88 protein-coding genes (1 of these 88 running past the window's edge) are annotated in these 115343 nt (G+C 39.5%); 53 read left to right on the top strand and 35 right to left on the bottom strand.

The annotated features are described in order from the left end of the window. Positions 1-1524, bottom strand: the beginning of a protein-coding gene (locus tag HCG49_RS04515; RefSeq protein ID WP_168468364.1) for a SusC/RagA family TonB-linked outer membrane protein. Its footprint begins 1728 nt before the window's first position; 1524 of the gene's 3252 nt are visible here — the first part of the coding sequence; its start codon is at positions 1522-1524; its stop codon lies beyond the left edge, outside the window. A gap of 348 nt (positions 1525-1872) precedes the next feature. Here HCG49_RS04515 and HCG49_RS04510 point away from each other — a divergent pair, with 348 nt between their 5' ends. The 6 genes from HCG49_RS04510 to HCG49_RS04485 all read left to right on the top strand — a co-directional run bounded on the left by HCG49_RS04510 (position 1873) and on the right by HCG49_RS04485 (position 9877). Beyond that, positions 1873-2778, top strand: coding sequence for a dihydrodipicolinate synthase family protein (locus HCG49_RS04510; RefSeq protein WP_168468363.1), 906 nt, complete (start codon positions 1873-1875; stop codon positions 2776-2778). Between the two features lie 84 nt (positions 2779-2862). After that, positions 2863-4932, top strand: a complete 2070-nt coding sequence (locus HCG49_RS04505; RefSeq protein WP_168468362.1) for a GDSL-type esterase/lipase family protein — start codon at positions 2863-2865, stop codon at positions 4930-4932. Positions 4933-4947: 15 nt separating this feature from the next. Further along, a complete protein-coding gene (locus tag HCG49_RS04500; RefSeq protein ID WP_168468361.1) occupies positions 4948-7041 on the top strand; it encodes a family 20 glycosylhydrolase in 2094 nt (697 codons plus the stop codon). Positions 7042-7063: 22 nt separating this feature from the next. Then, positions 7064-7717, top strand: coding sequence for an SGNH/GDSL hydrolase family protein (locus HCG49_RS04495; RefSeq protein WP_168468360.1), 654 nt, complete (start codon positions 7064-7066; stop codon positions 7715-7717). A 208-nt stretch (positions 7718-7925) separates the two neighbouring features. Further along, positions 7926-8699: a creatininase family protein gene (locus tag HCG49_RS04490; RefSeq protein ID WP_168468359.1), complete on the top strand. Its 774-nt coding sequence runs from the start codon at positions 7926-7928 to the stop codon at positions 8697-8699. A 41-nt stretch (positions 8700-8740) separates the two neighbouring features. After that, entirely contained in the window at positions 8741-9877 is a 1137-nt protein-coding gene (locus HCG49_RS04485; protein WP_168468358.1) for a sialidase family protein, read from the top strand. 959 nt (positions 9878-10836) lie between these two features. On the opposite strand, the gene HCG49_RS04480 is transcribed toward HCG49_RS04485, so the two are convergent. After that, positions 10837-11556: a FadR/GntR family transcriptional regulator gene (locus tag HCG49_RS04480; RefSeq protein WP_168468357.1), complete on the bottom strand. Its 720-nt coding sequence runs from the start codon at positions 11554-11556 to the stop codon at positions 10837-10839. Between the two features lie 182 nt (positions 11557-11738). Here HCG49_RS04480 and HCG49_RS04475 point away from each other — a divergent pair, with 182 nt between their 5' ends. The 5 genes from HCG49_RS04475 (at position 11739) to HCG49_RS04455 (ending at position 18050) form a co-directional block, all read left to right on the top strand. Further along, the gene (locus tag HCG49_RS04475; protein WP_168468356.1) at positions 11739-12914 is read left to right on the top strand and encodes an AGE family epimerase/isomerase; all 1176 of its coding nucleotides are present in this window, start codon (positions 11739-11741) and stop codon (positions 12912-12914) included. Positions 12915-13081: 167 nt separating this feature from the next. Continuing rightward, complete coding sequence (locus HCG49_RS04470; protein WP_168468355.1) at positions 13082-13420, top strand: CidA/LrgA family protein; 339 nt, start codon at positions 13082-13084, stop codon at positions 13418-13420. Beyond that, positions 13413-14105, top strand: coding sequence for an LrgB family protein (locus HCG49_RS04465; RefSeq protein ID WP_168468354.1), 693 nt, complete (start codon positions 13413-13415; stop codon positions 14103-14105). Before HCG49_RS04470 ends, HCG49_RS04465 begins: the two co-directional genes overlap by 8 nt. Positions 14106-14229: 124 nt before the next feature. After that, the gene (locus tag HCG49_RS04460; protein WP_168468353.1) at positions 14230-16836 is read left to right on the top strand and encodes a sodium:solute symporter family transporter; all 2607 of its coding nucleotides are present in this window, start codon (positions 14230-14232) and stop codon (positions 16834-16836) included. A gap of 83 nt (positions 16837-16919) precedes the next feature. Further along, on the top strand, positions 16920-18050 hold the full coding sequence (locus tag HCG49_RS04455; protein WP_168468352.1) for a hypothetical protein: 1131 nt from the start codon (positions 16920-16922) through the stop codon (positions 18048-18050). A gap of 566 nt (positions 18051-18616) precedes the next feature. Here the strand turns inward: HCG49_RS04455 and HCG49_RS04450 are convergent. Next, entirely contained in the window at positions 18617-20176 is a 1560-nt protein-coding gene (locus tag HCG49_RS04450) for a M28 family peptidase (protein ID WP_168468351.1), read from the bottom strand. A 316-nt stretch (positions 20177-20492) separates the two neighbouring features. Between HCG49_RS04450 and HCG49_RS04445 the strand changes: the two genes are divergently transcribed. Continuing rightward, the gene (locus HCG49_RS04445; RefSeq protein ID WP_168468350.1) at positions 20493-21500 is read left to right on the top strand and encodes a 4-hydroxyproline epimerase; all 1008 of its coding nucleotides are present in this window, start codon (positions 20493-20495) and stop codon (positions 21498-21500) included. Positions 21501-21510: 10 nt separating this feature from the next. On the opposite strand, the gene HCG49_RS04440 is transcribed toward HCG49_RS04445, so the two are convergent. The 4 genes from HCG49_RS04440 to HCG49_RS04425 form a co-directional block, all read right to left on the bottom strand. Further along, positions 21511-21942 carry a YybH family protein gene (locus tag HCG49_RS04440; RefSeq protein ID WP_168468349.1) on the bottom strand — a complete coding sequence of 144 codons (432 nt, stop codon included), beginning with the start codon at positions 21940-21942 and terminating at the stop codon, positions 21511-21513. A 137-nt stretch (positions 21943-22079) separates the two neighbouring features. Continuing rightward, the gene (locus tag HCG49_RS04435; protein ID WP_168468348.1) at positions 22080-23231 is read right to left on the bottom strand and encodes an efflux RND transporter periplasmic adaptor subunit; all 1152 of its coding nucleotides are present in this window, start codon (positions 23229-23231) and stop codon (positions 22080-22082) included. A gap of 10 nt (positions 23232-23241) precedes the next feature. Next, a complete protein-coding gene (locus HCG49_RS04430) occupies positions 23242-27579 on the bottom strand; it encodes a CusA/CzcA family heavy metal efflux RND transporter (RefSeq protein ID WP_168468347.1) in 4338 nt (1445 codons plus the stop codon). A 73-nt stretch (positions 27580-27652) separates the two neighbouring features. Continuing rightward, positions 27653-28051 carry a hypothetical protein gene (locus HCG49_RS04425; protein WP_168468346.1) on the bottom strand — a complete coding sequence of 133 codons (399 nt, stop codon included), beginning with the start codon at positions 28049-28051 and terminating at the stop codon, positions 27653-27655. A gap of 116 nt (positions 28052-28167) precedes the next feature. Here HCG49_RS04425 and HCG49_RS04420 point away from each other — a divergent pair, with 116 nt between their 5' ends. After that, the gene (locus HCG49_RS04420; protein ID WP_205764341.1) at positions 28168-29748 is read left to right on the top strand and encodes a sulfatase; all 1581 of its coding nucleotides are present in this window, start codon (positions 28168-28170) and stop codon (positions 29746-29748) included. Between the two features lie 137 nt (positions 29749-29885). Here the strand turns inward: HCG49_RS04420 and HCG49_RS04415 are convergent, their stop codons facing one another. Together HCG49_RS04415 and HCG49_RS04410 are read right to left on the bottom strand one after the other, a co-directional pair. Continuing rightward, positions 29886-30227 carry an L-rhamnose mutarotase gene (locus HCG49_RS04415; protein ID WP_168468345.1) on the bottom strand — a complete coding sequence of 114 codons (342 nt, stop codon included), beginning with the start codon at positions 30225-30227 and terminating at the stop codon, positions 29886-29888. A gap of 88 nt (positions 30228-30315) precedes the next feature. Beyond that, positions 30316-31146, bottom strand: a complete 831-nt coding sequence (locus tag HCG49_RS04410) for an amidohydrolase family protein (protein WP_168468344.1) — start codon at positions 31144-31146, stop codon at positions 30316-30318. Between the two features lie 429 nt (positions 31147-31575). On the opposite strand from HCG49_RS04410, the gene HCG49_RS04405 reads away from it, so the two are divergent. Then, positions 31576-33153: a hypothetical protein gene (locus HCG49_RS04405; protein ID WP_168468343.1), complete on the top strand. Its 1578-nt coding sequence runs from the start codon at positions 31576-31578 to the stop codon at positions 33151-33153. A 71-nt stretch (positions 33154-33224) separates the two neighbouring features. Here HCG49_RS04405 and HCG49_RS04400 read toward each other — a convergent pair whose 3' ends face one another. The 3 genes from HCG49_RS04400 to HCG49_RS04390 all read right to left on the bottom strand — a co-directional run bounded on the left by HCG49_RS04400 (position 33225) and on the right by HCG49_RS04390 (position 37407). Beyond that, positions 33225-35402, bottom strand: a complete 2178-nt coding sequence (locus tag HCG49_RS04400) for an amino acid permease (RefSeq protein WP_168468342.1) — start codon at positions 35400-35402, stop codon at positions 33225-33227. 326 nt (positions 35403-35728) lie between these two features. Next, positions 35729-36271 (bottom strand): DUF5655 domain-containing protein, encoded by a 543-nt coding sequence (locus HCG49_RS04395; protein WP_168468341.1) that lies wholly within the window; start codon positions 36269-36271, stop codon positions 35729-35731. 518 nt (positions 36272-36789) lie between these two features. Further along, on the bottom strand, positions 36790-37407 hold the full coding sequence (locus HCG49_RS04390; RefSeq protein ID WP_168468340.1) for a class I SAM-dependent methyltransferase: 618 nt from the start codon (positions 37405-37407) through the stop codon (positions 36790-36792). 417 nt (positions 37408-37824) lie between these two features. On the opposite strand from HCG49_RS04390, the gene HCG49_RS04385 reads away from it, so the two are divergent. The 9 genes from HCG49_RS04385 (at position 37825) to HCG49_RS04345 (ending at position 57674) form a co-directional block, all read left to right on the top strand. Next, positions 37825-40926: a SusC/RagA family TonB-linked outer membrane protein gene (locus tag HCG49_RS04385; protein ID WP_168468339.1), complete on the top strand. Its 3102-nt coding sequence runs from the start codon at positions 37825-37827 to the stop codon at positions 40924-40926. A 9-nt stretch (positions 40927-40935) separates the two neighbouring features. Further along, positions 40936-42627 carry a RagB/SusD family nutrient uptake outer membrane protein gene (locus HCG49_RS04380; RefSeq protein WP_168468338.1) on the top strand — a complete coding sequence of 564 codons (1692 nt, stop codon included), beginning with the start codon at positions 40936-40938 and terminating at the stop codon, positions 42625-42627. A 197-nt stretch (positions 42628-42824) separates the two neighbouring features. Beyond that, positions 42825-46181 carry a VCBS repeat-containing protein gene (locus HCG49_RS04375; RefSeq protein WP_168468337.1) on the top strand — a complete coding sequence of 1119 codons (3357 nt, stop codon included), beginning with the start codon at positions 42825-42827 and terminating at the stop codon, positions 46179-46181. Between the two features lie 611 nt (positions 46182-46792). After that, on the top strand, positions 46793-47398 hold the full coding sequence (locus HCG49_RS04370; RefSeq protein ID WP_168468336.1) for an HPP family protein: 606 nt from the start codon (positions 46793-46795) through the stop codon (positions 47396-47398). A gap of 269 nt (positions 47399-47667) precedes the next feature. Then, positions 47668-52686, top strand: a complete 5019-nt coding sequence (locus tag HCG49_RS04365; RefSeq protein ID WP_168468335.1) for a translocation/assembly module TamB — start codon at positions 47668-47670, stop codon at positions 52684-52686. Next, complete coding sequence (locus HCG49_RS04360) at positions 52670-54952, top strand: BamA/TamA family outer membrane protein (RefSeq protein ID WP_317167450.1); 2283 nt, start codon at positions 52670-52672, stop codon at positions 54950-54952. Before HCG49_RS04365 ends, HCG49_RS04360 begins: the two co-directional genes overlap by 17 nt. A gap of 161 nt (positions 54953-55113) precedes the next feature. Then, positions 55114-55896, top strand: coding sequence for an MlaE family ABC transporter permease (locus tag HCG49_RS04355; RefSeq protein WP_168468334.1), 783 nt, complete (start codon positions 55114-55116; stop codon positions 55894-55896). 41 nt (positions 55897-55937) lie between these two features. Further along, the gene (locus HCG49_RS04350) at positions 55938-56672 is read left to right on the top strand and encodes an ATP-binding cassette domain-containing protein (protein ID WP_168468513.1); all 735 of its coding nucleotides are present in this window, start codon (positions 55938-55940) and stop codon (positions 56670-56672) included. Positions 56673-56678: 6 nt separating this feature from the next. Then, positions 56679-57674, top strand: a complete 996-nt coding sequence (locus HCG49_RS04345) for an MlaD family protein (RefSeq protein WP_168468333.1) — start codon at positions 56679-56681, stop codon at positions 57672-57674. A gap of 54 nt (positions 57675-57728) precedes the next feature. Here HCG49_RS04345 and HCG49_RS04340 read toward each other — a convergent pair whose 3' ends face one another. The 4 genes from HCG49_RS04340 to HCG49_RS04325 form a co-directional block, all read right to left on the bottom strand. Continuing rightward, entirely contained in the window at positions 57729-58943 is a 1215-nt protein-coding gene (locus tag HCG49_RS04340) for a metallophosphoesterase (protein WP_168468332.1), read from the bottom strand. Between the two features lie 9 nt (positions 58944-58952). Beyond that, on the bottom strand, positions 58953-59555 hold the full coding sequence (locus HCG49_RS04335; RefSeq protein ID WP_168468331.1) for a CDP-alcohol phosphatidyltransferase family protein: 603 nt from the start codon (positions 59553-59555) through the stop codon (positions 58953-58955). Between the two features lie 37 nt (positions 59556-59592). Then, the gene (locus HCG49_RS04330; protein ID WP_168468330.1) at positions 59593-60024 is read right to left on the bottom strand and encodes a hypothetical protein; all 432 of its coding nucleotides are present in this window, start codon (positions 60022-60024) and stop codon (positions 59593-59595) included. 101 nt (positions 60025-60125) lie between these two features. Further along, positions 60126-60335, bottom strand: a complete 210-nt coding sequence (locus tag HCG49_RS04325) for a hypothetical protein (protein ID WP_168468329.1) — start codon at positions 60333-60335, stop codon at positions 60126-60128. 369 nt (positions 60336-60704) lie between these two features. Here HCG49_RS04325 and HCG49_RS04320 point away from each other — a divergent pair, with 369 nt between their 5' ends. The 3 genes from HCG49_RS04320 (at position 60705) to HCG49_RS04310 (ending at position 63138) form a co-directional block, all read left to right on the top strand. Next, positions 60705-61550 carry a universal stress protein gene (locus HCG49_RS04320; RefSeq protein WP_168468328.1) on the top strand — a complete coding sequence of 282 codons (846 nt, stop codon included), beginning with the start codon at positions 60705-60707 and terminating at the stop codon, positions 61548-61550. A 526-nt stretch (positions 61551-62076) separates the two neighbouring features. After that, on the top strand, positions 62077-62475 hold the full coding sequence (locus HCG49_RS04315) for a hypothetical protein (protein ID WP_168468327.1): 399 nt from the start codon (positions 62077-62079) through the stop codon (positions 62473-62475). Between the two features lie 240 nt (positions 62476-62715). Next, positions 62716-63138, top strand: a complete 423-nt coding sequence (locus HCG49_RS04310; RefSeq protein ID WP_245795561.1) for a VOC family protein — start codon at positions 62716-62718, stop codon at positions 63136-63138. Positions 63139-63170: 32 nt separating this feature from the next. Here the strand turns inward: HCG49_RS04310 and HCG49_RS04305 are convergent, their stop codons facing one another. The 3 genes from HCG49_RS04305 to HCG49_RS04295 are packed head-to-tail and all read right to left on the bottom strand — an operon-like array spanning position 63171 to position 66208. Beyond that, positions 63171-63857, bottom strand: coding sequence for an ABC transporter ATP-binding protein (locus tag HCG49_RS04305; protein WP_168468326.1), 687 nt, complete (start codon positions 63855-63857; stop codon positions 63171-63173). Positions 63858-63866: 9 nt separating this feature from the next. Next, positions 63867-65129 carry an ABC transporter permease gene (locus HCG49_RS04300; RefSeq protein ID WP_168468325.1) on the bottom strand — a complete coding sequence of 421 codons (1263 nt, stop codon included), beginning with the start codon at positions 65127-65129 and terminating at the stop codon, positions 63867-63869. Continuing rightward, positions 65126-66208, bottom strand: a complete 1083-nt coding sequence (locus tag HCG49_RS04295) for an efflux RND transporter periplasmic adaptor subunit (protein ID WP_168468324.1) — start codon at positions 66206-66208, stop codon at positions 65126-65128. Before HCG49_RS04295 ends, HCG49_RS04300 begins: the two co-directional genes overlap by 4 nt. A gap of 166 nt (positions 66209-66374) precedes the next feature. Here HCG49_RS04295 and HCG49_RS04290 point away from each other — a divergent pair, with 166 nt between their 5' ends. The 6 genes from HCG49_RS04290 (at position 66375) to HCG49_RS04265 (ending at position 72931) form a co-directional block, all read left to right on the top strand. Then, positions 66375-67013 carry a dienelactone hydrolase family protein gene (locus HCG49_RS04290; RefSeq protein WP_168468323.1) on the top strand — a complete coding sequence of 213 codons (639 nt, stop codon included), beginning with the start codon at positions 66375-66377 and terminating at the stop codon, positions 67011-67013. Positions 67014-67025: 12 nt separating this feature from the next. Continuing rightward, the gene (locus HCG49_RS04285) at positions 67026-67646 is read left to right on the top strand and encodes a phosphoribosyltransferase (protein WP_168468322.1); all 621 of its coding nucleotides are present in this window, start codon (positions 67026-67028) and stop codon (positions 67644-67646) included. Positions 67647-67671: 25 nt separating this feature from the next. Continuing rightward, complete coding sequence (locus HCG49_RS04280; protein WP_240938630.1) at positions 67672-68718, top strand: 1-phosphofructokinase family hexose kinase; 1047 nt, start codon at positions 67672-67674, stop codon at positions 68716-68718. Positions 68719-69000: 282 nt separating this feature from the next. After that, positions 69001-71094 carry a phosphate acetyltransferase gene (gene pta, locus HCG49_RS04275; protein ID WP_168468321.1) on the top strand — a complete coding sequence of 698 codons (2094 nt, stop codon included), beginning with the start codon at positions 69001-69003 and terminating at the stop codon, positions 71092-71094. Positions 71095-71144: 50 nt separating this feature from the next. After that, positions 71145-72338 (top strand): acetate/propionate family kinase, encoded by a 1194-nt coding sequence (locus tag HCG49_RS04270; RefSeq protein WP_168468320.1) that lies wholly within the window; start codon positions 71145-71147, stop codon positions 72336-72338. Between the two features lie 206 nt (positions 72339-72544). After that, the gene (locus HCG49_RS04265; RefSeq protein ID WP_168468319.1) at positions 72545-72931 is read left to right on the top strand and encodes a hypothetical protein; all 387 of its coding nucleotides are present in this window, start codon (positions 72545-72547) and stop codon (positions 72929-72931) included. 9 nt (positions 72932-72940) lie between these two features. Here the strand turns inward: HCG49_RS04265 and HCG49_RS04260 are convergent, their stop codons facing one another. Continuing rightward, on the bottom strand, positions 72941-73444 hold the full coding sequence (locus HCG49_RS04260; protein WP_168468318.1) for a hypothetical protein: 504 nt from the start codon (positions 73442-73444) through the stop codon (positions 72941-72943). 193 nt (positions 73445-73637) lie between these two features. On the opposite strand from HCG49_RS04260, the gene HCG49_RS04255 reads away from it, so the two are divergent. Together HCG49_RS04255 and HCG49_RS04250 are read left to right on the top strand one after the other, a co-directional pair. Next, positions 73638-73967 (top strand): YtxH domain-containing protein, encoded by a 330-nt coding sequence (locus tag HCG49_RS04255; protein WP_072765092.1) that lies wholly within the window; start codon positions 73638-73640, stop codon positions 73965-73967. Between the two features lie 229 nt (positions 73968-74196). After that, the gene (locus HCG49_RS04250) at positions 74197-75831 is read left to right on the top strand and encodes an ArnT family glycosyltransferase (RefSeq protein WP_168468317.1); all 1635 of its coding nucleotides are present in this window, start codon (positions 74197-74199) and stop codon (positions 75829-75831) included. Positions 75832-75923: 92 nt separating this feature from the next. On the opposite strand, the gene HCG49_RS04245 is transcribed toward HCG49_RS04250, so the two are convergent. Next, the gene (locus HCG49_RS04245; protein WP_168468316.1) at positions 75924-76358 is read right to left on the bottom strand and encodes an Hsp20/alpha crystallin family protein; all 435 of its coding nucleotides are present in this window, start codon (positions 76356-76358) and stop codon (positions 75924-75926) included. Between the two features lie 202 nt (positions 76359-76560). Between HCG49_RS04245 and HCG49_RS04240 the strand changes: the two genes are divergently transcribed. Next, positions 76561-79071, top strand: coding sequence for a cation-translocating P-type ATPase (locus HCG49_RS04240; protein WP_168468315.1), 2511 nt, complete (start codon positions 76561-76563; stop codon positions 79069-79071). 25 nt (positions 79072-79096) lie between these two features. Here the strand turns inward: HCG49_RS04240 and upp are convergent, their stop codons facing one another. Both upp and HCG49_RS04230 read right to left on the bottom strand, forming a co-directional pair. Beyond that, the gene (gene upp / locus HCG49_RS04235) at positions 79097-79750 is read right to left on the bottom strand and encodes a uracil phosphoribosyltransferase (protein WP_168468314.1); all 654 of its coding nucleotides are present in this window, start codon (positions 79748-79750) and stop codon (positions 79097-79099) included. A gap of 712 nt (positions 79751-80462) precedes the next feature. Continuing rightward, positions 80463-81521 carry a site-2 protease family protein gene (locus tag HCG49_RS04230; RefSeq protein ID WP_240938629.1) on the bottom strand — a complete coding sequence of 353 codons (1059 nt, stop codon included), beginning with the start codon at positions 81519-81521 and terminating at the stop codon, positions 80463-80465. 278 nt (positions 81522-81799) lie between these two features. On the opposite strand from HCG49_RS04230, the gene HCG49_RS04225 reads away from it, so the two are divergent. After that, the gene (locus tag HCG49_RS04225) at positions 81800-82759 is read left to right on the top strand and encodes a 1-phosphofructokinase family hexose kinase (RefSeq protein ID WP_168468312.1); all 960 of its coding nucleotides are present in this window, start codon (positions 81800-81802) and stop codon (positions 82757-82759) included. Between the two features lie 81 nt (positions 82760-82840). Beyond that, on the top strand, positions 82841-83251 hold the full coding sequence (locus HCG49_RS04220) for a DUF302 domain-containing protein (RefSeq protein ID WP_168468311.1): 411 nt from the start codon (positions 82841-82843) through the stop codon (positions 83249-83251). Positions 83252-83966: 715 nt separating this feature from the next. Here HCG49_RS04220 and HCG49_RS04215 read toward each other — a convergent pair. The 8 genes from HCG49_RS04215 to HCG49_RS04180 form a co-directional block, all read right to left on the bottom strand. After that, the gene (locus HCG49_RS04215; RefSeq protein ID WP_168468310.1) at positions 83967-84488 is read right to left on the bottom strand and encodes a YceI family protein; all 522 of its coding nucleotides are present in this window, start codon (positions 84486-84488) and stop codon (positions 83967-83969) included. A 26-nt stretch (positions 84489-84514) separates the two neighbouring features. Continuing rightward, positions 84515-84946 (bottom strand): DoxX family protein, encoded by a 432-nt coding sequence (locus tag HCG49_RS04210; protein ID WP_168468309.1) that lies wholly within the window; start codon positions 84944-84946, stop codon positions 84515-84517. 14 nt (positions 84947-84960) lie between these two features. Then, positions 84961-85242, bottom strand: a complete 282-nt coding sequence (locus HCG49_RS04205) for a GNAT family N-acetyltransferase (protein WP_168468308.1) — start codon at positions 85240-85242, stop codon at positions 84961-84963. A 34-nt stretch (positions 85243-85276) separates the two neighbouring features. Then, positions 85277-85990, bottom strand: coding sequence for a pirin family protein (locus HCG49_RS04200; RefSeq protein WP_168468307.1), 714 nt, complete (start codon positions 85988-85990; stop codon positions 85277-85279). Between the two features lie 336 nt (positions 85991-86326). Beyond that, positions 86327-87211, bottom strand: a complete 885-nt coding sequence (locus tag HCG49_RS04195) for a pirin family protein (RefSeq protein ID WP_168468306.1) — start codon at positions 87209-87211, stop codon at positions 86327-86329. A gap of 28 nt (positions 87212-87239) precedes the next feature. Continuing rightward, positions 87240-87392, bottom strand: a complete 153-nt coding sequence (locus HCG49_RS18805) for a helix-turn-helix domain-containing protein (RefSeq protein ID WP_410488983.1) — start codon at positions 87390-87392, stop codon at positions 87240-87242. A 498-nt stretch (positions 87393-87890) separates the two neighbouring features. Further along, positions 87891-88523 (bottom strand): WG repeat-containing protein, encoded by a 633-nt coding sequence (locus HCG49_RS04185; RefSeq protein WP_168468305.1) that lies wholly within the window; start codon positions 88521-88523, stop codon positions 87891-87893. A gap of 166 nt (positions 88524-88689) precedes the next feature. After that, the gene (locus HCG49_RS04180) at positions 88690-89145 is read right to left on the bottom strand and encodes a DUF2267 domain-containing protein (protein WP_168468304.1); all 456 of its coding nucleotides are present in this window, start codon (positions 89143-89145) and stop codon (positions 88690-88692) included. A 204-nt stretch (positions 89146-89349) separates the two neighbouring features. On the opposite strand from HCG49_RS04180, the gene HCG49_RS04175 reads away from it, so the two are divergent. Next, positions 89350-90189, top strand: coding sequence for a universal stress protein (locus HCG49_RS04175; RefSeq protein WP_168468303.1), 840 nt, complete (start codon positions 89350-89352; stop codon positions 90187-90189). 32 nt (positions 90190-90221) lie between these two features. On the opposite strand, the gene deoD is transcribed toward HCG49_RS04175, so the two are convergent. Beyond that, positions 90222-90920, bottom strand: a complete 699-nt coding sequence (gene deoD / locus HCG49_RS04170) for a purine-nucleoside phosphorylase (RefSeq protein ID WP_168468302.1) — start codon at positions 90918-90920, stop codon at positions 90222-90224. Positions 90921-91359: 439 nt separating this feature from the next. Between deoD and HCG49_RS04165 the strand changes: the two genes are divergently transcribed. From HCG49_RS04165 to HCG49_RS04145, 5 genes are all read left to right on the top strand, one after another. Then, on the top strand, positions 91360-92883 hold the full coding sequence (locus HCG49_RS04165; protein ID WP_168468301.1) for a PAS domain S-box protein: 1524 nt from the start codon (positions 91360-91362) through the stop codon (positions 92881-92883). Further along, complete coding sequence (locus HCG49_RS04160) at positions 92880-93932, top strand: response regulator (protein WP_168468300.1); 1053 nt, start codon at positions 92880-92882, stop codon at positions 93930-93932. The genes HCG49_RS04165 and HCG49_RS04160 overlap by 4 nt, the downstream gene beginning before the upstream one ends. Positions 93933-94260: 328 nt before the next feature. Further along, entirely contained in the window at positions 94261-95121 is an 861-nt protein-coding gene (locus HCG49_RS04155) for a universal stress protein (protein WP_168468299.1), read from the top strand. A gap of 164 nt (positions 95122-95285) precedes the next feature. Further along, positions 95286-95651 carry a VOC family protein gene (locus HCG49_RS04150; RefSeq protein ID WP_205764340.1) on the top strand — a complete coding sequence of 122 codons (366 nt, stop codon included), beginning with the start codon at positions 95286-95288 and terminating at the stop codon, positions 95649-95651. Between the two features lie 312 nt (positions 95652-95963). After that, positions 95964-96815 (top strand): universal stress protein, encoded by an 852-nt coding sequence (locus HCG49_RS04145; RefSeq protein WP_168468298.1) that lies wholly within the window; start codon positions 95964-95966, stop codon positions 96813-96815. A 70-nt stretch (positions 96816-96885) separates the two neighbouring features. Here the strand turns inward: HCG49_RS04145 and HCG49_RS04140 are convergent, their stop codons facing one another. Next, positions 96886-97140, bottom strand: coding sequence for a hypothetical protein (locus tag HCG49_RS04140; protein WP_168468297.1), 255 nt, complete (start codon positions 97138-97140; stop codon positions 96886-96888). A 353-nt stretch (positions 97141-97493) separates the two neighbouring features. Here HCG49_RS04140 and HCG49_RS04135 point away from each other — a divergent pair, with 353 nt between their 5' ends. The 9 genes from HCG49_RS04135 to HCG49_RS04095 all read left to right on the top strand — a co-directional run bounded on the left by HCG49_RS04135 (position 97494) and on the right by HCG49_RS04095 (position 106605). Beyond that, the gene (locus HCG49_RS04135; RefSeq protein WP_168468296.1) at positions 97494-98333 is read left to right on the top strand and encodes a universal stress protein; all 840 of its coding nucleotides are present in this window, start codon (positions 97494-97496) and stop codon (positions 98331-98333) included. Positions 98334-99563: 1230 nt separating this feature from the next. Continuing rightward, the gene (locus HCG49_RS04130; protein WP_168468295.1) at positions 99564-100415 is read left to right on the top strand and encodes a universal stress protein; all 852 of its coding nucleotides are present in this window, start codon (positions 99564-99566) and stop codon (positions 100413-100415) included. A 103-nt stretch (positions 100416-100518) separates the two neighbouring features. After that, positions 100519-100923: a hypothetical protein gene (locus tag HCG49_RS04125; RefSeq protein WP_072765109.1), complete on the top strand. Its 405-nt coding sequence runs from the start codon at positions 100519-100521 to the stop codon at positions 100921-100923. A 6-nt stretch (positions 100924-100929) separates the two neighbouring features. After that, positions 100930-101154 carry a hypothetical protein gene (locus tag HCG49_RS04120; RefSeq protein ID WP_168468294.1) on the top strand — a complete coding sequence of 75 codons (225 nt, stop codon included), beginning with the start codon at positions 100930-100932 and terminating at the stop codon, positions 101152-101154. Positions 101155-101454: 300 nt separating this feature from the next. After that, a complete protein-coding gene (locus HCG49_RS04115; protein ID WP_168468293.1) occupies positions 101455-102303 on the top strand; it encodes an ATPase in 849 nt (282 codons plus the stop codon). A gap of 1456 nt (positions 102304-103759) precedes the next feature. Then, positions 103760-104173, top strand: coding sequence for a hypothetical protein (locus HCG49_RS04110; protein ID WP_168468292.1), 414 nt, complete (start codon positions 103760-103762; stop codon positions 104171-104173). A gap of 204 nt (positions 104174-104377) precedes the next feature. After that, positions 104378-104812: a hypothetical protein gene (locus tag HCG49_RS04105; RefSeq protein ID WP_168468291.1), complete on the top strand. Its 435-nt coding sequence runs from the start codon at positions 104378-104380 to the stop codon at positions 104810-104812. Positions 104813-104962: 150 nt separating this feature from the next. Continuing rightward, on the top strand, positions 104963-105604 hold the full coding sequence (locus HCG49_RS04100; protein WP_168468290.1) for a hypothetical protein: 642 nt from the start codon (positions 104963-104965) through the stop codon (positions 105602-105604). Beyond that, positions 105601-106605, top strand: coding sequence for a 2-hydroxyacid dehydrogenase (locus tag HCG49_RS04095; RefSeq protein WP_168468289.1), 1005 nt, complete (start codon positions 105601-105603; stop codon positions 106603-106605). The genes HCG49_RS04100 and HCG49_RS04095 overlap by 4 nt, the downstream gene beginning before the upstream one ends. A gap of 862 nt (positions 106606-107467) precedes the next feature. Here the strand turns inward: HCG49_RS04095 and HCG49_RS04090 are convergent. Continuing rightward, positions 107468-107881 carry a response regulator gene (locus HCG49_RS04090; RefSeq protein ID WP_317167449.1) on the bottom strand — a complete coding sequence of 138 codons (414 nt, stop codon included), beginning with the start codon at positions 107879-107881 and terminating at the stop codon, positions 107468-107470. A gap of 57 nt (positions 107882-107938) precedes the next feature. After that, positions 107939-111481 (bottom strand): PAS domain S-box protein, encoded by a 3543-nt coding sequence (locus tag HCG49_RS04085; RefSeq protein ID WP_168468288.1) that lies wholly within the window; start codon positions 111479-111481, stop codon positions 107939-107941. 439 nt (positions 111482-111920) lie between these two features. Between HCG49_RS04085 and HCG49_RS04080 the strand changes: the two genes are divergently transcribed. Beyond that, the gene (locus HCG49_RS04080) at positions 111921-112328 is read left to right on the top strand and encodes a response regulator (protein WP_168468287.1); all 408 of its coding nucleotides are present in this window, start codon (positions 111921-111923) and stop codon (positions 112326-112328) included. Positions 112329-115343: the final 3015 nt, after the last annotated feature.

Raw genomic sequence — 115343 nt, 5'->3', positions numbered from 1 at the left:
GTGATTGTTGATGGCAAAGTGACTTCCGTCTACAGATAGTACTAACTCATCTAAAATGCTCCAGTCGATACCAACCGAAGCCGATAAACGTTGTTCTAAGTTTTTTCTAACAAATTTATCTTGATAGTACAATGGGTTACCAAAACCTTGGTTTTGTCCTACTGCATAAACATCGGACCATGTACCGTCAGGGTTGTTGTCGTAATCCCTAGAAGTAGGGGCCTGACCTTGGAACCTTCTAAATACCGTATCATCACCTCCCAATGGACTTAAACTTAAGTTAGAGTGAGAGTATAAAACATTAGAGTTTACTTTTACGTTGTCAGTAATTTTATAAGACCCTGTAAATTTTCCTGAATATCTTTTAAATCCAGATCCTAAAATTAAACCGTCATTATCTAAAAGTCCAAGACCTAAGTAGTAGTTTCCGTCTTCGTTACCACCGTCAAAAGATAAATAATGGTCTTTTGTAGCACTGTCTTGATAGATACGGTCGCCTACATTTTTATTGTCATAAAATAAAATCTGTCTGCTAGGATCTAAAATATCAGGAATGGATTTCCATCCTGGTTGGTTTAATAAGTATTGGTTGTCTGCTGTTAACAACTGAGTGGTGAAAGGAGAATTGGTTGTGTTTCCTCCGATACCAAAAGAGTTGTCTCCATTGATAAACTGACGGATGAAGTTTGGGTTCCCACGTGTTTGTTCAGAATAGGCATGTCCTTGTCTGTTGTAGTTTAAGAAATCGGCGCCGCTTAAGTACTTTTGACCATTTCTTTCCTCATTGATACTATACTTGTATTTATAGTTAATAGAGGATTTTCCTGTTTTACCAGATTTAGTCGTTACCAAAATAACTCCATTGGCAGATCTAGCACCGTAAATAGCGGTGGCCGCAGCATCCTTTAATACTTCAATAGATTCAATATCATCAGAGTTTAAGGCGTAAAAAGAACCTGGGATTCCATCAATTAAAATTAGCGGAGAACCAGATCCGTCAAAATTGGTACCTCCACGTAATACGATAGAAGGTGTAGCACCCGGTTGACCAGTATTGTTGGTAACCCTAAGACCAGCAATGGTACCTTGTAAGGCCGTTGCAGCATTAGATCTCGTAGAAGTTTCCAAAATTTCAGTGTCTAATTTAGAAACCGATGTGGTTAAGGTTCCCCTAGTCTGACTACCGTAACCAGTAACAACTACTTCATCTAAAACTGAAGCGTCTTCTAATAAAGTAACATTGATGACAGTTTTGTCTCCTATCACTATGTTTTGGGTCGTAAACCCTAGGTAACTAAATACCAATACATCGTTTGGACTGGCTAGGATGGAATAGTTACCATCGAAATCAGTTTGGGTACCTGTGGTGGTTCCCTTTACCAAAACGTTTGCCCCTGGAAGGGGTTGTCCACTGCCATCGGAAAGAGTCCCGGTGACTGTTTTTTCTTGTGCATACGTACCGCTAAATAGCAAGAAAGCTGCTACCGTAAGTACGTAATGAATTAGTTTGTTTTTTTGTTTCATGTTGTTAGTTATTATGTATTACATAATGCAATACTAAAGAAAAAAATATTATTAACAAAATATTTAGAATATTTTCTTGCGCATTTAACTTGTTTGATTTTTAATAACCGTCCATTATATGTAATAAATGTTATTAATACCTTTAAGTAGCTGTATTTCAATGTGTAATTGTTCGGAAGTAGAGATATGTAAGGTGGTAGCGCTAAGAAGGTTAGATTGTTTCTTGGAAGCGCTATAAATGTTAAAAAAGATTAATGGGTGTCGCGTAAATTGGTGTGAATTTATGTTGTACGCTTCAAAATCTTTGAGTATGTTTGTATTATGTAATACATATTAAATACAAAAAAGATGAATGGACTTATTGCTGCGACGTATGCCCCTATGCACGAGGATACTTCGCTAAATTTAGATATAATTCCTAAATATGGGAAATTTTTAAAGAAAAATGGTGTTAAAGGTGCTTTTATTAATGGTTCTACCGGAGATTTTACTTCCTTGACCGTTGAGGAAAGAAAAGATATAGCAAAAGCTTGGGGCCAAAATAAGCCTGAAGATTTTTTTGTAATCAATCATGTTGGAGACACCAGTTTAGAAGTAGCCAAGGATTTGGCAAGACATTCTGCCGATCATAACATGGACGGAATTGCTGTTTTGGCACCTTATTATTTTAGGTTGTCAGATATTCATAAGCTGATTGCATACTGTAAGGAAATTGCTGCCTGTGCGCCAGACCTTCCATTTTACTATTACCATATTCCTGTCTTGACCGGTGCAAATTTCTCAATGGCCGAGTTTTTGGAATTAGCAACACCGCAGATTCCGAATTTAGCTGGAATTAAATTTACCAATAACAATCTAATCGATTATAAATACGCAAAGGACTTCAATAATGGTTCTGCAAATATTTTATTTGGTTTTGACGAGATTTTCTTGGCGAGTTTGCCTTTTGGAGCCGATGGTTGGGTAGGAAGTACCTATAATCATTTAGCACCATTATACTTAGCCGTGTTAGAGGCTTTTAATAAAGGTGATCACGAATTGGCAGCAACATTACAAGCAAAATCTATGAAGTTTGTCGATGTGTTAAACGCTAAAGGTGGCTTTAACGGAGCGGCAAAATCATTTATGAAAGTTTTAGGGATCGATTGTGGACCAAGTAGATTCCCGCATACTACTCTTTCCGAAGCTCAATTAAAAGAAGCTAAGGCAGAATTGGAGGCGTTGGATATAATGTCTCATACCGCTAAGGTATAGTTTGTTGAAAATTTGTAAAGCTGTTTATTTTCAGGAAATTTTATAATGCTTATAGATTTTCCTGAAACCTGATAATTAATTGTCTTGAGAAATCTAGTTTGGATTGGTTTTTTTTTGGTTTTTTCCCTGCAAGCACAAAAAGTTAAGATTGCTTGTGTAGGGAATAGTGTAACCTATGGTACAGGAGTCGAGCAGCGTGAAGTGAATTCTTATCCCTACCGCTTGCAGCAATTATTGGGCGATGGGTATGAGGTGATGAACTTTGGGTTTCCTGGGGCAACATTGCTTAAGAATGGTCATAAACCTTATTGGGATAAGCCTGTTTTTGAAGCCTCCAAATCCTTTATGCCGAACCTGGTGATTATTCACCTAGGGCTAAACGATCAAGGCAATAATAATTGGCCCGATCATAAGGAAGAATTTGTACAGGATTACTTAGACTTTATTCAGGCGTATCGCGAGCTGCCTTCACGACCCAGGGTGGTGATTTCCAAAATGAGTCCTTCTTTTTCTGGTCATCATTGGTTTGAAGAAGGGATGCGCGAAAATTATCAGGAAATTCAAGCTAAAATAGAAATAGTGAAAGATCTAGCCGGGGTTGATGTAATTGACTTGCATGAACCCTTGTATAGATTTCCGGAATACTATGCAGATGATCTGCACCCCGCCAAAGAAGGGGCTGCTATCATTGCCAATAAAATGTATCGCTATATCAGTGGGGATTATGGAGACATAAAGCTGCCCTTGCTATTTGGCGAAAACATGGTTTTTCAAAGAAACCTGCCCATAGAAGTTCACGGGTCGGCCAATGCCTTGGACGAGATTAGTGTTGCTTTTAATGGGGAATTACTGCAAACCAAAGTGTCTGTTCATGGGGAATGGAGTGTTCAGTTTCCATCACAAAAGGCGGGTGGACCTTATAAACTCACTATAGATTCTAAAAAATCGGGGGCTGTTAATATAAAGGAGGTATATGTAGGTGAAGTATGGTTGGCCTCGGGACAATCTAATATGGATTTTAAGGTCAGAGAGGACCAGCAGGGGCGTACTATTTTAAAAGACTCCTTAAATACCAAGGTTTTTTTGTTTTCTATGGATGGCAAGGCGCAAACCTCCAACCATAGTTTTTCCAGGGAAGAACTGCAAAATTGTAATGCGGCAAATTATTTTGAAGCATCCGGGTGGAATAAAGCCTCGGGGGAGGAGTTGGCCAATTTTTCTGCCGTAGCCTACTCCTATGCCTATCATCTTCAAAAGCAATTAAATGTTCCTATTGGGGTCATATGTAACGCCGTGGGTGGGGCGACCACCCAAAGTTGGATTAGTAGGGAGGCCATGGAAACAACCCATGAAACCATTAGTTTGCTAAACGATACCCACAAACACCCTCTTGTGCAGCCATGGGTAAATGAACGCAAGGCAAAAAATATGCAGAATATGCGGGAGTCAGGCGTTAAAGCAAGACATCCGTTTGATCCTACCATGTTGTTTGATGCCGGTATTAATCCTATAAAAAACTATCCTATCAAAGGTGTTATCTGGTACCAGGGCGAATCGAATGCAGAGCGAGAGCAGTTGCACTCCAGATTGTTTGCCCTTTTGGTGCGCGATTGGAGAAATCATTGGAATAATCCAAATATGCCATTTAATTATGTGCAGCTTAGCAGTATCAATAGGCCTGGTTGGGGGGCGTTTAGAGATTCCCAAAGAAAATTATTGGACATTCCTAATACAGGGATGGTGGTGTCTTCGGATGTAGGACACCCCACCGATGTGCATCCCAAACAAAAATGGGTGCTCGGAAAACGATTGGCCAAAACGGCCTTGGCAAAAAATTATGGGATGAATATACCATATTCTGGACCTTTGTTCGATTTTGTCAACGTAAAAGATGATACCTTGGAAGTACATTTTCTTTTTGGAGAAGGCCTTGGCACTTCAGACGGAGAGGCGTTGCGCGATATTCAGATAGCCGGAGCCGATAAGGTTTTTGTGCCCGCCAAGGCTAGGATCAAAAAGAACGTGCTGTTACTTACATCAAAAAAAATAAAAAAACCTAGATATGTCAGATATGGATACACTTCTTATACCGATGGCAATCTAATTAATAAAGAAAAGTTGCCTGCCGCAACCTTTTCTAATGTGACCAATTAAACCAAAACCTGAAAAATGAAGAAATACTTAAAATATGTTGATGAAAGCCAGCCTCTTATAAAAAAAAAGGCGGCCTTTAAGGTTTTAGGAACCATTTATGCAGGCTTGTTTTTGATTTTAACTTTCACAAGCTATGCGAATCATATCATTAATACCCCACTTGAAGAAAAGTATCCTCTAATTCCCACGCCACAGGAATTGGCGTACGGAAAAAAAGAAGTACGCTTTAAGTCCATTGATATAAAAGGGAATGACTTTTTAAAGGAAGGGATGTCCTTAGCACCGTTTTTTACGGAGCAAGAAATAGCTATAAGTAAGAATGGCTTGGCGGTAAAACTTATAAAAAGCGATAATTTTAATGCTTCCCAAAAAAAAGAAGGCTATACGTTAAGTGTCGGGAAAGAAATTGTGATCACTGCCTATACTCCTCAAGGAGCCTTTTACGGATTACAGACTTTTAAGCAACTCCTGCGAAAGAAGCAGGGCCAGTGGATGTTACCACAAGTAAAAATAAAGGATTGGCCAGTTTTTGAAATTAGAGGTCTTTTGCACGATACCGGAAGAAACTTCCAAAGTGTAGCGCAGCTAAAAGAGCAAATAGATATCCTTGCCCTATATAAATACAATACTTTCCACTGGCATTTAACCGATAATCCCGGTTGGCGTTTAGAAAGCAAGTTGTATCCCCAATTACAGTCCGATGAGGCCTTTAGTAGAGGGGTAGGCAAATACTATACACAGGAAGATTTTAAAGAAATTTTAGCGTACTGCAAAGAGCGGTATATAACGGTTATACCCGAGTTAGATATTCCTGGACATACCGATGCCTTTAGAAAAGGTTTGGGAATTAAGACCATGAAAGATGAAAGGGTATTGCCTATTCTTTTAGATCTTTTTAGTGAGTTGTGCGGTTTGGCCGATGAAAAAGAGATGCCCTATATCCATATAGGAACCGATGAAGTGAGAAATGAAGCCGAATATGTCGAAGATGAAATGATCTTGGCTATTATGGAGCATATAAAAAGCCAGAACAGGGAAGTTATTGTTTGGAAAGAAGGCATTGTTATTCCGGAAGATAGTACTTCCATCAACCAATTATGGGCATACCATGAAGGACGAAAAGGGCATCGTTTTATAGATTCTCGCAGTAATTACATCAATCACTTAGATCCTTTTGCGGGCATGGCTCGATTGTTTTTCCAACAGCCCGCCAGGCAGCCTAAAGGAGATTCTTTGGCCTTGGGAGGTATATTAGGGGCATGGCCCGATAATAATGTATTGGAGGAGCGCGATATTCTAAGGCAAAACCCTATTTATCCGTCCCTTGTGTTTTACTCCGAAGCCATTTGGAGAGGAAAAGAAAAGGACTATCCTGAGTATTGGGCAAAATTACCGGCAAAAAATACGAAAGAATTTATGGCCTTCAAGGAATTTGAAGATAAAGTTCTTGTTCATAGGGACCTATATTTTGAGGATAAAGAGTTTCCTTATATAAGGCAAACAGATAAGTTTTGGAAAATTATTGGTCCATTTGACCATGAAGGCGATTTTGCTAAAAAATTTCCGGTAGAGGAGGAAATTAAATCGGCTTACGAGCTCGATGGGACGGAATACAAATGGAATGACGATCCTGTTGGGGGTACAGTACACTTAAAGCATTTCTTTAATTTCCCCGCTTTTACGGAAGCAAAATCTGGCACCTATTATGCTTATACGAGAATTTACTCACCAAATAATAGGCTACAGGAATTCTGGATAGGCTTTCAAGGATGGTCGCGCTCTGGAGGTAGAAGAGGAGGGCCATCGCCGAAAATAGGGCAGTGGCATTTTACCGAGCCAAAAATATGGGTGAACGATACGCCGGTATTGCCACCAACTTGGAAACAGCCAAACTTAGGATCGGCCACGGACGAAATACCCTTTATCGATGAAGATTACTTTTATAGAAAACCGACGCTGGTTAATTTGAACAAAGGATGGAATACCGTCCTGTTAAAAATTCCACATGGAGGAAATTCATGGAAGTGGATGTTTAGTTGTGTTCCGGTAGAAATAAATGGAACGAATGTACGAGAAGTGAAAGATTTAATTTACGACGCTTCTTTTTAGTTATAAATCAAAGTGTTACCTTATGAGTAAGTTGTTAATTTTTATCCTTTGTTGTCTTTTTACGGTAGCCATAAATGCCCAAAAATATTCTGAGCATTACTATCAACGAAAAGCAATGTTCGAAAATACGCCGGACACGGAGGGTGAAATAATTTTTCTAGGGAACAGTATCACCGAAGGAGGCGATTGGAAGGCAATGTTTCCAAATAAAAACGTCGTCAACAGAGGTATTAGTGGCGATGTAACCGACGGCATTTTAAATAGGCTATCAGAAGTGACGTCGTCCAGACCAAAGAAAATATTCTTGCTTGTTGGGACCAATGATTTGGCCAGAGGGAAATCTGCCGATGAAGTTGTAGAAAATGTAACTGTATTGTTGCGCAAAATTCAGGAGGCGTCTGCAGATACTCAAATATTCGTACAGAGTATTCTACCGGTAAATCCACAGGTGGGCGATAAATTTTCGGGCCATAAAAGCAATCAGCAGCTAATTCTGTTGGTCAATAAAAGACTCGAAACCCTGTCTGAGGAAATGGGGGTGAGCTATATAGATCTCCACCGGGCTTTTAGAAACGCTAAAGGCGTTTTAAAACCAAAATATACCTATGACGGCTTGCATTTAGCTCCTAAGGGGTATAAGCGTTGGAAAAAGGTCATTAAGCCTTTGGTGAATTGATGTTAAGAGCTCAGCTGTTTGGTCGGTAGGGTGTCCTTGTAAAAACGTGCGAAAGTGCGATATACTCTAGGTTTCAACGATAATAATAATCGGTAAATTAACTTTCTTTTAAGGAAGTGTTTTTAAAAGTATTAAGATGTTTACAATCAGTTGGGATTGGAGTAATATTAGGGCGTAAATCGCCTCTAAATAAATTAAAAATTAAAAGATGGCACAGAATGTGAGACCCTACGTTTTAGCGGACAACAATTGGAAATCTGTAAAAGACACGGATTATAAGGTAGCGATATTGCCTTGGGGAGCTACCGAAGCCCATAACTATCATTTGCCCTATGCCACGGATAATATTTTATCGGAAAATGTAGCTATTGCAGCGGCAGCATTGGCGTGGAGCAAAGGGGCCAAAACAGTAGTGTTGCCCACCATCCCATTTGGCGTAAATACAGGGCAAATGGATGTAAAGCTATGTATGAATATGAGTCCTAGTACACAATATGCTGTGTTAAAGGATGTCGTAGAAGTTTTGGCAGCGCACAATATAGATAAACTCGTTATCGTCAACGGGCATGGAGGTAACAATTTTAAACAATTTATCCGAGAGCTGAGTATTGCTTTTCCGGAGGTATTTGTTTGTGCTCTAAACTGGTGGAATACAGCCGATTCCAAGGACTATTTTAAGGAGCCTGGCGATCATGCCGGGGAACTCGAAACTGCCGTGGTAATGCATTTGACACCAGAGTTGGTGTTGCCTTTGGAAGAAGCCGGTTCGGGAATAGGGAAAACCTTTAAAATAAAAGGATTGAAAGAAGGATGGGTGACCGCACAACGGCAATGGACAAAAGTAACCGAGGATACTGGAGTGGGAAATCCGAAACTGGCCAATAAGGAAAATGGAAAGGCCTTTTTCGATCGATCGGTACAAAATATAGGCGAGTTTTTAGAAGACCTAGCGGCTACCGATCTTAATGAAATGTACGAGTAAGAACAGTTATTATTATATAAATTAAATTTATCATGTTGAGTATGAAAAAGATTTTTTTCGGATTATTAATTTGCACCTCAATGGTGCTACAGGCGCAAACAGAAACACATAAGATTGCTGATGGCGTAAAGGTATATCAAGACCTATTTAACGCTGCGAACGTAGAAGGTGTTGAATGTTTTAGAATTCCGGCTATTGTAACGGCACCCAATGGCGATCTTATTGCTGCTATTGATGAAAGAGTACCAGGATGTGGCGATTTAAAATGGAGCAAGGATATTAATATCGTTATTAAAAGAAGTAGTAATAACGGAAAAACATGGACCGATACCGAAACTGTGGTAAACTTGCCATACGGACAGTCTGTTTCCGATCCTTCCATGATCGTGGATGCCGAGACCAAAGAAATATTTATGTTTTATAACTATATGGATTTGGACAAGGAGAAAGATGTGTATTATTTTCACGTAGTAACGAGTTCCGATAACGGAAAGACTTGGTCACAGCCAAGAGATATTACTCCGGAAATTGCCAAACCAGAATGGCATAAGGATTTTAAATTCATTACTTCAGGACGTGGTATACAAACAAGATCTGGCAAGTTATTGCATACTATGGTAAACCTAAATAGCGGGCTACATTTATTCGCTAGTGACGACCATGGAAAGTCTTGGTACCTTATCGATACGCCTATTCAGCCGGCTGATGAGTCTAAGGTTATGGAATTGGCCGATGGTACTTGGATGATCAATGCTAGGGTAAACAAAGGCGGAATGCGTTATGTTCACCTTTCTAACGATGAGGGCAAAACTTGGACTACTACGCCAGAGCCACAGTTAATAGATCCGGGCTGTAATGCCAGTATCGTACGTTATACTTCTATTGAGGATGGTTATAATAAAAACCGTTTGCTTTTCTCTAACGCCAAAATGGAAAAAGGAAGACAGAACATGACCGTGCGTGTTAGTTATGATGAAGGTAAAACATGGTCTGAAGGGAAGACTATTTATACCGGTGGATCTGCTTATTCTTCTATGACTATCTTAAAAAATGGTGATATTGGATTGTTCTTTGAGCAGGACGATTATACTAAAAACCCATTTGTAAGCTTTTCTTTGAAGTGGTTGACAGACGGAGAGGATAAGTATAAAAAGCCTTCTAAGAAAGGTAGAAAGTAAGAAAATATAGGATTTAAGAAATGCAGCTTTAGCCATCCAAGGTTAAAGCTGTTTTTTTTTGGAGTTAAATCAAAACAATGTGTGATGCATAACCTATGTTTTTTCGAGGTATAGCCCTTTCGTTTCTATCAAAAAGTTTTGGGCGTTCCCTCCTTCGTCGGTCGGGCACTCCGCTATATCCCTTGCTCCGCTGCGGGGATGCCGCTGCGGTCCCTAACGCGGCATTCAAGTATCAATGGCCAATTTGGAGTTTGAAATAAGCATTATAGGCAACTGCTCGCAAATATGAATTGAGCTACGCGAATTACAATTGATGGTTATAAAAAACAAATAACTACAAATGAATCCTTGTACTAGAGAGAAAAAGAGTAGCTACAATTGGCTCGGGCCGAGAAACAGAGCAGGAATCTTGGGATCATGACTAATCATTGTGTTTATGATTAATGTTGGTTTTGAGTAGGATCTATTCATCGGATTTCAATTATTTTATACCTTTCACCTCAACCAAATGCTCTTTCAATTTATCTAAAGTGGTTTTTATTTGTTTTTTAAAGGATTTCGTAAATCTAAAATTTAAGCAATAGCTTTAGTCCTTCTTTAGCGATCTGCAGGTTGGGAAGACCACACAAGTGGCGTCTAATAAAAGTTTTCGGCCTACTTTCTCCTTTGGTAGTAAATCAAGGGGTTTTCACATTGGTTTATGGAAGGCGTCCAAAGAGCATTTCACCCTAGTGAAAGCGGCCTGGGCGCTGCGGCGGTGGAAAATCCGAAGATTTCAAGAAAGGAGAAATCAGCCTAGATTTTTTTGAATACTTTTTTCATCAATGGAAAAAAGTATTGAAAGGCCTGATCAAAGGTAGATTATTGTTATTGTGGTGCCTGATTATTTCAACTACACACAACTTTTAAGCTTGATCCGAATCTTGGGGCTGATGCAAAAAAAATAGCGGCTATTGCCGCTATTTTATTTTCTTATTAAAAATCTTATCAAAATGAGGTTCAAGGTGGCGGTGCATGGCTACCCGGAAAGTATCTGGTGTCCCTACCTTTAAATTGTCCATTAGCATTCTGTGGGTAACAAATTGTCCGCTAGAGTATTCGTAGTCATTTAAGTTGGGGTCGTTCAGGTGTACATACTCAAATACAGGAAGTAAAAGATCCTGGAATTTCTTTAAAATATCATTTTTAGACATTTCATATAATTTGCCGTGAAAAGCAATTTCCTTGTCCAATGAGAAGGCGTTTTTATTATAGCTGGTTTCTTCTTCTAAGGTTACAATTTCTTCGAGCTCCTGCATATCCTTCTCCGTTTTGTGCTGAAAAAGAAAGTCGGCCATCCCCATTTCTAAAATCAATCGTAATTCAAATAAATTTTTCAACGTATCAGAACCTAAAAGGACAGGGTCTAGCATTCGCTCAAAGTTATTCATGATATCGGGATTAGTAATAATCATCCCGCGGTGCTTCTTAGATTCAATGATCCCCAAGGTCCGCAATCTTAAAAAAGCTTCGCGTACAACAGTCCTGCTAACTCCTAAGGATTCTGCAAATTCCATTTCCTTGGGAACAGAATCTCCGGCCTTTAAATTGTTCTCTTTGATAAATTTCAATAAACGGGCTTCAACCTTGTCTACTAAGGATACGTTCTCTAATGGTTTTATTGATGGTAGCTTACTCATATTTAGGGATGCATTTTCTTTTGTCGATTACTATCGAAAATCGATTGGCGAAAGGCAAAAGTAAGAATCTTATTAATAATGATAACGGTCTTTTTTATATTCTTAAGTATTTAACGCTAAAGAAGTACTGTAATATAAGAAAAGTTTTTAGATTTGTATTATGTATAACATAAATAATCCAAATGAAATATTCAGAACTATATAAGCAGACCTTGCTAAACGATGTGGTACCTTTTTGGGAAAAGCATTCCCTGGACCAAGAAAATGGCGGATATTTTACCTGTCTCGATCAAAAAGGGGAAGTGTATGATACGGATAAATTTATGTGGCTCCAAGGGCGACAAGCATGGACATTTTCTATGCTCTATAATAAAGTAGAGAAAAATGAAAAATGGTTGGAAATTGCCAAATCCGGAATAGATTTTATCAGAAATCACGGAATGGATAAAGATGGGAACTTTTATTTTTCGGTGACCAAGGAGGGAAAACCATTGGTACAGCCTTATAATATATTTTCTGACTGCTTCGCGGCTATGGCTTTTAGCCAATATGCGAAAGCTACAGGAGACGAGGAGATAAGAGCCTTGGCAAAACAAACCTATTATAACATTCTAAAGAAAAAGGACAATCCTAAGGGGGGCTATGAGAAAAATACGGATGCACGGCCTTTAAAAGGCTTTTCCTTGCCCATGATCTTGTCTAACCTAGTGTTAGAATTAGAGGATGTTCTGGATAAGGAAGAAATAGAAAAAACCATCAACTTCAGTGTGCAGGAAGTCATGGAGGTGTTTTTGCAAAAAGATTCCGGTATTATTTATGAGAATGTAAGGCTCGACGGTTCCTTGGAAGATAGTTATAACGGCAGATTGTTAAATCCGGGCCACGGTATAGAAGCCATGTGGTTTATGATTGATATAGGGGTTAGAAAAAATGACAGGGATCTGATAGAAAAAGCAAACAAAGTCATCCTAAATATTTTAGAATATAGTTGGGACGAAGAGAACGGTGGAATTTTCTATTTTCTGGATGCCAAAGGGAAACCGCTGCAACAATTAGAATGGGATCAAAAACTATGGTGGGTACATTTAGAAACTTTGGTGGCCTTGTCCAAAGCATATGAGCAAACCGGAGACCAAAAAATATGGGCATGGTACGAAAAGGTACACGAATATGCCTGGTCACATTTCTCCGATGCCGAGAATGGGGAGTGGTTTGGATATCTCAATAGGGAAGGGAGACCTTTGCTAACCTTAAAAGGAGGGAAATGGAAGGGATGTTTCCACGTGCCTAGAGCTATGTTCCAATGTTGGAAAAGTTTTGAAAATATTGAAGCAAAACAGCAAGCCTCTACAAAGTAATGAGGTAATACCTTATAAGTATTTTCATAAGGTGCTGCTAATTCTTAGATAAGTACATTGTTATTACTCCCGTTATTCCTCGAAAATTTTTTGAGAAATAACGGGAGTTTATAATTTAAAAATGTTTCTTGCAAATCGTTTTTAAAACCTAATCCAGCCAAACCGCCATGGTAAAATCGCTTTTGTATATTTTTTCTTTTTTAGTTTTAGGTGAATTTTTAAAGGAAGTTCTTCATATACCCATAGCGGGGAATATTGTGGGGATGTTTTTAATATTTTTCGCCTTAAAATTTGGCCTCATTAAACTCAGCGCAGTGAAACCTGCCTCGGATAAGCTCCTTAAATATTTGGTGTTATTTTTTATCCCATATGGCGTTGGCTTGCTCGCTTATTTTGAACTGATACAAGCCTATTGGCTGTATATTGCCATAGCGGTGGTGGTTAGTGCGGTGATTACTTTATACCTGACCGCTATCATTCTTCAAAAATTCGGTAAAAATGGATAATTTGTTCGAAAGTCCGATTTTCGGTGTCTTTATTACCTTATTAGCTTTTTTTGGGGCCAATGCCCTTAGAAAAAGAATACCCTTGGCCATTTTCAATCCAGTGCTGATGGCTACCTTGTCTATTATTGTAGTACTGGTGGTTTTTAAGATCGATATAGACGCCTATAATAAGGGCGGGGATTTATTGACTTTTTTCCTTGGTCCTTCTATCGTGGCCTTGGGAGTGTTCTTTTATGAAAAATACGAGGAGATAAAGAACGATTTTATTCCTTTCTTTATAGCGGTTATTGTAGGTGGTCTTATGAGTATTGTTAGCGTTGTCCTTATTTTACTTCTCTTTAATGTGCCCCTGGTTATTGTAAAGTCCCTAGCTTCCAAATCCGTTACTACCCCTATTGCTATAGAGGTCTCCAAAATTATAGGGGGGATTCCGGAAATTACGGCCGGGATAGTTATTCTTGTTGGTATTTTTGGGAATGCCTTTGGCCCCGCGATTCTTAAACTCTTGGGAATTACCAGTAAATCGGCCTTAGGAGCCGCATTGGGGACGGCCGCTCATGGTATTGGCACGGCAAGGGCCTTGGAAGAGGGCAAGTTGACCGGTGTCTATAGCGGCTTGGCTATGTGTGTAAATGGAATTGTAACTGCAGTAGCAACGCCCTATATGATAGACTGGTTTCTTTAGGGATTTTCTCTTAAGGCATTCAGTAATAGAAAGTGATGTTAAAATAAAAACAATTTAATATGTTATACATAATACTTGTTTTACTATCTTGTCGCTTCAAAAGTCACGGAAATTATTTTTTATTATGAAAGTAACTAGAATTTTATATTCACTGGTAATCACTATTTTGTTTTCCTCCTTTTTATTTGGACAGGAGGCATCAAAAATACAAATAACCAATTTGCCCAGTTTGCCTGCCGAAGTCTCTGGAGAAGTATCCTTGGGATATGCCGGAATGATAGGTGGCATTCATAAAGATGTAGTTATTGTGGGTGGGGGTGCAAACTTCCCTTCTGGACTACCATGGGAGGGTGGGTCCAAGAAATGGCACCAGTCTATTTACATTTTAGAAAACAATACCTGGCGGTTGTCTTCAGAAAAGCTGCCAATACCCTTAGGCTATGGGGCATCCGTGTCTACCGAAGATGGGGTTTTAGTTATCGGAGGAGACAACAAGGACCTCGTTAGTGACAAAGTCTTTTTGCTGGCCTATAATAGTGCCAAAAAGGATATAGATATCATAGATTATCCCAATTTGCCAGAACCATTGGCCTACACTACAGCCGTTTTGGTTGATGGGTACGTGTATGTCGCCGGAGGGATGAACAAGGAAGGCAGTACCAATTCTTTTTATCGCTTGGAGGTATCTAAAAAAGGAAGCTGGGAAAAGCTTAAAGATTTTCCTGGAGCCCCGAGAGCCGTACATGCCATGGCAGTACAGGAAACTTCAAATTCAAAAAATATATTCTTAATCGGTGGTAGAAACCAGGTAAAGGGAAAAAAATCACAAGCCTTGACCACCTATCTTTCTTATGACCTACAGAAGAAAAATTGGATAGAGGAAGGCGACCTAATGATCGATGGGAAAGCTAGGGTACTCATGGGGGCAACGGCAGAAACCAGTGGATCTATGGGGATTTTGGTCTACGGTGGTTCTGATGAAATATTATTCGATCAACTCGAAAGCTTGGCTTTAAAGATAAATGCCCAAGAAAATGATAGTATAGTTCAAAGCTTAATCGCTAAAAGAGACGACATATTAAATAACCACCCAGGGTTTAGTAATGAAGTGATAGCCTATAATAGCATCACTAAAAAGTGGTTTGTATACGATACTTTAGCGATAAAGATACCGGTGACCACCTTAGGGATAAAGGAAGCCAATGATATATTATTGGTGTCTGGTGAAGTTTCACCTGGCATCAGAACACCGAACGTTTATAGTTTAAAAGTATTCGAAGCTACGCATGCCTTTGGGGCTCTGAATTATGCGGTATTGGTATTGTACCTATTAATATCATTGTTGATCGGAGTGTATTTTGCCAGAAAACAAAAATCTACGGACGATTATTTCATAGGAGGCGGGCGTATTCCTTGGTGGGCATCGGGCTTGAGTGTTTTTGGAACGCTGTTAAGTGCCATTACCTTTATGGCTATCCCAGCAAAGGCCTTTATTACGGACTGGTCTTTCTTTCTCCTAAACATTGCCGCTATTGCTATTACGCCAGTAATCGCCTTTATTTTTATTCCTTTTTTCAATAAGCTCAATATTTCTACGGCCTATGAATACCTGGAGAGAAGGTTTAATTATTTGGCCAGGGCCATCGGGAGTATTTCTTTTATTCTTTTCCAATTAGGAAGGATAGGGATTGTATTATTGCTACCTTCTTTGGCTATTTCCATTGTAACGGGTATCTCTGTAGAAACCTGTATTCTATTAATGGGACTACTATGTGTGCTGTATACCACCTTTGGGGGTATTGAAGCAGTTATTTGGACCGATGTATTACAGGTAGTGGTGCTTATGGGAGGAAGTATCGTGGCGATCGTATGGGTGCTATTGCATACCGAGATGCCTTTTAATGATATGATCACCTATGTTTCTGATCAGGAAAAATTTAATATAGTAAACTTCGACCTCAATTTTACCGATTCTACTTTTTGGGTGGTGTTTATTGGGGGGCTGGCCTCGGCTATGGTGACGCAAGGTACTGACCAAACTATTGTGCAACGTTATTTGACGAGTTCGAGTATTAAAGATTCCCAAAAGACTTTGTATACCAATGCCATAATGACCTTGCCTGCCACGATTATATTCTTCGGTATCGGCTCGTTGTTGTTTATTTTTTATTCTGAAATGCCAGAACACCTTTCCCCGGCAATTTCAAACAACGATTCTCTTTTTCCATGGTATATTGTTAAAGAACTACCGGTAGGTATTTCGGGGCTATTGATAGCGGGAATTTTTTCGGCGGCCATGTCTAGTATTAGTAGTAGCTTAAACTCTGTTTCTACAGCATTTTGTAACGATTTATACAAGCGTTATAATCCGACAATTGGTGATGTAAAACTACTTAAAGTGGCCCGTATAGCCACTGTGATAGTAGGGGTGATCGGGGTGATTCTTGCCTTGTGGATGGCCAACTCCAATATAAAGTCGCTTTGGGATCAGTTTTATAGATTTTTGGGACTGTTCACAGGAGGACTCGGTGGAATGTTCCTATTGGGAATGCTTACAAAACGCGCCAATGCAACCGGAACCTTGATAGGTTTGGTCTTAAGTGGAATACTATTATGGTACATAAGTGTATATACTCCTATTAACTTTTTAATGTATTCTCTGATCGGGGTCGCTTCTTGTTTTGGATTTGGTTACTTGTTCAGTTTGGTATTTAAAAATAAAGGGCAATAGTATTGCTGTTATAGAATAGTGCGTTATGTATTCCGTTTCGTCTGAATTAAATTATTTAATAGTAATCATAAAATAATGGACTTATGGTGGGGACTACAGTTGCCAATATTCCTGTTGAAAAAGGATTGAACGGTTGTTTTAGCGGAATACATAACGGACTCATGATCATCGCTGGCGGAGCTAATTTTCCCGACAAGGATTTATGGGAAGGTGGAAAAAAAGTATGGTACGATACTATTTATGCGCTTCAAAGCGATGATAATGGCTATCATTGGGTACAAAATATAGCTGTAAGACTACCGCGGCCTATAGGCTACGGGGTTTCTGTATCTACCGACAATGGAATTGTTTGTATAGGTGGCGATAATGGAAAAGAGGTCTTTAAGGAGGTGTTTCGCCTTTCTTGGGACCGTGAGCATAAAAACATTTTGGTAGCCGAAATGCCTGCCCTGCCAGTGCCATTATGCAATATGTCGGCCTGTGTCATCAAAGATGTTGTTTATGTGGTTGGCGGACAACAAGAAATTGGGGGGAATGCTGGCAATAATATATTTGCATTAGACTTGTCCGTAGATACAACCAAGCAACAATGGGAGCCTCTTGGACAATTCCCTGGAATTGGTAGGACCCAAGCCGTTGTTATTGGCCAAAACAATGGTACAGATGATTGTTTGTATGTTATGAGCGGTGCGTCGTTTCAGAAAGACGCTACTCCTAGTACCGTAATGCTTTCTGATGTCCATGAATATAATATACAAGCCAAAAAATGGACGAAAAGGAAGGATGTGCCTACCAATAATACTCCTGGTTTAGAGGGTGGATTTATAGCAGCAGCTCCTGTACTAGCCGTGGATGATGGGAAAATTCTTGTTTTTGGTGGCGCAGGAGGAGAACAACAACACTTGGCTAAAAGGCAAGCATTAGAGCTAGAAATGAAGGAGATTAAAGCGTCCCAAACCTATCCGCAGAAAGGACTTCTGGAAAAAGAAGAGGCCTTGCAAAAAGAAAGTATGGCTTTGTTACGGGAAACTTCCTTTTCTAGAATTCTTTGGTCGTATGACACAAAAAATGATCAATGGACTAAGGTAGGAAGCTTGCCTATGTTGCCGCAAATAGTGACCAATGCCCTGGTGTGGGAAGATGAAATTTACTTGCCAGTGGGCGAAATAAGACCTGGAGTAAGGACTTCTGGAATATTAAAACTTACTATATAAGACCTGGGGATAAGGGAAATTAAGTGTAACATCATTAAAAAAACAAAGGAATCTCTTGCAATAGCTACAAAGTAGAGGACCCTTTAATTGGTAGCTTCATCAATAGTTACATTTCTTTCTTATGCCAAATCTTCACCTTGATATGATGAGGTCCAGGGAGGCGCGGAATTATATCTGATTAACTTGGGGCTGCACCAAAGCTTTGAGTGATGATTTTACTTAAACAGGACAGGCGTTTGCAAGATTAATGATCTGCTCATTATCAATTCTTCAAATTAGATCATCCCTATTTGGTACATTTTTATCTTGATTCATTGTTACATTATGCTGTGTTAGGGACCGCGGCGGCATCCCCGAAGTGCAGCGAGGGATATAGCCAAGGGCCCGCCCGACATAGGAGGGAACGCCCAAAATAGAATGCTAGGAATACGCCAAAGGCCTATGCATCTATAACCAAGTATCTTTGTAGTACACCGATTTTAGGCGATTCGGAAGCGGCATGGGGAAAGTTTGGGGAATAAAAAAAGCCTCCATGAAAATGAAGGCTTTTAAAGAGGTATTATATATTACTTGGCCGCTTTGTCTACTATAAGACGGTTTGCTCTATTGGCGATTTCCCATGCCGTTAGAAATACCAAGCGACTTCTGTTTTCTAGTAAATCATAGTTGATCTTGTCTGGAGTATCTCCCGGACGATGGTAGTCGTCATGGGTTCCGTTAAAGTAAAAAATAATTGGAATGTTGTTTTTGGCAAAATTGTAATGATCACTTCTGTAGTAAAAACGGTTTGGGTCGTTTTCATCGTTATAAGTGTAATCAAACTCAATATTCGTATATTTTTTATTTACTTCTTCAGACAATTCATGTAGTTCCGTACTCAATTTGTCAGAGCCAATAAGGTATAAATAGTTTCTGTCTCCCGAACGTTTTGGGTCAATTCTACCGATCATGTCAATATTTAAATTGGCAACCGTTTCCGATAACGGGAAGATAGGATCGTGGTCTGTATAATACTTAGAGCCCAACAAGCCTTTTTCCTCTGCGGTAACATGTAAAAATACGATAGACCTTTTAGGACCGTTTCCTTCATCGGCCGCTTTTTTAAAGGCTTCCGCTATTTCTAACATCCCTACTGTTCCTGAACCGTCGTCATCGGCACCATTGTAAATTTCGCCGTCTTCGATACCAACATGATCTAAATGTGAAGAAATCACTATATATTCATTTGGCTTTTCAGAACCTTTAATAATAGCGGCAACATTCTGTGAAAGTACATCTTCATTGCTGTTTTCCAAGTTTAGTGCTATAGTAGCGTTTATAACCTTAGGGGTGTTTTCCTTTGCTATGTTCTTAAGGATATTGTTGGCCACCGCAGCATCTACAACTACATTAACGAAGCTATTGTTCTGATCGTCTTTTAAGCCCATTCTGTCTTGGGCACTATTTTTAATTTTTTCGAACCTATTTTGAAAACGGCTATAGTTATCTTGGTCGTAATAAAATACCCCCTGGGCTCCTTTGCTTTGGGCTATTTCAATTCTTTTCCCGTAAGATTCGGATAGATTGCTCCAAACAGATTTTTCTGTAGTACCGGAAATAACATAAGTACCGTCGGCATTTTTGGGCTCTCCTCCTTTTATAAAGACAATTTTTCCCTCTACATTTAGTCCAGCGTAATCAGAATAGTTGTCTTCCTCAATACCATTGTTTACAAAAACAATATTGTCAAAAGTACCTTCTGCCGGTGTAAAGCTTACTATTTCATTACCGTTTGTATAAGTCTTACCGTTAATAGTAATATTGCCCAATGGTAGTTTCGCAATACTTAAGGGAACATACTGAAAATAATCTCCATCCGATTTTGCGGCAGGAATACCTAGGTCCTGATAGGCTGCTCTAAGGTACTCTACTGCTTTTTGGTGTCCTGGTTTACCAGTGTCCCTTCCTTCAAATTCGTCCGAAGCATAAATATATAAGTGTTCTTTTAACTCCTCTTCCGTAATGGTCTCCATATAGGTAGTTGGATCCAAATTTGGTTTTGCTTCTTCAATAGGAGTAAGCACTGTTTTTTGAGAAGAGTTGCATGCCATGGAAAGGCCTAATGCAACAAACAATAATTTTTTCATTTAATTTTTTTTATAAAATTCAGAATATGTCAAAAATAGGGAAATTTAATATAATCAAATTGAAAATTAAATGGTTGGAGCTTTACTGCTGTAGTATGGAAGGATGCCTATAAAACGTCGTTTCCTCTTTATTTTATACATAGTCAGCTAACTAGGTGTTTTAACTGTAAGTATTTCGTTTTATTTATACAGATAAATCCCTCTTTTGGCTTAGGAATTTAAGAATAATTTAACCTTAACAATAAGAGTCTTTGGCCTATTATAATTTCTTAAATTAGTGGTATACCAGCTAAGTAGCGCCTAAATTCTTAAATCAATGGCAAGAAAAACATTTTTCTGCGTCGATGCACATACCTGTGGCAATCCGGTTAGGGTTATTGCCGGGGGAGGCCCCATGCTTAATGGGAATACTATGAGTGAAAAACGGCAGCATTTTCTAAAAGAGTATGATTGGATACGGAAAGGGTTAATGTTTGAACCTCGTGGGCACGATGTGATGAGCGGAAGTATATTGTACCCGCCCAGCAATCCGGCCAATGATTTTGGGATATTATTTCTGGAAACCAGTGGTTGCCTACCGATGTGTGGCCATGGGACCATTGGGGCTATTACCATAGGCATTGAAGAAGGCTTGCTCTCGCCAAAAAACCCCGGGAAATTAAAGATGGAAACCCCGGCAGGATTGGTTCAAATAACATACCAACAGACCAATAATAAGGTTGATTGGGTACAACTTACCAATGTGAAATCGTATTTGGCGGCTCAAGAGCTGACCGTAGATTGTTCCGAATTAGGAAGCTTGGTTTTCGATGTTTCCTACGGGGGGAATTTTTATGCCATTATAGATCCCCAAAAGAATTTTACGGGAATTCAAGACTTTTCCGCCAGTAAATTAATTCAGTACAGTCAGGATATCAGGAAAAAAATAAATAAAAAATACCCGGAGAAATTTATACATCCACTAGACGCTACCATTCATAGTGTGAGCCATATTTTATGGACGGGAAAAACCATTTCCCCAGAGGCTACCGCAAGGAATGCTGTTTTTTATGGAGATAAGGCCATCGATCGTTCTCCTTGTGGTACGGGGACATCGGCGAGAATGGCCCAGTGGTACGCCAAAGGAAGGCTCCAACTAGGTGAGGAGTTTATCCATGAAAGTTATATCGGGTCTAAATTTATTGGCAGGGTAGAGGAAGAGACCTCCTTAGAAGGCATAAAGGCTATTGTGCCTAGTATTAGGGGGTGGGCAAAGGTGTATGGGTACAATACTATTATTATAGACGATGAGGACCCTTATGCTTATGGGTTTCAGGTAATGTAGCAGCAGTGGTCTAACAAGAAGTGTTGGCGATAATTTTCCATTCGCCTTCTATACGTTTAAACAAGACCATGAAATTTCCATCGGTATTGCCGCTTCGCCGTTTTAAATGATATTGCCCCATCACCCAATACGTATCCTTGTCAATTTTAGAGATTTCGAAAAGGCTAAAGTTAAGCGTGCCCATGTCTTCCTTGGTAGGATAGGCTTTCTTATAGTTTTCCAATGTTTTATCCCATCCATAAATAACCTTGGAGCCACTTAAAAACACGAGGGAGTCAGATTTTGAATAGATGTCCATATAGGCCTGCCAGTCGTTATTGGACCATGCCTTTTTTTGGGTGTTGAACAAATTAGTAATGGTCGCAATATCTTCTTCTTCGGAAGGATGGTCTTGACAAGAGGAAAGAAAAAGTAGAAGGATAAAAAAAATAATGACTTTCATAAAAGCTCCCTTTTAGCGGGTCGAGTTACTAAGATACTCATTAATTTTCACATCTTGTAAGAAAATACCCAAAGTCGAACTTTGGGTATTTTTTATGAGAGCAGCAATACTGTGACTAGGTTCCTAGTCTGGAATTATTATTCCTCTAATAGATGATATCCTCCTTGTATCAGAATTTGTTCCCCTTCTTTTACTCCGCCTTTATCGACAACTTCGGTATAGCCATTGTAATTTTTTCCAACGATTATTTTTTCAATGGCAAAGGAATAGGATTCCTCTGTTTCGGAACTTAAACGGAATACATATTGGTTGTTTTCCTTGTTAATAATAGCATCGGTGGGTATGGCGCTAAGCTTGTCAGAATCGGTAATAATGCTGGCCTCTACAAACATGCCCAAGGAAAAATTATGGCCTTGTTGATCTGTCAAATGTCCATGGACTTTTACCGTACGGGTTTTCGTATCTATTGCAGTACCTACTAAATGCACCTTGGCTTCGAAAATGTCCTTGGTAGCTTCTGGAATTCTAAATTGTATTTTTTGATCTTTTTTAATGTTCATAATATCCTTTTCGTACACGGACAGTTCTAAGTGAATATGGTCTGTATTCACAATTTCCATAATTTTATCGGCGGGGGAAACATGCATTCCTGTACTGATATAAATATTGGTGATACTACCGTTCATAGGGGCAAAAATGGATACCTGGGAGTTTAATATCCCCGCTTCCACTTTTTTGGGATCTATATGAAGCATTTGCAATCTCTTGCGCAATCCGTTATAAACGGCTAGATTAATTTTGTAGTTGCTCTCGGCTTTTAAAAAGCTTTTTTCCGAACTTATTTTCTCGGAAAAAAGGGTTTTTTGTCGCTCATATTCAGATTTAAGATAGTTGAGTTGTTCTGCCGCTTCTAAATATTGTTGTTGCATTTCTATAAACTCAGGGCTTTCTAAGGTTACCAAGAGTTGCCCCTTTTTTACCGTATCGCCAATAAGTAGTGGAGTGTTTTTTATATAGCCTCCAGAAAAAGCACTGATGACCGCTTTGTTTTGGGGTGGTACATCAATGGTTCCCGAGACTTGAATAGTGGTAGGGATGTTTTGTGAACTAAAGGACCCCAAGGTCATTTTTCCTTCTTTAAACTGCTCTTTGGAAATCGTTACCACCGGTTCCCCGCTTAGGGCAGTAGAATTGTCTTCTTGGGTTTCTTTGTCGTTTTTTGCATCACCACAGCCTGTTAAATTCAGAAATAGGAGTGAAGCTATAAAAAGGAATGCTATATGTTTCATAGAAATGTTTTTAAATAGATAAATAATTGATAGCAATAACAGTCAAGTTATAGGCTTTAAGGCTTTCTAAATAAGAAAGGGTAATACCATAGGCGTTTTCTACACTTTGGATATATTGGAAAAAGTCTATTTCCCCACTTTTAAAACTTAAAGTGGCCGTTTTTAATATTTCTTCTCCTAAGATTAAACCTTCGGATTCATAATACCTAAGATTTTCTTCATGTTGCCTTAGTTTAGCCAAAAGGATGTGCTGTTTTGTTTGTAAATGTATGCGATAGTCCTGTGCTTCGGCCATGATAGTTTTTTCTGCTATTTTGGAAGCCTTTATTTTGGAGGCGTTTCCGCTAAAAAACAATGGGATTTTCACCCCCACCTGAAATCCATATAAATGATCGCCCAAGGAGGGATTGGTCCCCTGAAAATAATTAAAACTTAGGTCGGGGAGCAGCTGCTGGCCTTCCAAGCCTTTTTTTGCTCGGTACAATTTTTTCTTGTGCTCATAATACTCCAGCCCCAAATTCTCTTCGATAGTACTAGTAGCGACCACAAGTTTTTCTAAAGGGACGGTTTTTACTGAAAAAAGGCTGTCTGCCTGAACGGTTTTTTGCAAATTTAAAAAAGCGATTTCAGCATCTTCCTGTACTGATTTGTATTGAGAGTGAAGTTCTTTTTGTTTTGCCTGAGCGGTTATTTTTTCCAAATAATTACTTTCTCCCAATTCGAACTTACGTTGGGCCGATCGGGAAAAATTAGTATACAAATCGTTTAATTCCTTTAAGGCATTTTCTTTTTGCCTGGCATACTGTAATTCCTGATAGTCGGTTGCTATTTGTTGCTCCAAAAGCTGCCTTTTTATACGATAATAGCTGTTTTCTAAGTGATAAGCAGCCTTGTAGACGCGCTTTTCTGCAAAATATACGGTGGGAAAAAGGAAGTCTTGCTGTATCCCAAAAATCCGTAATGGCTCATTGTTAAAGGCAATATTATTTTGGTCGTATTGGTAGTAGACTTCCGTTTTATCAAAGCTAAAGGCAGAGCCAATTAAGGCCTTGGATTCGTCTGCCCGTAAATGAGCCGCTTTTAGTTCGGCATTATTGGCCAAAGCCATGCTGCGAATTTCTTCATAGCTCAAGGCTTTTTCCTGTCCAAAGGAAAGTCCGGAAATTAGAATAAGAACTACGGTAGCCCCTATTTTTTGACCTTTTATTTTCCTTGTCCAGCTACTTTTTAAGTCGTCCTTTTCAAATATGGCATATAAGATGGGCAGGACTACAAGTGTCAAAATAGTGGCCGAGATAAGGCCCCCTACTACAACCGTCGCCAAGGGTCTTTGTACTTCTGCCCCCACATTGGTAGAGATGGCCATTGGTAAAAAACCAAGTGCTGCGGCAGAGGCCGTTAATAAAACGGCGCGTAAGCGGTCTTTAGATCCTTGTACGATCAATTCATCTATGTTTTTCATTCCACTTTGCTTTAATTCTTTAAAATGTTCTATTAAAACAATTCCGTTAAGGACGGCAATACCAAATAAGGCTATAAAACCAACACCGGCAGAGATACTGAAGGGCATATCCCTGATCCATAGAAGTAAGATACCACCAACGGCAGATAGCGGAATGGCAGAATATATGATTAAAGCCTCCTTTACCGATTTAAAGGCAAAATACAAGAGGATAAAAATAAGCGTCAGCGCAATGGGTACTGCAATTTTTAATCGGTCTTTGGCACTTTGCAAATTTTTAAACTGCCCCCCGTAATGAATGCTATAACCTACAGGCAAGGGTAAGTTTTTATCGAGGATGGACTGAACATCATCAACGACCGATTGTAGGTCCCTATTTCGAACATTAACCCCAACGACGGTCCTTCGCTTGGTGTCGTCCCTAGAGATTTTTGCCGCCCCTGTTGTATAGGTAATTTCGGCAAGTTCGCTCAATGGAATTTTTCCGCCGCTAGGAAGGTCTACATAGAGGTTCTTTAAATTTGAGATGTCCTTTCTACTTTCTTGGTCTAACCTAAGGGTCAGGTCAAAACGTTTTTCGCCTTCAAAGACACTGCCCAAATTTGTGCCGGAAAAACCCATCGCAATAATGTTGTTCAAGTCGTCAATATTCAAACCGTACCTGGCGATTTTTGCTCTTAGAAACTTGACGTTCATTTGGGGCAATCCCGCAATTTTTTCGACACTGATATCGGCGGCACCATCAACATTTTCAATCAGTTTTTTTACTTCGTTCGCCTTGTCGTTGAGAATGCCTAAATCTTCCCCGAAAATTTTAATGGCAATATCGGCCCGTACTCCTGTAATGAGTTCATTAAAACGCATTTCTATAGGTTGCGTAAATTCTACTTCCACTCCCGGTAGTACAGAAAGGGCCTCCTTAAACTTATCGGCCAATTCGTCCTTGGTTTCCGCAGATACCCATTCTTTTTTGGATTTTAAGGTGATTATAACATCGCTTTCTTCCATAGACATAGGGTCTGTAGGTACTTCGGCAGCCCCAATTCTTGTAATGACCTGTTTTACTTCCGGGAAGTTTTCTAAGAGTATTTTTTCGATCTTAGTGGTGATGTCGATGGTGGCACTTAGTGACGTTCCTGTTTTGAGTACTGGCTGTATTACAAAATCACCTTCGTCTAAAGTAGGTACAAACTCACCGCCCATAGTAGTAAACAGATAAATAGATCCGGCCAACAAAAACATTGCTATCCCCAATACTAGTTTCTTGCTTTTTAATGCCCAACGAATTATCGGATCGTAGCTGTTATTAAAAAAAGCCATCAGGCGAACCGAAATATTTTTTGAGGATAATTCCGTTGGCTTAATAAAGATCGCAGCCATGGCAGGGACATAGGTGAAACATAATATCATAGCTCCTATCAAAGCAAAACTAAAGGTAAGGGCCATGGGTTTAAACATTTTGCCCTCCACGCCGCTCAAGGATAGGATAGGAATAAATACGATAAGGATGATCAGCTGTCCAAAAATAGCCGAATTCATCATTTTGGAGGCCCCTTTAAAGGTGATCTGGTTTTTAAGGGATTGTCTGTCCGCCGAGCTAAGGGATTTTAATTCTTTACTTTTGGCAGTGATTTGGAAGGCGATATACTCGACAATGATAACTGCGCCGTCTATAATGATTCCAAAGTCTATAGCTCCTAAGCTCATTAAATTGGCATCTACGCCAAAAAGATACATTAAGGATAAGGCAAATAACAGACACAAAGGTATTACGGAAGCCACTACCAATCCGGAGCGCCAATTCCCCAATAATAAAACCACGACAAAAATAACGATCAAGCAGCCTAAGATCAGGTTTTCGGCTATGGTATAAGTGGTTTTTCCTATCAGTTCGCTCCGTTCTAAAAAGGCGTTGATATAGACACCTTCGGGCAGGGATTTAGAAATTTCTTCGACCCGCTCATGAACGGCATCGATAACTTTTTTAGAATCGGCATCTTTTAGCATCATTATTTGGCCCAATACCTTTTCTCCTTCACCATTCCCCGTAATAGCGCCAAAACGAGTGGCACTTCCAAAGCCTACAGAGGCAATATCTTTGATATATACAGGAATGCCGTCGACGGTTTTTACGACAATATTTTTAATGTCTTCTAGGGATCCGATGAGACCTTCGCCACGAATAAAATAAGCCTGGTTTACTTTTTCGATATAACCGCCCCCAGAAACACTATTGTTTTTTTCCAGGGCCGTAAAAATATCCGCCGTACTAATATTCATAGCCGTTAACTTCTCGGTCTTTATGGCTACCTCATATTGTTTTAAATAACCGCCCCAGGTATTTACCTCTACCACCCCCGGAATTCCGGATAGTTGCCGTTTTACGATCCAGTCTTGTATGGTTCGGAGATCCATGACGGAATACTGGTCTTCGTAGCCCGGTTTGGTGTCTAATATATATTGGTATATTTCCCCTAAGCCCGTAGTGATAGGACCCATTTCTGGGGTGCCAAAACCATGGGGGATTTTCTCTGAAGCCGATTTTATTTTTTCGGCAATCAATTGCCGAGGCAAATAGGTCCCCATCTCGTCTTCAAAAACAATGGTGACTACCGAAAGTCCAAATTTGGAAATAGAGCGAATTTCTACCACCCCAGGCAAGTTGGCCATTTCCAATTCGACCGGATAGGTGATGAATTGTTCCATATCCTGGGTAGAAAGATTCTGGGAAGTGGTGATGACCTGAACCTGGTTGTTAGTGATGTCGGGAACCGCACCAATGGGAATATGGGAAAGCGCAAAGATGCCGTACCCCGCAATTAAAAGAGTACCTAAAAAAACAATTAATTTGTTCTTTATACTAAGGTGTATAATAGAAGATAACATAATTCATAATTAAAATGTGAAACAAGTCCTGCCTACAGTAAACTATAGGTATAGAAAATATGTACAATAAAAATTATGCTTGTTTGGGAGGTTGGAAAATATCGGATTCCGATATTTGGGAATAGGTGTTTTTATAAAAAAAATAGGAAGTGGTATCCGTAATCGCATGCGATTTGGGAAGGAATATATCGTAGGAATGTAACACAAATGCATTGGCTGTATAACCTGTGTTTTGTTGGTTGAAAGGAAGCTTTTCATGTTCCTTTTGTTCTTCCCTGTTTTCTAAATGATGTTGCTGCTTAAGTTCGCCGTAATGTTTGGAGATAAAAACCATTAGGCTATCCCCGTATTTTTCTTGGTGGAATTTGGCGTGTTCCAAAAAATCGTCCAATTGCACCAAGTCCACTAAATTCAAGCTAAAGCTTTGAACCATAATAAATAGGGCTAGTGCTATGGAAAATAGTTTCTTCATTTCGTGGCGAAATATACAAATTTAATAGAGGATAAATTAGTTCATGGCTTAGATAATCACAATAAGATAAAATAAATCTATTGTATATTGTAGCTTAAATCCTAAAAAACAATCATATGGTTCCAAACACTTTTATAAGATTAATGTTATTATTCTTGCTATCCATTACTTTTATCACACATCTTTCTGCCCAAAACAATCCTAATAAAACTACTGATCCCCCTAATATTTTATTTATTCTGTCAGACGACCATACGTCACAAGCATGGGGAATCTATGGAGGTATTTTAGAGGACTATGTGGTTAACGACAATATTGAGCGTTTAGCACAAGAGGGTGCCGTTCTTAACAATGCGTTTTGCACTAATTCTATCTGTACACCCAGTAGGGCCAGCATTCTCACTGGGCAATACAGTCAGGTGAATGAAGTATATACCTTAAACGAGCCGCTACCTCGCGATCATCCTAATATAGCGCGTACTCTTTCACAAAACGGCTATGAAACCGCGGTCATAGGAAAATGGCATCTGGTGGGCCAGCCAGAAGGGTTCGATTATTTTAATGTTCTCCCTGGCCAAGGAAGGTACTGGAACCCCATTCTTAAGGAAAAAGAAAATTGGACCGATGGCCATGATGGAAGCAAAGGGAAAGTCTACCCAGGGTTTTCTACCGATGTTATTACCGATTTAACCATTGCTCACCTAGAAAAAAGAGACAAGGAAAAACCCTTTTTAATGTTCTGTAACTTTAAGGCTACCCACGAACCTTTTGATTACCCCGATCGGTTTAAGGAACTTTATAAAAATGTAGATATTCCCGAACCTGCCTCTTTGATGGATTTTGGTCCAGAGACCACAGGGCGTACCTTTAAGGGACAGGTGTTGGAGAATTTGGCCGATCGATGGGAAACAGCTACCAGGGATAGTACCTACTGGACAAACTACCCCGGACTTCCCTATGATTTAGAAGGCTTGGATCCTATACAAAAACGCAAGAAAATCTACCAGAAACTCGTGAAGGATTTTATGCGTTCCGGGGCTGCCGTGGACGATAATATAGGGAAGCTTTTAGATTATTTGGAGCGAGAAGGACTGGCCGAAAATACCGTGGTGGTATACGTGGCAGACCAAGGCTACTTTTTGGGCGAACATGGGTTCTTTGATAAAAGACTTATTTACGAAGAATCGTTGCGGATGCCTTTTGTTATCCGTTATCCCAAGGAAATTAAAGGCGGGAAACGTTTGGACGATCTAATTTTAAATATTGATTTTGCCGCATTATTGGCCGATTATGCAGGCTTGCAAAAGCCAGATTATATTCAAGGGCGCAGCTTTAGGGAAAATTTAAAAGGGGAGACCCCCGCAGATTGGCGCAATAGTATCTATTATCGGTATTGGTTGCATCACCCCGATAGGCCGGCACATTTTGGAATCCGTAATAAGCGCTTTAAATTAGCTTTGTTCTATGGTTTAGGACTGGAGAAAAAAGGCAGTTCCCAGGAGATCACACCTCCTAGATGGGAATTTTATGATTTAGAAAAAGACCCTAAAGAAATACATAATGCTATTAATGACAAAGCTTATAAAGAGCAGATAGCAGACATGAAAAAAGAGCTTGTTAAACTTCGAGAAAAATATGGGGATCAGGACCAAAAACACCCGGAAATGCAGGCTTTGCTAACCAAGGAATTTCAATAAAAGGAGTAGTAGGTATGTACGAATATCGAGGCGCGGGGCAATTTTAATGAGGAATGGTTATCGGTGACCATAGGTGCTTTAAAGATTCCCCCGTGCCTTGATATTTATGGTAAAGCTTTAACAGTTCTTAAAATGGATTACAATTGAAAGACCTTTTCCATTGGAATCCATTTTTCGCCTTTTTTGGCCCATGGCAAGGCTTGTTGGAAGGTCCACATAAGGTCTTCCCACTCTTGCACCTTGGGGTTATTGGCATCCATGGTTGCTTTCTTTTCGGCATCAAAGGTTTCATCGACTTCCATGATCATAAACATACGGTTTTCTACCAAGTAAATTTGGAGGTCTACAATTCCGGAATCTTTAATGCTCTTGATTACCTCAGGCCAAACATTTCCGGCCGAATGGTATTCTTTGTACTCTGCAATGAGTTCGGGATTATTCTTTAAATCCAGGGCAAAACAATGTCTGGTCGTTTTCATTTTATAGATGATTAGTAGCGGCTAGCGCCTTTATGAGATTATAGTATGATATTTTATGTGGTAAAAATTCTTTTTTCGTGGTATAAGCTTAATGGAGATTATAAAAGGAAACAGCATTTTTGCCCATTATTGCTTCTTGTTCATGAGGGCTGAGTTTACTGATAAAATTTGTGACCACTGCTTTTGTCTTTTCGTAGTTTCCGGCCACTAGGCAAACGGGCCAATCCGAACCATATAAGAGCCGGTTGCTGCCAAAAGCATTAAGAACCAGTTCCATATAGGGTGTAATTTGTTCGGCTGTCCATTGCTTATAATCGGCTTCCGTGGTCATACCCGAAAGCTTGCAGTACACATTTTCTTGTGTACCGATTTCCTGCATCAATAAGGCCCAACCATCATAAAAGCCATCCTTTATATAAGGCTTGGCAATATGGTCGATCACAAATTTTTGATGGGGGAATTTTTTGACGAATTCTAATACCGCTCCCAACTGGTGCGGAAAAACAAGAATATCATAGGTGGCCTGATATTTTTCTAACATGGAAATACCTCTTAGAAAATTTGGGCGCAATAAAAAATTGGGATCGGCTTCGCCCTGGACAATATGTCGGTAGCCTTTGAGTTTTGGGTGTTCCGAATATTTAGAAAGATCGTCTTCTAATTCAGGATTCCTTAAATCTACCCAACCTACAACTCCCTTGATAAAATCGTTTTCCTGGGCCAGATCCAATAAAAAATCGGTTTCCTCCAAGGTCTGATCGGCCTGTACGGCCACACAGCCATCGATGCCATTGGCGGTATACACATTTTTCAGCTCGGCGGGTAAAAAATCTTTTCGGATTACAGACATGGTATCATCTATCCAATTATGCTTTACGGCCTCGTACTTCCAAAAATGTTGGTGTGAATCTATTGTCATTATGGTTCAAATATTTTTATATGGCCTTGTGCTAATTTCGGTTGGCGATTTTGTTTCTTTTATTGAAAACCACCAGCTTCTTGGCAAACAATGCAATCTATTAACTTATAAAAGTATAAATTTATAAGGAATATATAGCTTTCAATAGCTAGGTTGTATTTTTATGGTATGTTTTTTTTACCCTTCTCCTGTCTTTACGTAATGGAGCGATCTAAAATAATAAAAACACTTTTATATATAAATAAAATAGGAGAGGGGACTAGGGAAATATAGTGGGGGAACAGTCTGGTACCAAATTTCGAGGTGTTGAATACCTCATTATTTAGTATCGCCTTGTTGCATTTGGTTAGCCTGTAATCATACCAATAAAGAAGGCCAATATCTTAAAAAGAACCTAATTACTGAGACTTTGTAAACAAATAATATTCCATGGCCTCCCTTAAAAAATCTATACTTTTTCTGCTCCTAGGAGCGTTCATCCTTGGCATTGTTGGTGTTTATATGGCACAACGGTATGTGGAAAAGCGACTAGGGGAGTTTTTAGAAAAAAACACCCCGGCACATATGGAATTACAGTACCAAGAAATGGAGGTGAACCTTTTTCAAGGGAAGTTGCGCTTAGGTGACATTTCGGTAGCTGTTTTTAGTCGAGATTCCTTAGATCTTAACCCTTCTGCCGAACTAAAAATAGCATCACTCCAGCTAAACGGCTTTAGCCTATGGGATTACTACTTCAAAAATAACGTTTCTATAAAAGAATTGCTTGTAGATAAACCAGCACTAAGCACTTATTCCAGTAATGATCTGCCTAAAAACAAATCTCTTTCCGATAGTAATAGTAAATCCTTTCCACCTATATCCGTAGATAATTTTAATATTAAAAACGGCAGTTATACGGAAATGGAAAGGGAGTCGGGTAAGGTGCTGACCGATATAGAAAAATTCGATCTCGATTTAATGAAAGTACAAACCGACTCTTCTATCTTTAAAAATAAAATACCCTTTCAGTATGGGGAGGTGAGTTTGGAGGTCTATAAAATTTTTGCCGATATCGGAAACTATGAAGAACTTCAGCTAGAAAGAGTGTCTATAAAGGATAAGGATTTGATGTTTAGTGATTTAAATATTAAATCAAAATACTCTAAACAACAACTTTCTAGAAAGCTTGTTACAGAACGAGATTATATCGACTTAAAAATCCCAGAAATAGGATTACATCAATTTTCGCTAGAGGAGCTGGAAAGCAGTATGTGGATTAAGAGTGTTAAGGGCGAAATTAAGGGGGCGAAAGTTACGCTATTTAGGGATAAATTGGTGAACGACGATCTAAAGAAGAAACCTATGTACAGTAAAATGTTGAGGGAGTTGCCTTTTAAAATCGATGTTTCAGAACTTCACCTTATCGATGGCCATATCGAATATGAAGAATTAGTAAATACCAATGTCAAGGCTGGGAAACTCTTTTTTGATGCCGTAGATGCTACTATCAGTAATCTTTCGAACACTTATAAGCCTGGAGAGAAAACTACCATATCGGCCAAGGCTAATTTTATGGGCACTGCAAAGGTACATTTAGACTGGGATTTTGATGTGAATAATAAGAATGACGCTTTTATTGCTAGTGGATCTTTCCTAAATTTTGGCGTAGAAGGGATCAATAGCTTTTTAGAAAACAACCTAAGGGTACAAGCAAAAGGCATTGCCTCGGAAATCTATTTTACCATCAGTGGAAATAACTCCACGGCGAGTACGGATATGAAAATGAAGTACAAGAATTTTGAATTTGTTGTATTAAAAAAAGACCGAGAGGGTATCAATAAAATAATTACCGCCTTAGGAAATCTCCTCTTAAAAAAAGGATCAAAATCAAATAGTGACGGATACCGCTATGGCGCTGCACAAACAGAACGCGATGAAACAAAGTCTTTTTTCAATTATCTATGGATCAACCTGCGCGATGCCTTGGTAAATACCATCACGGGAAACGGGAAAAAGGATAGGAAATAACTTAGAATACAAGGTCATAAAGCTTCTGAAACATGCTGTTTTATGATCGCCCTAGGATAGATAAGGAGGTATTAGACCAATACATTTTCAAATTCGGAATCGGCACAAAAAATAGCCGATATACGGGACTGGTTTACGATTTTTACCATGGTTTCAATGGGCATTCCGGCTTCGATGCAAAAGACATTTATATCGGAATTTTTTTCCATGTTCACGTTCTCTAGTAGGTCGCCCTGTTTTATATCAATGGTGGTTTTTTTGGGAAATCGGACCATAGTACGTAAATCTTCAATATCATTTGGACTTAGGGTCAATGCTGGATTGTTGTTTAGGATATGGACTTCTATAAGCCCTTTCCAATTGCGACAGATCAGTAGGGAAATAAGGGTCGATAGGTTATTGTTGCCCACACTAAAGGTTTCCTTCCAGTCTACCGGGATATTGGTCATCCATAGATTAATGGTTTTCTCTATAGCTAAACTTGCTGAAGAAAAGGGGATATAAATGATAGCGCCAAAACTATTTTTTTTGGCATCTATCAAAAGTCGGTCATAATAGCTGTAATCGTTACTCAGGGAGTCGACACTTACAAAAACGATATTGGGTTTAAAAAAGGCCGCGTTTAAAGATTGCATGCTTACATTGATGGTGGTATTAAAATCGGTATTGTCAATAACCGTATAGGAAGCCGATAACTCATTTTCCTTAAATTTTTTAATGGCATTGTAAAGGAAGCTTTCTATGTTTTTTTGTTCTCCCTCATTTTCATTTCTAAGAGCCAATATTTTTATGGACCCTTTGGGGTAAATAATAGATTGGATGAGTTTATAAGAGCTTCTTAATTCCCTTGGTGCTGTCACCGGAATCAGTAAATCGGGGCGCCAAGACCTTACTTCTCGCTGTGGCCTTAGGGCATTTGTTTTTTTGGTGGCCCATTCTGCCAAAGCAGTAAACAAACCACTCCTAGAGTCGCCCGCGGCCGATTTAATATTCATTTTTACCAGGTATAGATAAAAAAGCAGGATAAAAATCAAAGAAAACAGGGCTACAATAACACTTAGAATAAACATGATGGCAATAGAACCAAAGGCTCCGATTGCAGGGACAATAAGGGGGATTTTTAGCGTAGGTCTATAACTGGGAAGTCCCAAGGTCTGTTCTACCAGGGCCACTACATTTACCATGGCGTAGGTGATCATAAAAAACATGGTGAGTAAGGGGGCTATGGTGTTCAAATTCCTCAATGAGATGCCAAACAGTACTATAACGGCCGTTACTAACATGGCATTTACGGGCTCTCCCTTTTTTGAAAGTTTGGCTAGTTTTTGACTCTTGGGGAGAATGTTTTTTTCTCCCAAGGCCAATAGAATCCTAGGGGCACCAACAAAAGACCCCAATGCCGAAGATAGGGTAGCTCCCAATAGCCCTGCCAACACAATGGGACCAAATAAGGCTTTGTCTATAAAAACATTGTAATTTTTAGCTAGTTCATCGGGACTGGCAATAACGGCCGCAACAAAAATAAGGCTGATGTAAATAATAGTGGTCAGAAGCACCGAGCTTAAGGTGCCTAATGGGATGCTTTTTCTAGGGTTCGTCAGGTCGCCAGACATATTGGCCCCGGCCATGACCCCGGTAACTGCCGGAAAAAAAACGGCAAATACAATCCAAAACGAGGAGCCTCCAAAATCGTTCTCGATAGATCCGGGATATTTTCCGGTCCATTCAAAATTAAAATCGAGCTCATTGACAAAAAGAGAACCGTATATGGAGACAAGGGACAAGACGATGATCCCCAAGATCACATATTGAATTTTAAAGGCAAAACTAGTACTGATAAAGGCAATAGCCATGACCAATCCAAAAATACAAATATCCAAAAGGACAGGGTTTACATTGGGGACTAGAATTTGCAAGCCCTCCCGAAAACCAAAAATATACATGGCGACAGCTATAGCCTGGGCAAAATAAAAGGGTATCCCAATGGCGCCCCCAATTTCCAAGCCCAAAGACTGGGAGATGAGACTAAAGGCTCCTCCGCTACCAATTCGCACATTGGTAGTAATAGAGGATAAGCTTAAGGCAGTGGTCAAGGTAATGGCAACGGCCAGCAGCACTATTCCTATAGCCCCTAAAACACCGGCATTGCCCACGACCCAAGGTTGCCGTATATACATGATTACCCCTAAGATGGTCAAGGTGGTAGGGGTAAAAACGCCCGCAAAAGTGCCAAATGTTTTTTTGATCATTTTCCGCTGAGTTAAAAATATAGATGCATCAATAAGCGATGCCAAGTAGACATGACTAGGTCGGTGTAGGCAAATTGGGGGGAGCGGTAAAATTTAAGGTAAGGGACCACCATAATTAGAAAAATGTCCTTGCCCACTTCATACATGAGAAATGACAGAACAACCATCTAAATCAAGGCTTTCTCCCTACAATACTAAAGTTAAGGAAATTTTCACGGTATCACAGAAAAAGACAGGGTTTTTAATCTAGGGAATGACCGGTATACTCCTTGTATGCAGGGTGTTCTAATGGAAACTACTGGTGGGATTGGCAAGGAAATCGGGTGTTAATTAGCCTTTTCATACGCTTCTTTTAACCATTGCAAAAGTTCCTTGTCTACTTCTTCTTGTTGAGATATTTTAACCCTGTGGGTGCACATGGCTCCAAAGGGGCCAGAGTCCTCGAGACGGGGCGAAACAGCTTTTCCGATTAATTTAAGCCCTAGGTCTATCCTATTTTTTGTGGCTGGTTTTATCAGGGCAAATTGCTTTTTTCTAATAAGGCTAACACTGCTCTTTTTTGGGGTTACCGAAACATCATCGCCAAAGGATTTAACGGCCGCCAAAATTTTTTTATAGATAGGAATCAGAGACTCCTTACCTTGGTATTGCTTGGTCACCAAATCTTGCGGGCTATGGTTGTTATCGTTGGAAAGTAACACAATGGTATTGGCAAAACCATGGGTGACCCCATATTCTGATTTTAAGAATTCGAGGGCTTCCGTATGCTTGGAAAATGATTTTTGGCTCAATAGTTCTTTCCATTCAGGCAAGGATTTGCCTGTTTTTGCCAACATATTTTCAATCATGGTAAATAGGGCCTTGTCCATAATACAATAGTTTAAAATTATTGGTACTACATAGGTATCGTTAGCGGACAGCAACGTTTTTCCTGCCGAGATACCTAGAATTGGGTCTTTTAAAGTTACATATTTTTTTAAAATTCCATCTGTTAATCCCTATATTTTTGATAGATATAGATTACAGTAAATTTAGATTCGATAAAAAAGAACAGGAATGTAGTGCTTAAGAGGAGTTGCCTTTAAATGCGTATACATTAAGGAGATATTATTTTGGGCGTTCCCTCCTTCGTCGGTCGGGCCCTTCGCTATATCCCTTGCTACGCGGCGGGGATGCCGCCGCGGTCCCTAACGCATCATAGTGCTAATCGGGAACCATATAGGGTGGGATTGATAATGTCAGCACATATGTATGCAAAAATTTACCAAAAGACTACCCTTAAGGGGCCATCTTAAGAGAACGGAAATTGATGAACGATCTAAACATGATTGCTTTATATCGATTATAGGTAGCATTTAAACCCACTAATAAGTGCTGAAAAGTTGTTTTATTGCGTCTTTCTTTTAAAACTACAGAATAAAAAGTCTTGTTTGGTATTAAAGGGAGTAGTGTGCTCTTCCGTAAGACACCTTTGTTTTTCAAAACTGTTTTTAAATATTTCGGTTAAACTGTCCGCACTGTATTGGGAAATTTCCAGACCACTGCATTTTGTAGGTCCGTTTAAGGAGAAGGTCCCAATGGTCAGATATCCGCTCACCGATTTTTCTGCAATGTTTTTATAGGCCAAAACCTGCTCTGGAGTCGTTAAAAAGTGGAAAGCGGCCCTGTCATGCCAAAGATCAAAAGTGGTATCGGGTTGGTATTCGGTAATATCGCTTACCACCCAATGGATTTTTTTGGATTTCTCTCCTAGGCGGATTTGAGCTTTTTCAAGGGCCTTGGCAGAAATGTCCAAAACCGTAATATTCTCATATCCCTCATCCAGTAAAAAATCGACCAATTTACTGTCACCACCGCCCACATCTATAATTTTAGCCGTTTTGGGCAAGTCAAAAGAATTGATGAAGTGAAGGGAGGTTTCTGGAACCTCTTGAGTCCAACTCACCTGTTCGGGATTTTTGGTTTCATATACGGTTTCCCAATGTTTTTTCCTTGTTGTTGTCATAACCAAGTCTTTAATTAAGCGGTTCTATATTCTTCTTTTAGATTAGTACCTTAATTTTATAAAGGTAATAGGTCGGCTTATAATATGTTTCCATAAATTTTTGTCTTTATAAAACTTTAACTTTTTACCAGTTCGTGGTTTTTGCTATAAGGACAGTAGGGAACTTACCTAGGTAGCTGTAAATGTTGCGCTATGCGAACCATTTTAAAAGAAGATCCGAGTTAAAAAATCATTCTTAAATACATATAAAGAAGATGATAATTTCTATCTGAATAGAAAAGTAAGAAAAACCGGAAAAAAGTTGAAGATTACGAAAACGTTGTAGTATGGTTTATTTTCTATAAGATTTAGTTTTAACATTTTTTTTGCATAGATTTAAACAATAAATATAATTAACTAACTACAACTGAATTTTTTATGAAAAACACACTTTTAAAAGGGTGTTTGCTTTTTGGGGCATTTTTATGCCTCTCGCTAGCAAATGCCCAGACGGTAACCGGAACAATTTCCGATGAAGCGGGACCATTGCCAGGGGCCAATATTTTGGTAAAAGGGACTCAAAATGGTACCCAAACAGATTTTGATGGCAATTATTCCATTGAGGCCAGTAGCGACGACATTTTGGTCATTAGCTATATTGGCTATAAAACTGTAGAAACGGCAATAGCCGGACGTTCTATTGTTAACCTTGTCCTTACCGAAGATTCCAGTCAATTGGAAGAGGTTATTGTAGTGGGGTATGGTACCCAAACCAGAGGGGACATTACAGGTTCTGTTGCCTCCGTTGATATGGGGGAGGCTTTGAAAGCGCCTACATCCAATGCTGCTGAAGCTTTACAAGGTAGAGCTTCTGGTGTAACAGTAGTAAAGAACAGCAGTCCTGGTGCCGCTCCAAAAATCAATATTCGTGGCTTTGGAACTACAAACAATACTGACCCATTGTATATTATTGATGGAGTTCAGACCGACGATGCGAATGTTTTGAATAACATTAACCCATCCGATATTGATCAGATGAACGTACTTAAAGATGGTGCCGCAGCTATTTATGGGGCAAGGGCTTCTAATGGAGTTGTTATTATTACTACCAAAAGTGGGGGGTACAATATGGAATCTGCTGAGGTTTCTGTGGATATGTACACTGGTTTTTCGCAAATCTCCAATAAGCCAGAAATGTTGAACGTTCATCAACATGCCGATATGATATGGCAAAGTCAAATCAATGATGGTGCAACGCCTTCCCATGGACAATACGGTAGTGGGGCATCTCCTGTGATTCCCACATCTATCGTTGGATACACTAGGGTAGAATCTTATAATCCTATTGTGTTTGCTGCACCAGGGGTCTATAACGCTACAGTAAAGCAACCTAATGGGACTGATTGGATAGATGAACTAACACGTACGGCGCCTATTTCAAATATGTCGGTATCTTTATCAAATGGTACTGATTCTGGAAAATATTTTATGTCTGTTGGCTATCTTGAAAGCGAGGGTATCTTAAATGATACCGGTTTTAGTCGTATTAGTACTCGATTGAATTCTGAATTTAAAATTGGAGATAAAGTAAGAATAGGGGAGCACCTCAATGTTTCTTATTCAAATACTAGGAATGGCAACAATGAAGCTATGCAAATGGCTTTGAGAATTACGCCTTTATTACCTGTTAAAGATGATCATGGTGAATTTGCTGGTGTAGCAGGTCCAAGTCTAAGTAACTCAAGAAACCCTGTAGCTCTTAATTATAGAACAAGAAATGACTACAATAAAAGGTACTCTGTTTTTGGGGATGTCTATTTGACCTATGATATTCTAGACGAGTTAAAATTTAAAACAACGCTGGCAGGAGGATTTAACACCTTTGACAGTAGATCGTTTACTTCTTTGGACCCTGAGTTTGGCGAGCCAATCTCTGAAAGATCGTTAAGAGAACAAGATCAAACCAACTACAATTGGATCTGGACAAATACCTTGAACTATAACAAATCCTTTGGGAGCCATTCTGTGAATGCCTTAGTAGGTATAGAAGCGCTTAAAGGATCTGGCAAGGGAAAACAAATAAGTCGTTCTGGATACCTTTTTGACGACCCTAATTTTTACCTGCTAAGCAATGGAACTGGATCAGCAAATGTGGATTTTGCATATGACGGATTCAATTCCTTGTTTTCAGTATTTGGAACGGCAAATTACTCATATGAAAGGAGATACTTCTTCTCTGCCACCATACGTCGTGACGAATCTTCTCGTTTTATTGGGGATAATAAAAGTGATATTTTTCCTTCTTTCAGTGCAGGTTGGTTAATTAGTGATGAAAATTTCTATCCAGGGGATGCTTTTGTGGAAAGATTAAAACTAAAAGGATCTTGGGGTAATTTAGGAAATCAATCCTTACCGGTCGATAACCCAACTTCCAACATTTCTATCTTAAGTGATCAATATGCAAACTATGCCTTAAGTGGCAGTACCATTGCAACCGGAGCTATTTTAAGTCAAGTGGGTAATACCGATTTAAAATGGGAGACCAGTGAAACCACCAACGTAGGGGTTGAATTGGCCATGCTTAGAAATAAGCTTACTTTTGAGGCTGAGTATTTCAACATTAGCACTAAAGATCTTATAACACAGGATTTTGGCGCTATTAGTTCTACTGCAATTGATGCCAGTGCCCCTTATGTGAACCTGGGGGATATTAAAAATACCGGTTTTGATATTGGCATTGGATATAAGGATGCAACCGATGCCGGTTGGTCTTATGGCGTAACTGCAAACATATCTCATTACAAAAATGAGGTAACAAGCCTGATCGATGGCGCTCCTGTAACAGGAACGGGTACAGATTTAAGAGGGCAAACTCCCACCAGAACTGAAGTAGGCGAGCCCATTTCTTTTTTCTATGGTCGTAATGTTATTGGGTTTACCGATACCGGAAGATTTAAATATGAAGATGCAAATGGCGATGGGGTTATTAACGATGATGACCGTGTAAAGCTTGGTACTCCACATCCGGATTTTACCTATGGGATAAACTTGACTTCGGCATATAAAAATTTTGATATTTCTTTGTTCCTGAATGGCTCACAAGGAAACGAAATTTATAACTTTAATAAGTACTATACCGATTTCCCATCTTTTGTGGGCGGTAATAGAAGTACAAGAGTACTGGACTCATGGACTCCATCGAATACAAATGCTACTTTACCGGCACTATCAACTTCAATAACCAATAATGAAGGTGACCCAAATTCATACTATGTTGAAGATGGCTCTTATTTAAGATTGCAAAACACGCAAATCGGATACAGCCTTCCAAAGGACGTTTCAGGTAAAATAGGCATGAAATCCTTGCGTATTTATCTGCAAGCAACAAATTTATTCACCATCACGGGATATGAAGGTGCTAATCCTGAGGTTGTAACCCGCTTAGGTAGTAACGAAAGTGCTAACTTAAGCTTAGGTGTTGATGGTATGGTTTACCCAGCATCAAAGATGTTTACTTTGGGCGCAAATATTAAATTCTAAAAAAAAGACATGAAAAGAACAATAGCGTATTTAATTGTGCTAGTAGGAATAGTAGCATGTAGTAGCGATTTTACACAGTCCCCAGCTGTTGGAGCTTTAAGTGATGAATCGCTTAAGAACGAAACCGGTGTAAACTTATTACTTACCGGGGCATATTCTACCTTGGACGGGGTTAGAAACAATGGTTTTGGTGAAGGATGGGCAACATCCGGAGACAATTGGGTCATGGATGTATTGTCTGATGATGCTCATAAAGGAAGTACAGATGGTGACCAGCCGGAATTATATAACATAGAAACCATGACCTGGTCTACAGGAAGCTCTTATTTCCTAGGAAAATGGGGTGCTGTTTTTGCCGGGGTCAATAGGGCCAATGCGGTCATTGCCTTGATTTCCACTATTGAAGAAGGTGATTTTTCCTCTCAATTGGCCGAGGCTCGCTTCTTAAGAGGTCACTTTAATTTTGAACTTCAGAGAATGTATGGGAATATCCCTTATATATCCGAGGAAAATTATGCGGCAACAGAATTCAACCAACCGAATCCAGGACCAATCTGGGAACAGATAGAAGCCGATTTTCAATATGCCATCGATAATTTACCTGCTACCCAAGAAGATTTGGGGAGACCAACATCGTGGACTGCCAAAGCATTTTTAGGAAAGGTACATTTACAGCAATCAGAATGGGATGCCGCCTTCACCTTATTAAATGAAGTGGTAGTATCAGGACCTTATGATTTGCTTCCGGATTTCGTGGATAACTTTAGATTGGCGGGCGACAACAGTGTTGAGTCCATTTTTTCTATTCAGTTTACAACGGATGATGGACAATCTTACAATGGTAACGTTCAGGGAGCCTTAAATTTCCCTAACCCAGGGCCTTTTGGTTCTTGTTGTGGTTTTTATCAGCCCACCCAAGATTTATTGAACGCATTTCAGACCGACAACACAGGATTGCCTTTATTGGATACCTATAATCAAACAGATGTAAATAGTGATTTTGGTATTGATTCAGATAAGGCATTTACTCCTTTTGCAGGACCATTAGATCCAAGAGCCGATTATACAGTAGGGAGAAGAGGCATAGATTACAATGGGTACGGCGAACATGTTGGGAACGATTGGATCCGTGCAGAGTATACCGATATCTCAGGGCCCTACTTGCCCAAGAAGAATGTATATTGGTCAGGAGAAACAGACAACCAAGCTACCGGCTCATGGGGGCAACAACTTTCTGGCGTTAATTACCATATTATGCGTTTTGCCGATGTATTGCTAATGGCTGCAGAAGCTGCCGTTGAAAAAAGCAGCCCAGATATAGCCCTGGCATTAGATTATGTAAATAGAGTGCGAAATAGAGCTAAAAACTCCAACTATATGCAAGCCGTTGATGGTAGTGGCGATGCAGCAAACTATGTCATAGAACCTTATGCTGCTTTTCCTGATATTGATTTCGCAAGAAAAGCGGTTCGTTTTGAACGCAGGCTGGAATTAGGTATGGAAGGACACCGTTTATTCGACCTTAGAAGATGGGGGAACTATGTGTCTGTAATGACCGAGTATAAGGAAAATGAAGCACGTACAATCCCTCCTTTTGGACAGGAAGTAGGTACATATCAAGAAAAACATAACGTATTCCCAATTCCTATTACTGCTATCGATTTAAGCGGGGGAATACTAACACAAAACCCTAATTACTAATATATCTTATTTTAAAGAGTTAATGAACATGGTGCTTAACGGCACCATGTTTATTGCTTTTAGATAACACCCTATTTTATGATTTTGAATTTTTACTTTTTTTAAATTACGCTTATTCTTCCCAATACTAATTTACCAGTCGTAAATTGTTTATTATTTTACAACCTGGATAGCCAAGAATTACTTTCAATAGCAAAATGAAAAAATACTTCCCCCTTTTAGTACTACTTATATGTATCTTTCTTTCATGCGGTGAAAAGAATGACACCCTATTTAAAAAAGTCGCTTCCCAACACTCCGGTATAACATTCAATAATAGAATAGTTGAAACCGACAGTTTTAACATTCTTACGAGTGAATATATATTTAATGGTGGAGGAGTTGCAGTTGGTGACTTTAATAACGATGGCAAACCAGACCTTTTCTTCACAGGAAATCAGGTTCCCAACAAGATATATCTCAATCAGGGCAATCTTAAATTTAAAGATGTTTCGGAGATAAGTGGTATTGAAGCAAGCAATAAGTGGAAAACAGGGGTTACCGTAATTGATATTAACAACGATGGCCTATTGGATATTTATATTTGTACTGCCATGCTCGCTAGCCCATCAGAAAAGGCCAATATCCTATTTGTTAACCAAGGCTTAAACGATGAGGGCGTTCCTGTATTTAAGGATTTGGCAGAGGAATATGGCATTGCGGACACAGGAAATAGCATGAATGCTAGCTTTTTTGATTATGACGGCGATGGATATTTAGATCTATACGTACTCAATAATGTTGATATTCATGAACTACCCTCCAACTATCGTGCTAAGATTACTGACGGCTCGGCATTGAGCAATGACAGATTATATCGCAATAATGGTGACAATACATTTACGGATGTAACTATCGAAGCGGGAATTACCCTAGAAGGCTATGGACTAGGTATCGCTATTTCAGACTTGAACTATGATGGATGGCCAGACATTTATATAAGTAATGATTATCTCTCCAATGATATTCTATACTTCAACAATGGCGATGGTACGTTTAGCAACAAAATAAATGAAGTTATAAAACATCAAAGTAAATTTTCCATGGGGAATGACATTTCAGATTATAACAATGATGGTTTTCTCGACATCATCACTTTGGATATGTTGGGCGAGAATAATTATAGAATGAAAACTACTATCCGGAACTCTAAATACAACGACTATATATTTAACGAAAAGTTTGGTTACGAATACCAATACCCTAGAAACATGCTGCAGACAGGAAGAGGTTTAGGCATCCCCTATGTGGAAACAGGGCTTATGGCAGGAGTGGCGAAAACAGATTGGAGTTGGTCTCCATTATTTGTAGACGTAGATAATGATGGATACAGGGATTTATTGATCACTAACGGATTTCCCCGTGACATTACCGATTTGGACTTCGGGGAATTTAGTTTTAATGTCCGTCGCTATTTAAGTCCAATTGAAATTTTAGATTCTATTCCAGTTGTCAAGATTCCCAACTATGCCTATAAAAATGAGCGCAACGGCCTCTTTAGTGATGCTGGTCAGGAATGGGGCCTTAACATTCCCTCCTTTTCCAATGGAGCTGTTTTTGCCGATTTGGACGGTGATGGGGATATGGATTATGTCGTGAATAATATTAATGATGAGGCTTTTCTATTTGAGAATGCCCTAGATAGTAAAAAAGATCAACGGAATAATTTTTTGTTGGTTGATTTAAAGGGACCAAAAACCAACCAGTCAGGGATCGGATCAAAAATTACTATCAGATTCAAAGATGATAGCTTTCAATATTATGAACATTACCTAAGCCGCGGATATATGTCTTCTGTTCAGGATATTGCGCACTTTGGATTAGGAGAATCAGCTGATATAAAATCCTTGGAAATAATTTGGCCAGATGGTAAATTCCAAAAAATAGAGGATGTTAAAGCCAACCAGGCTATTACACTCAACTATAACAACTCCAAGGCCGTAGCATCCAATAAAATAACTTTTCCGTTTATTCCAAAACAGAATACTCCAATTTATGTAGAGGTTTCCGATAAATTGGGAATTGACTATACGCATCAAGAATTTGATATAGTAGATTATAATGTACAACGTACACTGCCCCATAAACTGTCCCAAAATGGACCAAGTTTAGTTGCTGGAGATCTTAATGGGGACGGTTTAGAGGATTTCATCGTTGGTAGCTCAGCCAAATACTCCCCAAAAGTTTATATGCAGCAAAAGGACGGGACGTTTATAGGCACACCATTATTCACTAATGAAAAAGACAAAGAATATGAAGAACAGAGCCTAGCACTTTTCGATTTGGATAATGACGGTGACCTGGACCTATATCTTGTTTCCGGCAGCAATGAATTTGCCAAGGGAAGTGAATTTTATGAAGATCGATTAATGGTCAATGATGGGAAAGGTACATTTTCATTTGCCCCTAACAAAATGCCGAAAATTAATGCGAGCGGATCTGTTGTAAGAGCTCATGACTTTGACGGGGACGGATACACTGACCTGTTTATAGGTGGTAGAACACCATTTGCAGAGTATCCCCTTCCAGAAAGGAGCTACCTGCTTCAAAACATTGAAGGTACGCTTAAAGACGTTACGGAAACAATGTGTCCCGATTTAATTGATATTGGTATGATCACCGATGCTAGCTGGGCAGACGTAGACCAAGACGGACTTAGCGATCTTGTCCTAGTGGGTGAATTTATGCCTATCACTATTTTTAAGAACAAAAAAACTTCCTTTCATAAAATGCAAGAAACCGGTTTGGAGAACCATTACGGCTGGTGGGGAAGTCTCTTGGCTCATGATATTGATGGGGATGGTGATATTGATTTGGTAGCGGGGAATACTGGGGCAAATAATTTATATCAGCCTTCAAAAGATAGGCCCATAAGCTTGTACGCCAAGGATTTTGATAATAATGGCACCGTAGACCCCGTAATGTTCGCTTATTTTAAAACAGATATTGATAACGCGACCTATAATTCCTTCCCAGTTCATTTTTGGGGCGATTTATATGGGCAAAGTCCCTTATTCAGGTCTAAGTACAACTCCTATAAAGAATACGCCAGAACAACACAAGACAATATGTTTAGTCCGGAAGAAATGCAAGGGGTGCTACAACTGAATATGAATCATGATAAAACCAGTTATTACGAAAATATTGGCAATGGGAAGTTTATGTATCATGCACTGCCTCAGGAAATGCAAGTAGCGCCTATCAATAGAATGGTTGCTACCGATTTCAATGCCGATAACAAGGTCGATCTTTTACTGATTGGCAATAATTATGGCAATGAGGTTTTTATTGGCCGTCAAGATGCCTTTAACGGTGGTTTGCTAAAAGGTAACGGACAAGGAGGATTTGAGACTATAGGAGAATTAGAAAGCGGATTCTTAGTAAAGGGTGATGCCAAGGACATGATAAGCGTGAAAAATTCCCAAGGAGATCCATATATCGTGGTGTCGCAAAATGGAGGTAAAATCCAAGTTTTCCAAAAGAACGAAGTCGAATCAAATTCAAGCAAAAAATAAAAATAGAGGGTAGAAGGTGATAAATATTCAATTTATATTTATCACCAATCCAATAGTGGCATTGACACAATAGCACTAACTATTCCTTACCGAAGGAAATAAACCATGAGTTGTTCGTAAAAACAACTAAGTAAAAACAGGAAAATAGCCTCTGAGTACGGCACAAAATACCAGAAAGAGTTTATAGGTAATTGTACTGCTATTCAGAGGGTATTCCTTTCCCTAGACAATACCAAGATGCAAAAAGAAGAGGTTTAAGGGCTTAATTATTTTATGAACCCTATGGTCACTAGCATGTTCCTCTTCTGATAAAAAAAGAATAGGTAACGAGTATTTGCATTTTAAGGAATGATTATAACTGAATTTTGCGATGCATATTTAGGAATTTGTACGGGCTAATAATAGGATGTTTTTAAGATTGTGGTCAATGTTTTATCGGAAAAGGAAAAATGAAAACCTTGTTTTTATTCCCCCAATGAAGACCTTACTTTTGAGTTTTAATAGAAAGGAATTCAGTATCCGTTTGTTTTAAAACAATGATTAAAGCCATAAATGTTTTGGCAGGGCGAGCAGATTTCCTTTCAAATTAGAAATGAATAGACAGCTAACAATTGGTAAAAGAAAAAATTAAAAGAGGGGTTAGGGTATCTAGATATGTAATATATAAGGAAACCCTAGTAGATTTTAAAGAACATTTTTGGTCGTTCATAGGGACTTTTGTTGGGATGGGAATGTTGGCTTTTGTACAAAGTTATTTCCTTGATAAAACAGAAAATGTATTGCTCATCGGTTCTTTTGGTGCTTCGAGTGTGTTGGTTTACGGGGCCATACAAAGTCCCTTGGCCCAACCCAGAAATTTAATAGGTGGACATGTGATTTCGGCCATCATAGGGGTAACAGTCTTCAAATGCCTTCCCGATATTATTTGGCTTACGGCTCCTTTAGCGGTAGCCCTGTCTATTGTTCTGATGCAAATAACCAAAACCTTGCATCCCCCTGGAGGTGCTACGGCCTTGATAGCGGTAATGGGGGCTCCTAAAATAGAAGCCTTAGGGTATTATTATGTACTGTCGCCGGTACTGAGCGGAACCCTTATATTAGTCTTAGTAGCCTTGGTATTTAATAATATGACGAGCCATAGGCAATACCCTACCAATAAAAAATTCACTTACTTCAAAAAGAAGAAACTAAAATTATTTTTAAAAAAGGATCGCTGATAAAACGCTAATCACCTTTCTAGAATTATGGTACCCCATCTTGGGCTACCTTATTCCTATGTCATACTAATGGACATTCAATTATTTTGACAAAAGCCCCTACTTACTTGTCTATGTTTTCTACTTTTATACTAACAATTCTGGGGTAGGTCCCTTGGTTCTTTAAAAAAGAAATGGGATATCCAAAACCGATATTATTTTTTAGGATTGTTTAACGTAATAAGGGCCTGAAAAACCCCAATAAAAGATGATTTTTGTAGTAAAATTGTATGAGCGTAAAGAAGTGGTATCATAACAGAGGTTTTAGAGTTCTTTCCAGGCTGGTAGGGATTATCTTGTTATTGTTTGCAGCAACACTTCTTTTTGTGCGTAGCTCCTGGGGACAGGATATTATAATCGACAAAGTGGTGGGTTACTTGGCTAACAAAACCAAAACAAGAGTCGAGGTAGAAAAGCTGTATATCACTTTTAACGGAAATATTCTTCTGAAGGGACTTTATCTGGAAGATCAACAAGGAGATACTTTAATATATTCCAAACAATTAGAAGCTTCTCTGGCGTTGGTGCCCTTGATACAAGGAGATAAAATTCACCTAAAAAAATTAGCGTGGTCCGGGCTAAAAACAAGGATAGCTAAAGAACAGGAGGCCTTAGCCTATAACTACGAGTTTTTAGTGGACGCTTTTTCATCACCTTCAGATACTACGGAGACAACAACCCAGCCCCCAACGGAGCCAATGGCGATGGAGGTGGGGAACTTAGAGTTTAGTGATTTTGATATTTCCATAAAAGATGAGGTGTCGGGATTGCAAGCTAGCCTTCATTTAGGTGATTTGATGTTAGAAATGAGGGAGATAGATCTAGCAGCTATGAAATTCCATCTGGGAGAAACTTCCATATCCAATACTTCCATTTTCTATGAACAGTCAAAACGAATCGCAACGGTAAAAGATACCACTAGTAGTTCCTTGCCCTATATTGCCATAGATGCGCTGAGGTTAAACAATGTAAAGGCTACTTATAAAGATCAACCACAAGAATTGGGCGCCAAGATAGAAATAGGCGATTTTCTTTTAAAATTGCCCAAAGCAGATCTTAACCAAAAAAAGATAGTACTTAGCAGCTTGGCAATAAATAAGTCTTATTTTAATCTAGAAACTGCGACAAAAGTCAATCCTACACCAATGGTTTCCGAAGAAAAGGATACTTTACCAAGTTTTATATGGCCAGATTGGGATATTAGTGTAGCTAAAATTAGTCTTAATGACAACCAATTCTCTTATCAAGATGGAAATGTTTCCCCCACTAAAGGACATTTTAATGCCAAGGACTTGGATTTTTCAGAGGTGTCGCTTCAACTCTCGGAAATATCTTTACGAGATAAAAAGGCCCAACTTGCCTTGGATGGTTTTTCCTTTAGGGAGAAGAGCGGTTTTGCCATAAATGAGCTTGCCTTTAAATTTATAGCAGGCCAAAGGGATCTATCCTTGACGAATCTTGTCCTGGGGACAAGCAATAGTGGACTTCAAGGCAAGGTATTACTGCAATACGAATCTATAGACCAGCTTATACGAACTCCAGAAAAAACAAGGGTTAACGTAGATTTTCCGTTAATCCAGCTGGGTGTTTCAGATGCTTATGTGTTTCAGCCTGCCTTGGAAAAGAACCCTTATTTTAAAAGTTTAGGAGTACACCCATTAAAAGCGAAATTTACGGCCGACGGTACTTTGGAAAATTTACAAATAGACAATACCGCTATTGCTTGGGGCAAGGCTACTACCGTCGAAATTAAAGGGAGTGTGCGTAACCCTATGGATTCTAAATCCTTGGACTTCGATATGTCCAAACTGAATTTTAGGACCGATAAAAAGGCCATTTCAAGCTTTGTTTCTGAATCCCAATTGGGGATCGATATTCCCGAAAGCTTAATAATAAAGGCACAAGCCAAGGGGAGTCTAGAAGATGTTGTCGCAAAACTGTCCATAAATATACCAGAAGGAGATCTTTTATTTGATGGACAACTTACGTCCAAAAACACATTGGCCTTTAAAGGGCTACTTCAGGTAAAAGAATTGGAACTAGACAAGTTGTTGCAAAACGATGCCTTGGGGAAAATTGGCTTTACCGCCAATATATGGGGTAAGGGAAAGGATATAAATAGTTTGGATGCCGGAATTCAGGTAGATTTTTCCGATTTGCAATTATTAAATTATGATTATTCTAATCTTAGCTTAAATGGGGAGCTGAAGAAGGGCAAGGGAGCGGTTCTTTTAAATTTCAAGGATAACAACCTAGACCTTTCCGCGAATACAATAGTTGCCTTGGATAGTATATCCCCAGAATTTAATGTCTTTATGGACCTAAAAGGAGCCGACTTTTCAGCCTTGGGCATAACCAAGGACGATATTCGGGCAACTTTAAAGTTAAATGCCAATTTTAAGGGCAACGGCGAGCAGTTTGAATTCTTGGGGACTATTACTGATGGGGCGACCGTTTACAAAAAAAACTCCTATCCTATAGATGATGTTGTCATCAATACAAAGGTTGATGACAATGGAACCCATGTAAATATGAGGAGTAAAATGCTAATGGTGGCCATGGAATCCAATAAAAATCCGGAACATCTTTTGGCAGCCCTCCGGCAGCAGTTTAGTAGTTACCTGGAGGATAGTATTAGAAGAGAGGAGGGGATAGTTCCTACGACTATGAAAATGGATCTAAGTGTGCACAAAACTCCCATGTTGGAAAAAGTGTTATTACCGGGCTTGGAAAGGATGGAAGATATTAAGCTGCACTTCGATTATAAGGAGGCCCATAATACTATAACTGCTAATTTTCAGGCTCCTTTTATACAATATAAGGACAGTAAAGTAGACAGCCTGCATTTAAACCTAGAAGGGGTAGGTGCTGCCCTAAAGTTTACTTTCGGGATCGGGGGGCTAGAGTCAGGTCCATTGATGATCAAAAAAACTTATTTTGATGGAGCGGTAAAAGACAAGACCTTGTACTTGGATTTTAATGCCATGGACCACAGTGAAAAATTGCTATATATAGCGACCCAAATAGAGAAACAAGGCGACACCATAGCGCTTCATATTAACCCTACATCTTTAATTTTTAATAAAAAACAATGGCAAATACCCGCCGATAACCAGCTGTTGTATGCTCCAAATTATATAAAGGCTAAAGATTTTATACTGAGTAGAAACCAACAAGAATTGGCTGTCAGTTCAGCCTTTTCCGACCAGCAAAAAGAACACATAGGGGTTCAATTTTCAAATTTTAGATTATCGACCTTTAGCAGTTTGTTAAATCCCGATGAGTCCCTGGCAAAAGGAACCCTAAAAGGAAACTTTATCCTAGAGGATCCATTTGGGAGTACTGGATTGGTAACGGATTTGGCTATTGACCAACTAGAGGTTACCGGGATTCCGTTGGGCCATTTGGCTACTAGGGCCACTTCTAAAAATGGAAATAATTATGATTTTGACCTTAAAGTAAACGGAGGGGATTTGGACCTATCCGTAAACGGCGATTTCATAGCGGCGGAAAGTGGGGCACAATTGAATTTAGACCTCCTACTAAACGAGTTAAAAATAAAAGCCCTGGAGCAGTTTGCCCCAGGGGCAATCACTGAAACTAGCGGGAGTGTCAACGGAAAGTTTAAAGTTTCTGGGACCCTTGCAGAACCCTTGTACCAAGGCAGCTTTAATTTTGACAAGGCCGGGCTGCTATTGAAAAGTTTAAATACTAGGTTTACCATGGCCGATGAAACGGTAAGTCTGGATAACAAAGGAATATACCTCCGTAATTTTACCATTACCGATGCCAATAACAATCGCTTTGCCTTAGATGGGGAAGTAGGTACAAAAAACTTGCTAAACCCCACCTTTGCCCTAAAGGTGAAGGCTAAAGATTTTCAGGTCATCAACGCTACCTCCGAAGATAACGAACAGTATTACGGGAAAGTGAAAATGGATGCGGATATGACCCTTTCGGGAAATTTGAAAACGCCAAAAATAACCGGTACCCTTAGGGTTAACGAGGGATCCGATTTTACTTTTGTAGTTCCAGAGTCCCAGTTAGATATCACCGAGCGCGAAGGGGTGGTCATTTTTGTAAATAAAGAAAACCCTAATGATATTTTAACCAGGAATAAAGACGATGGGGCTTCTTCTGCCATACTCACCGGATATTCCATAGATACTCAGTTGTCCGTAGAAAACAATGCTACTTTTACCATAGTCATCGATGAACGCAGCGGCGACAATTTTCAGATTTCTGGGAAAGGCGATTTTATAGTAGGGGTAGAACCTAGTGGAAGAACAACCCTTTCGGGGAGGTATGAAGTTAAAAAAGGGCATTATGAAGCCAGTCTTTACAATTTGGTAAAAAGAAGGTTCGAAATATCACCGGGAAGCAGTATTATTTGGAACGGGGATCCTTTGGATGCGACCTTGGATATTAAGGCCATTTATAAGGTTGAGACCTCGGCCGCCCCCTTGATGGCCACAAAAATATCGACCCAAAATGCCGCTGAAAGTAGTAAATACAAGCAAAAAGTACCTTTTTTGGTTTATTTAAATGTCGACGGCTCCCTATTGTTACCGGAATTATCTTTTAATTTAGATATTCCAGAAGCAGAACAAGGGGCATTCGGAGGAGCGGTTTACGGGCAAGTACAACAGCTGAACAAACAAGAGGAAGAACTTAACAAACAGGTGTTTTCCCTATTGGTGCTCAATAGGTTCTTTCCAGGGGCTACAAGTGATGGGAGCTCGGGAGGGGCAGCATCTATAGCCCGCGATAATGTAAACAAAGTGCTGTCTGGCCAACTGAACAATTTTTCAGAAAAATTAATAGGGAAAACCGGAGTGGATCTCGATTTTGGATTGGACAGTTTTACCGATTATCAAGGAGATGCTCCCCAAGATAGAACGCAGTTGGATATAAGTGCCAGTAAACGTTTATTTAATAATAGATTAATAGTTCAGGTCGGCAGTGAAGTAGATTTGGAAGGGAGTAGTCAGGTTTCTGGTGAAGGTACCCCCGTCATTGGAAATGTAAATTTGGAGTACTTGTTGACAGAGAACGGACGTTTTAGAATAAAAGGGTTTCGTAAGAACGAATTCGAAAGTGTCATCGACGGACAGCTGATCGTTACCGGAGTAGCGCTTATTTTTAATAGGGAGTTTAATAAGTTCAAGGAGCTTTGGGTAGGGCAACTGAAAGATGATGAAAGCAAAAAAGAAGCACAAAAGCAAGAAAAAGGTGGACAAAAGGAATAAAATAATTGGGGTAGGCATACTCTTTTTAGGGCTTGTACTGCATTCTTGCAGTGTAAAAAAGTACATTCCGGAAGGAGCACAATTATATGCAGGCGGGACATTGGAATTGACTTCGGAAGCGCCCGTAAAAGATCTAAAAGTGGTGGCTGGCGAATTGGATGCCCTATTGCGTCCTGTGCCCAATTCCAAAATTTTGGGAATCTATGCAGGGCTTTATGCCCATTTTAAAGCACAACAAGAAAAACCGGGTTTTATCAATAAGTTCCTAAATAAAAAAATAGGGGAAAAGCCCGTGTATGTATCAGATGTTAATGTTGAAAAGACCAAAGCGCTGATTCAAAATAGGTTGGAAAATCGCGGTTTTTTTTACAATGATATTTCTTCAAAGGAAATCAGTAATAAAAACAGCGCCTCCATAGTATATCAGGTAGCGGTGAGTCAACCCTATACCATGGAAACCTATCAATTAGATACGGATTCCCTACCTATTTATAAGGCCATCCAAAAGAGTTTAGGTGCCAGTGTCCTTAAAAAAGGAAATCGATATGATTTGGCTTCTTTTAAACAGGAACGCGAACGTATAGATACCGATTTAAAATCTCAGGGGTATTATAATTTTAATGGCGATTTTTTAATTTTTGAAGCAGACACCAATCGTTACAAGGATAGGCGTTTCGATCTTTTCTTAAGACTAAAGAAAGAGGTACCCCAAAAATCCCAGATCCCCTATGTTATAGAGGACATTACCGTATACCCCAATTACGGGATTGATGAAAAGGGGCAAGCCTTGGATTCCGTGCGATTAAATGGTATCGATTTTCTTCAGCAACCCTTGTTTTTTAAACCAAAACGGTTGTCGCCCTATATTTTATTAGAAAAGGGAGCGCGCTATACTCCAATTGCATCTAAACTGAGCAGCAATCGACTTTCTTCTATTGGGACTTATAAGTTTGTGAATATCAGATATAATGAGCTGGTTGCCGATAGTCTTATTAGCGCGGACAGTATTGGGGCCTTGGATGCCCGGATATATCTATCGCCTTTGAACAAAAGGTCTATTCGTACAGAATTACAAGCAGTTTCAAAATCCAATAATTTTGCCGGTCCTTCACTAGCGGTCACCTATAGCAATAGAAATTTATTTCAGGGTGGGGAAACCTTAAATCTAAGTGCCGATGGAGGATACGAAACCCAGGTAGGCGGCAAGGCAAATGCGGGGCTAAGCAGTACAAAAATTGGTTTAAAAAGCAGTATCGTCTTTCCGCGTTTGTTAGCGCCAATAAGAACGGAAGGACGTTTTAAATACGGCGTGCCCAAGACAAAAATAGAGGTGGGGGCCGAATTTTTTAAACGGAGCCAATTATATAATGTACACTCCTATAATACCTCTTTTGGATATTTATATAATGCCAATAAATATGTTTTTCACGAACTGGTGCCATTGGGTTTCAATTATGTAAAGCTTTCTAAAAGCAGCGCGGAATTTGATGCTATTTTAAATGAAAATCCGTATTTGAAAAGTAGCTTCAGGCAACAATTTATCGCTGGTCTCAGCTATTCTTTTACGTATAATGAGCTCCTTAGTCAAAAGCGGAAACACCCTGTTTTCTTCAATTTTAATCTTGATATCGCCGGAAATACCTTGAGTTTGCTCAGCAAGAAAAAAAGCGACACTGGAAAAAACACCTTTTTAGGATTGGAATACGCCCAATATGCCAAGGTTGATGTAGATTTTAGACATTACTGGAAGTTGGGAAATTCCCAAACTTTAGTCTCTAGGGTTTTTGGCGGTATAGGGCTGCCTTACGGAAATTCTACGGCCCTCCCTTTTTCAAAACAATATTATTCCGGAGGCCCTTATAGTGTCCGTGCCTTTAGAATACGGTCTTTGGGGCCGGGGAGCTACCTGCCTAGCACCGATAACCAAACCAATTACTTCGATCAGGCCGGGGATATTAGGCTAGAGGCCAATATCGAATACCGCTTTCCCATTTATTCGTTTTTTAAAGGAGCCTTGTTTGCCGATGCTGGTAATGTTTGGTTGATCAAAGAAAATGAATCTTTGCCGGGAGGAAAGTTTACTTCCGATTTTATAAACGAGCTAGGGGTTGGGCTAGGGGCCGGATTGCGGGTAGATATTCAGAGTTTTGTCATTCGATTAGATTTGGCCGCTCCTTTAAACAAACCGTATTTGCCCAAGAAAGAGCGATGGGAAATAGGGATTAAAGAACCCATCTTAAATTTTGCTATCGGATATCCATTTTAGGAAACGCTATGCCTATGGGTTTGTTTTTTTTGATGTTCAGTAGCTGTTTTCATCTTTCTATTTAACGAAAAACACCATGATACGGTATGATGTAGGTCATATGTATCTCTACCTGACTAGGTTATATTTGAGTGTAATAACTCTAATACGGCAGATGGTGTATGGTTATGGGGTCTCACATAGTGGTAGGGATACGGCAATTCTTTGAACAAATAGGGGAGTTGTCCTTTTTCTTTGGCCGCTTTTTAAGAGAAGCCGTAAAGCCCCCATTCGAATTTTCGGAGCTTTTGCACCAGTGTTATAACGTCGGAAACCGTTCCCTGCCATTGGTAGGGATTACAGGCTTTATTATAGGTTTAGTTTTAACCTTACAGACCAGGCCCACTCTGGAAGAATTTGGAGCAGTGTCTTGGATGCCCAATATGGTGGGGATATCTATAATAAGAGAAATAGGTCCCGTTATCGTTGCGTTGATTTGTGCCGGGCGTATTGCCTCTGGAATGGGAGCAGAATTGGGCTCTATGCGCGTTACCGAACAAATTGATGCCATGGAAGTCTCTGGTACCAATCCTTTTAAATATCTGGTGGTTACCAGAATCATCGCTACGACCATGATGATTCCGATTTTGACCATTTTTGGCGATGTACTGGCTTTGTACGGTTCTTTTTTGGTCGAAAATTTTAAAGGGAACGTTTCTTTTCAACTCTATTTTAACCAAGTATTCGATGCCTTGAGTTTTGGCGATCTTGTTCCCGCAATAATTAAGTCATTTTTCTTTGGAATGGCTATTGGTCTGGTCGGTTGTTTTAAAGGGTATAATTGTAAGAAAGGTACGGTAGGCGTAGGGGTAGCGGCCAATACAGCCGTTGTTATGGCTTCTATGTTCATTTTTATACTGGATTTTATTGCCGTTTTTATTTCCGATATTTTTTATGACCTATGAAAGCTACGCAAAACATAACCTCCGTACACCAATCCACGGCGATGCCCGAGGCCGTCATTGCGATACAGGATTTACGAAAAAGTTTTGGAGATAATCATGTCCTGAACGGATTTAATATGAAACTCTACAAAGGAGAAAACCTGGTCATTATGGGCAAGTCCGGCTCCGGGAAATCTGTAATGATCAAGTGTTTGGTAGGCCTTATGCAAGCCGATAGTGGCAGTATCATGGTAATGGGGAAGGAAGTGGCCAAACTGAACCGAAAGGTGCTTGATGAATTACGGGCCGAAATAGGGTTTCTTTTTCAGGGGAGTGCCCTGTACGATTCAATGACCGTTCGCGAAAATTTAGAATTCCCCCTACGACGGCATCAAAAAAAAATGGGGAATAACCTAGATACCAATTCCTTGGTAATGGAAGCCTTGGAAAACGTTGGTTTGGCCCATACGGTCGATATTATGCCCGAAGAATTATCGGGCGGGATGAAACGAAGGGTGGCCTTGGCAAGAACCCTGATCATACAACCTAAAATAATATTATACGATGAGCCTACTAGTGGGTTAGACCCTATTACCTCTAAAGAAATTATAGAATTGATGTTGCGGATTCAAAAGAAATACGAGACCTCCTCCTTAATTATTACCCACGATGTGGATTGTGCCCGGGTGATTGCAGATCGTATGATATTGTTAATTGACGGAGTAAATTATATAGAAGGAACATTTGATGAGTTAATACAGATAAACGACCCAAAGGTGAAAGCCTTTTTTAAATAAACAGTCATGGGAAAGACAGCATCTGAAAAATTAAAACTAGGGGTTTTTGTGATCATAGGAACTATTTTAATAGTAGTGGCCGCTTACTTAATAGGGAATAATCAGAGTCTTTTTAATAAAACATTCGCCATCAATACGGTCGTAAATAATGTAAACGGACTTCAATTAGGGAACAACGTTCGTTTTTCCGGAATCAATGTAGGTACTGTAAAGAGCATTGAAATGGAAAATGATACCAGTATCAGGATTCGTATGGTCATTGATGAAAAAATGCTTCAATATATCAGGAAAGATGCCGTGGTAACGATAGGATCTGATGGTTTTGTAGGGAGTATGATAGTCAATATCATCCCTGGAGAAGGCACTGCTCCTTTAATAGCGCCAAATGATGAACTTAGGTCTTATAGTAGAATAGCTACCCAAGATATGCTCCGTACCTTAAATGTCACCACAGAAAATGCCGCCATGCTCACCTCCAATTTATTAAAGGTGTCAGAGTCCATGGTAAAGGGAAATGGCACCTTGGGGAGACTTCTGAACGATACCCTTATGGCCAAGGATCTTCAGCAAACCATTACCAATCTTAAACATAGCAGCAATACGGCAATTACTGCTATTGCAGGCTTAAACAATATCATAGGGAGTATGAATTTTGAAGAAAGTACCGCTGGACTTTTCTTAAGCGATACCCTATCGGCCCAAAAAATACGTAGTATTATAGATCATTTGGAAACCTCGGGTGCAGAAGTAGAAGAAATGCTGAAGGAGCTGAATGTGGTTATAAGTGATGTAAAAGAGGGGAGAGGGGCCATTCATTATTTGTCCCAGGATACCACTTTGGTACATCATCTAGAAAACACCATGAAGAATGTCGATGAGGGCAGCCGGCGTTTTAATGAAAATATGGAAGCTCTAAAACACAGTTTCCTTACCCGTAGGTATTTTAGGAAATTAGCAAGAAAGCAAAAAAAAGAAGCGGAACAAGCGCAGGAAGGGCAATAGTATTTTTAAATAAAGAATGATTGCCTGTATTCACCCCAGGTATAATTTCAGGGCTTATTTTTCGAGTTCAATCAACGTAATTTCCGGGCGCATTCCCAGCCTACCAGGAAACCCCAACCATCCTAACCCTCTATTTACATGCAGGTATTGATGGTTTTGCCTATACAAACCGGCCCAGTGTTCATATTTATATTTAATAGGGCTCCATTTTTTGTTTTTTAGCCGTATTCCGGCTTGCATACCATGGGTGTGGCCAGATAGGGTAAGGGCAATATCCGTAGCTTTCACCACCTCTTCCGTCCAATGAGAGGGATCGTGGGATAGTAATATCTTAAAAGGAACCTCTTGCACGTTCTTTAGAGATTTTTCAAGGTCTCCGTATTGTTTAAAGGGTGGATTGCCCCAATTTTCCACACCGATAACGGCTATCTGTTCTCCGTTTTTATCGATAAGGACTGCTTGATTGAGCAGTAAATGGAAATCTATGGTAGTAAAGAAATTTTTAATAGCCTCAAAATTTTCCTTTTTAGCGGTTTTAGACTCCCATGTACTGTAATCGCCATAGTCGTGGTTACCCAACACAGCGTATTTTCCAATTTTGGCCGATAGTTTTTTTAAGACTTGGTCCCACCCCCGTAACTCCCATGAATAGTTATTGACCAAGTCACCCGTAAAAAAAATAATATCGGGGTTTAAATGGTTGATGGTGGCAATGGCCCTTTTTAAAATATGGTATCTATAATTAAAACTACCCAAATGCAGGTCTGATATTTGAACGATCTGCAAGCCTACAAAACTTTTGGGGAGTTTTTCGCTTTTTATCGTAATACGGTGGACTTTAAAGCGGTACACTGCTTTAAAAACGGCATATAGAATGACGAAAAACGGTAAAAAGCCCGAAAAAACACCTATAAGTGGAATGATAATAAGCGAGTCTGTTTCGGAGAACATATAATTGGTAAAGTAAAGTACCGAAATAACGATTACAAAAATCAGTTTAGGGATAAAGGACGATACCGTCAATCCGTAAAGGGAAGAAATTAATAGTTGCTTGCGCTGCGGGGCAATGCTGTCTATCCGTATTTTTAACACCAGTATGGCGGTGACCAGGCCAAGGGTGAAAAACCAAAAGCTGCTATAAATAAAAGTTTTAAAGCTGGTAGAGGAAATCGGCTGGGAGATAGCCTGAAGCCAATAAAATGCCAGGGAATCGACCAGTAGCAACACCAAACACAAAAGAAAAATGGCAAATAGGGAATACGAACGCATAAGGCAGTATTATGGTTTAATAGCGTTCGTATTGTTAAACCTTCTTTTGTCCTTTATGGCCCAAAAGATACCTTTGACGTCTTTTACCCAGTTTTTGTACATATAAATAAGGGTTATTTCTTCAATGGTTTCTAAAACCCCCAATACGATCATTAGGTAAAACAACCAATAAAGGGGACCAAAAAACAAGAGCCACAAGATAAAAACCCCTTGGGCTACTGCCGATAATTTGGCCAAATAGGTGTGAAAAGCAGTAGCCTTTCCATATTTTTTAAATGCAATAGCCATTTGTATAAGGTAAGGAACAAAGGCTATAAGTATAAGTAGGTAGTTTTCTTTTATAAATGGAAATTCAAAAACCAAAAGGCCTATGAGTCCAACCGCTAGAGTAATTTGGTCCCCCATAGAGTCTAATTGAGAACCTCTTGCACTAGATATTTTAAATTTTCTGGCCAAGTAACCATCAATGGCATCGGTGCTATAACTAATAAGCAAAAACCAAGAAAATAACTCTCGTTGTTTAAAGGCAATGAGACTTAAAAGTAATGGCACGGCCAGAATACGGTAAAAAGAAAACCAATCGGCAATATTATATTTTTTAAAATTAAACATAGGCGTTACAAAGAGTCACTGATTTATACGAGTCCCCTTAATTTACAAAATTCCCGCCAAGTAAGGAGTCTAGTTTTTTGGTAATAGTACTTACATAGTGGGGAATGTCTTCTATTCTAGATTCTCCGGTAAAGGCATCGACCCCTTTCATTTTGGAGGTTCCATTGCCAGAGGTGGTTAAAATCACCATTCTATCTAGGTGTTCCCGGTGTCTTTCTATATATAATTTAACATTTGTAGGAGGCTTCCAGTACGCCCAGGTATGGACCAATAGTATAGCATCGTAATTGATAGGATTTATACGTTCTAAGGAAGATATATCGATGACCTTTATATATACTTCCTTCATTTTGTAATAGGCCACCACTTCTTGGGTAAGCCGATTTTTAAATTTGCTTCCTTGTGTGGCAATCAAGAGTTTGGAGTCTAAGGAAATGGAGTTTTTATCAAATTCACTGGCCTCGCTCATTGCGTATGTGTTATGGTACCACATTAAAAAAATAAGGAAAAGGAGTAGCAAAGAAAAGAGCACCGGCCATATTTTATTAAATGCTTTCATAAACTTTTGGGCTATTTTTTAGTGGAATCCAAACTGTGTTTTAGTATTTGTTTTAGACTGTCTAAATAATCTTTCATAACCTTTAAAGTAATATCTGGATGGTCCTTCGTCGGAATGGTGACAGGGTCTTCGTCCAAGAATTTATATAGCTGAGGGTGATCTGCCTTTATGGTATTGGTCAACTGGGTGATTTCCGTAAGTATCCGTTGTAATTTGTCCATGATAGTGAATGATTTAGAATGCTAATATCCGATCGGTTTATTGGGTTGTTTATAAAGAGGTGTCCTGTAATCTTATGGTCTTCAGTGTGTTTGGGTGAATGTTTTTTAATCTGTTTTAGCGTATTAAAGTAAATCTATGACTTTCCTATCCGAAAAAGAATGACACAAATCATATAGGGGGCAAATTTTAAGCTACTGATGAATATCATTTTATGTCTTGGCTCTAATGGGTAGTTTCATAAAGGTGTTGGCCATCGCCAATGAAAAAGGCTAGAAACATAAGTATTAACATGACCGAAACCTGGTTGCAAAGACAAATTCAACTATATGAATTACAGATGACCGCTAAAAAACAATAAATATCCGCATATGAAAACCATATTGTACGCTACGGATTATTCCCAAAATTCAGTTACTGCCCTGCACTTTGCCGAAGCATTGGCAAAAAAAAGCAATGCCCAAATGGTCATGTTACATGTTTTTGATATGCCATTATCCTTGGCCAGTACGGTATCTATTTCCTATATCAAAAAAGAACAACGCTTGTATACGGAACATAAAAATAAATTAATGGACTTTTGTTTGGCACAGATGAAGAGTGAAACAAATAGGGAACAATTACAATGGGAAGTACATGAAGAAAGTTCTGTAGTAGACGGGATTCGGGAAAAGGCAGTTGAACTTGGGGCCGATTTGATAGTAGTGGGAACCAAAGGGGAACGGATATTAAAGGAAATGTTATTCGGTACCACTGCGGAAGGCCTTATAAAAAAAACTCCTTGTCCGGTCTTGGCCGTGCCAGAGAATAGTACCTTAGAAAGCCTGAAAACCATGGTGTATGCGACGGATTTTGAAGAGGCCGATATTTATGCGATTCGAAAATTTGTCCAAATTGCTGGTTTATTCGACGCCCAGCTAAATGTTGTTCATATTACTTCCCAGAAAGAAAAGAATGGTCAGGACCAAATGGATTGGTTTAAAGAAATCCTACAACAGAAAGTAGTCTATTCTAAATTGGAGTTTCATTTATTATATTCAGAAAATATATTGGAGGCCTTGATACGGTATCTGATTGATGCGGATGCGGGGTTATTGGCAATGTTAGAAAGAAAGGACAGTGGATTTTTTCAAACGTACTTTCAATCCGATCTGGTGAAAAAAATGGAAAGAAATACCCCTGTGCCCCTCTTGAGCTATAACGTTTCTGGACTTTAGGCAGGTAGAGAAATGAATTTTGAAATTGTTCTATTATGGAAACTTTTTCTGATGTAAAATGGACTTTCCGATAGCAGTAGATTTAAATTTCTCTTTTTTTGTTTCTCAGGACCTAGTGGTTAAAAGTATGCACAAACCGAATAGTGAATTTAGCAATATAGATAAAACCAAAGCAATAAAACTCCCGATGACCGACTTGTTTTAATACTGTTATAATAAATAATGGCTACATTTTTAGATTAATACGCGTTAGGGACCGCGGCGGCATCCCCGCAGCGGAGCAAGGGATATAGCCAAGTGCCCGCCCGACGCAGGAGGGAACGCCCAAATAATGAATAAATGAGCTGTGCTGTTTGTCATAAAAGCGGCGATTACAAAAATAAAAGAGGGTGCCTTATAAAGATTATCAATGGATTTGGTATATTTATGAAGGTTCAAATCCGGTTAATTGGGAGAGAACTGATAACGATCATGAATTAAATGTGGTGGATAATTTAAATTTCATAAATATTTTAAATCATTGAGAATGTTACACCAGGGAAATACATCGGAAGAAATCCTCAAAGACTTTCATAGTGATACGATGCTGTGGAAATCATTGGTAGGGTATATGGAAAAAGAAGCCGTTTTCCTAGGTAGCTTATTGAATACGGGAATATACCAGGATGTCATGACCGATCATGACCAACGGTTCAAAAATTACAAGACCGCCTTGGAAACCAAGACGAAAGAAATACATCTTCTAAAAAATGAGGTGTTGGAATATGAAGACGAATTAAGGGGGATTTTAGAATGCGAGGATATTTACTGTGATACCTTTTATATGGAAAATCACACTACCTTTAAACAGCGATTCGAGCAGTTGTTTATCGCCTTTAATGACTATAAAGTAAGTGTGTTTCAGTATGTTGGAAATATATTGTAATACTCCTAAGGACTCAAAAAAAATAATACATCTCATAAAAAACCAGAACGTATTCTCTAAGGATTTAAAAGGGGGTTTGTCCTTTTTAAGTAATGATTCTTTAAATTAGAGCTAGCCTTGGCCATTATTTTAGAATGCTTATAGCCTGTGATCGGCGGCTCGTATATTGAAAGGGTTTGGTTGTTGCCTACACCTGTTTTTGGGTTTGTTTTAGATACTTTGAACTTTTTTATAGCGTCAATGATGAAAAATTTTCCTTTCCATCTTTCTCTTCCTAGTAAGGATTTACAGAAGACTAAAAAATTTTATTTGGAAATTTTAGGAGCTTCTTTGGGAAGGAGTACGGATCAATGGATAGATATTGATCTGTACCAAAATCAAATAACATTTACCAAGGCCGGCGATTTTAATTTCGAATATAAAAGTTATCGCTTGGGGACCGAAATACTGCCTTCCTTTCATTTTGGCATCATAGTCGATACGGATTTATGGTGTAAATTATATGCCCGATTATCGCCATTGGACTTGGATATTACTACCGAAGTTACATTTTTGGAAGATAAGGTAGGCGAGCACCTTTCTTTTTTTATCCAGGATCCCAATGGGTATATGGTAGAGTTTAAAAGTTTTAAAAATAATAATGAAATCTTTAGCACGGCATAAGGTGTCAGGGAAGATTGTTTTTGAAGTTTCGTCTAACCGTTCGTTGAGGGGATTATTTGGCCGTCTTCCATTTCTATGATCCTATCGGTTCGTTTGGCAAAATCCAAGTCGTGGGTAACGACTAATAAAGACAGTCCTTGTTTTTCCTTTAATTGCTTAAAAATCTGGAATACATTTTCGGAGTTATAGCTGTCCAAATTCCCAGTAGGCTCATCGCCCATTAGAATAGAGGGGTTGTTAATCAGTGCCCTAGCGATGGCTACCCGTTGTTTTTCTCCTCCCGATATCCTAGATGCCCTTTGTTTGGCCAAATGCCCTATATGGAGCATTTTTAGTTTTTCCATGGCATCGTGTTCTATTTCGGCGGTGGATTTCTCCGCTAATTTTTTTGCAGGCAACATTACATTTTCCAATACACTAAATTCGGATAATAGATAGTGAAACTGAAAGACAAAACCTATGTTTTTATTCCGAATTCTGGATAGTGCGCTCGCTCGTTTTCCGGTAACCAGCTCATTGTTAAGGAACAGTTCACCCGTATAATCGGTATCCATGGTAGACAGAATGTATAGCAAGGTCGATTTTCCCGAACCCGATTTCCCCATAATGGAGGCAAATTCTCCCTTCTTTATTTGAAAGGAAATATCCTTAAGTACATGGAAAAGCACCGGTTTTTTAAAATATTTGTCAATGTTTTTTGTGGCTAAGACTAGGCTCATAGGTTGGTTTTAGGTTCCTCGGATAATACGTACTGGGTCTATTCGTTTTGCTTTGGCTGAGGGCAGATAGCCCGCGATAAAGGTAGCGATCAGGGCAAAGGCTATTCCGATAAGGTAATACCATGGATTGTAATTTATGGGATAGGTAGTAATGGTAGGCAAGGCCTCGGTCTTAAAAGGAACCGTATCGATAAGGCGCGAAAGGATAAACCCGAGTAAGAGCCCCAAACCACCGCCGAGGACACCTATGATCATGGCCTGACTCATAAAAATGAGCTGTACATCCAGTCCGGAAAAGCCGGTGGCTTTTAAGATGGCAATATCCTTCATTTTTTCATAGATAAGCATGTTCAGAATATTGTAGATTCCAAAACCAGCTACTATTAACAGGGTAATGGATACAGCATAGGTGATAAGGTTCCTGATATTGGATCCGGTCTCGAACTGTGCATTGGCCTCATTGATATCTACCGCTTGTATTTGAAATTGTTTTTCCAACCTATGGGCTATTTCAGGAGCCATTTCTATATGATGGAGTTTAATGTTTATATCGGTAATATAATTTTCGGCTTCCCCGGTAATGCGCTGCACGGTAGACAGATTGGCATAGCTTTGAATATTGTCTATATCGGCAATACCGCTTTGATAAATCCCCACTATTTTTAAGGGAAAGACATCGCCTCTTATGGTGCTGATCTGTACCCTATCTCCGGTAGTCAGGGACATTTTTTTTGCCAGGCCTGCACCTAACAAAATGCCATTCTCGTTGTTTTTTAGGGCCTCGGGGCTTCCATCGACAATATAGTCCCTAAAATTGGAGAGGCGTACCTCTTCCATGATATCTACCCCCACCAAATTCCCTCCCAATTCTATAGAACCAGAAAGATAAAATAGCTGTTCCCGGAGTTGGGGAGTAGCGCCTTTTACATTTTTATCGGCCTTTAAATAATTTAAAATGGGCAGGGCATTATGAATTTTCTTTTGACTTTTTTTAGGTTTTATGTGGTGAACCATATGAACGGCATTCCTGTATTCTGCGTACAACGATACTGGCTGCTGTTTAGAGGGCGCTATTTCATTGTACATATGTATATGGGGGGTCTGGTTAAGGATCAAACTGTCGAGCATCTGGTTCAGTCCGGTCATAAAACTCACCAAGGTAATATAGGCCCCTATACCAAAAGTGACCCCCAAGGCTGCGGTTACGGTAGATTTCATCTTGGTGATAAGATGGGTCTTAGCTATATTTAATATGACCTTCCAGTTAATCATTCCTTTGGTTTTATCAGGCTAGTATGTTCGTTTATGCCCTTTAAAATTTCGACCCTTTCCAAGTTTTGAAGTCCTACCGCCACGTCTAGAATGCCATCATCGGTTTGCACCTTGTTTCCCGGCAACAGGTATTCTTTGGGGATGGTAAGAGCGTTATCTTTTTGGGCAATAATGATATTCCCTTCCCCGGCCAAACCAGGGTATAGAATGTTGGGCATCTGGTTAAAAATGGCTTCGACCTTAAAGGTTTGCGACCTTTCGTCTTTTCTAGGGTATATTTTGCTGACTTTTGCGGTAAAAACTTGGTTTGCATAGGCATCCAAGCTTATAAATGCTTTTTGTCCCAATGCCAGTTTTACGATATCGACCTCGTCTACCAGCATATCTATGATAAAAACAGAATCACTGCCTATGGCCGCCAAGGGCTCCATCGTATTTACAATCTCGCCCTGATTTTTGTATAATGCGTAGATCTTGCCATTTATTTTGCTTCTTATTGTAAAATCCTGGGAGCTTATTTGGGCACTTTTATAGGTGTTGTTAGCTTGTAAAACCTTGTTTTCCAATTCTTTTTTGGTACGACCATAATTGCTTTTTAATAGGTTTAATTTGTTTTGTGACAGTTCATAGGCAAGTTTTCTGCTATCGAATTCTATTTTAGATCCTATTCTTTGATTCCAGAGTTTTTTTTGTCGCTCATAGTTGATGGAGTCATTTTTTAAGGTCGATGCCGCCGCCGCCATCTCTTCCTCCAGGTCTTTTAAAATAGGGGAAGGGCCTTTATAATTCTCCCTACTTAATTCAAGTGCCAGCCGTGCATTTTCAGTACTTAAAAGCAGGGCCGAATTGGTTATTTGAAGAATAGGGTCGCCTTTTGCTACCTTATGGCCCTCTTCAACCAGGTTGCGCTCTACAATTCCCACCACAGAAGCATAGGCTTGGTATAGGCTGTCGGGTTGTATGGTGACCGAGGCGTAAACGGATTCCGTAAGCATCCCCTTTGTGGGGTGAATCCGCTCTTGTTGGTCGCCACATGATAGCAAGTTGAAAATTAAAAGAACACTGAATAGACGGCTCATAATCAATAGTTTGGCAATAGGTAAAAATAAAGAGAAAAAGTAGCTCAGAAACATGAGATAAGTCATCCTTAGGGCCGATTGTTAAAAAAAGATGGCCGTTATGATGAAAATCATAGTATAAGTACTAGGTTCTGGATTACTTTATGGGCGAATAAAAAATACTAGTATGCCTAGTTCCCAAGCCGCCATATCCATTAAAATGCAAGACCTTAGTCTACTTGGGAATTTAACGATTCCGGAGGGGGCCGTTGGTATCGTTATATTTTCTCATGGCAGTGGTAGTAGTAGGCTAAGTCCGCGCAACAATTATGTTGCGAAGGTTTTACAGGACCACGGCTTGGCCACACTTTTACTGGACCTGCTTACGGCAGAAGAGGATCTGGTCTATGAAAATAGGTTCAATATAAATTTATTGGCCAAAAGATTGATAGCGGCTACGCATTGGGTTAAAAACCAAGAGCATACCAAAACCATGGCAATGGGGTATTTTGGTGCGAGTACTGGTGCAGCATCGGCATTAAGGGCCAGTGCTTTTTTAGGGAGCGACATCCAAGCGGTGGTATCCAGGGGCGGGCGGCCAGATTTGGCCATGGCAGTATTATCGCGCGTAGAGTCACCTACGCTTTTTATTGTAGGGGGCTGGGACCGTGAGGTCATAACCCTTAATCAACAGGCATTCTCGGAACTAAGAGGAGATCATCAATTGGTAATAGTTCCCGAAGCCTCCCATCTTTTCGAGGAGCCAGGAAAATTAGAAGAAGTAGCAACCCTTTCAACGGCTTGGTTTAAAGAGTATCTCACCTAAAAAATAGACCTTATGTTTAAGGACAGAATAGATGCAGGAATTCAGTTGGCAGAAAAACTACTACCGCTGAAAAATGAAGATGTCTTGGTTTTGGCAGTGCCTAGAGGCGGACTTCCTCTGGGGGCCATTATCGCAAAATCCTTGGACGCCCCACTGAACATTGTCTTCTCCAAGAAAATAGGACATCCTAGCAATAGGGAATATGCCATAGGAGCCGTGAGCATGGATTATAGTGTTCTTGGCGATGTTGGAGGAGTATCCGAAGAATACATAAAAGAGGAAACGGCCCGATTACGGCAAAAAATGAAGGCGCGATATCTTCAATATTATAAAAATATAAGGCCACAATCATTGGCAGGTAAAACGGTGGTGATCGTAGATGACGGTATTGCTACAGGAAATACCATGTTGGTTACCGTAGCCTTGGTAAGTCATCAAAAGCCAAAAAAGATTATAGTAGCCATTCCCGTTGCACCTTCCTCGGCAATTCGAAAATTAAAAGGGCTGCCAGAATTGGAGGAAGTGATTTGCTTGGAAACACCGGTCATCTTTAAGGCTGTGGGGCAGTTTTATGAAAATTTCCATCAGCTAAGCGATGCCGAGGCCATCCGTATTTTAGAAGAAAGCAATTAGGCTCCTTGTTTTAATTGGGACATAATTGGTATTAATAGAAGCAGCTAATTATTTTAAGAGGAACCTTATCCGATTTAAAAACAAATCCAATATGGTTTTTGATGGTACCAAAGAGATGCAAAAAATAATAACACTGACGGTAAACCCTTTGGTAGATAAAAACACTACTGTTGTCGGTCTAAGACCCGATACGAACTTAGCAGCCACACAAGCTTTTTATCATGCAGGAGGAGGTGGAATTAATGTATCCAGGGCCATTCACAATTTAGGGGGTAGTTCGGTGGCCTTATTTTTAGAAGGCGGCAGAACAGGGGCCCATTTAGCAAACTTATTGGGTAGCGCTGGCATTCCAATAAAAACGGTACACATTGCAAGTCATACCCGTGAAAATTTTGCCGTAAAAGATACCGTGACCCAATTGGACTACAGATTTAGTATGCCCGGACCTTTTGTGAAGGAAGCCGAATGGAAGGCGTGTTTAACAGCGGTGGAGGGTATTTTAAACCCGGGCGATTACTTAGTAGCTAGTGGAAAATTAACCACAGGGATTCCCGACGATTTTTATCTACAACTAGCCAATATTGCCGAAGCAAAAGGAGCTAAACTGGTCCTAGATACCAAAGGAAAGGCCTTGTTGGAAGCCATTAAAGGGAGAATATACCTGTTGAAACCCAATCTGGCCGAACTCAGTGAGCTCTGCGGGGTATCTTATATTTCCTATTCTGAACTTGAACCTTTGGCCAAGAACTTTATAAACCGACATTCCTGTGAGTTTATGGTGGTTTCCCTGGGGGCCAAAGGAGCCCTTTTGGTGAGTGCCCAAAACACAGCGTACATTCCGGGGGTAGTGGTTTCCCAGCAAAGTATTATTGGGGCCGGGGATAGTATGGTTGCCGGGATGGTATGTAGTTCACTTCAGGGGGCTACCCCTTTGGAAATGGCGCAATATGGCGTGGCCTGTGGAACAGCCACCACCATGCGGCCGGGGACAAAACTGTGTAAAAAAGAAGATGTTGAAGGTATTTATGAGTGGATACAGCTCCGAGAAAAAGAAACGAATAAAAACTTCTAAAAAAGTCAAACCTGACTTTTGTCATTTTATACCCTCTATGCCCCCTCTACCTTCGCAGCATTATTAAAAACATAATAGTGGATTAAAAAACAGCAAGGATAAAAAAGGAATCGATGTTGTTTTTAAAAGGTAGCCAATCGGGGGAATTATAACTGTTTATACAAATCTATTTGGGGGTACTCCTACTGTGGTAAAAATATATTGCCGCGACCACCCTTAGTGAAATTTTTTGCCAGGCACTTTTGATTTTTGGAATTCTGCTATTAAACGAATTAAAAATTTATGAGTAAAGCGATTTATATTGCCACAACCGGACCTAATACGGGTAAATCTATTGTTTCATTGGGCCTTATGCATATGTTGCTAGGCAAGACAGCAAAGGTTGGTTATTTTAGGCCCATTATAGACGATTTCAGTCCAGGTGGTATGGACAACCATATCAATACCATGCTACATCATTTTGATCTGGATTTGAAGTTTAAAGAAGCCTACGCCTATACCAGATCCGAGATCATCGCTATGAAAAACAAAAATAGGGATGAGGAAATTATAAGTACCATCATAGCAAAATACAAAGCGGTAGAAGACCGCTATGATTTTGTGTTGGTAGAGGGAACCAGTTTTTCTGGGGAAGGATCTATTATAGAATGGGATATCAATGTGCTTATTGCCAAGAATTTGGGTGTTCCGGCCATTATTATCAGTAGTGGGGTAGGGAAGACCATGGATGATTTTGTGGGTACCATGCATATGGCCTATGATTCTTTTAAGGAAAAAGGCGTTGAGGTACTATCGGTTATTGCCAATAAGGTGCAACCAGAAAACCTTTCATGGGTTATCCGAGAGCTACAGGGACATTTACCTAACCAGGTATTGATCAATGCTATTCCTATGAATCCTGCTTTGGCAAATCCTTCTATCAAGGAAATTGTCAGGGAATTAAATGGGAAGGTTTTGTTTGGAAAATCTTTTGTCAATAACCAGGCGGGTGCTTTTAGTGTAGGAGCCATGCAATTGCGAAATTATATTATTCACCTAAAAGAAAATAGCTTGGTGATAACACCGGGAGATAGGGCCGATATAATATTAGGAGCCTTACAGGCAAACATATCTGCCAATTACCCCAACATTTCCGGGATTGTCCTCACTGGTGGCTTAATGCCCGAGGAGCCCATTATAAAATTGATAGAAGGCCTGTCTGAGGTAGTTCCTGTTATTTCGGTTCCGGGAGGGACTTTTGCGGTCACCAATAGCATAGGCAATATAAAGCCGATGATCTATGCAGAAAATACCCATAAGATTACGGCCTCTATCCATGACTTTGAAAAATATGTGCCGGTAGAGGTATTGGCAGAGCGGCTCGTTACTTTCCAGGCGAACGGTATTACCCCAAGAATGTTTCAGTACAACCTTTTGAGAAGGGCACAGGCCAACAAAAAACACATTGTGCTCCCCGAAGGATCGGACGATCGAATTTTAAAGGCCGCCTATAAGTTGGTAGAATCCAATGCGGTAAGGTTAAGCTTGTTAGGAGATAAAAAACAAATAGAGGAATCCTTATCTCGATTGGAATTTTCCTTGGATCTGTCGGGCATAACGATCATAGACCCTAAAAAGTCGCCTGATTTTGAGGACTATGTGCAGACGTTGTACAGCTTGCGGAAACATAAAAATGTCAACTTGGCCATGGCCCGCGATTTAATGGAGGACGTTTCTTATTTCGGGACCATGATGGTTTATAAGGGACACGCGGACGGGATGGTCTCTGGGGCAGTAAATACCACCCAGCACACCATCAGACCAGCCTTACAGTTTGTAAAAACCAAACCAGGGGTATCGGTAGTATCCTCTATATTTTTTATGTGTTTAGACGACCGTGTCACCATTTTTGGCGACTGTGCCATTAACCCAAATCCGACCGCCGAACAATTGGCGGAAATTGCCATTTCTTCGGCGGAGAGCAGTCTCGCTTTTGGGATAGAACCCAGAATAGCCATGCTATCGTATTCTTCCGGGGCCTCTGGACAAGGGGCAGATGTCGATAAAGTACGTACGGCAACGGAAATCGTGAAAAAACTACGCCCCGATTTAAAAGTAGAAGGTCCTATTCAATACGATGCGGCGGTAGACGAAAAAATAGGCCAGAGTAAAATGCCGAATTCCGAAGTGGCGGGAAAAGCCAGTGTATTTATTTTTCCCGACTTGAACACCGGCAACAATACCTATAAGGCCGTACAACGAGAGACAGGAGCCATGGCTATTGGGCCTATGTTACAAGGTCTCAATAAACCGGTCAACGACTTAAGCCGAGGCTGTACCGTAAACGATGTGATCAATACGGTCATTATAACAGCCATCCAAGCACAGGGCATTTAAAAAAAATAATTAAGAGGCTGTAGATAGGCTCTTTACATTAAAAAATAAGCATGAAAATATTAATCCTCAATTCTGGTAGTTCGTCCATTAAATATCAACTGATCCAAATGCCGGCAAAAAAAGTTCTTTGTAAGGGAATGATCGATGCGATAGGCAAAAAAAATGGGATCACAAGTTATAAATCCGATGCCGTAGAAATTAAAGAAAAGCAGGAAATTCCCGATCATAAATTAGGTTTGCTAAAAATAGCGGATCTGTTATTGGACAAAGATAAAGGCGTGATAAAAAATAGCGATGAAATCGCTATTGTTGGGCATAGGGTGGTTCACGGCGGAAATTCTTTCTCTGAAACGACCCTCATAGATAAAGCGGTTAAAGATAAGATCAAACAACTCTGCTCCTTGGCACCATTGCACAATCCGCACAATTTGGAAGGCATTATCCTGGCAGAAACTATATTTACTGCTGCCAAACAGGTCGCAGTTTTTGACACCGCCTTTCACCAGACCATTCCGGTCAAGGCAAAAAAATACGCCATTCCCAATGAATTCTATACCGAGCACGGAATACAAGTGTATGGTTTTCACGGAACCAGCCATAAATATGTTTCAGAAGTGGCCTCCGAGTATTTGGAAAACAAAAAAGCCAAGCTTATAACGGTGCATTTAGGCAATGGCTGTAGTATGACTGCGGTATCCGAGGGAAAAAGCATAGATCACAGTTTGGGATTTACCCCTTCGAACGGACTTATTATGGGGACCAGGTGTGGGGACATCGATCAGACCATAATTTTTCATTTGGTCAATACATTGGGCTACAGCCTAGAAGAAGTAAACGCTCTTTTGGTCAAAAAAAGCGGTATGTACGGGCTCACTGGATATTCCGATTTAAGGGAGATAGAAGCTGAAGCCGAAAAAGGAAATAAGGCCTGTATCCTGGCCCTGGAAATGAATGCATATCGCATAAAAAAATATATAGGGGCCTATACGGCTGCTATGAACGGATTGGATGCCCTGGTTTTTACGGCCGGAATAGGAGAAAATTCCGCTACCCTTAGGGCCATGGTATGTCGTGATATGGATTATATGGGACTTCATTTAGATGCCGCCAGAAATACCGCTAAAAAAGCAAGTATAAGGGAAATAAACACCCCTGCAGCGAAGGTGAAAATTTTGGTGGTCCCGACCGATGAGGAATTGGAAATAGCGAAGCAGGCCCATGAATTACTAGGCCAGTTGGTGTAGTGTTTTAAAAGTAAATCGGCCTTGCCGAAAACGGGTCCCAAACACCCATTCAGCTATGCTTATTACCTGTGAAACAACGTACAGAAATTTTTTAGTAGGATACTGCTAGAGATTATGAAATGACTTTAATCATATCATATAAAAATTAAAACGAATAGTTTTGAGATAAATTTTGAGTTAATAACAGCGGGTATATTTAAGGAAATATGGATAGTGAGGAAATTACTGGGGCAGTATTGCATTTAGAATACCTACAATGGAAAAAGGAATTAGACCATTGGGAAGAAGAGCTATATTCTTTAGAGCACCGTTTGGAAGAATTGAGAAAACGCTGGAAAAATCAAAATTTATTGGCCCAATTAGAGCATTATCAAGGGGAGTTTATTTTACAAAAGGAAAATTTAAACGGCCTACGGCAAGATATAGGAAAACACAAAGCTAATGTTAGCGAAGAACAGGTTATAGACGATAAGCCAATCCAGATGCATCTGTACCAAAGTCACCTCCAAATAAAGAGTGTTATCGCTTTAAAAATACCAGAATACATGAAACTCAAAAAGGATTTTTTCTACTTTTTGAGCAAGCATATGTAAGGTGGGGAATTAGGCCGATTTATCAAGGTCCTGTAGGGAGTTTTCTATATATTTCAATTCTTCATCAAAGGCCCTCACTACTATTAAGTAGCCTCCTTTGTGCAAGGTTCTCAGGAGTTTTAGGGCTTCCTCTTCCTTAAAGTCAAGGCCACGTAAAATACCGTAGGGACCACTGGACATGGCGCCTAGTTTTTTGCCATCTACCTCGTGTAAAAAAATAGGAGCCAATGGTCCGGCTATATAGATGGTTCCTATTTCTGGATTGTAGAAAAAACCGAAATGCTTCGTGGTTCTTAAGGTTTTTTTCCAATGGGTCTCCAAGGATTTTTTTTCATTTAAAAGCGTAGTTTCATCACTAAAGGCCTCGGTGTCCAATTTCCCCAGAACAGACAGCTTTGAGTCCATAGCGCTATTTTCACTTATGATCATAATAGCTTGTTCTATTTGCCATAAATGGTGAAACGCTTTTATTAGAAAGTGTTTTTTTTTCCTTTTTTTGATGCTTGGTTTCATAATTTTTGTGGTATAAAAAACCAATTGGGGCAGTATTTCATTGTTAAGATAAGAAAAAAGTTCGATTTTTTGAATGATTTTGAGGATTTACATTCCTTATAGTACCTGATAAAAATCATTCCAAGTTGTTCTTTTCGCATGTAGTTTTGTGATAACAGAGAAAGTAATATCTCCATTTTAAAATCAAACAATCATGCAAAACGATAGCGGTAATATTTTATTGGCTTTATTGACAGGAGCTGCCATTGGAGCTGGAATAGGCATTTTATACGCCCCGGATAAAGGGTTGGAAACAAGAGGAAAAATAAAAAGAAAGGTTTCCAGTGCTACACACGATATCCAAGAACGTATCCATCACGCCAAGGATGAGTTGACAAAATCTGCTCATGAAAAGAAAGTAGCCTTTGAACAAAAACTAGAAGAAAGTATGTCCAATATGAGCTATAAGGCAGACGATATGATAGCCACTTTGGAACGTAAACTAGAAGAGCTTAGAAAGAAAAATGCCCAGTTCCAAAAATAATACCATTTGGCTAGGCTAGCCTTGTGGTACATCTTTTTTAAGGAAAAGGTGTTTTACGGTCATCCCTAAATTCCCCTTAGCTACTAAGGGTAAAAGTGTTATTGGCCGTTTGGATATATTAAAACAACGGTTTCCTTCCCCTAAGGAGTACTCCTAGAAATAGTTTTTTTAAATTTAAGAAGCTGCAAATCAGGTAGTAAGCCTGTTCAAGAACCTTATTTTTTTAGGAATGAACATTCATAAAATTTTCTATTGGTCCCTTATTCCTCTTTTTTTACTAATAAATATAGGTCTTGGATCTTGGGGGCTTACAGAAAGTAGCGAGGCCAGATATGCGGAAATTAGCCGTGAAATGGTATTGAACCATGAGTACCTGCATCCTACACTTTTAGGGATAAAACACTACCATAAACCACCCATCACCTATTATATTACGGTAATGGGGTATCAGATTTTTGGGATCAACGAATATGGAGCCCGATTTTTTCTGAGTGTGGCCTTGGTGTTTCAGCTGTTATTGGTCTTCAAAATTTCAAAACTTTTATTTAATGATCTCAAGGTAGCCCTCGCTGCTGCCATCATATATTTTTCTTTTCCCATAGTGCTGATTGCCGCTAGGGTATTGACAACAGATGCTTATATGGCAACCTTTGTTATATGGAGTGTTTATTGGATATTGTGTTATAAAAGAAACCGAGCTCCCCGCTATTTATATGGGTTTTTTATAGTATTGGCACTGGCCTTTTTAACAAAGGGACCCGTGGCAGTGCTACCGGTGGCAATATTCCTGGTGGTGTGGAAAGTGCTATACAAGGAGACTATTTCTTTAACGATTCATCATTATCTCGGATTTGTTTTGTGCTTGTTGCTGTCTAGTTCTTGGTTCCTTGCAGTTATGACCAATACCCCTCATTTTTTAGACTATTTGATCAATGACCAAATCATAGCACGGTCCTTATCTGCCGAGAAATTTCATAGAAACAAGCCTTTTTGGTATTACCTGATCTTGGCGCCATTGGTGGGGTTTCCATGGTTGCCCATTATGGTTGTTTGTACTGCCCGGGCGTATAAAAAATATTTAAAGAATAAAACCCTTCCATTAGTGTTGCTTTGGACCATTGGAAGCTTGTTTATACTATTTTCGGCCTTTTCATCGAAGCTAGTACTTTATATATTACCGCTGTTTTCGTTTATGGCCATACTGTCGGGATACCTTTTCTTTTTAATCCCCTTCGATAAAATTAAGAATTACAGCCTGTTTTTCGGGCTGCTAATAGTGGTGTTGTCGCTCTTTTTGATCTTGGGGAATTTTATAATGGAAATTCATATAGATGTTAGGTACTCCCTTATGCTGGCAGTGTTTTTAATCTTGGGGCTTGGGATACTCTATTATAATACGCGCTTGCAAAGACATTATAAGTTGATGGCCTTTAGCCTGCTTTTTACCATTGGTCTTATCCTAAGTTATCCGTTATTTGGGTCAAAAAATCCGAATACTATTAATACAATCAAGAATATAGTAGCCTTGGCCAAGGAAAAAAAGGGCGATTCTATTGGGCACCTCATAGCCTTTGACGTTTTTATACCCTCGGCATCCTTTTACCTAAACCAAGATATCATCACTGTCAAGGGCAATACTACGAGGGTAAGGAGGGATATACAATTTGAGGAGGATACCTTGTATCGGGAAAATTTATTGGATATTTCCCATGAGAAAGAACTGCGAAGATTACAGCTATTGCTGCAAGCGAAAAATACGGTGTTATTAGTTCGAAAAAAAGATACGGTTTCCGATTTGCTGTGTGATCAGATAGCGAACTTTAAACATCAAATCGAAATTGATCAATGGCGTCTGTATTATTGATCCCTTGTTAAAAAAATAAAACCCTTATAGTACTTTTGTTTCCATTTCAGAAACGGGAATACCGTAAGGGCCGTATTCAAAGTTTGGAAATACTATGAAATTTCTATTTTTTTAGGTTTATTGCTTTTATTTCCTTCTTTTTTAGAGAGAATACATGTAAGAATTCCGTCCTTATAAGTAGCTTTAATTTCTTCATCAAGGACATTCTCGGGTAATTGAAGCGATTTTTTAAAGGAGGTATAGCTAAATTCCCTTCGACTGTAATTGTCCTCTTCCCGCTCCTTGGAACTCGAATTTTGAGCCGAGATATTGAGACAACCGTTGTCTATCTCAATTTCAAAATCCTTTTTGGAATAGCCCGGTGCCGCCAGCTCTATTTCAAAACCATCCTTTAGTTCTTTAATGTTCATGGCCGGTTCCTCCATGATATTCCACCACCTTCTGTCGGCAAAGAACTCATTTGTATTAAAAAACTCCTGGGGCAAAAGATTGGCCCATGGTCTTCTGTTGAACTTTATGAGTGACATAATATACTATTTAGGTTAAACAACTTTTCATTTAGGAATTGAAAATTACAAACAACTAGGGAGTTATAATATGATGTGGGTCAGTTGATAGGGGTGTTTTTACCGTTATTTTTGAGTTATCTTCAGCGGTAGCGGCCATTAGTTTCATTTTATAAACTTAAAGAGGGCCTGTATTTGCTGCTACAAACTTTATAGCGGTCGTATGTCTATAGACAATTTTGAAATTAACGGACTTACCGATGACGAGGTACGCCTTTCTAGGGCTACTCATGGCCAAAACCGATTAGATTACAAGAGGGAGAATCGATTTTTAAGTATCCTAAAAAGTTTGGCCAAAGAGCCCATGGTCATATTATTGTTGGTGGCCTCCTTTATTTATTTTATCAGTGGCAACCTCGGTGATGCTATCTTTCTTGCCATGGCCATTGTATTGGTTGCATCTATCTCTTTGTACCAAGATACCAGAAGCCGCAATGCTTTGGAGAAGTTAAAACAGTATACCCAGCCTCATTGCAAAGTCATCCGAAATGGGAAGGTCATTGAGATAAGGAGCGAGGAATTGGTTATCGACGATTGTCTTATGGTAGCGGAAGGCAGTATTATCACTGCCGATGGGCGCATTCTACATTCCAATGATTTTTCGGTGAACGAAGCTACCCTTACGGGGGAATCTCTTTCGGTATACAAGGATGCCGATAAGGAAGACAATATAGTGTATTGTGGTACCACGGTAGCCAGCGGTTTGGCCATTGCCAGGGTAACCGCCATAGGAAACAATACCCGATGGGCTGCCATAGGCCAAGGCTTACAAGACATACAAGAAGAAAAAACACCCTTGGAATTACAGATTCAAAATTTTGTAACAAAGATGGCGGGGGCGGGAACGGTAGTTTTTCTAATTGTGTGGGGACTTAATTTTTTTTATTCCCAAAACCTATTGGACAGTTTATTAAAGGCACTGACCTTGGCAATGAGTATTTTACCAGAAGAAATTCCCGTTGCCTTTACCACTTTTATGGCTTTAGGAGCTTGGCGATTAATGAAAATGGGGATCGTAGTAAAGCAGATGAAAACCGTTGAAACCTTGGGGAGTGCTACCATTATCTGTACCGATAAAACGGGGACCATTACAGAAAACAAAATGGATTTGGCCAGAACTTATGATATGTCCACTCAAAAGGTGCGGAGCTTGGAGGGGCCGTTGGATGCTGCCGCCGAACACTTGATAGCGACGGCTATGTGGGCCAGTGAACCCATACCCTTTGACCCTATGGAAAAGGCGCTTCACAACTGCTATTCGCAGCGGATACCGGTAGACGAACGCGTACATTATAAAATGGTTCACGAATACCCTTTAGGGGGTAAGCCGCCGATGATGACCCATATCTTTGAAAATGCTGTCGGCAATCGCATCATTGCCGCAAAAGGGGCTCCCGAGGCTTTTTTAGAGATTTCCCAGCTAACAAAAGAACAGCAACAACAGATTATAGAAACAATTCGGCAATTGGGCCAAGATGGGTATCGGATATTGGGGGTGGGGGAGGCGCAGTGTAAAGAGCATCATTATCCCAAAAACCAACAAGACTTTTCATTTCATTTTATAGGGCTCGTCGCCTTTTACGATCCGCCCAAAAAAAACATCCCATCGGTATTGGAAGATTTCCATAAGGCCGGAATTGTGGTAAAAATAGTGACCGGGGATAATGCGGTAACCACCACAGCCATCGCTAAACAAGTGGGGTTTAGAGGGTACGAAAAAAGTATGACAGGAGACCAGCTCATGCAGCTCAACGATGCCGAATTACAGGAGAAAGTTACAGGAATACAGGTGTTTACCAGAATGTTTCCCGAAGCTAAACTACGCATCATAAATGCCTTAAAGGCCAAAAATGGCGTGGTGGCCATGATAGGGGATGGCGTAAACGATGCTCCGGCACTCAAGGCATCTCATATTGGCATTGCGATGGGCAAAAAAGGAACGGAAATAGCCAAAGAGGCTGCATCCTTGATTTTGGTGAATGACGATTTGGCGAAAATGATCGATGCCATTGCCATGGGAAGAAAAATATATACCAACCTAAAAAAAGCCATACAATACGTTATTTCTATTCATATCCCCATTATTCTGGTGGTGTTCGTGCCCTTGGCACTGGGGTGGACCTATCCCAATATTTTTACCCCTGCACATGTCATCCTTTTAGAGCTGATCATGGGGCCTACCTGTTCTATTATTTATGAAAACGAACCCATGGAAAAAAATACCATGGTTCAAAAACCTAGGTTATTTACCACCACTTTCTTTAAATGGAAAGAGTTGATAACGAGTATTGTTCAGGGGCTTGTAATAGCGCTTGGTGCTTTGTGGGTCTATCAACTTGCCATAAAGTACCAATATAGCGAAGAGAGTACCCGTACCATGGTATTTGTGGTATTAATTACGGCCAATATATTCCTAACCCTGGTGAACCGTTCCTTTTATTTTTCTATTTGGGATTCCTTGAAAAATAAAAATAAGCTGCTGCCTATTATGATCGGAATAACCATCCTTATTACGGGGCTATTGCTCTTTGTAAAGCCTTTTACCCAGTTCTTTAAATTTGAAACCTTGACTACTTTTCAATTTGTCTGTAGCAGTATGGTTGGTTTTATGACCACCATTTGGTATGAATTAGTAAAATGGAGGACGCGTATAACAACAGCAGCTGTCTCCTAAGGGCCATTGTTATACGAATCGTTTTTTACAGTTTTATCCCGTAGGCCAAATCACCTGCATCGCCAAGGCCTGGGTCAATATAACCCCTGTTGGTCAATTTTTCATCGATGGCGGCAATCCATAAATGGGTGTCCTTTGGGAAGACTTTTTTGATGTGTTCGATACCTTGTTCCGAGCCAATTATGGCAAGAATATGGATTTGTTTCGGTCTTCCGTATGCTTCAAGACCCTTTAGGACATTTTCCAAAGACCTACCAGTGGCCACCATAGGATCGGCCAAGATCAGGGTTTTATTTTCTAGAGATGGCGTAGCGAAATACTTGACAATGACTTCAAAATCATCTTCATCGCCTTCGTGATGTCTATAGGCAGAAATAAAGCCATTTTCGGCCCCGTCAAAATAATTAAGAAGCCCTTGGTGCAGGGGAAGTCCGGCTCGCAGTATAGAACAAAGCACCAAATCGTCCGTAGGCAAGGACATTTCCTTGGTCCCTAGGGGAGTCTGCACCGTTTTCTTGCTATAACGAAGTTCCTTACTTAACTCATAGCTTAGAATTTCACCAATACGCTCAATATTACGCCTAAACCGCATAGAGTCTTTTTGGATGTTTACATCTCTGAGTTCGGCTACGAATTGATTAAGAAGGGAGTTTCCCTCGCCAAAATAATGGACAGTCATAAGAAAATGAATTTTGGCTAAAATACAATTTTTTAAAAGGGCCAAAAATTGTTTAACCTCCTTTTATATTATAAAAAACCAGGGTGCCATAAAACCTGATAGACTCCCAATTCCATCATCAATTTTACTGTTTTTGTTTTGGGCGTTCCCCTAACGGGTCGCTCTTTCCGCTATATCTTTTTTAGCCGGCAGGGCCGCCCAAAAAAGGATGCCGCTGCAATAGCTAACGCTTTTTCAATAAGCAATAAACAAAGAAAAGAGAACCAAGAAAACAGAAACAAGAGAAGAGAGTAAAGAGAATCGCACTGCGAATGCAACGACTTGCATTTACCTCGAGGAGCCAGCTGGCGCGTTGGCGTTGGTTACAGTCATTTTCAATTAACATTTCTTTCCAATGGCCAGAAATCGGTAACCAGTTGCCGAGTTATCTTGTTAACGTAACACTGCATTCCCGAGCTACCGATTTATCGAATTTCCGAATGAACGAGTTATCTCAAACAGCGTATAAAGTGGAAAATTCCGTCTTATCAAATCTTCAAATTAAGCAATTGTTCCATTTCCCCATGGCTTCATTAAATCATGAACCCCGCGTTAGGGACCGCGGCGGCATCCCCGCAGCGGAGCAAGGGATATAGCCAAGAGCCCGCCCGACGAAGGAGGGAACGCCCAAATTAAAAAGCAAATGGGCACCTAAAACATAAAGGGCCCAGCTTTAGGAACCATGGGTCCGTAGCAATATAAATTCGCTGATATTGGTAAGGTCGATAGCACCGCTGAATTTATTCTTATCGGTGACCGGAAAAAAGTTCCTTTTCTCGCTAGCGATCATCTCCATAACCTGTACCAAATCTGTGGAGGCTTCAAGGGTCTTAAAGGAAGCCTGCATAATTTCTTTGACCTTTATAGAGGGGGTGTGGGCATGTTTAATAATGTCTTTGTGATATACGACGCCAACGATTTGCTCATGGGCCATGACGACAAAATCCTTTTCGGTTCCGGCCAAGACAACATCGATGACTTCCTGTAAGGTGTTGTCGGGGTGTAGAAGGGTTATTTTGGTCAGCATGGCCTCTTTTATAGTATGCCCCTGAAGGAGCGATGTTTGTTTCACCATTTTGTTCTCCCCATAGGCGCTGATAAAAATAAAAAAGGCAATCAATATTAAAAAGGGATTGATGAGCAACCCTAGCATAAAAAAGAAAACTGCCAGTAATTGCCCCAAACTGCTGGCTATGGCGGTAGCTTTTACCCGCCCCATTTTATAAGCTAATAGGGCCCTAAGCACCCTACCGCCATCCATAGGGAAGGCCGGGATGAGGTTAAAGACTACCAACATGGCATTGGCCAAAAACAGGTAGAAAATAAACCCTTGAAAATTGGGTGTTTTTAATAGGAGTTCTATTCCGGCCTGATCCATGGTTAAATATTTTGTGATGGGAAACAACAAGATCAACAACAGGGCTATGACCACATTAACTGCCGGTCCGGCCAGGGCTACCAACAATTCCTGACCCGGTTTTTCGGGCATTTTTTCGAGAGAGGCGACACCTCCTATGGGTAAAAGGGTAATTTGATGGGTCTTTATCTGAAATTTTCTGGCAGTTAGGGCATGGCCCAATTCGTGGAGTACCACACAGAAAAAAAGTACCAGCACAAAACCTATATTGAATAAAGCAGTGAACAGGTTTCCGCCTCTTTGGGCATCGAGAAAAACGACCCAGAGCAACAATAAACTAAAGGTCCAGTGTACCTCAATTTTTATGCCTGCCATCCTACCCAATTTTAAAGTGCCTTTCATAGTATGTTGATTATGCCGGTTTTACAAACGGTTTCCATGGCATCACAGGAAAATAGCGCCCCAACCAATATGGTAAGGGAGGCTAAAATACTAGGGTACCTTTTAAAACGTCGCTTGATTTTTGCCAATGATATTTTGTCAAATAGCTTATAATCAAAAGTTAAATTATAGAAGATACGCCCTTAGTACAATGACTTTAATCATATGCAACTTAAGCGGATAGGTTTAAATTTGAGAAATACGAATTTAAAATGAAAAATATTATCACTCTTACCGTAAATCCGGCGATCGATAAGAGTACTACGGTTGCTGGTTTAAAACCTAACAGCAAATTGCGCTGTACTAGCCCGGTGTTTGAAGCTGGGGGAGGTGGAATTAATGTGTCCCATGTGCTGAAAGAGCTGGGAGGATCGTCCTTATGTATGTATATGGCCGGAGGGGCGACCGGCAATCACCTCAAGGATATTTTAATAGAGCTGGACATTTCCCAAAAGGTGATCCCTATAAAGGGGTGGACAAGAGAGAACCTTGCCGTTACCGATACCGTTCAGAACCATCAATACCGTTTTGGAATGCCAGGGCCCGAACTGTCTGAAGCGGAATGCCAGGAGGTGTTACAGGAATTGGAGTTGTTATTGGAGGAAGGCGATTTTTTAGTGGCCAGCGGTAGTCTTTCACCAGGTATGCCCATTGATTTTTACGCCAAAGTTGGACTAATTGCCCAAAAGAAAGGGGCTAAGTATGTCTTGGATACTTCTGGCGAAGCATTGGTTAAAGGTGCCATGGCGGGGGTATATATGTTAAAACCGAATTTAGGGGAACTCAGCACCCTTTGCGGGGTACAGACCATGTCTTTTAGGGATCTGGAGGCCTCGGCAAAAGTGTTTATGGACCATACTCCCTGCGAGATACTGGTTGTTTCTTTAGGGGCACAAGGTGCGCTGATGGTTACCAAAGATGAGGTGGCCTATATTACCGCTCCTATTGTATATCAGCAAAGTACCATTGGGGCCGGGGACAGCATGGTTGCCGGCATGATTTTTCGGTTGGCCATGGGCGGTAGCCATATGGAAATGGCCCAATTTGGTGTCGCCTGTGGTACGGCAGCGACCATGAGTGCGGGAACACAGCTCTGTAAAATGGATGATATAGAACCCCTATACCAATGGATTCAGAAAAATACCGATAAATCTTCGAGAATAAGATTTTAAAGTTGAGGTGTTTTGTGGTGGCTCGTATTGCCAAACTGACCGTTTTCTTAACCAATTTAATAAACCTAAAAAAAGAAAGCAATGGAGTATTATTATCATACTACACTTAAGAATACCAACTTTGAAGAGGCTATCGCCACCACCAAAAAGGCTTTACAAAAAGAAGGCTTTGGGGTGTTGACCGAAATAGATATGAAGGAAACGCTAAAGAAAAAACTGGATGTTGACTTTCATAATTATATGATATTAGGCGCCTGTAACCCTCCCTTTGCCTACCAGGCCCTACAAGCCGAGGATAAGATAGGTACCATGTTGCCTTGTAACCTGATCGTACAGGAAAAAGAAAAAGGCCGCATAGAGATCGCTGCTGTAAATCCGGCTGTATCCATGATGGCAATAGAAAATGACAGTTTGAATAAAGTAGCCCAAGAAGTAGGGGAGAAACTGCAAAAGGTTATTGGGAGCTTAGGACAGTTAAAAATGAACAATTAGCAGTAAATAATTAGAAAAAAGATAAAAGAGAAGAGAAAAAAGAGGACCGCACTGAAAATTCAACGATTTGTATTTGGAGTAAGGGGGCAGGTGGCGCGGTGGCCTTGGCTGCAGTCATTTTCAATTAGCAATAATCAAAGGAAAAAAGATAAAAGAGAAGAGAAAAAAGAGGACCGCACTGAAAATGCAACGATTTGCATTTGGAGTAAGGGAGGCAGGTGGCGCGTAGGCCTTGGTGGCGTTATTTTTGAATTAACAATTCCTTTCAATGGCCAGTAATCGGTGACCCGTAAAAAGTTATCGTGTTATCAAGTTATGGAGTTAACGAAATACCGATTTACTAAAATACCGAGATTTCTAGCTCCCGATTTAACGAATTAACAATTAGAAAAAAGAGGACCGCACTGAAAATGCAACGATTTGCATATAGAGTAAGGGGGGCAGGTGGCGCGTAGGCCTTGGCGGCGTTATTTTTGAATTAACAATTCTTTCCAATGGCCAGTAATCGGTTATGGAGTTATCGGTCTAGTATAAGAGCAGTAGCGGATTTTTTCGCACTAACTTTCAGATTGCAATATTCTTAATTAAACACAAAAACGGTTCGAGATAAAACCCAAACCGCTATTGCTTTTAAACCTTGTGTGCCCAGCATGGGCATCTTTTATTTACTGCAAAGTAGATAGTTAATAAGTTGCTAATAATGGCATATTATATTTTAAGCTTGTTTTGCAAATTGTACGTCAATTACTAATTTTACTTTGTCAGAAACTACAATGCTTCCCGCTTCTGTAACTGCACTCCAAGTTAAATTGAAGTCTTTTCTATTAAGTTGCCCTGTAATTTCAAAACCTGCTTTTGTTTGCCCATAAGGGTCCACTGCTACACCATTAAAATCAGCATTTAAAGTTATTTCTTTGGTTACATCTCTAATTGTTAAATCTCCAGTTAAGTGTTCTCCATCAAATGATTTTGATACAAATTTCATTTCAGGAAATTTTTCTGAATTGAAGAAATCATCTGATTTCAAATGTGCGTCTCTATCTTTATTTTTGGTATTTATTGATGCTGTTTTTGCACTAAAATCAATTACAGCATTGTTGAAATTGTCGCCATTTGTTTTTGCAGTAGCTTCAAAATCCTCAAAATAACCTGTTACGGTTGAAATCATCATATGCTTTACTTTAAAAGAAATTTCGGAATGTGCGTTGTCTATTGACCAATTTGTGTTGTTTTCCATTTCTATTAATTTTTAGTGTATTATAATTATTTCTGTTTATTTGAGATTAAGTAATCTAATGAGTATTTGCCTGCTCCAATTAGAGCAATGGTTAGGTAGATCACACCATAAAGCAATGCAAATTCTTGTTTGCCAAATCCATCATTTGCGTGTACAATAAATCCTGCAACAAGCATAGTTATTAGTAAAGGAAGGGCAGCAAAACGAGTACCCAAGCCAAGAATAATTAAGATAGAACAAAATACCTCTGCAAATACCGCAAGTGCTAAAGAAGCTGTTGCACCAACGCCCATTGGGTCTGGAAACTGAATTGGTTCTCCGCTAAATAAATTTTCCATTTTTCCCCAACCATGAGTTAGCATAAAAAATCCGATAACTACTCGTAATACTAAAAGTGCTGCGCTTACATTATTAGGGTAATCTCCAGAATTGAAAATGTTTTTTGTTATTCTTTTCATTTAAATTGATATAATTATCTTAATACGTCTTGAATGTCTTCTAATTTCTTAAACATTGCATTGGCAAATGGACACAATGGCGTAATTTTTATATTTTTTTCTCTAGCCATACCTACAATTCTATACAACAATTGTTTTCCAATGTTTTTGCCTTTAAATTTAGGATCAACTTCGGTATGATCAATTATAATATGATCTTCTGCTGCTATAGAATAAGTCATCATACCTGCTCTTTGGTCGTCTTCCCTCGCCATTGCAAAACCTTTATTGTCTCTTTCTTTTAATGTGATTTCCATTTTTGACTATTTAAATTTGTTAGATTATGATTTATTACAATGCCATTGGTACTTCCATTAAAAGTACGCGCGCATCTTCTGAAGCTTTTACGTTAATGCTGTCGGTATCCCAAACACCAATACCATCTCTTTTAGATAGTTTTTCATTATTAATTTCAACTTCACCATCAAGAATAAAAGCATAAACACCATTTCCTTCTTTTTTGATTTTATATTCGTCGGAGTTTCCTTTGGTAAAATTTCCTAAATGAAACCAAGCATCTTGATTTAACCAAACGCCTTGGTCGTCTTTGTTTGGAGAAACTACTTGATAAAATTCGTTTTGCTTTTCAATATCTTTGATAGATATTTGGTCGTATCTAGGCTCTGTATTTTTACTTTTAGGAAACACCCAAATTTGAAGAAATTTCACTTCTTTGTCTTTGTTTTTATTTTTTTCTGAATGTGTAACGCCAGTTCCAGCACTCAAGACTTGTACATCACCTTCTTTGATAACGGCAACATTCCCCATACTGTCTTTATGTTCCAAATCACCTTCCAAAGGAATGGATATTATTTCCATGTTTTGATGCGGATGTGTTCCAAACCCCATTTCTGCTTGCACAGTATCGTCATTTAAGACACGTAGTACTCCATAGTTCATTCTTTCTGGGTTGTGATAGTTTGCAAAACTAAAGGTGTGGTGAGAGTTTAACCAACCGTGATTTGCTTTTCCTCTTGTTTCTGCTTTGTGAATTACTGTATTCATGGTTTTCAAGTTTTTATTTGGCAAATGATTAAATCCTACTTGTTCCATTAATGTATCGTAAGTAGATTTTGTAGAATCGCTATTTGATGCTTTTAAAATTTGGGGTGTAACTCTTCCAGCGACATCTCCTATTAATGCGTTTTTTAAAAATTTTTACGATTCATTTTCTTTACCTTTTAATTACAATGCAAAGATGAAATGAATTAGAAGTTTGTGGAATATGAAAAAAAGGTTTAAACTTATAAAAATCCGATATTTAGAAAATTATATCGATTTTCCTTTAGTTTTAAGAGGTTTATTGGTGGTTTTTTGAAGAATAAACGAAGTGAAACGCTGTTATTTTCGCTTTAAAGTTGGATATGGTACAAACTCATCAGAATCGCCTTCAATTTTTGGAAACTCTTGTGCTTTCCATTTTTGTTTAGCTTCCTCTATGCGTTCCTTACTAGAGGATACAAAGTTCCAATCAATGAATCTTTCTTCTGGAAAAGGCTCGCCTCCAAAAATATAAATGGTCGTATTTTTATTCATTGTAAAAGTACAAAGTGTACTATCATTCGCAATTAATAATTGCTTATTTTCAAAAGTATTGCCTTCACTTTCTATAGAACCATCAAGAATATACAAACCAGCTTCACCATAAAGGTGTTCGCCAATATTTACCTCTTGTTTGGCTGTACTTTTTATTTCTATCATAAACAATTTACTAAAAACAGGTACTGGCGATGTTTTGCCCAAAGCATCACCTGCTATTAATTTATATTGTAGATTACCTTCAGTCCAAGTAGGTATATCTTCTTTTTCAATATGAGAAAATTGAGGTTCTATAAGCTCTTTTTCTTTTGGTAAGGCTACCCAAATTTGCAAACCATGCATTTTTATTTTTGATTCTCGTAAATATTCGGGTGTTCTTTCAGAATGTACCACGCCTTTTCCTGCTGTCATCCAATTAACAGCACCTGGTTTAATTTCTAATTTTGTACCTATAGAATCTTGGTGCATGATGCTACCTTCAAATAAAAATGTTAAGGTAGAGAGTCCGATATGAGGATGTGGTAGCACATCAAAATTTTCACGTTCACTCATAGTTACAGGTCCCATATGATCTATGAAAATAAAAGGACCAACCATTCTTTTTTGACGAAATGGAAGCAACCTACCTACTAAAAAGTTTCCAATGTTTGAGGCTCTTTCTTCTACTATTAATTTTATGTTTGACATTTTGAAAGTGTTTTTAAATTCGATTGAATTACAGATTTATTTCGGTTTTCTTAAAGTTTGAAAGCGAAATTTGTGTATGGTTCTTGAAAAATGCATTAAAATTGGCTAGTTTCTTAAAACCTAGTTCGTATCCAATTTCTTTGTTGGATAAATCGGTGAAATAGAGTAATCTTTTTAATATTGAGATATCGAGTTACTAATTTAACGAATTGAAAATTAGAAAAAAGAGGACCGAGCGAAAAATGCAAGGATTTGCATTTGGAGTAAGGGGCCAGGTGGCGCGTAGGCCTTGGCGGTAGTCATTTTCAATTAGCAATAATCATTGGAAAAAAGAGAAGAGATAAAAGAGGATAGAGAAGTAAATGCAGTGACTTGTATTTACCTGGAGGAGCCAGGTGGCGCTTAGGCCTTGGCGGCATTATTTTTAAATTAACAAATCCTTCCAATGGCCAGTAATCGGTGAGCAGTAAAAAGTTATCGTGTTATTAAGTTATGGAGTTAACGAAATACCGATTTACCAAAATACCGAGATATCGAGTTCCCGATTTAACGAATTAACAATTAGAAAAAAGAGGACAGAGAAGTAAATGCAACGACCTGAGCCAGAAACTGCACACGGAAAGGAGTGTAAAATGATGGTTATGTGATACTTGTGGAGGCGCAGCGTTTCCAGTTCTCCCTACTCTGCCTTAAATCTTCTTATCTCCCATCCCTTGTTTTCTACCCATACTGCAATAAGGTCTTTGGAGATGATTTTAGCGCCAATAAAGGGTGTTTTATACCTTTTTTTGGTCATTTGTATGTTGTCTCTTTTGGAGTAGAATTCCAAGATTTCCCCAGAGGAATCTAACAAAACATCATGAAATTTAAACTCATAAATTTTAAGCTTAAACTCGTTTTCTCCTTTTAAAGTTTTGTCAAAAAGCACTCCGGTTGTTTTGCCGTTTTCGAAAGGATATATATTTAAATATTCCGCTGCTACCACTATATTTCCTTTGGTATCGATAAATCCAAATAAGGGAATGCCATCTTCCATTTTTTTAATCATACATCGTCCGTCCCTAAACATGGGGTATCGTACCCCGAGCACATTTAATTTGTCGTCTTTGGCATCCTTTGTCCAGTGTAAATCGTCTCTAAAATCAATGACCAAGGCACCTTTTTTGTCAATAAACCCCCATTGGTTTCCTTTTCTTACGGCCGAAAGACCCTCGCTAAACGGGGCAATCTCATCTATTTCGGTAACCGTCTGGCCCAACATAAAGAAAGGCACTGTCAGTAGCATTGCTAAAAAGAAGTGTAAACGTTTCATAATATCCGATTTTTTAAGTTAAACTAAAATTATGGGGAAGCGATAGCCAAGACGCCGTCAGTAAAGCGGGAAAGTCTTGTCTTAACAAGGCCTAGAGCGTTCATGCCGTTTGTCTGGTTGTATGGTCTATGGTTGGTTTTAGGAAGGTAGGTAGGCTGTCATCTGATCAGTAAATAATATTGGAAAAAATCATATTTTTTAACCCTTTGGGCAGTCCATCACGGATATCCTCCAATTCTCCTATGGAGACGTGTTTCCTTAGGAATAGAAATGTATTTCGTACATATTTTTCTGCCACTTCATCGCTAAATTCAAAATCGTTTACCGCAGATGGACCGTCATATGCCCTCACCAAATCTAAAAAAGAGGCCATATGTTTAATTTTAGGTTTCTTATTTTGTATATGCGTCCATCCATTAGCGTAAATGGCTTTTAAAAACATGGGCAATTGCGCCATTAATTGCAGGGACTCCTCCATAGGGATAATGTCTCTTAAGGCATGTAAGATAGACGACAAAATTCTACCCGCCTTGTCACGATCTTCGCCAAGATTCATTTCTTGGGCATACGATTTTAGGAACGTATTTCCTTCCGCAGCATATTGATTGAAATTTAGTGACATGAGATGTAATTTTGTTCAATACTAAAGGTGGAGAAACTCGAGGAAGGATGAAATGATATTGGTCATTTTCAATGTTAATTCTTCCTGCTATTTTTAACGAACGAAGCATTTATTTTTCAATTTCCCCGAAAATGCACCCTGAATAACAAGGATGTAAGGCTCTTATCAACTAGATTCTTGGAAAGAAAGCTAAAAACTGACGTTATGAAGAAAATAATGGTACCCGTAGATTTTTCCGAACATTCCGAATACGCCTTGGAAGTAGCCTGTACAATGGCCAAACAAAATGCGGCAGAGATCGTTGTGCTGCATATGCTGGGCATTACTACAGTAGTCTATAATATTGGGGAAGCACAAGAAATAGCAGAAGCTAATTACTATATGAAATTGGCAAAACAGCGGTTTAAAAAATTCTTGGACAAGGAGTATCTAAAGGGGATTAAGCTTACCGAAATTATTCAAAATTACAAGATATTTAGCGAAATAAACCAAGTGGCCCAAGAGCAGCAAATAGACCTTATTGTAATGGGGTCTCATGGCAGCAGCGGCTTAAGCGCTCTTTTTGTGGGCTCTAATACCGAAAAGGTAGTACGTACTTCCCAGGTGCCTGTTTTGGTGATTAAAAAGCATTTGCCCGATTTTAAACTGGAAAAAGTGGTCTTTGCCTCCGATTTTGAAATGGAAAGCATTCCGGCCTACCGAAAGGCCGTGAGTTTGCTTCAAGGCTTGGGGGCCAAGCTACACCTGCTATATGTGAATCTTCCCAACGGAAAATTTAAAAGCAGCAAAGAAATGGAACGGCTGACAGCGGAATTTCTACAGGAAGCGAATAAGGGCGATTTTAAAGAAAATCCGCCTGTGGTATATGAATGTGCCTTTAGTATAGAAAGGGGTATTTACCACTATAGCCATAAAATTAAAGCCGATCTAATTGCGCTGACCACCCATGGTCACAGGGGGATGACCCATTTTTTTAAAGGAAGTATAGGGGAAGATATAGCTAATAGGGCCGATGTGCCCGTGATGACTTTTCTAATCTATTAGCACCGGTAGCAGGGATAATCATGTTTTATGGTTTAGGAAATATTCAAGGCCATTTGAATCATTTCTGTAAAGGAGCTTTCCCGTTCATCGGCCGTCGTTCGTTGGCCAGTGACCAGAGAATCGGAGATGGTTAATATAGCGAGCGCTTGAACCCGGTGTTTTGCCGCTATGGTATAGAGGCCGGCCGCCTCCATTTCTACACAAAGCACACCATAGGAGGCCCATAGTTTATAGGATTCGGGGTCGTCTTCATAGAATTCGTCAGAAGTAAGGACATTGCCCGCTTTTACATTTATATTATTTTTGTTGGCATAGTTGGCCGCTTTCAGCAACAACCCAAAATCTGCTGTCGGTGAAAAATCGGCATTGATAAAACGTGAATTGTTGATGCCCGAAGTAGACGAGGCCGACATGGCCAATACGATATCCCTGATATGCACATCTTCCTGATATGACCCGGCAGACCCTACCCGGATAAGATGTTTTACATCATAGTCCGTTATGAGTTCATGACAGTAAATTAAGGCCGATGGGATTCCCATGCCACTGCCCTGTACCGATATTTTCTTTCCTTTAAAACTGCCGGTAAATCCCAACATTCCCCTGACATCATTGTAGCAAAAGACATTTTCCAAAAATGTCTCGGCAATCCATTTTGCCCGCATAGGGTCACCGGGCAATAATACTGTCGAGGCAATGTCTCCCTTTTTGGCTTCAATATGAATACTCATACCCTTATCTTTTTTGGAGGGAACACCTTGGTAGCAACACATGGGACTTCTAAAAATGAAGCTGTTTCCTCCAATTAAATTTAATTTTTCTTCCTTTTTTATTTCTTTTTTTCTTTCAAAGTTAAATGATCGGTATTACTGCCTAATGTACCGTGGATTCTTTGTATATATCTAGTAATGAACACTATAAGAATGCCCTAAAATGCATAAACTGGCATGTACAGTCATTGTTTGAGGCATATAAATGGGGTTTTAAAAAGCAATCACCCTCTTACAAAAATACTATGATAGTAGTTTTATAAAATAAAGAAGGCCTAATTTTGTATATTGATTATTTTTTTGCCGGATTTATTAGAAAACTGCCCATATTGTATAAAAATAGGACGTTCCTATGGGGTAATTCATGATTGTAATCAGTAAAAAAAATTAACTTTGAATTATGAAAAGTTTTCTAAAAAACAGTAATATTTTTAATTTACTTTCCGAAGGGATTTCTGAGGGTATCATTGTGGTCAACCAATCTCAGGTCATTGTGGCCACGAATTCTTCGGCCGAAGAGATGTTTGGATATGAAAAGGATAGTTTACTTGGCCAACCCTTGAACCTTTTAATACCCATGAAATATCGCCACGCCCATGGGGGGCATTTTAACCATTTTATGGATAAAAGTGCCAAAAGGCAAATGGGGCACGGTCGCGACCTGTATGGGATCCGTAAAAACGGGGAGGAATTTCCGGTAGAAGCTGGACTAAATCCTTTTGAGATCTATGGGGAAACCTATGTGATGGCGTTGGTGATTGATATTACGGAACGAAAACGAAAGGAGACAGAATTAAGCCATTGGGCAAAAATCTTTGAAGACTCCCTAAGTGAGATCTATATTTTTGATGTGGAATCCTATAAGTTTATCAATGTCAACAAAGGGGCACAGAAAAACATGGGCTACACCTTGGAGGAATTTAAAGCCTTGACGCCTTTAGATATAAAACCAGAGCTCAATGAAGAAGAATTCGGAAAACTTTTAAATCCCCTATTAAAACGGGAAGAATTAAAAATTAAGTTCGAGACTTCCCACCTGCGAAAAGATGGCAGTTTGTACCCTGTTGAGGTACACTTACAATTGTCCAATATGGGCGATAGGGAGGCTTTTGTGGCCATGGTTCTAGATGTTACCGAAAGTAAAAATTATACCGAACGATTAGAAAAAACAGTAGAGAAGAGAACAGAACAGCTCACCATTGCCTTGGCCAAGGAAAAGGAACTCAATGAGTTAAAAACAAGGTTCTTGTCCTTGGTTTCCCATGAGTTTAAAACACCATTGAGCAGTATTCTTACCTCTGTTACCCTATTGTCTAAATATACCCAAACCGAACAGCAACAGAAGCGAGATAAGCACGTAAATACTATAAAAAACAAGGTAAGGCAGTTAGATACTATTCTTAGTGATTTCTTGTCGGTAGAACGCCTAGAATCCGGGAAAGTAAACTATAAAATAGAAATGTTCCCCCTGAGCAAATTGGTCAATGAAGTAGTCTACGATGCCAATATGCTGCTAAAACCAGGGCAGAAAATAGTATATCCGGAGAATATAGATAATATCATCCTTAATTTTGATGAGAAAACCTTGGAATTGGTATTGTCCAATCTGGTACATAACGCCATTAAATATTCCCCCGAAAATTCTATCATTACCATGGAAGTTACCCAGGAAAAAGAGGGAATAGTGCTTCAGATCATCGATGCCGGTATTGGGATTCCGGCCAAGGAGCAGAAATATATTTTTAATCGTTATTTTAGGGCCGAAAATGCCTTGGTCAACCAAGGTACTGGGATTGGACTCAATATAGCAAAGCAGCATCTAGAGAATTTAGGGGCTTCTTTATATTTTTTTAGTGAGGAAAATAAAGGATCTACTTTTACGGTTCGTATCCCCGTAAATGTTGAAGAAAAAATTAGCAAATGAAGAAAATACTTTTAATAGAAGATGATCTCGCTTTAAGAGAAAATACCGCCGAGCTATTAGAGCTCTCCGGATATGAGGTAACCACGGCTTCCAATGGAAAAATAGGTATAGAAACTGCCATGGAACTACTGCCCGATCTTATTGTATGCGATATTATGATGCCCGAAGTAAATGGATACGGTGTTTTACAAGCTATTTCGGAAAAGGAGGCCACCAAAAATATTCCCTTTATTTTTTTATCGGCAAAAACCGAACACAAGGAAATTAGAAAGGGAATGGATATGGGCGCCGACGACTATCTGACAAAACCTTTTGAGGAAGAAGACCTTATCAGTGCGGTAGAGAGCCGTTTGGCAAAATCGATTCTTTTATCAAGATTGGGGAACCAAGGTGCCTCGGAAACATCCCATACCGGGGATAGGCTGAACAACCTTGCCCAATTAAAGCTTTTTTTTAGCGAAAAGGGGCAAACGACAAGCTACAAGAAAGGTGAAATGATTTTTAATGAGGGCGAACCTTCCAATAGAATTTATTTGATTCTAAATGGTCTTGTGAAATGCCATAAAATGGATGAAGATGGGAAGGAATTGATCACTTCTCTGTATAAAAAGGAAGATTTTTTAGGGTTTACCTCATTTTTGGACAATATTCCTTATCAAGAATCGGCCACGGTCATAGAAGCGGTACAGTTGGCATGGACCACCAAGGACACCCTAAAATCCATTCTAGAAGAAAACCATACGCTTTCTATGGAATTGATGGAGTTGTTTTCGGATAACCTTACGGAAATTAAGGGACAGTTACTACATATGGCCTATAGTTCGGTGCGTAAAAAAACGGCACAGACGCTGCTGCAGTTTGCAGAAATATTAGGCAAGGATACCGAAGAACCCATAAAGATCTCTAGGACAGATTTGGCCAGTGTAGCCGGGATTGCTACCGAAAGCCTTATCAGAACCCTTTCAGGATTTAAAAAAGAAGGGTTGATTGCCATAGAAGGTAGAAATATTAGAATTGTAGAATTAAAAGCCCTTCAATACGTAAATTAAGGAGCTACTTATATCAATGCCCTCTTCTTCTAAGCCTTAAGATGAGGGTATTGATCCTTGACCGAAAACAAGAAAAGCTGTCTTTTTTCCGCTTATAACAAATTTAACACCCATGGCTGTCGGAGTACTCTAAAAGGGTAGCTTATTTTTTATAAATTCTCCACGGATAAAATATTTATAATTAAGTATATAGATATCAGAATTGGCCTATAAATAGATTTTTCTACTGCTCGTCTTTTCTAAGGGAAGAGAAACTTTTTTGAAAAGTGATTTTTATCATGTTTTTGAAATACCCATAGTTCTACATTTGACCGTGAAGCAGTTTTTAATGAAGAACATATTAATACCAACAGACTTTTCGGAAAATTCTTGGAATGCCATCCAGTATATAGTGGTATTGTATACCCATACGCCTTGTAATTTTTTCTTATTGCATGTAGAGGATGAGCAGTCCCCTTTATCGGCAGAATTTTCTTTGGATACTTATAGGCAAGGACAAGGAGTAGCTTTAAAGGACTTTTCTTGTTCCACGGTAAAAATGGGGCTATTGTTAAAGCAATTACGGCAGAACCAATTACACACAGAGCACCACTTCCGGAGCATTCAGGATCATGGCAACCTGGTAGATGCGATAAGGGGCAGGATAGACAATTTAAAAATAGACCTTATTGTCATGGGGGCTAAGGGGATTAATGTAAAGCAATCCCCAGAGACCATTATCGGAAGCAATACCAGGGATGTGTTGACCAAGGTACGCTGCAATACCATGGTAATTCCAGAAAAAGTGACTTTTAAGATCCCTCAGGAAATTGTTTTTCCAACAGATTTTACCACCTTTTATTCCTTTGAGTTCCTAAAGACCATGGCCGAAATATTGACCATTAGCCAATCTACCCTGCGCATAATGAATGCGTCTAAACTCAACGGTAATTTTACGGAATACCAATCTAGCAACAAAATCTATTTGCGCGATTATTTGGAAGAATCTTTTACCGAGGCCCATAGTTTTCACGATTTCACCCATAAAAAAATTACCACGGCCATTCAAGATTTTGTCGATTCCCAAAGGGCAGAAATGATTTTGTTAGTCGGAAAAAACGTAAATTTTCTCCAACAACTATTCTTTAAAGCAAAGACCGAAAACAATAGTTATTACGCTAACATACCTCTATTAGTAATTCATGGCTAAGGGCTTACCCTAGCTTGTTGGCCTGATAAAAATCATTGTTTCCACTTTTTTTAAAAAGTAATTTTAAGTCGAGTTTTAGGTGGTTTTCCGATCAAGAAGGCATGCCAGACAAGGATTGTAGCATCCTATTAACAGCAATTGTGAACTTAAAAAATGATATAAAAATGAATAACCCGGTACAATGGTTTGAGATCGCCACAATCGATCTAGAGAGAGCTAAGGATTTTTATGCCAAGGTTTTTGATTTAGAATTTCAATTTATTGAAATGCCCGATAGTAAAATGTATATGTTCGGGGAACCCAATAAAATAGGCTCAGCAGGCTCATTGGTGCAATCAAAGGAAAACAAACCTAGCGCTAATGGTACCCTTATTTATTTTTCTTGTGAAGATGTGGCTATTGAAGCAGGACGTATCGAAGAAGCAGGAGGGAAGCTGCTCCTTCCTAAAACAGCGATCGGGGAATTTGGATTTTTTACTCATTTTATAGATACAGAAGGGAATAAAATCGGTCTGCACTCGAATAAGTAGCGGTAGGTGAAATACAACAATAATCATTTATAATAAACTGTATAGCTCCGGGAAACGAACCATGTACGGGTCCATTATTTTGATTTTATACTTTGTGTAGAGTAGGGCCGTAGGCGCTACAATCTATCCAAGGTGTTTTTGTGTGATTTGGAAGTCCTGAGCTTAGGAGGGCTTTACCTTTAGGGTTGATACAGGGAGAAGCAACCTTCTTATTGGGATGTAGCTTGTAAATAACATGACCAAGAATTGGACGTACATACGAATTCAGTTATTTGAATTACTTACGGTCGTTAAAAAACAATATAGCTACCTATGAAAAAAATAGTCTTGCCCACCGACTTTTCAGAAAATGCATGGAATGCCATTTCCTATGCCTTGCAGTTTTTTAAAAATGAAAAGTGCACCTTGTATATTTTACATGTTTATACACCTGCTTTTTATAGAATCGATTATCTCATAGGAGGGCCAGATTTTACCGCTATCCCCGATTCGGGAGTAGATGATTCCGTGGCCAGATTGGAGAAAATCCTGAAGGACATTAAAAGACATCACCCCAATCCCAATCATCGGTTTAAAACGGTCTCGGCCTTTAACACCTTGACCGATGAAATTATGGAGCTGTGCCAGAGCGAAGGAGTCGACCTTATTGTTATGGGGACCCAAGGTGCTTCGGGGGTCAAAGAAATATTTCTAGGCACCAATAGTGTACAGGTCATTCGCAAGGCCAAGATACCGGTATTGTTGGTGCCCGCTTACTATGATTTTGAAAAAATCGGCTCTATCTTATTTCCCTCAGATTATTTAACCCATTACAAGAAAGACGAATTACAATTCATCATAGACCTAAGCCTTATGCATAAAGCAACCCTTATTGTCATGCATGTCTTGGAAGCTAAAAGCTTAACCCCTGTTCAACAAAAAAACAAAGAGTATCTGCAAGCAGATTTGGCAGCAGTAAAGCCACAGTTTAAAGAAATGGAAGGCCATAACATGCCCAATGCCGTTCAAGAATATATAGACCTGTATCAGTTAGACCTTTTGGTGATGATGAATCGGTCGCATACGTTTTTAGAAAAATTGCTGGTAAAACAAAATGTAGATGCCATCGGACTCTATACCAAAGTGCCCTTTTTGGTCCTGAGAGATACCGCTAAGATGGGGTAAAGGGCAAGGCGCCAAACTGGTCATTGAAAAGATACAAAAGGTAATGCACCAAAGTAAAGGCGCTACTTTATTAGGTCCAATAAGATTGGTCTGTAGATTCGTTCGGTTCCCCCGAACGTGTGTAAGTAACCATAGGATATCCTATTCTATATAGTTCTAGTTTGGCCTGTTCAAAAGCAAAGCTGTTCTTATAACGGAAAAATAATTTCCCTCCCAACACATCAACATCAACAACTCTTATGTCGAGTATTCTATTGAGGTTTCGGATAATCTTAAGTCTATCCGCATCGGTTTTAAGATGCTGTATTTTGGCAACAGCCCACATGTCGTTTTTTTTAGGTATATGGTAAAATTATCACCTTAAAAAGAAAGTTGAAATGACCACAATCATTTAAGGGAGTCAGTATCTAGAGTATCTTTATGGGTATAAAATTTTTAAGAACAACATTGCCTACTTTTTGGTGTCATACAGTGGCATTGAGTAAAACAGCCTATAAAAAAAGACAACCAAACACAGTGATGGGGCGTACATGTAAATTGGCCCTATCACCTACTAAGATAGTGTAGTTTTATAAGAAGGAGGGGGATAGAAAAGTAAAATGGATTTGGCATTTTCTCGGTTTCCAGAAGCATACTCCTCGTACTATAAACAACAAATAATCCGTAAAATATACTGATGTGAAACAGCTATTGATACCTACAGATTTTTCTGAGAATGCATGGCAGGCCATGGAATATGGAATGGAATTGTTTAAAAATACCAAATGTGTATTTCATATCCTTCATATCGATTCTGTCATGGAAATTATGGAAGATGATGAAGAGGTATTTACGACAGCCGGACTCATGGAAGATATCGCTATCAAAGAAAGTATGTCGCAAATGCAGCTGGTACTACAACGTATCAAGAGACTCCCTCCCAACGCTAACCACAGTTTTGTAACCAACGTGGTATATGCTTTTTTAGTAGAATCTATTAGGAAGGAAATTGTGGACAAAAAAATAGACCTAATCATTATGGGCACCAAGGGCGGGAGCGGCTTAAGGAAGTTCACCCTGGGGAGTAATACCGGAGATGTCATGACAAAGGTAAAATGCCCCTTGTTGATAGTGCCAAAGAATGCACGCTATATAAAGCCCATAGAAATCGCCTTCGCTACGGATTTCCGTGTCAACTACAGTATAAACGTCCTAGATGCCTTAACGAAAATGGTTCATATGAATAAGGCCACACTCAGAATTGTCTATGTTTTTGGGAAGCAAGAAGCCCTGTCCGATCAACAGAATGAAAATAAGGAGATTTTACACGATTATTTAAAAGAAATACCCCATAGTTTTCAGGCAATTCAAGGAAAGAATATAGAAACCAGCCTGCAGGAGTATGTAAAAAGCCATGGAATAAATATGATCGCTATGGTGGCTAAAAATCTTAATTTTTTACAACGAATCCTCTTTAGGCCAACGGTAAAAGAAATCAGTTACCATACCCATATTCCCTTTCTGGTCCTACACGAATAAATGATCCTTTTGTTTTGGGCGTTCCCCTACGGGTCGCTCTTTCCGCTGTATCTTTTTTTGCCGGCCCGGCCGCCCAAAAAAGGATGCCGCTGCAATCCCTAACGCGGGATTCAATTAACAGTAAACAATTAGAGAAAAGAAAAGAGAGAAGAGAAAAGAGAGTAATCAGTAAACAGAAAAAAGAACTACGGATTCGTTTTATGGAATTCTATAGTATTTCATGAAACTGATTGCTAGTTACATCATCCCCACATCCCCCTTACTCCCCCTTCTAAAGGGGGAATCCATATGATTTAACTTTAGGGACTAGTTTTTAAGCCATCGCAGCTAAAAAGAGTAATCAGTACCTCCCCATCTAAACCGAGGGACTAACGGCCAGTATGACTTTTTGCTACAATAAAAGATACTATTTCTCTCAATTGGTTAAAATCAAAAGCCCCCGGCCTATTTTAATTTTCGTTTAGGACCGAACGAAAAATGCAACGACTTGCATTTACTGCGAGGAGCCAGCCGGCGCGTTGGCCTTGGATGCATATGTACTACGGCTAAATCATGTACATTTTGTCATTATTATTATTAATAAAACCTATGACAGGATTGATGGGAGAAATGCCAAAAGATCCGACAGATTTCCACGGTAGAGACGCCCAAATTGGGCGTCTCTACGAACGAATCCGTTGATAAGGTCAACTCCGATAATTCCCCTATTCATCCCGATCCCATTAATAGGTTGACAGGCTAATGATATATCGCCCCGATAGGGGGCAGATTATGTGTAATTGTTACGCTTTCTATTAATATTCCGCCCCGCTGGGGCTAGGATTGTTCTGAAATGAACCCCTATTAATATGTCGCTCTTTCGGAGCTTGTGCCATCCATTTTTAATTTGACGTCCCTACGCGGTTTAATTTATCGTTACAGGGCAACATTGACTCATTAAAAGACCATCAGCTCCTCAGTTACCTCAATCCCAATTAGTACATTGTTACATTACCTCATTGTTACATTGATTTAATTTTCAAATTCCCTAATTTCAAATTATTTCAATTCTACATTAAATGGCCATAAGCCTCTCAGTTACCTCAATCCCAATTAACCAATTGTTACATTTTCACATTGACTAATTGTTACATTAATTCCATTTTCAAATTTCCACCTTGCTGCACTGATAATTGTCATGGTATTTTATTGCAATAGTTGTTAGTTTTAGTTCTATAAAAAAAACTAATCATGGACAAGAGAATTTTAATACCCACAGATTTTTCTAAAAATGCCTTGAATGCCATTCGGTATGCCTTGGATCTGTATAAAAATAAAAATTGTGAGTTTTATTTTCTGAACACTTTCCATTCCGATGTTTTTTCTTTGGACAATAAGATGATGGTGCCCGAACCTGGGGAGCCCTCCTATGAGGCCGCCAAGAAAAAATCTGCCGATGGTTTAAAAAAACTATTGACTATAGTGGGACTACATGTCGTAAACCCAAAGCATCAATTTCATACCATATCGACCTTTAATTCCCTTATAGAAGCGATCAGGGAGGTCATAGGTAAGAAAGATATCGAATTAGTGATCATGGGGACCAAGGGGGCTACAGCCTCTAGGTCGGTTGTTTTTGGGACCAATACCGTCCAAGTGATGGAGAAAATATCCGAATGCCCCGTCTTGGCCGTTCCAGACGACTTTTTATTTGGACCCCCTAGAGAAATAGTATTTCCTACAGATTATAAAACTGTTTACAAACGCCGCGAAATGGTACATCTACTAGAACTGGCGCAAATGTATAAAACCCCTATTCGGGTGCTCCATATAGAGGAAGAAGAGCATCTGACCTTTGCGCAAGAAAATAATAAGGAGTTGTTGGAGGCAATCTTAGCGGGTACGGAATACAGTGAACACGTTTTAACAGGGACCAAGGTAAAAGAAGGGATTTATTCCTTTATTGAAAGTAGGGGGTCCGATATGATAGCCTTTATCAATAAAAGACACCGGTTTTTTGGGATGTTATTTTCCCACCCCTTGGTAAAGGAAATTGGAAACGACTCCCAAATCCCTGTCCTGGTCCTAAATGATAAATCTTAATATATAAAGTATGAAATGAGCAGCACCGAAAGCTAGTCGCAAATAGGAATATAGATATGCGAATTACATATGACCATTAATAAAAACAATAAATAAAACACTTATGAAAAATGTAGGAGTCTGGATCGATAAACAAAAAGCACATATTGTAACCCTCTCCCAAGATGGGGAAACCTTTACTACCCTGTTCTCGGAGGTAGAGGACTTTCACCCCTCGGGCGGATCACGGTCCAAAACCAGATGGGGGCCACAAGATGTGGTGCAGGACAGTAAGTACCTGGAACGCGAAAAACACCAATTAAAAAACTACTTCGGCAACTTGGCCAAGGCCATAGAAGATGCCGATGCCGTAGCTATTTTTGGACCCGCAGATACCAATGAAAAATTTAATGCGGAGGTGTTAGAAAACCATAAGGCACTGGGAAAAAAAATAAAAACCGTGGCCAAGGCAGATAGTATGACAGAAAACCAAGTAAAAGCATGGGTAAAAGATTTTTTTAAAAAATAGTAGTACATGCAGGACCTCCTAACTATGTACACCACTATTATGGAAAAGGGGGTGTGGGCCGGCTGTGATAATGATTCGGGGCGCATCGTGAAAATCAGAAATGCCTTTGTTTTTAAGGGAGCTATAAAAATCACTCAATGGATTTTCCTTTATCTGGGACAAGCTCAATATTCTTTTTGCCTATGGCTCCGACCTGCTCGTGGCCAATACAATTGGCATGGAAAGACCTAAGAAAGTTTTGGCCGACTATAGGAAAGGCATAAAATTGAAACAGGAAGAAATGGTAATGAGTTACTATATCGAAAAGGCGACCTTAGATAGATTCTACTATTGCAGTGCGACTCACAGCTAATTGGATTTCTCTGAACCTAGGGTATATAAACGATTATAAGCTCAGCTGAAAGTCCAGGATCAATTGTTCGTGACCATAGAAAGGGCCATCATCCAAATAAAGGGTAAAGTACACTTGGCTTCGGCAACCCTTCAATTATTGAAAATCCAGGAAATGGATATAAAAATAAATTCAAAAAGATGCTGAAAGAAACGAATATAAAAGTGATTACTGCTTCCGGGGAAAAAGCTAGTTTTTCATTGGAGAACTTACATAATTCTTTAAAAAACAGTGGTGCCGATGAAGCCTTGATCAACCAGATAGTAGACCGCGTTTTTGATGAGTTGTACGAGGGCATTACCACGGCCGAAATTTACAATAGGGCATTCGCCATTTTAAAGAGCAAAGAATCGGTCTTCGCTTCCCGTTATAAACTAAAAAAAGCAATATACGAATTGGGGCCTACCGGTTTTCCTTTCGAACGATTCGTGGGCGATATCTTAAAATATTCGGGCTATACGGTGACCATAGGGTCTATCATGCAAGGGGTTTGTGTAACCCATGAAATAGATGTGCTTGCCGAAAAAAACGGGGAACTCAACCTAATCGAATGCAAGTTTCACGGACAAGAAGGGCGGAATTGCAATGTGAAGATTCCACTTTATATCCAGTCGCGCTTCCTAGATGTCAAAGGACATTGGAAAACTAAAAAAGAATCCCATAAGCCTTTAAAAATGGGCTGGGTGGTGACCAATACCCGATTTACGGAAGATGCTATCAGCTACGGGAAATGTGTCGGACTCTATTTATTGAGTTGGGATTATCCCAAGGGCGATGGTTTAAAAGATAGGATAGACCGTCTTGGACTGTACCCCATCACCGTATCGACCCTGCTCTCGAATAGGGAAAAGCAATTTTTGCTCAGTCGCGATTTGGTGCTATGCCGACAACTGATGGAGGATAAGTTTCTGTTAGACCATCTTGGGGTTTCCGTTGCAAGGAAGAAAAAAATCCTAAAAGAAGTACAGCTGCTCTGTGGAAAATGCTAAAAGGCAGTTTTTTGAAAAGAATAAACAATAAAAAATGGAAAAAAGAGAGGACCGAGCGAAAAATGCAACGACTTGCATTTGCAGCGAGGGGCCATTTCAATGAACAATAAGCAGTAAACAATTATCAATGAGAAAATAGAGAATAGAAAAAAAAGAGGGCCGAAATGGAAATGCAACGACTTGCATTTGCAGCGAGGGGCCATTTCAATGAACAATAAGCAGTTAGTAATTATCAAAGAGAAAATAGAGAATAGAAAAAAGAGAGGGCCGAAATAGAAATGCAACGATTTGCATTTATAACGAGGAGCCATTTCAATTTACAATAAGCAGTTAACAATTATCAATTAAAAAATTGAGGAGTTGTCTTGTCATGAGGCTATACGTCCCTGATTAGCGCTGACTCATTCTATGTCTTAAAAGGGACTAATTCAATTAGCAATAGGACCGAATCCGTTGGATAGGTCAATTCCGATAATTCCACCATTAATTAATCAAAAAAAGGAATTAACCGCTAGTGCGAGGGTCACGCTCGTACCGGCAAGAGTAAGAAAATCGTCCTTAAAAAAGACGAAAGAACCATCTTGATGAGACTCCTTCGTCGTCCTGAAAGCGGACCCCTCGGAGAGACGACTTTGGAAGGGATGTCGCTGAAGTGAGCGGAGAAAATAAATCGTAAAACAACTTGTATACAGTTAGTTATGATGTTGTGAGGCCGTATTGTATAATAGAATCATCATAAGAAAATATTACGTCAGTTCGAGTGATTTTCCGTAGCATAGCAAGGAAAATAGTATCGAGAACCGGAATCTTGCAACACTAAGTTCATTTCTCCTTTAACCAATTTTCAAATTATTTCATTAAACAGTTATCGGCCTCTCAGTTACCTCAATCCCCATTAATACATTGTTACATTAACAAATTGCTACATTAAGAACCCTAAGCTACACAGTTAAGATCCAATCCAATTTTCAAATTCCCTAATTTTCAAATTCCCCAACCTAATTGTTACATTAAAAAGCTATCAGCCCCTCAGTTACCACAATCTCAATTGTTACATTAATCAATTGGTACATTTTCACATTGCTACATTAAATGGCTATCAGCCCCTCAGTTACCACAATCCCAATTGTTACATTGTTACATTGTTACATTGTTACATTGATTCATTGTTACATTGATTTAATTTCAAATTCCCCTAGCCTAATTGTTACATTAAAAGGCAATAAGCTCCTCAGTTACCACAATCCCCATTGGTACATGGCTACATTAACCAATTGCTACATTAATATCCGCTTCAAAACCAAAATATAAAGGTGTTTTTATAAATCAAATCGGATACTATAAATAAAATAGGTTGTTGAAAATCAATATTTTAAGATAAAGTTATGACTCTTTTCATTGGAAATAATGATTCAAGGCCTTAATTTTATAGGTATAACCTTAAGCACAGCTCGTCATGGAAAACGGTCCAACTACTTCCGACTACAACGAAATACTAGAGGCTTGGCACTGGGATTTACAACAATGGAAATCCAAGCTTCAGGCTATGGAAGAAGAGGTTGTTTTTTTGGACAGATTACTGCATTCCAACGTATTTGTGCGCAATACACCTACACACTACGAAAAAATTTACGGCTTTCTAAAACAATTAAAAAAGGTAAGTTCTTATAAAACAAGGGTTAGAAGCGGAATTTCGCGATACGAAAATAAAATAGGCAATATCATATCAACCTCCTGCGATAAGATAGGCTTGCGGTATTATCAAAAACACGATCGCTTAAAAGCCGAAATTACCATGTGTTTAGAAGACTTTCGACTCTTAAAATACGAGGTGCTGCTCTATACCGGAAAGGTGTTTAAAAACCCCTAGGCAACTGCTGCCCCGTACTAAATAATTCCATACCTGATATATATCATTTTTTTCCCCCTAGGGCTATCTTAAATTGTATGGCATTAATAAGTAACACTTATATCCTAAGGGACCATGAAATGAGCATAACCTAAAACGGGTCCCAAATATTAAAGGAGAAATACGTATTACCTATGACCGGTAAAAATCAATAAAAATATTCAGATGAAAAAAAAGTATACATATCTGGAATGGTTAAGTCCAGAAGAAATGCACGAGGCCTCTTTGCTATGGTTTTCTGAATTGAATTTCGCCAGGGACGAACAGTTGTTTCTAAACAATTTGGTCAACTCTTATACTGTACAACTTACCGAGAAAGATGTTTTTGCAGAAAGCAAAGAGATCGTGACGGCGCTTTTACATAAAGAAAAGGAGATTGTAGGGCTTATGAAAAGGGTACAGGCCCATGAAAACCAGTTAGAAATAATGGTAGACGATGTCGATCAGTTTAAAATGGAAAAAGCCTATATAGAAACCCATAGGGAACTCATTCATGCCATAGACGAGTATATGTGCCAGTACAGGCCCGTGAAGGAACGGTTGTTTAAACTAGTCTCCAAAATATTAAAAAAAGGAAAACAAAAACGGCTGTTAAATTAACTCCCCCTTTATACGCATGCTATAGTAATCTTCATTGACCTCTTGTGCCTAAAATGAACGCATGAAAAGAGCATGACCGAAAACTGCTGCCATATATGAACGAGGATATGCGAAGTACCTATGACCGTTAACAACAATAAATATCTGCCTATGAGAAAGATATTGCTGCTATGCTTATTATCCCTTATGGGCTGTGCCAATATTCAATTAGAGAGTAATTGGAAAAACCCCGATCACGTCATATTTACCGCCTATAAGGTGCTTATTGTTGGAATGACCAACGATGAAGAAGCAAGGATAGCCTATGAAACAAAGATGCAGCGCGAATTTACCAAAAGGGATATTGAAGCCATGCGGAGTATAGATTTGTTCGATGTAGATTTTACCTCCGGCCAACGAAATGAAGATGAGCTCTCCCAAGTAGAACAACAGTTATTGGACAAGGATTTTGATGCTATTTTATTTACCAAGGTCGTCAGTGCTGAAGACAAGAAGCGGTTTGGCGAGAAGCTGGCCGAATTGGACGATTTTTATGGAACCTTTCGAGACGACTATATGCAACACCAAGATATTTTTTATAAGGGCAAAAGGGGGGAGGAGCTTACCCTATACCATACGGAAACCTCCCTCTACTGTATTTGTGTAGATAAGGAACGCGAATTGATTTGGCGGGGCGTCATTGAAATTACGGAGCCTTTAGATTTAAAAAAAACAATAGACAGTTACGTCAAACTGGTGGTGCAAACCATGGAAGAACAGGATTTAATTTTTAGAAAAAAACAAAAGGAATGAAAGTACTGGTCTATAGCTCAAAGAAGTTTGAATTGCCCTATTTAGAAAAAGCAAATAAAGGAGGGCATACCGTCACCTATACCCAAGAAGCTTTAGATAGCAATACCGCAATCAAAGCAGTGGGCCATGAGGCTATCGCTATCTTTTCTGGGGACGATGCTTCTTTATTGGTATTGGAAAAGCTGAGGGATTTAGGGGTGAAATACATCGCTACCAGGTCTACCGGGCACAACAATATTCATGTAAAGTCGGCCAAGCGCTTAGGCTTAAAGGTTGCCAATGCCCCCGGTTATGCCCCACATGCCATTGCCGAACACGCGGTAGGGCTGCTTTTGGCGCTCAATAGAAAAATAATCTTGGCCAATACCCAGGTACAGCAGTATAATTTCCTTCAGGACAATCTGATGGGATTTAACCTTCATCAGAAAAAGGTGGGGATTGTAGGTACCGGAAATATAGGCGCGGTAATGGCAAAAATTATGCATGGTTTTGGGTGCTCTATCCTGGCCCATGATCCTATCCACAATCCCTATTTGGCAAACCAATATGATTTACATTATGTGTCCATGGAAGAACTCTGCTCCCAATCGGACATCATCAGCTTGCATGTACCCTTGGTATACGAAACCCATTATTTAATAAACGCCCGCTTGTTGGCGATGATGAAAAAAAAGGTGGTATTGATCAATACGGCTAGGGGAGCAGTAGTAGATACCAAAGCTCTGATCGATGCCTTGGAAAATGGACAAATTGGCGGCTATGCAACAGATGTTTATGAAAAGGAAAAAGGAGTGTTCTTTAAAGATCATTCCAAGGGGGGCATTAAAGATGAGCAATTGAAAAAACTACTCTCTTTTCCCAATGTGCTGCTGACGCCACACCAGGCCTTTATTACTAGCGAAGCCCTGGAAAACATAGCCAAAACTACTTTTTACAATATTGATTGTTGGGAACTGGGAGTTAAAAGTGATAACGAATTAGGCTATGAAAGTAGTATGTAATGCTGGTTTCAGTAGACAATTATCAATTGGGAAAAAAGAGCAGAGAGAAGAGAGACAAGAGAGGGCCGAGGTGGAAATGCAACGATTTGCATTTGTAGTGAGGAGCCAATTCAATTTACAATAAACAGTTAAAATAGGAGAAAAGAAAAGAGAGACAAGAAAAAAAGAGAGGACCGAGCGAAAAATGCAACGATTTGCATTTGGAGAGAAGGGGCCATTTCAATTTACAATAAACAATTAAAAAATTGAGAAGTTTTCTTGTCATGAGGCCATACGTCCCTGATTAGCGCTGACTCATTCTATGTCTTAAAAGGGACTAATTCAATTAGCAATAGGATCGAACCCGTTGGTTAGGTCAATCCCGAGAATTCCACCATTAATTAACCAAAAAAGGAATTGACCGCTAGTGCGAGCGTCACGCTCGTACCGGCAAGAGTAAGAAAACCGTCCTTAAAAAACAAAAGAACCATAATCATGAGACTCCTTCGTCGTCCTGAAAAAGGACTCCTTCGTCGTCCTGAAAAAGGACTCCTAGGAGAGACGACTTTGGAAGGGATGCCGTCGAAGTGAGTGGAAAAACAAATCTAAAAACAACTTGTATACAGTTAGTTATGATGTTGTGAGGCCGTGTTGTATATTATCATCATCATAAGAAAAAACTACGTCAGTTCGAGTGATTTTCCGTAGTATAGCAAGGAAAATAGTATCGAGAACCGGATTCTTGCAACACTAAGTTCATTTCTCCTATAATCAATTTTCAAATTCCCTAATTTTCAAATTATTTCATTGCTACATTAACCCATTGCTACATTAATTAATTAATTAACTAATTAACTAATTAACTAATTGTTACATTAAAAAACTAAACCGGATCTAAAAACAGCTCAATAGCATTCACCACAACACTGAAAGATTCCATTTCTACCGGTTTGGTAAGATAGCAGTCGGCCTGATGGTAGTAAGACAAATCAATATCGCTCTGGGAAGAGGAGGTGGTTAGAATAATAACAGGGATATGCATTGTTTTCTCATCCGATTTAATCGCCTGGAGTACCTCATACCCATTTTTTATAGGCAGGTTAATATCCAGTAAAATCAGATCGGGTAGGGGGGTGCTGCGGTATTTTCCCCTTTGAAAAACGAAATCCAGGGCCTCCAAACCATTTTTAACAACACTTAATTTTTTAATTGGTTTCACCTCCTCCAACGCTTCTTTCGTCAATAGGATGTCTCCTTCATTGTCTTCGACCAGTAAAATATGTCCGTTATTCATCATGTATATAAGAGGTGATTTTCGAAATTAATTTAAGTTATTTTTTAATACCAACTTATATTATTGGTGCTTTTTTATGGTAAAATAAAAAGTAGTCCCCTTTCCTCTTTCGGAATGCAACCATATTTTTCCCCCAAGGTTTTCTACAATTTTCTTTACGATCGCTAGTCCCATCCCAGTTCCAGAATATTCTTCTTCGTGGTGTAGTCTTTGAAAGATCACAAAAATTTTCTCAAAAAACTTACCCTCTATACCTATACCATTGTCCTGAACAGAAAATTGCCAATGCGTATCCTGGTCCTCCACGCCAATATGAATCCTTGGCGCTTGTTGCACATCCGTATATTTTAAGGCGTTGTCCAATAAATTATGAAATGCCTGTATCAAGGGCGCCTTAAAATTTGTCACTATAGGCAAAGGGTCATAGGTGATTTGGGCCGATTTTTCTACGATTAATTTTCGCCTTAAGACCTTAAAATCTTCTATAAGCACGTTCAGGTCAATAGCCTCCTTTTCATCCTCATGCCTGCCAACCCTGGAAAAATCTAACAGGTCCAAAATAATTTGGCGCATGCGCTTGGCCCCGTCTACGGCAAAGTAAATATACTGATGGGCCTTGGCATCTAATTGATCCTTATATTTTTTTTCCAATTGCGACAAAAAGCTGGTCACCATCCGCAGGGGTTCCTGTAGGTCATGGGAAGCGATATAGGCAAACTGCTCTAATTCGGCATTGGACACTTCTAGATCCTTGGCGTGTTTCTCCAAGCTTTCATTTAAGCTTTTAAGCGATTTTTCATAGGTTTTACGATAGCTAATGTCGGCCATGGCACCTACCACTCGGGTGGGCTGACCGTTTTTATCACGGATAATCATGCCCATGTCTAGGACCTCTGCATAACTTTGGTCGGCTTTTAGAAAGCGGTATTCTGCCTGCCAATATTGTTTGCTATGGTCTTCTATACAGCGGGACAGCCCTGCCATTACCCGTGCTACATCCTCGGGATGTACCATCGACTTCCAAAATTCTAAGGTTCCCTGCTTTGCTGGCGGGGTGTGACCAAAGAGCCGTTTAAAACCAAACCCACGGTAGGTACGGTCCTTTACAATATCCCAGTCCCAGATGGCATCTTGGGTGGCTTGGGTAACTTTTTCAAATCGTTCCTTACTCTGCCTTAATTCTGCTTCAATTTTCTTGCGACGGCTAACGTCCTTTATAAAAAGAGATAAACCTTGTTCGGAGGGGTACACACTTACATCGAACCATTTGTCCAAGGTGGGAAAATGTTCCTGGAAGCTGAGCGATTGCCCTGTTTCCATCGCTTGTTGGTATTTCGGGAAAATTTCGGCTTCGGTAATGTTTCGGTATAAGGTCCATAAATCCTTGCCTATGGTCTGGCTCCGATCCATTTCTAGTAGTTCTTCGGCTTTTTTGTTCCAATAGGTAACGGTCCATTGCCTATCTACAGAAATAAAAGCATCCCCAATACTCTTTAATATTTCATCCTTTTCTTTAAAGGCAGTATTCAGGGCTACTAAGGCAGTTTTAAGTTTGTGAATATGCTGAATGCTACCACTGATTCTGATGCACTTTTCTCCTTCAAATTCCGCTTTTCCCATCAGGCGTACCCACTGCTCCTTGCCATTTGCCGTGAGCATTAGGATCTCCTCATCAAAGGCTTTTCTTCTGTGAATGGCATTCCAAATTAATGACAATAGCTGTCGCTTAGCGGAATTGCTTTTTAAAAATAGTAGGCTGGCAGCGGGAGAAGGGGGATAGTCTATCCCTACTTCAGAAATCTCCTTGGTAATATTGGACCAATACATTTTTTGATGTACTAGGTCCCATTCCCAACTACCTATTCCGGCCAAGGTATTGGCTTTGTCCAAGCGTTGTTGCAGTTCCTTGTTTTCGGTCACATCCTTGCCAATACAATAAAAAAGGCCTTCTTCTGGCGCTTGGGTGGCTGTCCAGCTAATCCATTTAACGCTTCCATTTTTGGTGATATATCGATTCTCTGAATTCGATAGCAGTCGTCCTTGTTGTAGGCTTTCCATTTGCCTCTTTGCAAGGGAATGATCGTCGGGGTGTATAAACTCCCAAAAAGGCCTGTTAAGAAGCTCAACTTCCGAATACCCGAGCAGGCGTACCGCAGCCGGATTCACTTTCTTAAAATAGCCGTCCTCACCCACCACGGCAATTATATCTGGGGCAAAATTAAAGATCTGGTCAAGTTCTATTTCCAGTCGTTTTCGCTGTATTTCGGCCCCTAAATGGGATTCCAATGCTTTAAAAAGCTGCCCGTAAAACCTTTGGTTGTAGGCAACCTTAACCGATCCCAATACCAAAACCCCAATACATTGGTTGTTCTGTAGCAACGGAAGGCCCATGACCGTATCGATACCCGATTTTTCAGCGGCCGTTCTTCTTATAAACGCCACTTTGGTATCTATTTTGTCCCATACCTCCAGGGCGCTATTTTTCCATACCGTTCCCGGCAGTCCTATTCCATATTCAAAACTATTGATACTGCTGCTATTTTCATAAAAACGAGCTCCGGCTTCCTTATCGGCAAATTTTGCCGCCATGGATAATTGGGAATTGGCCGAATTGGGCAGCCATATTTCACCAAGGTTAAAATTTGTAATGTCAACCAAATGCTTTAGGACCTCTTCCAAACAATACTTTAAGGAGTCTTTTTTTTGAAAAAACATGCTGATGCTGGCCAATAGTTTTTTCTGGAATTCCAGATTTTTCTGGTCACTCATATCGCGTAAGATGGTAATCCAGTGGGTATAGCGGCCGTTTTCATTGGCAACCGGACTCAAGGATATATTGCCCCAAAATTCTTCCCCGTTTTTTTTATAGTTAAGGAGGGTAGTTTCATAGGCATCCCATTGCTGTATGGCATTGCTTAGGTTTTTTAAGGCTGTAGAGGCTGTTTTAGGGCCATATAAAAAGTGAGGCGATTTGCCTAGAATCTCCTTGGCGGTATAGCCGGTCAGTTCGGTAAATGCCCTGTTCACGTAGGTGATGCAAGGGGCAGTATCCTTTGAAGAAGACGCTTCGGTAATGATTACGGCATCTTTGGTATTGGTTACGATGGACTCTAACAACCGCAATGGCTGTTCCTCCTTTTTGTCAAGCTGCAAATGCCTTGTAGTCTGATTCGCAAGCGCGTGTAGCGCTGCTAGCTGACTATCATCTAATACTTTAGCATGGTAATCGCGAATGCACAATACCCCTAATAATTGGTTTTGTGGACTCTCCAAGGGTAGTAGTGTGTAAAATTTATAGTCTAATAGTTGGGGCTCCGTGGTCTTGGAGGCATATCGATAGTCCGTGCTAAGGTCTTCTATGAACAGTGGTGCGGCCGGATTTTCGAGGAGATGGGCGCATAGTAATTTTTCTAAAGAGTGAAGGGGGGTGGGCGTCCATTGGGGGGCGCTAAATTGTTGCAGGTGAATATCGACCACGGTAATTAAGTCCGGCGGGGTATTGCAGATAAAGGATGCCAAGCGTTGTACATCTTCAAAAGCCCGATGGGAAAGGAGATCTACAATAGAGGAGGTGGAGTTGTTTTTTGCCTGGGGGGTATGCATTGATTAGTTTGGTTTTTTGGGGTAGCAGAGCGAACAGTAGGTTGGTTTAAAAGTATAAAGTTAAGATTAAGGCCCGTTAAATCATAGTAATCTTTGTTTTTTTCAGATTTAAGGGGCCAATTGTAAAAGCTGTTACAAGAAGATGCTAGGAAAGAAGAAATTGGAGAGAAAAGGAGCCATTAGGAAGGCAAGGGCACAAAATATACAAAAGGATTTGGAAGGTTTTCTATGGGTAAAAAGACAAAAGACTTAAGGTCAATAATTTAAGGAAAATAGCATAAGGAACGATCATTAAAAGCCACTGCATTATATCGATTAAATTAGTTAATTACCTAAACTAATTGTTAATTCGTTATTAAATAATGCTTAGATGGCCAATGGTAGTAGCATAGTATACATGCCAAAGTCCAGTTGTAAACAATTATTAAATATTCCCCCAATGAACCACAAAAATGTTTTAGTTGTAGAGAACAGTATTTTAGATGCTATTCTGATCAAAGAAGCCTTTAATCACAAGGGCATTCCGTGTAATGTACATTTAGCACAAAGCGGAAAGGAGGCCATGGAATTTTTTAAGGAGCAGGGCCTAACCCTTTTTTCCAATTCACTGGACTTGGTCCTTATCAATGAAGAATTAATACAGCTGGGCGAAGTAGATTTAATAGCGTCAATTAAGGAGAAAGCCGCTACAATGGTCCCTATTATAGTATTGACGGATACTAAAGACCAATCACAGCAGTCCCAAGTGCCAGGGGCCAATAGCTACTTGGCAAAACCCTTAGAGGTCACAGACTTTGTCAATATGATCAATAAGGTCAAGAATTATTGGCTAGAGGTAGCGTGTTAAAAAGCCGTGGCTGGTAGGAACCCTATTCAAAAGAACATCCCTTAAAAGAATATTTGTCAGGAGGGCGTTCCCCTATCGGGTCGCTCTTTCCGCTGTATCTTTTTTTGCCGGTCGATGCCGCCCAAAAAAGGATGCCGCTGCAATAGCTAACGCGGAATTCAGTGAATAATTAACAATTGGAAACAAGAAAAGAGAAATAAGAGAAGAGAAAAAAGAGGGGCCAGCCGGCGCGGTGGCCTCAGCTGCAGTCATTTTCAATTAACAGTTGGCAGTTAAAATAGGATAACAGAAAAAAGAGAAAAGAAAAGAGAGGGCCGAGATGGAAATGCAACGACTTCAATTTGAAGAAAAAATCCGATTCCCCCTTATTTCAATCAATTTTTAGCAATGCCATAAGCTCGCTTAGTTGCCAAGGACTATCATTGAAAGGTCTTTGCGAGCGAAACCCAGTGTAGCGCGGTAATCTGTTGAATTGGAACACGCAAGAAGCAGATTGCCACGTCGTTCCTCCTCGCAATGACCAAAAAAAAGTAACCAGTAAACAGAAAAAACTAAAGATTCAGGTTATATGGAATTCTATAGTATTTCATGAAACAGATTGCTAGTTGCATCATCCCTACATCCCCCTTACTCCCCCTTCAAAAGGGGGAATTACCTGATTGAAATTTAAGGATAGATTAATTATTAAATAAACCATTATTCCTGACGAAAGAAGTTTTAAGCATCAATACCTAGCAGACTTCATCTCAATTGGTTAAAATCATAAGATTCCGGCCTATTTTAATTTTCGTTAAAAATCAAGTGCTTTTCACAGCGGGTGGAGAAAGCCGTCCGGCAGCCCATCTTCACCTTAGTGAAAGCGGCCTGGGCGGTGCGGCGATCTGTATTCATATAAAGTGGCTAATTAGCAACCTGGCCATCGCTACACCTGGCTCCTCCAAACAAAGGTACACAGTACCTTCGTTTATCGGCCCTAGTTCGTTTTTTCATCAATGGAAAAAATGAACAGAAAGCGGAATCTTTATGTTATCAAGAACTGTCCTTTAAAAGAAAAAAAAGAACTATGTGTCAACAATCCATTTGAAAAGAGATAACTGAAGCTCTATAATTTCCAAGGAAACAAATACCTAATTGAATAATTCCAACATTCCCCTTACTCCCCCTTGAAAGGGGGAATTAATTGGTTACAAAAAGAGACTTTACCGATCCTAAATTAAGAAAAATAACATAGCTAAAGAATCCCTCCAAAATCATAAAAATCCTATGGATCATAATCTTTAAGAGAAGCGTTAATTGAAGCTCTATAGTTATCAAGGAACCGACAACCTCATTGTATAATTCCAACATCCCCCTTACTCCCCCTTCAAAAGGGGGAATCCGCACGATATAACTTTAGGGACTAGTTTTGAAGCCAGCGCAGTAAAAGAAGTAGCCAGTAATCGGTAACCAGTGGTCCCTAAAAATTATAGTGATGATATTTACCTTCGTCTTGAAAGAGGTGTTCTGGGAAATGATTAAAAAAGTAATGGGGTAGCGGTAAACCATGACCATCACCTAATGACAAGCCACTTACCAATAAACGAGCTATGACAAATTTTCCGGATTTAATTAATATCATGAGTGCTCTAAAAACAAAGCAAGCGCAGCTAATTAACCTGATTCGCAACATAGTGTTTCAAAAGCTCCGAGAGCAGGAGCTGAGGAACGAGGCGACGCGGAGTTTTGAAACCGGTTTTTCGACCTCGGTGTCGAAAAAATGTATCGAATAAGGCGTCTTTTCTTTTGTTTCGTTTTCTTTGGACGAGCAAAGAAAATGAAAAGAAAACGTGAAGTTTGAGGCTTGAAGAACCGTCCTTAAAAAAGATAAAAGCCCCATGTACCTCCAATCCCTACCAGACCATAAAAACCTAGTAAATCATAATCCTTTAGAGAAGAGATAATTGAAATTCTATAATTTTCAAGGAACCGACAACCTAATTGAATAATTCCAACATCCCCCTTACTCCCCCTTGAAAGGGGGAATTAATTGGTTACAAAAAGAGACTTTACCGATCCTAAATTAAGAAAAATAACATAGCTAAACAATCCCTCCAAAATCATAAAAATCCTATGGATCATAATCTTTAAGAGAAGCGTTAATTGAAGCTCTATAGTTATCAAGGAACCGACAACCTAAAAGAATAATTCCAACATCCCCCTTACTTCCGAAACCCTCCTTTTAAGAATAGACCGGATTAGAAAATGCTTTTATCGTTAGTTACCTTAAGAGACATATAGCCAGAAGGCTCTCGATACAATTTTCCTCGTTGCACTCCAGAAAATCACTCGAGGTGACGTAGTATTGCTAGTTGTTACTATGATTCTATTTCCACATCTTACAAACACTTCAACATGCTATTACTTTTTTCATTGTATTAAAGGGGGAATCCGCACAGTTAAATTTTAAAACTCAAACAAAAGATCAAGATTTACTCGAAGAAGGTAGATTCGTTTGTCGTTTTAGAGGTTTTCTACTTTCATTAAAAGGTAGCTAACATCCAGAATGGTTAAAATCAAAAGAACCCGGCCTATTTTAATTTTCGTAAAAAATCAAGTGCTTTTCACAGCGGGTGGAGGAAGCCGTCCGGCAGCCCATCTTCACCTTAGTGAAAGCGGCCTGGGCGGTGCGGCGTGGAAAGTGCGTAGATTTTTAGAACATTAAAATCAGCCTAGCGTTTTTGGGTTCTTTTTTGGGCGATGCAAAAAAGAACAGAAAGCGGAATGTTTAGGCTATCAAGAACCGTCCTTAAAAAAGGAAAGCAACATTTTAAAAAGCTCAATCTATCCTAATGACTTTAATCAATTGTTTCATTAAAAGACTATCAGCCCCTCGGTTAAGATCCATCCCAATTTTCAAATTTTCAAAATTCCTAATTTTCAAATTCCTCCAACCCCATTGTTACATTAAATGACTAAGAGCCCCTCATTTACCACAATCCCAATTGATACATTAATCAATAGTTACATTAAAAACCT

This window comes from Arenibacter sp. 6A1, from assembly GCF_012272855.1.
GTDB lineage: Bacteria > Bacteroidota > Bacteroidia > Flavobacteriales > Flavobacteriaceae > Arenibacter.
This window is presented reverse-complemented; position numbering and strand designations above follow the sequence as displayed.

Excerpts from the sequence above, each read along its gene's own strand:
- HCG49_RS04265 (WP_168468319.1), top strand. The coding sequence starts at position 72,545 with ATGGATAGTGAGGAAATTACTGGGGCAGTATTGCATTTAGAATACCTA.
- HCG49_RS04440 (WP_168468349.1), bottom strand. The coding sequence starts at position 21,942 with ATGAAAGTCATTATTTTTTTTATCCTTCTACTTTTTCTTTCCTCTTGT.
- HCG49_RS04220 (WP_168468311.1), top strand. The coding sequence starts at position 82,841 with ATGGAGTATTATTATCATACTACACTTAAGAATACCAACTTTGAAGAG.
- HCG49_RS04130 (WP_168468295.1), top strand. The coding sequence starts at position 99,564 with ATGGACAAGAGAATTTTAATACCCACAGATTTTTCTAAAAATGCCTTG.
- HCG49_RS04155 (WP_168468299.1), top strand. The coding sequence starts at position 94,261 with ATGAAGAACATATTAATACCAACAGACTTTTCGGAAAATTCTTGGAAT.
- HCG49_RS04165 (WP_168468301.1), top strand. The coding sequence starts at position 91,360 with ATGAAAAGTTTTCTAAAAAACAGTAATATTTTTAATTTACTTTCCGAA.
- HCG49_RS04140 (WP_168468297.1), bottom strand. The coding sequence starts at position 97,140 with ATGTGGGCTGTTGCCAAAATACAGCATCTTAAAACCGATGCGGATAGA.
- HCG49_RS04080 (WP_168468287.1), top strand. The coding sequence starts at position 111,921 with ATGAACCACAAAAATGTTTTAGTTGTAGAGAACAGTATTTTAGATGCT.
- HCG49_RS04245 (WP_168468316.1), bottom strand. The coding sequence starts at position 76,358 with ATGTCACTCATAAAGTTCAACAGAAGACCATGGGCCAATCTTTTGCCC.
- HCG49_RS04475 (WP_168468356.1), top strand. The coding sequence starts at position 11,739 with ATGAAATATTCAGAACTATATAAGCAGACCTTGCTAAACGATGTGGTA.
- HCG49_RS04210 (WP_168468309.1), bottom strand. The coding sequence starts at position 84,946 with ATGAAAAGAATAACAAAAAACATTTTCAATTCTGGAGATTACCCTAAT.
- HCG49_RS04150 (WP_205764340.1), top strand. The coding sequence starts at position 95,286 with ATGAATAACCCGGTACAATGGTTTGAGATCGCCACAATCGATCTAGAG.
- HCG49_RS04295 (WP_168468324.1), bottom strand. The coding sequence starts at position 66,208 with ATGAGCCGTCTATTCAGTGTTCTTTTAATTTTCAACTTGCTATCATGT.
- HCG49_RS04090 (WP_317167449.1), bottom strand. The coding sequence starts at position 107,881 with ATGATGAATAACGGACATATTTTACTGGTCGAAGACAATGAAGGAGAC.
- HCG49_RS04300 (WP_168468325.1), bottom strand. The coding sequence starts at position 65,129 with ATGATTAACTGGAAGGTCATATTAAATATAGCTAAGACCCATCTTATC.
- HCG49_RS04510 (WP_168468363.1), top strand. The coding sequence starts at position 1,873 with ATGAATGGACTTATTGCTGCGACGTATGCCCCTATGCACGAGGATACT.
- HCG49_RS04375 (WP_168468337.1), top strand. The coding sequence starts at position 42,825 with ATGAAAAAATACTTCCCCCTTTTAGTACTACTTATATGTATCTTTCTT.
- HCG49_RS04200 (WP_168468307.1), bottom strand. The coding sequence starts at position 85,990 with ATGAATACAGTAATTCACAAAGCAGAAACAAGAGGAAAAGCAAATCAC.
- HCG49_RS04445 (WP_168468350.1), top strand. The coding sequence starts at position 20,493 with ATGGCAAGAAAAACATTTTTCTGCGTCGATGCACATACCTGTGGCAAT.
- HCG49_RS04215 (WP_168468310.1), bottom strand. The coding sequence starts at position 84,488 with ATGGAAAACAACACAAATTGGTCAATAGACAACGCACATTCCGAAATT.
- HCG49_RS04330 (WP_168468330.1), bottom strand. The coding sequence starts at position 60,024 with ATGAGCGAGGCCAGTGAATTTGATAAAAACTCCATTTCCTTAGACTCC.
- HCG49_RS04085 (WP_168468288.1), bottom strand. The coding sequence starts at position 111,481 with ATGCATACCCCCCAGGCAAAAAACAACTCCACCTCCTCTATTGTAGAT.
- HCG49_RS04285 (WP_168468322.1), top strand. The coding sequence starts at position 67,026 with ATGTTTAAGGACAGAATAGATGCAGGAATTCAGTTGGCAGAAAAACTA.
- HCG49_RS04425 (WP_168468346.1), bottom strand. The coding sequence starts at position 28,051 with ATGAAGAAACTATTTTCCATAGCACTAGCCCTATTTATTATGGTTCAA.
- HCG49_RS04260 (WP_168468318.1), bottom strand. The coding sequence starts at position 73,444 with ATGAAACCAAGCATCAAAAAAAGGAAAAAAAAACACTTTCTAATAAAA.
- HCG49_RS04460 (WP_168468353.1), top strand. The coding sequence starts at position 14,230 with ATGAAAGTAACTAGAATTTTATATTCACTGGTAATCACTATTTTGTTT.
- HCG49_RS04470 (WP_168468355.1), top strand. The coding sequence starts at position 13,082 with ATGGTAAAATCGCTTTTGTATATTTTTTCTTTTTTAGTTTTAGGTGAA.
- HCG49_RS04250 (WP_168468317.1), top strand. The coding sequence starts at position 74,197 with ATGAACATTCATAAAATTTTCTATTGGTCCCTTATTCCTCTTTTTTTA.
- HCG49_RS04305 (WP_168468326.1), bottom strand. The coding sequence starts at position 63,857 with ATGAGCCTAGTCTTAGCCACAAAAAACATTGACAAATATTTTAAAAAA.
- HCG49_RS04240 (WP_168468315.1), top strand. The coding sequence starts at position 76,561 with ATGTCTATAGACAATTTTGAAATTAACGGACTTACCGATGACGAGGTA.
- HCG49_RS04145 (WP_168468298.1), top strand. The coding sequence starts at position 95,964 with ATGAAAAAAATAGTCTTGCCCACCGACTTTTCAGAAAATGCATGGAAT.
- HCG49_RS04400 (WP_168468342.1), bottom strand. The coding sequence starts at position 35,402 with ATGATCAAAAAAACATTTGGCACTTTTGCGGGCGTTTTTACCCCTACC.
- HCG49_RS04480 (WP_168468357.1), bottom strand. The coding sequence starts at position 11,556 with ATGAGTAAGCTACCATCAATAAAACCATTAGAGAACGTATCCTTAGTA.
- HCG49_RS04180 (WP_168468304.1), bottom strand. The coding sequence starts at position 89,145 with ATGTCACTAAATTTCAATCAATATGCTGCGGAAGGAAATACGTTCCTA.
- HCG49_RS04325 (WP_168468329.1), bottom strand. The coding sequence starts at position 60,335 with ATGGACAAATTACAACGGATACTTACGGAAATCACCCAGTTGACCAAT.
- HCG49_RS04320 (WP_168468328.1), top strand. The coding sequence starts at position 60,705 with ATGAAAACCATATTGTACGCTACGGATTATTCCCAAAATTCAGTTACT.
- HCG49_RS04125 (WP_072765109.1), top strand. The coding sequence starts at position 100,519 with ATGAAAAATGTAGGAGTCTGGATCGATAAACAAAAAGCACATATTGTA.
- HCG49_RS04410 (WP_168468344.1), bottom strand. The coding sequence starts at position 31,146 with ATGACAATAGATTCACACCAACATTTTTGGAAGTACGAGGCCGTAAAG.
- pta (WP_168468321.1), top strand. The coding sequence starts at position 69,001 with ATGAGTAAAGCGATTTATATTGCCACAACCGGACCTAATACGGGTAAA.
- HCG49_RS04105 (WP_168468291.1), top strand. The coding sequence starts at position 104,378 with ATGAAAAAAAAGTATACATATCTGGAATGGTTAAGTCCAGAAGAAATG.
- HCG49_RS04430 (WP_168468347.1), bottom strand. The coding sequence starts at position 27,579 with ATGTTATCTTCTATTATACACCTTAGTATAAAGAACAAATTAATTGTT.
- HCG49_RS04420 (WP_205764341.1), top strand. The coding sequence starts at position 28,168 with ATGGTTCCAAACACTTTTATAAGATTAATGTTATTATTCTTGCTATCC.
- HCG49_RS04495 (WP_168468360.1), top strand. The coding sequence starts at position 7,064 with ATGAGTAAGTTGTTAATTTTTATCCTTTGTTGTCTTTTTACGGTAGCC.
- HCG49_RS04335 (WP_168468331.1), bottom strand. The coding sequence starts at position 59,555 with ATGTTTAATTTTAAAAAATATAATATTGCCGATTGGTTTTCTTTTTAC.
- HCG49_RS04415 (WP_168468345.1), bottom strand. The coding sequence starts at position 30,227 with ATGAAAACGACCAGACATTGTTTTGCCCTGGATTTAAAGAATAATCCC.
- HCG49_RS04120 (WP_168468294.1), top strand. The coding sequence starts at position 100,930 with ATGCAGGACCTCCTAACTATGTACACCACTATTATGGAAAAGGGGGTG.
- HCG49_RS04340 (WP_168468332.1), bottom strand. The coding sequence starts at position 58,943 with ATGCGTTCGTATTCCCTATTTGCCATTTTTCTTTTGTGTTTGGTGTTG.
- HCG49_RS04365 (WP_168468335.1), top strand. The coding sequence starts at position 47,668 with ATGAGCGTAAAGAAGTGGTATCATAACAGAGGTTTTAGAGTTCTTTCC.
- HCG49_RS04195 (WP_168468306.1), bottom strand. The coding sequence starts at position 87,211 with ATGTCAAACATAAAATTAATAGTAGAAGAAAGAGCCTCAAACATTGGA.
- upp (WP_168468314.1), bottom strand. The coding sequence starts at position 79,750 with ATGACTGTCCATTATTTTGGCGAGGGAAACTCCCTTCTTAATCAATTC.
- HCG49_RS04390 (WP_168468340.1), bottom strand. The coding sequence starts at position 37,407 with ATGACAACAACAAGGAAAAAACATTGGGAAACCGTATATGAAACCAAA.
- HCG49_RS04185 (WP_168468305.1), bottom strand. The coding sequence starts at position 88,523 with ATGAAACGTTTACACTTCTTTTTAGCAATGCTACTGACAGTGCCTTTC.
- HCG49_RS04175 (WP_168468303.1), top strand. The coding sequence starts at position 89,350 with ATGAAGAAAATAATGGTACCCGTAGATTTTTCCGAACATTCCGAATAC.
- HCG49_RS04100 (WP_168468290.1), top strand. The coding sequence starts at position 104,963 with ATGAGAAAGATATTGCTGCTATGCTTATTATCCCTTATGGGCTGTGCC.
- HCG49_RS04450 (WP_168468351.1), bottom strand. The coding sequence starts at position 20,176 with ATGAAAAAATTATTGTTTGTTGCATTAGGCCTTTCCATGGCATGCAAC.
- HCG49_RS04095 (WP_168468289.1), top strand. The coding sequence starts at position 105,601 with ATGAAAGTACTGGTCTATAGCTCAAAGAAGTTTGAATTGCCCTATTTA.
- HCG49_RS04405 (WP_168468343.1), top strand. The coding sequence starts at position 31,576 with ATGGCCTCCCTTAAAAAATCTATACTTTTTCTGCTCCTAGGAGCGTTC.
- HCG49_RS04315 (WP_168468327.1), top strand. The coding sequence starts at position 62,077 with ATGTTACACCAGGGAAATACATCGGAAGAAATCCTCAAAGACTTTCAT.
- HCG49_RS04355 (WP_168468334.1), top strand. The coding sequence starts at position 55,114 with ATGGTTATGGGGTCTCACATAGTGGTAGGGATACGGCAATTCTTTGAA.
- HCG49_RS04160 (WP_168468300.1), top strand. The coding sequence starts at position 92,880 with ATGAAGAAAATACTTTTAATAGAAGATGATCTCGCTTTAAGAGAAAAT.
- HCG49_RS04350 (WP_168468513.1), top strand. The coding sequence starts at position 55,938 with ATGCCCGAGGCCGTCATTGCGATACAGGATTTACGAAAAAGTTTTGGA.
- HCG49_RS04290 (WP_168468323.1), top strand. The coding sequence starts at position 66,375 with ATGCCTAGTTCCCAAGCCGCCATATCCATTAAAATGCAAGACCTTAGT.
- HCG49_RS04465 (WP_168468354.1), top strand. The coding sequence starts at position 13,413 with ATGGATAATTTGTTCGAAAGTCCGATTTTCGGTGTCTTTATTACCTTA.
- HCG49_RS04115 (WP_168468293.1), top strand. The coding sequence starts at position 101,455 with ATGCTGAAAGAAACGAATATAAAAGTGATTACTGCTTCCGGGGAAAAA.
- HCG49_RS04230 (WP_240938629.1), bottom strand. The coding sequence starts at position 81,521 with ATGGCAGGCATAAAAATTGAGGTACACTGGACCTTTAGTTTATTGTTG.
- HCG49_RS04345 (WP_168468333.1), top strand. The coding sequence starts at position 56,679 with ATGGGAAAGACAGCATCTGAAAAATTAAAACTAGGGGTTTTTGTGATC.
- HCG49_RS04500 (WP_168468361.1), top strand. The coding sequence starts at position 4,948 with ATGAAGAAATACTTAAAATATGTTGATGAAAGCCAGCCTCTTATAAAA.
- HCG49_RS04395 (WP_168468341.1), bottom strand. The coding sequence starts at position 36,271 with ATGGACAAGGCCCTATTTACCATGATTGAAAATATGTTGGCAAAAACA.
- HCG49_RS04110 (WP_168468292.1), top strand. The coding sequence starts at position 103,760 with ATGGAAAACGGTCCAACTACTTCCGACTACAACGAAATACTAGAGGCT.
- HCG49_RS04205 (WP_168468308.1), bottom strand. The coding sequence starts at position 85,242 with ATGGAAATCACATTAAAAGAAAGAGACAATAAAGGTTTTGCAATGGCG.
- HCG49_RS04270 (WP_168468320.1), top strand. The coding sequence starts at position 71,145 with ATGAAAATATTAATCCTCAATTCTGGTAGTTCGTCCATTAAATATCAA.
- HCG49_RS04310 (WP_245795561.1), top strand. The coding sequence starts at position 62,716 with ATGATGAAAAATTTTCCTTTCCATCTTTCTCTTCCTAGTAAGGATTTA.
- HCG49_RS04435 (WP_168468348.1), bottom strand. The coding sequence starts at position 23,231 with ATGAAACATATAGCATTCCTTTTTATAGCTTCACTCCTATTTCTGAAT.
- HCG49_RS04255 (WP_072765092.1), top strand. The coding sequence starts at position 73,638 with ATGCAAAACGATAGCGGTAATATTTTATTGGCTTTATTGACAGGAGCT.
- HCG49_RS04485 (WP_168468358.1), top strand. The coding sequence starts at position 8,741 with ATGAAAAAGATTTTTTTCGGATTATTAATTTGCACCTCAATGGTGCTA.
- deoD (WP_168468302.1), bottom strand. The coding sequence starts at position 90,920 with ATGAGTATTCATATTGAAGCCAAAAAGGGAGACATTGCCTCGACAGTA.
- HCG49_RS04385 (WP_168468339.1), top strand. The coding sequence starts at position 37,825 with ATGAAAAACACACTTTTAAAAGGGTGTTTGCTTTTTGGGGCATTTTTA.
- HCG49_RS04380 (WP_168468338.1), top strand. The coding sequence starts at position 40,936 with ATGAAAAGAACAATAGCGTATTTAATTGTGCTAGTAGGAATAGTAGCA.
- HCG49_RS04455 (WP_168468352.1), top strand. The coding sequence starts at position 16,920 with ATGGTGGGGACTACAGTTGCCAATATTCCTGTTGAAAAAGGATTGAAC.
- HCG49_RS04225 (WP_168468312.1), top strand. The coding sequence starts at position 81,800 with ATGAAAAATATTATCACTCTTACCGTAAATCCGGCGATCGATAAGAGT.
- HCG49_RS04490 (WP_168468359.1), top strand. The coding sequence starts at position 7,926 with ATGGCACAGAATGTGAGACCCTACGTTTTAGCGGACAACAATTGGAAA.